100 protein-coding genes and 1 tRNA gene (2 of these 101 only partly in view) are annotated in these 115,343 nt (G+C 35.1%); 54 read left to right on the top strand and 47 right to left on the bottom strand.

Annotation, left to right across the window (positions count from 1 at the left end):
- The 6 genes from OZP12_RS16230 to OZP12_RS16205 all read left to right on the top strand — a co-directional run.
- On the top strand, positions 1 to 353 hold the 3' portion of the coding sequence (locus tag OZP12_RS16230) for a PaaI family thioesterase (protein WP_281226083.1). The gene continues 76 nt to the left of window position 1, outside the view; the window shows 353 of its 429 coding nt (coding positions 77-429); its start codon lies beyond the left edge, outside the window; its stop codon occupies positions 351 to 353.
- 66 nt (positions 354 to 419) lie between these two features.
- Positions 420 to 2,450 carry a M48 family metalloprotease gene (locus OZP12_RS16225; RefSeq protein WP_281226082.1) on the top strand — a complete coding sequence of 677 codons (2,031 nt, stop codon included), beginning with the start codon at positions 420 to 422 and terminating at the stop codon, positions 2,448 to 2,450.
- Positions 2,443 to 3,522, top strand: coding sequence for a chorismate-binding protein (locus OZP12_RS16220; protein ID WP_281226081.1), 1,080 nt, complete (start codon positions 2,443 to 2,445; stop codon positions 3,520 to 3,522). Before OZP12_RS16225 ends, OZP12_RS16220 begins: the two co-directional genes overlap by 8 nt.
- Positions 3,523 to 3,724: 202 nt before the next feature.
- Positions 3,725 to 4,441: a bacillithiol biosynthesis deacetylase BshB1 gene (bshB1, locus tag OZP12_RS16215; protein WP_281226080.1), complete on the top strand. Its 717-nt coding sequence runs from the start codon at positions 3,725 to 3,727 to the stop codon at positions 4,439 to 4,441.
- A gap of 77 nt (positions 4,442 to 4,518) precedes the next feature.
- Positions 4,519 to 4,592 (top strand) — tRNA-His (locus tag OZP12_RS16210).
- A gap of 141 nt (positions 4,593 to 4,733) precedes the next feature.
- Positions 4,734 to 5,063, top strand: coding sequence for a YegP family protein (locus tag OZP12_RS16205; RefSeq protein ID WP_281226079.1), 330 nt, complete (start codon positions 4,734 to 4,736; stop codon positions 5,061 to 5,063).
- 88 nt (positions 5,064 to 5,151) lie between these two features.
- Here OZP12_RS16205 and OZP12_RS16200 read toward each other — a convergent pair whose 3' ends face one another.
- The 4 genes from OZP12_RS16200 to OZP12_RS16185 form a co-directional block, all read right to left on the bottom strand.
- The gene (locus tag OZP12_RS16200; protein WP_281226078.1) at positions 5,152 to 6,249 is read right to left on the bottom strand and encodes a PAS domain-containing sensor histidine kinase; all 1,098 of its coding nucleotides are present in this window, start codon (positions 6,247 to 6,249) and stop codon (positions 5,152 to 5,154) included.
- A gap of 283 nt (positions 6,250 to 6,532) precedes the next feature.
- Positions 6,533 to 7,549, bottom strand: coding sequence for a M28 family metallopeptidase (locus tag OZP12_RS16195; protein ID WP_281226077.1), 1,017 nt, complete (start codon positions 7,547 to 7,549; stop codon positions 6,533 to 6,535).
- Positions 7,550 to 7,573: 24 nt separating this feature from the next.
- Entirely contained in the window at positions 7,574 to 8,347 is a 774-nt protein-coding gene (locus OZP12_RS16190; protein ID WP_281226076.1) for a dienelactone hydrolase family protein, read from the bottom strand.
- Between the two features lie 286 nt (positions 8,348 to 8,633).
- Positions 8,634 to 9,089, bottom strand: coding sequence for an Lrp/AsnC family transcriptional regulator (locus OZP12_RS16185; protein ID WP_281226075.1), 456 nt, complete (start codon positions 9,087 to 9,089; stop codon positions 8,634 to 8,636).
- A 238-nt stretch (positions 9,090 to 9,327) separates the two neighbouring features.
- Here OZP12_RS16185 and rocD point away from each other — a divergent pair, with 238 nt between their 5' ends.
- From rocD to OZP12_RS16165, 4 genes are all read left to right on the top strand, one after another.
- On the top strand, positions 9,328 to 10,578 hold the full coding sequence (rocD, locus tag OZP12_RS16180; RefSeq protein WP_281226074.1) for an ornithine--oxo-acid transaminase: 1,251 nt from the start codon (positions 9,328 to 9,330) through the stop codon (positions 10,576 to 10,578).
- Positions 10,579 to 10,895: 317 nt separating this feature from the next.
- Positions 10,896 to 11,708: a uroporphyrinogen-III C-methyltransferase gene (cobA, locus tag OZP12_RS16175; RefSeq protein ID WP_281226073.1), complete on the top strand. Its 813-nt coding sequence runs from the start codon at positions 10,896 to 10,898 to the stop codon at positions 11,706 to 11,708.
- A complete protein-coding gene (locus OZP12_RS16170) occupies positions 11,705 to 11,941 on the top strand; it encodes a MoaD/ThiS family protein (protein ID WP_281226072.1) in 237 nt (78 codons plus the stop codon). The genes cobA and OZP12_RS16170 overlap by 4 nt, the downstream gene beginning before the upstream one ends.
- Before the next feature lie 140 nt (positions 11,942 to 12,081).
- A complete protein-coding gene (locus OZP12_RS16165) occupies positions 12,082 to 13,386 on the top strand; it encodes a M28 family metallopeptidase (RefSeq protein WP_281226071.1) in 1,305 nt (434 codons plus the stop codon).
- A 65-nt stretch (positions 13,387 to 13,451) separates the two neighbouring features.
- On the opposite strand, the gene OZP12_RS16160 is transcribed toward OZP12_RS16165, so the two are convergent.
- The 16 genes from OZP12_RS16160 to OZP12_RS16085 all read right to left on the bottom strand — a co-directional run bounded on the left by OZP12_RS16160 (position 13,452) and on the right by OZP12_RS16085 (position 35,021).
- Positions 13,452 to 13,949 carry an SRPBCC family protein gene (locus OZP12_RS16160; RefSeq protein ID WP_281226070.1) on the bottom strand — a complete coding sequence of 166 codons (498 nt, stop codon included), beginning with the start codon at positions 13,947 to 13,949 and terminating at the stop codon, positions 13,452 to 13,454.
- A gap of 219 nt (positions 13,950 to 14,168) precedes the next feature.
- Entirely contained in the window at positions 14,169 to 14,921 is a 753-nt protein-coding gene (locus tag OZP12_RS16155) for an SDR family NAD(P)-dependent oxidoreductase (protein WP_281226069.1), read from the bottom strand.
- Positions 14,922 to 15,087: 166 nt separating this feature from the next.
- Positions 15,088 to 15,531 carry an SRPBCC family protein gene (locus OZP12_RS16150; protein WP_281226068.1) on the bottom strand — a complete coding sequence of 148 codons (444 nt, stop codon included), beginning with the start codon at positions 15,529 to 15,531 and terminating at the stop codon, positions 15,088 to 15,090.
- A gap of 232 nt (positions 15,532 to 15,763) precedes the next feature.
- On the bottom strand, positions 15,764 to 16,240 hold the full coding sequence (locus OZP12_RS16145; RefSeq protein ID WP_281226067.1) for a hypothetical protein: 477 nt from the start codon (positions 16,238 to 16,240) through the stop codon (positions 15,764 to 15,766).
- 195 nt (positions 16,241 to 16,435) lie between these two features.
- Positions 16,436 to 17,335, bottom strand: coding sequence for an Imm44 family immunity protein (locus OZP12_RS16140; RefSeq protein ID WP_281226066.1), 900 nt, complete (start codon positions 17,333 to 17,335; stop codon positions 16,436 to 16,438).
- Between the two features lie 173 nt (positions 17,336 to 17,508).
- Positions 17,509 to 18,165: a hypothetical protein gene (locus OZP12_RS16135; protein WP_281226065.1), complete on the bottom strand. Its 657-nt coding sequence runs from the start codon at positions 18,163 to 18,165 to the stop codon at positions 17,509 to 17,511.
- A 416-nt stretch (positions 18,166 to 18,581) separates the two neighbouring features.
- Positions 18,582 to 20,009: a rubredoxin gene (locus OZP12_RS16130; RefSeq protein WP_281226064.1), complete on the bottom strand. Its 1,428-nt coding sequence runs from the start codon at positions 20,007 to 20,009 to the stop codon at positions 18,582 to 18,584.
- 138 nt (positions 20,010 to 20,147) lie between these two features.
- Complete coding sequence (locus tag OZP12_RS16125) at positions 20,148 to 23,663, bottom strand: nitrate reductase (protein ID WP_281226063.1); 3,516 nt, start codon at positions 23,661 to 23,663, stop codon at positions 20,148 to 20,150.
- Between the two features lie 522 nt (positions 23,664 to 24,185).
- Positions 24,186 to 25,574 (bottom strand): CmpA/NrtA family ABC transporter substrate-binding protein, encoded by a 1,389-nt coding sequence (locus OZP12_RS16120; protein ID WP_281226062.1) that lies wholly within the window; start codon positions 25,572 to 25,574, stop codon positions 24,186 to 24,188.
- Positions 25,575 to 26,395: 821 nt separating this feature from the next.
- Positions 26,396 to 27,055: a response regulator gene (locus tag OZP12_RS16115; RefSeq protein ID WP_281226061.1), complete on the bottom strand. Its 660-nt coding sequence runs from the start codon at positions 27,053 to 27,055 to the stop codon at positions 26,396 to 26,398.
- A 509-nt stretch (positions 27,056 to 27,564) separates the two neighbouring features.
- Entirely contained in the window at positions 27,565 to 29,316 is a 1,752-nt protein-coding gene (locus OZP12_RS16110; protein ID WP_281226060.1) for a PAS domain-containing sensor histidine kinase, read from the bottom strand.
- Between the two features lie 189 nt (positions 29,317 to 29,505).
- Positions 29,506 to 30,093 (bottom strand): DUF4202 domain-containing protein, encoded by a 588-nt coding sequence (locus OZP12_RS16105; protein WP_281226059.1) that lies wholly within the window; start codon positions 30,091 to 30,093, stop codon positions 29,506 to 29,508.
- Between the two features lie 33 nt (positions 30,094 to 30,126).
- Positions 30,127 to 30,504 carry a nitrite reductase small subunit NirD gene (gene nirD / locus OZP12_RS16100; protein WP_281226058.1) on the bottom strand — a complete coding sequence of 126 codons (378 nt, stop codon included), beginning with the start codon at positions 30,502 to 30,504 and terminating at the stop codon, positions 30,127 to 30,129.
- 222 nt (positions 30,505 to 30,726) lie between these two features.
- On the bottom strand, positions 30,727 to 33,234 hold the full coding sequence (gene nirB / locus OZP12_RS16095) for a nitrite reductase large subunit NirB (protein WP_281226057.1): 2,508 nt from the start codon (positions 33,232 to 33,234) through the stop codon (positions 30,727 to 30,729).
- A 905-nt stretch (positions 33,235 to 34,139) separates the two neighbouring features.
- On the bottom strand, positions 34,140 to 34,502 hold the full coding sequence (locus OZP12_RS16090) for a VOC family protein (RefSeq protein ID WP_281226056.1): 363 nt from the start codon (positions 34,500 to 34,502) through the stop codon (positions 34,140 to 34,142).
- Positions 34,503 to 34,640: 138 nt separating this feature from the next.
- Positions 34,641 to 35,021, bottom strand: a complete 381-nt coding sequence (locus OZP12_RS16085; protein ID WP_281226055.1) for an iron chaperone — start codon at positions 35,019 to 35,021, stop codon at positions 34,641 to 34,643.
- A 194-nt stretch (positions 35,022 to 35,215) separates the two neighbouring features.
- Here OZP12_RS16085 and katG point away from each other — a divergent pair, with 194 nt between their 5' ends.
- The gene (katG, locus tag OZP12_RS16080; RefSeq protein WP_281226054.1) at positions 35,216 to 37,432 is read left to right on the top strand and encodes a catalase/peroxidase HPI; all 2,217 of its coding nucleotides are present in this window, start codon (positions 35,216 to 35,218) and stop codon (positions 37,430 to 37,432) included.
- Positions 37,433 to 37,925: 493 nt separating this feature from the next.
- Here the strand turns inward: katG and OZP12_RS16075 are convergent, their stop codons facing one another.
- From OZP12_RS16075 to OZP12_RS16065, 3 genes are all read right to left on the bottom strand, one after another.
- On the bottom strand, positions 37,926 to 38,315 hold the full coding sequence (locus OZP12_RS16075; protein WP_281226053.1) for a DUF1398 domain-containing protein: 390 nt from the start codon (positions 38,313 to 38,315) through the stop codon (positions 37,926 to 37,928).
- A 165-nt stretch (positions 38,316 to 38,480) separates the two neighbouring features.
- Entirely contained in the window at positions 38,481 to 38,915 is a 435-nt protein-coding gene (locus OZP12_RS16070; protein ID WP_281226052.1) for an acyl-CoA thioesterase, read from the bottom strand.
- A gap of 184 nt (positions 38,916 to 39,099) precedes the next feature.
- Entirely contained in the window at positions 39,100 to 39,522 is a 423-nt protein-coding gene (locus OZP12_RS16065; protein WP_281226051.1) for a VOC family protein, read from the bottom strand.
- Between the two features lie 422 nt (positions 39,523 to 39,944).
- Here OZP12_RS16065 and OZP12_RS16060 point away from each other — a divergent pair, with 422 nt between their 5' ends.
- Positions 39,945 to 40,496, top strand: a complete 552-nt coding sequence (locus OZP12_RS16060; RefSeq protein WP_281226050.1) for a DUF4494 domain-containing protein — start codon at positions 39,945 to 39,947, stop codon at positions 40,494 to 40,496.
- A 185-nt stretch (positions 40,497 to 40,681) separates the two neighbouring features.
- Here OZP12_RS16060 and OZP12_RS16055 read toward each other — a convergent pair whose 3' ends face one another.
- The 10 genes from OZP12_RS16055 to OZP12_RS16010 all read right to left on the bottom strand — a co-directional run bounded on the left by OZP12_RS16055 (position 40,682) and on the right by OZP12_RS16010 (position 48,661).
- Positions 40,682 to 40,978, bottom strand: a complete 297-nt coding sequence (locus OZP12_RS16055; protein ID WP_281226049.1) for a hypothetical protein — start codon at positions 40,976 to 40,978, stop codon at positions 40,682 to 40,684.
- Positions 40,979 to 41,075: 97 nt separating this feature from the next.
- The gene (locus OZP12_RS16050; RefSeq protein WP_281226048.1) at positions 41,076 to 41,291 is read right to left on the bottom strand and encodes a hypothetical protein; all 216 of its coding nucleotides are present in this window, start codon (positions 41,289 to 41,291) and stop codon (positions 41,076 to 41,078) included.
- A gap of 51 nt (positions 41,292 to 41,342) precedes the next feature.
- Entirely contained in the window at positions 41,343 to 41,777 is a 435-nt protein-coding gene (locus OZP12_RS16045; protein ID WP_281226047.1) for a nuclear transport factor 2 family protein, read from the bottom strand.
- Between the two features lie 72 nt (positions 41,778 to 41,849).
- A complete protein-coding gene (locus OZP12_RS16040) occupies positions 41,850 to 43,436 on the bottom strand; it encodes an ABC-F family ATP-binding cassette domain-containing protein (protein ID WP_281226046.1) in 1,587 nt (528 codons plus the stop codon).
- Positions 43,437 to 43,620: 184 nt separating this feature from the next.
- Positions 43,621 to 44,154, bottom strand: a complete 534-nt coding sequence (locus OZP12_RS16035) for an NADPH-dependent FMN reductase (protein WP_281226045.1) — start codon at positions 44,152 to 44,154, stop codon at positions 43,621 to 43,623.
- A 289-nt stretch (positions 44,155 to 44,443) separates the two neighbouring features.
- Entirely contained in the window at positions 44,444 to 44,992 is a 549-nt protein-coding gene (locus tag OZP12_RS16030) for a hypothetical protein (protein ID WP_281226044.1), read from the bottom strand.
- A 192-nt stretch (positions 44,993 to 45,184) separates the two neighbouring features.
- Positions 45,185 to 45,550, bottom strand: a complete 366-nt coding sequence (locus OZP12_RS16025) for a DUF2200 domain-containing protein (protein WP_281226043.1) — start codon at positions 45,548 to 45,550, stop codon at positions 45,185 to 45,187.
- Between the two features lie 112 nt (positions 45,551 to 45,662).
- The gene (locus OZP12_RS16020) at positions 45,663 to 46,103 is read right to left on the bottom strand and encodes a hypothetical protein (RefSeq protein WP_281226042.1); all 441 of its coding nucleotides are present in this window, start codon (positions 46,101 to 46,103) and stop codon (positions 45,663 to 45,665) included.
- A gap of 158 nt (positions 46,104 to 46,261) precedes the next feature.
- On the bottom strand, positions 46,262 to 47,518 hold the full coding sequence (locus OZP12_RS16015) for an NAD(P)/FAD-dependent oxidoreductase (protein ID WP_281226041.1): 1,257 nt from the start codon (positions 47,516 to 47,518) through the stop codon (positions 46,262 to 46,264).
- Positions 47,519 to 47,572: 54 nt separating this feature from the next.
- Positions 47,573 to 48,661: a class I SAM-dependent methyltransferase gene (locus tag OZP12_RS16010; RefSeq protein ID WP_281226040.1), complete on the bottom strand. Its 1,089-nt coding sequence runs from the start codon at positions 48,659 to 48,661 to the stop codon at positions 47,573 to 47,575.
- Between the two features lie 205 nt (positions 48,662 to 48,866).
- Here OZP12_RS16010 and flxA point away from each other — a divergent pair, with 205 nt between their 5' ends.
- From flxA to OZP12_RS15840, 34 genes are all read left to right on the top strand, one after another.
- Positions 48,867 to 50,387: a flexirubin biosynthesis tyrosine ammonia-lyase FlxA gene (gene flxA, locus OZP12_RS16005; protein ID WP_281226039.1), complete on the top strand. Its 1,521-nt coding sequence runs from the start codon at positions 48,867 to 48,869 to the stop codon at positions 50,385 to 50,387.
- 36 nt (positions 50,388 to 50,423) lie between these two features.
- Positions 50,424 to 51,155 carry a flexirubin biosynthesis SDR family reductase FlxB gene (gene flxB / locus OZP12_RS16000; RefSeq protein WP_281226038.1) on the top strand — a complete coding sequence of 244 codons (732 nt, stop codon included), beginning with the start codon at positions 50,424 to 50,426 and terminating at the stop codon, positions 51,153 to 51,155.
- 15 nt (positions 51,156 to 51,170) lie between these two features.
- Positions 51,171 to 52,430: a beta-ketoacyl-[acyl-carrier-protein] synthase family protein gene (locus OZP12_RS15995; RefSeq protein WP_281226037.1), complete on the top strand. Its 1,260-nt coding sequence runs from the start codon at positions 51,171 to 51,173 to the stop codon at positions 52,428 to 52,430.
- Positions 52,399 to 52,650, top strand: coding sequence for an acyl carrier protein (locus tag OZP12_RS15990; RefSeq protein ID WP_281226036.1), 252 nt, complete (start codon positions 52,399 to 52,401; stop codon positions 52,648 to 52,650). The genes OZP12_RS15995 and OZP12_RS15990 overlap by 32 nt, the downstream gene beginning before the upstream one ends.
- Before the next feature lie 207 nt (positions 52,651 to 52,857).
- Positions 52,858 to 53,736 (top strand): lysophospholipid acyltransferase family protein, encoded by an 879-nt coding sequence (locus OZP12_RS15985; RefSeq protein WP_281226035.1) that lies wholly within the window; start codon positions 52,858 to 52,860, stop codon positions 53,734 to 53,736.
- Positions 53,737 to 53,965: 229 nt separating this feature from the next.
- A complete protein-coding gene (locus OZP12_RS15980; RefSeq protein WP_281226034.1) occupies positions 53,966 to 54,871 on the top strand; it encodes an NADPH-dependent FMN reductase family protein in 906 nt (301 codons plus the stop codon).
- 6 nt (positions 54,872 to 54,877) lie between these two features.
- Positions 54,878 to 56,011, top strand: coding sequence for a dialkylresorcinol biosynthesis protein DarB (gene darB, locus OZP12_RS15975; RefSeq protein WP_281226033.1), 1,134 nt, complete (start codon positions 54,878 to 54,880; stop codon positions 56,009 to 56,011).
- Positions 56,011 to 56,451, top strand: coding sequence for a hotdog family protein (locus tag OZP12_RS15970; protein WP_281226032.1), 441 nt, complete (start codon positions 56,011 to 56,013; stop codon positions 56,449 to 56,451). The genes darB and OZP12_RS15970 overlap by 1 nt, the downstream gene beginning before the upstream one ends.
- Before the next feature lie 11 nt (positions 56,452 to 56,462).
- Complete coding sequence (locus OZP12_RS15965; protein WP_281226031.1) at positions 56,463 to 56,930, top strand: hotdog family protein; 468 nt, start codon at positions 56,463 to 56,465, stop codon at positions 56,928 to 56,930.
- 10 nt (positions 56,931 to 56,940) lie between these two features.
- Positions 56,941 to 57,345: a flexirubin biosynthesis protein DarG gene (DarG, locus tag OZP12_RS15960; protein WP_281226030.1), complete on the top strand. Its 405-nt coding sequence runs from the start codon at positions 56,941 to 56,943 to the stop codon at positions 57,343 to 57,345.
- Positions 57,345 to 58,343, top strand: coding sequence for a BtrH-related acyltransferase DarH (darH, locus tag OZP12_RS15955; RefSeq protein WP_281226029.1), 999 nt, complete (start codon positions 57,345 to 57,347; stop codon positions 58,341 to 58,343). The genes DarG and darH overlap by 1 nt, the downstream gene beginning before the upstream one ends.
- A gap of 69 nt (positions 58,344 to 58,412) precedes the next feature.
- On the top strand, positions 58,413 to 59,111 hold the full coding sequence (locus OZP12_RS15950) for an ABC transporter ATP-binding protein (protein WP_281229083.1): 699 nt from the start codon (positions 58,413 to 58,415) through the stop codon (positions 59,109 to 59,111).
- Positions 59,101 to 60,384, top strand: coding sequence for an ABC transporter permease (locus OZP12_RS15945; RefSeq protein WP_281226028.1), 1,284 nt, complete (start codon positions 59,101 to 59,103; stop codon positions 60,382 to 60,384). The genes OZP12_RS15950 and OZP12_RS15945 overlap by 11 nt, the downstream gene beginning before the upstream one ends.
- Positions 60,359 to 60,808 (top strand): acyl-CoA thioesterase, encoded by a 450-nt coding sequence (locus tag OZP12_RS15940; protein WP_281226027.1) that lies wholly within the window; start codon positions 60,359 to 60,361, stop codon positions 60,806 to 60,808. Before OZP12_RS15945 ends, OZP12_RS15940 begins: the two co-directional genes overlap by 26 nt.
- A gap of 1 nt (position 60,809) precedes the next feature.
- Complete coding sequence (locus OZP12_RS15935) at positions 60,810 to 61,940, top strand: beta-ketoacyl-[acyl-carrier-protein] synthase family protein (RefSeq protein WP_281226026.1); 1,131 nt, start codon at positions 60,810 to 60,812, stop codon at positions 61,938 to 61,940.
- The gene (locus OZP12_RS15930; RefSeq protein WP_281226025.1) at positions 61,940 to 62,557 is read left to right on the top strand and encodes a beta-ketoacyl-[acyl-carrier-protein] synthase family protein; all 618 of its coding nucleotides are present in this window, start codon (positions 61,940 to 61,942) and stop codon (positions 62,555 to 62,557) included. Before OZP12_RS15935 ends, OZP12_RS15930 begins: the two co-directional genes overlap by 1 nt.
- Positions 62,558 to 62,561: 4 nt before the next feature.
- A complete protein-coding gene (locus OZP12_RS15925; RefSeq protein WP_281226024.1) occupies positions 62,562 to 62,819 on the top strand; it encodes a phosphopantetheine-binding protein in 258 nt (85 codons plus the stop codon).
- Between the two features lie 138 nt (positions 62,820 to 62,957).
- Positions 62,958 to 63,320 carry a four helix bundle protein gene (locus OZP12_RS15920; RefSeq protein ID WP_281226023.1) on the top strand — a complete coding sequence of 121 codons (363 nt, stop codon included), beginning with the start codon at positions 62,958 to 62,960 and terminating at the stop codon, positions 63,318 to 63,320.
- Positions 63,321 to 63,376: 56 nt separating this feature from the next.
- Entirely contained in the window at positions 63,377 to 64,579 is a 1,203-nt protein-coding gene (locus tag OZP12_RS15915; protein ID WP_281226022.1) for a beta-ketoacyl-[acyl-carrier-protein] synthase family protein, read from the top strand.
- A gap of 252 nt (positions 64,580 to 64,831) precedes the next feature.
- Positions 64,832 to 65,323, top strand: a complete 492-nt coding sequence (locus OZP12_RS15910) for a DUF6169 family protein (protein WP_281226021.1) — start codon at positions 64,832 to 64,834, stop codon at positions 65,321 to 65,323.
- A 68-nt stretch (positions 65,324 to 65,391) separates the two neighbouring features.
- The gene (locus tag OZP12_RS15905) at positions 65,392 to 66,456 is read left to right on the top strand and encodes a beta-ketoacyl synthase N-terminal-like domain-containing protein (protein ID WP_281226020.1); all 1,065 of its coding nucleotides are present in this window, start codon (positions 65,392 to 65,394) and stop codon (positions 66,454 to 66,456) included.
- Positions 66,457 to 66,533: 77 nt separating this feature from the next.
- A complete protein-coding gene (locus OZP12_RS15900; protein ID WP_281226019.1) occupies positions 66,534 to 67,226 on the top strand; it encodes a polysaccharide deacetylase family protein in 693 nt (230 codons plus the stop codon).
- The gene (gene lolA2, locus OZP12_RS15895; protein WP_281226018.1) at positions 67,216 to 67,851 is read left to right on the top strand and encodes a flexirubin biosynthesis/transport protein LolA2; all 636 of its coding nucleotides are present in this window, start codon (positions 67,216 to 67,218) and stop codon (positions 67,849 to 67,851) included. Before OZP12_RS15900 ends, lolA2 begins: the two co-directional genes overlap by 11 nt.
- Positions 67,829 to 68,458 (top strand): flexirubin biosynthesis protein LolB2, encoded by a 630-nt coding sequence (lolB2, locus tag OZP12_RS15890; protein WP_281226017.1) that lies wholly within the window; start codon positions 67,829 to 67,831, stop codon positions 68,456 to 68,458. The genes lolA2 and lolB2 overlap by 23 nt, the downstream gene beginning before the upstream one ends.
- Before the next feature lie 30 nt (positions 68,459 to 68,488).
- A complete protein-coding gene (locus OZP12_RS15885; RefSeq protein ID WP_281226016.1) occupies positions 68,489 to 69,094 on the top strand; it encodes a porin family protein in 606 nt (201 codons plus the stop codon).
- 87 nt (positions 69,095 to 69,181) lie between these two features.
- Positions 69,182 to 69,553 carry an ApeI family dehydratase gene (locus tag OZP12_RS15880; RefSeq protein ID WP_281226015.1) on the top strand — a complete coding sequence of 124 codons (372 nt, stop codon included), beginning with the start codon at positions 69,182 to 69,184 and terminating at the stop codon, positions 69,551 to 69,553.
- A gap of 34 nt (positions 69,554 to 69,587) precedes the next feature.
- Complete coding sequence (locus OZP12_RS15875; RefSeq protein WP_281226014.1) at positions 69,588 to 70,070, top strand: hypothetical protein; 483 nt, start codon at positions 69,588 to 69,590, stop codon at positions 70,068 to 70,070.
- Positions 70,071 to 70,088: 18 nt separating this feature from the next.
- Positions 70,089 to 71,270 (top strand): DUF2062 domain-containing protein, encoded by a 1,182-nt coding sequence (locus OZP12_RS15870; RefSeq protein ID WP_281226013.1) that lies wholly within the window; start codon positions 70,089 to 70,091, stop codon positions 71,268 to 71,270.
- 4 nt (positions 71,271 to 71,274) lie between these two features.
- Entirely contained in the window at positions 71,275 to 74,970 is a 3,696-nt protein-coding gene (locus OZP12_RS15865) for an MMPL family transporter (RefSeq protein ID WP_281226012.1), read from the top strand.
- Between the two features lie 2 nt (positions 74,971 to 74,972).
- Complete coding sequence (locus OZP12_RS15860; RefSeq protein WP_281229082.1) at positions 74,973 to 76,490, top strand: phytoene desaturase family protein; 1,518 nt, start codon at positions 74,973 to 74,975, stop codon at positions 76,488 to 76,490.
- 16 nt (positions 76,491 to 76,506) lie between these two features.
- Positions 76,507 to 78,177: a C45 family autoproteolytic acyltransferase/hydrolase gene (locus OZP12_RS15855; protein WP_281226011.1), complete on the top strand. Its 1,671-nt coding sequence runs from the start codon at positions 76,507 to 76,509 to the stop codon at positions 78,175 to 78,177.
- On the top strand, positions 78,174 to 79,472 hold the full coding sequence (gene flxY, locus OZP12_RS15850) for a flexirubin biosynthesis putative acyl-CoA ligase FlxY (protein WP_281226010.1): 1,299 nt from the start codon (positions 78,174 to 78,176) through the stop codon (positions 79,470 to 79,472). Before OZP12_RS15855 ends, flxY begins: the two co-directional genes overlap by 4 nt.
- Before the next feature lie 105 nt (positions 79,473 to 79,577).
- Positions 79,578 to 80,375, top strand: coding sequence for a type II toxin-antitoxin system antitoxin SocA domain-containing protein (locus OZP12_RS15845; protein ID WP_281226009.1), 798 nt, complete (start codon positions 79,578 to 79,580; stop codon positions 80,373 to 80,375).
- On the top strand, positions 80,372 to 80,719 hold the full coding sequence (locus OZP12_RS15840) for a hypothetical protein (RefSeq protein ID WP_281226008.1): 348 nt from the start codon (positions 80,372 to 80,374) through the stop codon (positions 80,717 to 80,719). Before OZP12_RS15845 ends, OZP12_RS15840 begins: the two co-directional genes overlap by 4 nt.
- Before the next feature lie 66 nt (positions 80,720 to 80,785).
- Here the strand turns inward: OZP12_RS15840 and OZP12_RS15835 are convergent, their stop codons facing one another.
- Both OZP12_RS15835 and OZP12_RS15830 read right to left on the bottom strand, forming a co-directional pair.
- Positions 80,786 to 81,016 carry a heavy-metal-associated domain-containing protein gene (locus OZP12_RS15835; RefSeq protein ID WP_281226007.1) on the bottom strand — a complete coding sequence of 77 codons (231 nt, stop codon included), beginning with the start codon at positions 81,014 to 81,016 and terminating at the stop codon, positions 80,786 to 80,788.
- A gap of 119 nt (positions 81,017 to 81,135) precedes the next feature.
- Complete coding sequence (locus OZP12_RS15830; RefSeq protein ID WP_281226006.1) at positions 81,136 to 83,556, bottom strand: heavy metal translocating P-type ATPase; 2,421 nt, start codon at positions 83,554 to 83,556, stop codon at positions 81,136 to 81,138.
- A 172-nt stretch (positions 83,557 to 83,728) separates the two neighbouring features.
- Here OZP12_RS15830 and OZP12_RS15825 point away from each other — a divergent pair, with 172 nt between their 5' ends.
- The 3 genes from OZP12_RS15825 to OZP12_RS15815 all read left to right on the top strand — a co-directional run bounded on the left by OZP12_RS15825 (position 83,729) and on the right by OZP12_RS15815 (position 86,564).
- On the top strand, positions 83,729 to 84,307 hold the full coding sequence (locus OZP12_RS15825; protein WP_281226005.1) for a Crp/Fnr family transcriptional regulator: 579 nt from the start codon (positions 83,729 to 83,731) through the stop codon (positions 84,305 to 84,307).
- 732 nt (positions 84,308 to 85,039) lie between these two features.
- Positions 85,040 to 85,567, top strand: coding sequence for a YceI family protein (locus OZP12_RS15820; protein ID WP_281226004.1), 528 nt, complete (start codon positions 85,040 to 85,042; stop codon positions 85,565 to 85,567).
- 112 nt (positions 85,568 to 85,679) lie between these two features.
- Positions 85,680 to 86,564: a pirin family protein gene (locus OZP12_RS15815; protein ID WP_281226003.1), complete on the top strand. Its 885-nt coding sequence runs from the start codon at positions 85,680 to 85,682 to the stop codon at positions 86,562 to 86,564.
- 166 nt (positions 86,565 to 86,730) lie between these two features.
- Here the strand turns inward: OZP12_RS15815 and OZP12_RS15810 are convergent, their stop codons facing one another.
- Genes OZP12_RS15810 through OZP12_RS15795 form a run of 4 tightly spaced genes read right to left on the bottom strand, consistent with a single transcriptional unit; the run spans position 86,731 to position 89,591 of the window.
- Positions 86,731 to 87,291, bottom strand: a complete 561-nt coding sequence (locus OZP12_RS15810) for an AraC family transcriptional regulator (protein ID WP_281226002.1) — start codon at positions 87,289 to 87,291, stop codon at positions 86,731 to 86,733.
- Positions 87,292 to 87,307: 16 nt separating this feature from the next.
- Positions 87,308 to 87,868 carry a DUF6642 family protein gene (locus OZP12_RS15805; protein ID WP_281226001.1) on the bottom strand — a complete coding sequence of 187 codons (561 nt, stop codon included), beginning with the start codon at positions 87,866 to 87,868 and terminating at the stop codon, positions 87,308 to 87,310.
- 38 nt (positions 87,869 to 87,906) lie between these two features.
- Positions 87,907 to 88,536, bottom strand: coding sequence for an MCP four helix bundle domain-containing protein (locus OZP12_RS15800; protein ID WP_281226000.1), 630 nt, complete (start codon positions 88,534 to 88,536; stop codon positions 87,907 to 87,909).
- Positions 88,537 to 88,568: 32 nt separating this feature from the next.
- Positions 88,569 to 89,591 (bottom strand): LacI family DNA-binding transcriptional regulator, encoded by a 1,023-nt coding sequence (locus OZP12_RS15795; RefSeq protein ID WP_281225999.1) that lies wholly within the window; start codon positions 89,589 to 89,591, stop codon positions 88,569 to 88,571.
- A 730-nt stretch (positions 89,592 to 90,321) separates the two neighbouring features.
- Here OZP12_RS15795 and OZP12_RS15790 point away from each other — a divergent pair.
- The 3 genes from OZP12_RS15790 to fsa all read left to right on the top strand — a co-directional run bounded on the left by OZP12_RS15790 (position 90,322) and on the right by fsa (position 94,316).
- Entirely contained in the window at positions 90,322 to 91,806 is a 1,485-nt protein-coding gene (locus OZP12_RS15790; RefSeq protein ID WP_281225998.1) for a xylulokinase, read from the top strand.
- Positions 91,807 to 91,819: 13 nt separating this feature from the next.
- On the top strand, positions 91,820 to 93,145 hold the full coding sequence (gene xylA, locus OZP12_RS15785) for a xylose isomerase (RefSeq protein ID WP_281225997.1): 1,326 nt from the start codon (positions 91,820 to 91,822) through the stop codon (positions 93,143 to 93,145).
- Between the two features lie 517 nt (positions 93,146 to 93,662).
- Entirely contained in the window at positions 93,663 to 94,316 is a 654-nt protein-coding gene (gene fsa, locus OZP12_RS15780; protein ID WP_281225996.1) for a fructose-6-phosphate aldolase, read from the top strand.
- 241 nt (positions 94,317 to 94,557) lie between these two features.
- On the opposite strand, the gene OZP12_RS15775 is transcribed toward fsa, so the two are convergent.
- Complete coding sequence (locus OZP12_RS15775) at positions 94,558 to 97,188, bottom strand: beta-glucosidase (protein ID WP_281225995.1); 2,631 nt, start codon at positions 97,186 to 97,188, stop codon at positions 94,558 to 94,560.
- A 284-nt stretch (positions 97,189 to 97,472) separates the two neighbouring features.
- Here OZP12_RS15775 and OZP12_RS15770 point away from each other — a divergent pair, with 284 nt between their 5' ends.
- Positions 97,473 to 98,498: a LacI family DNA-binding transcriptional regulator gene (locus OZP12_RS15770; RefSeq protein WP_281225994.1), complete on the top strand. Its 1,026-nt coding sequence runs from the start codon at positions 97,473 to 97,475 to the stop codon at positions 98,496 to 98,498.
- 141 nt (positions 98,499 to 98,639) lie between these two features.
- On the opposite strand, the gene OZP12_RS15765 is transcribed toward OZP12_RS15770, so the two are convergent.
- Genes OZP12_RS15765 through OZP12_RS15735 form a run of 7 tightly spaced genes read right to left on the bottom strand, consistent with a single transcriptional unit; the run spans position 98,640 to position 113,862 of the window.
- Positions 98,640 to 100,391 (bottom strand): RagB/SusD family nutrient uptake outer membrane protein, encoded by a 1,752-nt coding sequence (locus tag OZP12_RS15765; protein WP_281225993.1) that lies wholly within the window; start codon positions 100,389 to 100,391, stop codon positions 98,640 to 98,642.
- 31 nt (positions 100,392 to 100,422) lie between these two features.
- Complete coding sequence (locus OZP12_RS15760) at positions 100,423 to 103,611, bottom strand: SusC/RagA family TonB-linked outer membrane protein (RefSeq protein WP_281225992.1); 3,189 nt, start codon at positions 103,609 to 103,611, stop codon at positions 100,423 to 100,425.
- Between the two features lie 9 nt (positions 103,612 to 103,620).
- Positions 103,621 to 105,093 carry a fasciclin domain-containing protein gene (locus OZP12_RS15755; protein ID WP_281225991.1) on the bottom strand — a complete coding sequence of 491 codons (1,473 nt, stop codon included), beginning with the start codon at positions 105,091 to 105,093 and terminating at the stop codon, positions 103,621 to 103,623.
- A gap of 47 nt (positions 105,094 to 105,140) precedes the next feature.
- Entirely contained in the window at positions 105,141 to 106,826 is a 1,686-nt protein-coding gene (locus tag OZP12_RS15750; RefSeq protein ID WP_281225990.1) for a fasciclin domain-containing protein, read from the bottom strand.
- A 13-nt stretch (positions 106,827 to 106,839) separates the two neighbouring features.
- Entirely contained in the window at positions 106,840 to 108,342 is a 1,503-nt protein-coding gene (locus OZP12_RS15745) for a RagB/SusD family nutrient uptake outer membrane protein (RefSeq protein WP_281225989.1), read from the bottom strand.
- 16 nt (positions 108,343 to 108,358) lie between these two features.
- Positions 108,359 to 111,652 carry a SusC/RagA family TonB-linked outer membrane protein gene (locus OZP12_RS15740; RefSeq protein WP_281225988.1) on the bottom strand — a complete coding sequence of 1,098 codons (3,294 nt, stop codon included), beginning with the start codon at positions 111,650 to 111,652 and terminating at the stop codon, positions 108,359 to 108,361.
- 8 nt (positions 111,653 to 111,660) lie between these two features.
- Positions 111,661 to 113,862, bottom strand: a complete 2,202-nt coding sequence (locus tag OZP12_RS15735; RefSeq protein ID WP_281225987.1) for a fasciclin domain-containing protein — start codon at positions 113,860 to 113,862, stop codon at positions 111,661 to 111,663.
- A gap of 553 nt (positions 113,863 to 114,415) precedes the next feature.
- Between OZP12_RS15735 and OZP12_RS15730 the strand changes: the two genes are divergently transcribed.
- On the top strand, positions 114,416 to 115,343 hold the 5' end (the start) of the coding sequence (locus OZP12_RS15730) for a hybrid sensor histidine kinase/response regulator transcription factor (RefSeq protein ID WP_281225986.1). It continues 2,738 nt past the right edge of the window; the window shows 928 of its 3,666 coding nt (coding positions 1-928); its start codon is at positions 114,416 to 114,418; its stop codon lies beyond the right edge, outside the window.

Below are 115,343 nucleotides of genomic sequence, written 5' to 3'. Positions count from 1 at the left end.
TCGAATTTATAGATGCAGGAGAAGGCTTTCTTGTTGCCAAAATGCCCGTTAATCCATCAGTGCATCAGCCAATGGGATTGTTGCATGGCGGAGCTTCGGTGGCGTTGGCGGAAAGTGTAGGGAGTGCCGCTTCGCATTTTTTTATTAATGACAAAAAACAAGAAGTAAGGGGCATCGAAATTTCAGCGAATCACTTAAAAAGCATTCGCGAAGGCTTTGTTTTTGGTACTGCCCGAATTATCCATAAAGGTAGAAGTTTGCATCTTTGGGAAATTAAAATTACCGATGAAGAAGGGAATTTGATTTCGCTTTGCAAATTGACGAATATGGTTTTAGATAGAAATAAAAGTTAATAGAAATACATGTAACACTTGATGATGCAAAAAAATACACCCCAGATTTCTGCAGTTTTTAAAAAGATGACCATCAAGGCGATTCTTTCAATTCTTTTCTTTTTTGTTGTTTATCTTGCATTGATTGCTTCAGGAATTGCTCTCACAATTCTGGCTGGTTATGCAGGGTTTAAGATTATTATTGCAAAGCCAATGTTTGTAACTCTTATGATTGGGGCGGGATTGATATGTATGGGGATCTTAATTTTGATTTTTCTGTTCAAGTTTATCTTTGAAAAAAATGTCATTGATAGGTCGCATTTGGTTGAAATTACAAGAGAAGAAGAACCTATGTTGTTTGAATTCATAGAGGAAATTGTAGGTTCGGTAAAAACAAATTTTCCTAAAAAAGTTTATTTGTCTTCAGATGTTAATGCTTCAGTGTTTTATGATTCTAATTTTTGGAGCATGTTTTTACCAATCAAGAAAAATCTTCAAATTGGGGTTGGGCTAATAAATTCCGTTTCAGAGTTAGAGCTTAAAGCTATTTTAGCTCATGAATTTGGGCATTTCTCACAGCGAAGTATGAAGGTGGGAAGTTATGTTTACAATGTGAACAGAATTCTTCATGATATGCTTTATAATAATGACTCGTACAATTCAATTGCACAAAGCTGGGGAAGCGTAAACGGGTATTTTGCTTTTTTTACTGGAATTGCTATAAATATAGTGCAAGGAATTCAATGGGTTTTAAGGCAGGTCTATCAGGTTGTGAACTTAAATTATTATGCATTATCAAGGCAAATGGAATTTCATGCCGATGCTGTTGCTGCCAGTGTGACGGGTTCTGAGCCTTTAATAACTTCTTTGCTACGTCTTGATTTGGCAAGTCATTCTTTCAGTAAAGTGCTGGATTATTATAGCAACAAAATTTCTGAATCAATTGCGACAAAAAATGTTTATGAACAACAGACCTTAGTGATGAATTTTATTGCTGGCAAAAGCAATTTAGAGGTTCATAATAATCTACCTTTATTAACTACTGATTTTATAAATAGATATAATAAATCAAAACTTACTATCGAAAATAAATGGGATACACATCCAAGTATCGAAGATAGAATTGCCGAACTGCAAAAACTGAATATTGAAAAATCCGAGGAAAATAAGATATTGGCAACTTGCTTATTGAATAATAGGATTGATCTGCAATGTAAGTTTACTAATAAATTATTTTCTGCAGTTTCATATTCGGGTAGTGTAGTTTATAATGAAAACGAGAAGTTTTTCGAAGAATTTAAAGATGAATTTTTATCGGGATCCTTTAATGAAATTTACAATCATTATTATGATAATAAAAATCCTGATTTTGATGCTTTTGATTTAAGAACTACCGAATCAACTGGTAAGGCAATGAAAAAAGAGGTAAATGAATTATTTAGCAATGCTGCAATCGATTTGGTTTACAACGCTAATTCTTTGGTTAGTGATATCAATATCTTAAAGCAGATTTTATCCGGGGATTATAGAGTTAAATCATTTAATTATGACGGGCACCAAATCTCAACTAAAAATTGTAGTGAATTAATTGATAAATTGGAGATAGATTTAAAGGCAATCAAACAAAAAATATTAGAAAATGATATTGAAATTTGTTCTTATTTTTTTGGATTAGCTAACAAGCATAATAAAAGAGAAGAACTTAAAAAATATTATGATATTTTTTTTGAACTCGATAAAGACTATGATGAGAAATTTGAATTTTATGCTAATGTGATCAATGCTTCTCATTTTATGTATCGAACATGTTCTTTTGATGAAATTAAAAGAAATATGGTTTTATTAAAAAAAGAAGAAGCTAAATTAAGAAAGCAGATTGCGAATATTTTAGATAGCAATATTTATAGAAAATCGATAACTACTGAGATTCGGGAAGCATTTAATAAATATTTATCCGAAGAATGGGTCTATTTTAATGTAAATCAATATATCGAAAGTGAGCTGGCTTTGTTCAATCGATCAATTGCCGACTACGAAGCTATTTTATCGAAAACATTTTTTGAAGCAAAAAAAGAACTTTTAGATTATCAGGTCCAACTTTTACAAAAACATGAATAAATTTTTTTCAAAAATAAAAATGCAACAAGAGCAAAACCTGCCTTTTGTTTTGTATTGCAAACCCAATTCGGATACTATAATCGGGATGTTTCAGCAGAATGATGCTTTGTTTAATGTGGTTGATTTTTCCGAAAAAGGATTTGTATTTGCTTCTTTTGATGGAAACAGTGTTCATTTAATTCCCGAAAATGAATCGGATATTTTTGCTGTGATTCGAGAAAACGAGCCTGTAATGATTACCGAAAGCAACAGAGAATTTCCAACAGCAGTGGGTAAAGCAGACTATGAAAGGATAGTTGCTAAGGGGATTCATGCTATAGAAAATCAGGAATTTAAGAAAGTCGTTCTTTCCCGAAAAGAAGTGATCGAACTGGAAAATTTTGATTTGGTTGCAACTTTTGAGAAATTGGTTCAATTGTATCCTGCTGCTTTTTCGTACTGTTTTTTTCATCCTAAAATTGGGCTTTGGATGGGGGCAACACCGGAGCAATTGGTAAAAGCCAATGTAAATGTATTTGAAACAATGGCTTTGGCTGGAACCCAAAAAGATAACGGTTCGGAAGAAATTATTTGGGGGGAGAAAGAAAAAGAAGAACAGCAATTTGTAACGGATTATATTGTCGATCAATTGAAAGAGGCCACTTTGGAGGTTTCAGTTACCAAACCCTATAGCCTTAAAGCTGGTAGTATCTGGCATTTGAAAACCGATATTTGGGGAGTTTTAAACGCAGGTTTCAGTTTGAAGCAAGTCGTAAGCTTACTGCATCCAACGCCGGCCGTCTGTGGATTGCCGAAAGAAGCTTCGAAAGCTTTTATTTTGGAAAATGAAAATTACGATAGGACTTTCTATACCGGATTTTTGGGGGAATTGAATACGAGTTTTGCAGTCGATTCGGTGAGTTCAAGTCTATTTGTCAATTTGCGTTGTATGGAAATTGAAGCCGATTTTGATCACAAAACCGCAAAGGCTAATCTGTTCATGGGCTGCGGAATCACGAAGGACAGTATCCCCGAAAAAGAGTGGGAGGAAAGCGTGAACAAGTCGATGACAATGAAGAAAGTTTTAATATAAAGTTTAAAAGTTTAAAAGTTTAAAAGTTTAAAAGTTTAAAAGTTTAAAAGTTTAAAAGTTTAAAAGTTTAAAAGTTTAAAAGTTTAAAATTGACTTTATAAACCAAGATTAAACAGCCTTAAACCATTTTAAACAAATATTAAACAACCTTAAACAGATTAAACCAAAAACGATAAACCCAAAACAACAAACAAAAATAGATATGAAATTAGATATACTTGCTTTTGGCGCACATCCCGATGACGTGGAATTAGGATGCTCCGGAACGATTTTAAAAGAGATTTCTTTAGGAAAAAAAGTTGGAATTATTGATCTGACGCATGGGGAACTTGGAACGCGTGGTTCGGCCGAAATCCGTGATCAGGAGGCAAGTGCCGCTGCGGAGATATTGGGAGTTTCCGTTCGGGAGAATTTGAATATGAGGGACGGTTTTTTTGTCAATGACGAAAAGCATCAATTGGAAATTATAAAGATGATCCGAAAATACCAACCTGAAATTGTATTGTGTAATGCTATTGACGACAGGCACATCGATCACGGGAAAGGAAGTAAATTGGTTTCAGATGCCTGTTTTTTGTCGGGTTTGATGAAAATTGAAACAGCGCTAGATGGTGAAATTCAAAAGCCTTGGAGACCGAAAGTAGTTTATCATTATATTCAATGGAAAAATATTGAACCTGACTTTGTGGTGGATATTACCGGATTTACAGAAAAGAAAATTGAATCTATTTTGGCCTATCGTTCGCAATTTTATGACCCGAATTCGAAAGAACCAGAGTCACCAATCTCCAGTAAAAACTTTTTTGAGAGCCTAAATTACCGTTCCAGAGACTTGGGAAGGCTTACAGGAGTTGAACATGCCGAAGGTTTTACAGTTGAAAGATATTTGGCAGTCAATAGCTTAGGCGATTTGAAGTAAAATTGCCAATTTTTTTTTGATTTTTTGTTTGTAGAAGCAAACATTTGTTCTATATTTGCAACCGCTAAGCAGAAATGGTGGTTGTAGCTCAGCTGGTTAGAGTAGCGGTTTGTGGTGCCGCGGGTCGCCGGTTCGAACCCGGTCAGCCACCCAGAAATTGAAGCCTTGAAGAAATTCAAGGCTTTTTTTGTGGATTTATTTTTTTGATGGAATAAATATTGATTTCTTAATTAAAAATGAATTAGTTTTTCTTAAATTGCTGGTAATTAATCAATTTAATAAATGAAAGTTTATGGGAACATTTTTAATTAGCAAAAGAAAAAATGATGAATTTCAGTTTGTTTTAAAAGCAGGAAACGGACAAGTTATTCTCGCTAGCGAAGGATATACAACCAAAGCGGCTTGCGAAAACGGAATCGAGTCTGTGAAGAAAAATTCTCAGATAGATGAAAGATTTGATAAATTGGAAGCCAAAAACGGAAATCCATATTTCAATCTGAAAGCATCCAATGGTCAAATTATCGGCAGCAGCGAAATGTATGAATCGGTTGCGGCTCGTGATAACGGAATTGAATCGGTAAAGAAAAATGCTCCCGATGCTGATGTAAAAAAAAATTTGTAATCTTTTTTTTACAAAGCTATTTTCAGAATAGATACTTATAAAAAGACAAAGAGTTTTGAAATATTTCAAAACTCTTTTTTTTGTTGTATTATGTCAATTCTTTTTTGAATGAGATGGTAAAGGTCGTTCCTTTATTAATAGCGCTTTTTACTTCAATTTTACCGCCCAAACTGGTGACATGATTATTTACCAAATAAAGCCCGATGCCTTTACTGTCAGCGTGGTTGTGAAATTTTTGGAACAAGCCAAAAATTTTATCTTTTACTGTTTTCATATTGAAGCCAATACCGTTGTCAGAGAAAATTAATTGATTGATTCCGTTGTTCTTTTTGGAACAAATTGAAATAATCGGGATTTGACCCGGTTGGGTATATTTTATCGAATTAGTTATCAAATTGAGGTATATGCTTTCCAAGTATGCTTTATTGAAATTAATCTTTTTAAGTTCTGAAAAATCAATATTTATAACAGCTTTCGAATTTTGTATCAGGGAATTAATGGATTGCATTACAGTGTTTAGCGATTCATGTAAATCTAATTCTTCAACTTCGGCAACACTTTTGTCTTCGAGTATTAAAACATCGACAAAATCATTTAAAGTATGTTTTAAAGTTTGACAAGCCGATTTCATCATTTCAATAAACTCTAATGTTTCGGAATCTTCAATTTTTGAAGTATCCAAAAGATCAAAAATCGAAAGCAAGTTGTTTATCGGAGACCTTAAATCATGGGAACTGGTATAAGTTAGTTTTTTGAGATCAGAATTTATTTTAGTGATTTTTGTGAGCAGTAAATTTCGTTCCTCTTCCAATTTTTTGGTGTGAGTGATGTTTTTAGCTATAGCATAAACCAATTTTTCATCTTCGACTGGCATCGATGTCCAGGAAAGCCAAACGATTTCACCTGTTTTTGTTAGGTAACGATTTTCAAAATTGAGTAAAGGCTTATTATTTTGAAGTTCTTTTCGAACTTTAGATGTAATGTTTTGGTCCTCGAAATAGACAAATTCATTTATTGGTCTTGAAAAAAGTTCCTCATTTGTGTAGCCCAATAGTTGAGAAACGGCAGGATTTATTTTTTTGAAATAACCGTCAAATCCTGCGATGCATAATAAATCGCCTGATAATTCAAAAAAATGTTCAAAAATGTATTTGTTGTTTGGAACCAAATCTTGTTTTTTTGTCATTATCTCATTCATTTATCTAAAAACGAAAATGCAATTAATAAAACCAGTTGTTGTAGGGATTCATTGATTCATCTCGGCGAATTTACGTATCATTTACTTGAACACAAAATCTATTAGCCTTCAGGATGTTTTATGAATGAAAAGGTTTAAAGATTTTGGGAGACTTTTTTAAATTTACGAAAATCAAATAGTTTTATGCAATGAATATGAAATTTTAACAAATAATATTTACTAAAAAAGAGCTTTGAATTGTTCCAAAGCTCTTTTTTTATTTGCTGAAAACTTATTTTATAGGTTTGTCAACTACAATTCTGTCTGGTCTGTTGGCCAATTCCCAAGCAATTACAAAAGCTAGTTGGGCTCTTTTTGCCAAAGCATCGTATTCTATTTTGTTTGGCTCATCAGATTTTTGATGATAATCTTCATGAACTCCATTGAAAAGAAATACAGCAGGAATACCAAATTTTGCAAAATTATAGTGGTCTGAACGCTCGTAGAAATGATTTGGGTCTTTCGGATCATTGAATTTGAAATCCAAGTCCAAATGGGTGTATTTCTTGTTTTGTGCAACGGTGATGTTGTGTAAATCGGTGGATAATCTATCAGCTCCAATTACGTACACATAGTTGTTGGTTTTTGCATGATCAATATCACGGCGTCCTATCATGTCAATGTTGATATCTGCTACGGTATTGGCTATTGGGAATAAAGGATTTTCAGAATAGTAACGAGATCCGTGCAAACCATGCTCTTCGCCTGTAACATGAAGGAACAAAATGGAACGCTTAGGCCCGTGTCCTTCATTTTTGGCTTTTTGAAAAGCTTGTGCGATTTGCAGAATAGCAACAGTTCCTGAACCGTCGTCATCGGCGCCATTGTACACTTCACCATTTTTGATACCTACATGGTCATAATGAGCTGAAATTACCAAAACTTCTTCCGGTTTTTCTGAACCTTCAATGTAAGCCCAAATATTTTCTGAGTCAGGCAGATTTTCATTGTGTTTGGCATTCAAGAATGATGCTGGTATAGGCTGATAGTAACTGGTAGCTCCTTTTGGAAACGGAATTTTACTTTTTTTATATTGATCGATAAGATAATTTCCGGCTTTCTTTTGTCCCTTGGAACCTGTGTCACGACCTTCCATTTCATCGGAAGCAACAATATAAAGCTTGGTTTTTAATTTATCGGCGGTTATGGTGTTCATAAATCGGGTGGGATCTTCTTTATAAACATCATTTTTTTGAGCAAAACAGGTCAGCGTTGCAACAAATAATAGAAGTGTTACCTTTTTTTTCATCTAATAATTGGTATAATAAAGTTGCTATTTTTTTAATACTTCGTTTAAGAATAATTTGAAATGTTCGAAAGAACGTTTGTCAGCTTTTTCATTGTAGGCTGCACCTTTCGAATTGTCATTTCCAGATTCCGGATTGGTAAAGGAGTGAACAGCATTGGCGTAGTAAATCATTTGCCAATCAGCTTTTGTGTCTCTCATTTCTTGTTGGAAAGCGGCGATTTCTTCTTTGGATTCGTAAGGATCATCTGCACCGTGGCACACCAATACTTTTGCTGTAATTGGTTCTGAATGTCTTGAACTGTCTTTGCCTAAACCTCCATGGAAAGAAACAACTCCTTTTACATTTAAATGGCCGCGAGCCGCTTCAAGTGCTCCAGTACCTCCAAAACAATATCCAATAACCACAATATTTTCGGGATTGGCTCCGGCTGCAATTAATTGTTGTAAAGCCAAAGAAATTCTTTTTTGATAAGCCTCGAAATTCTTTTTATACGAACCGGCTATTTTGCCCGCTTCGTTGTTGTCTTTTGGGTAATTTCCTTCACCATAAATATCGGCAATAAAGGCATAATATCCCATTTTTGAGAGTTTGTCAGCGGTGTCTTTGGAAAGTTTGTCAATCCCTCGCCAGGCCGGTAGGATTAAGATTCCAGGTTTTTGGCTGCTGCTTTTTGAGGGAGCAACTTTATAACCATTTAAAATTTGGTTTCCATCTTTGTATTGAACTGGTTTTAATTGCGCAAATCCCTGAATAGTAGCTAATATCATAATAATTGTTATGAATCTAAATTTTTTCATGGTTTTTGTTTTTTTACAAATATCAGAATAAAAATGGTATAAAATAATAAAACCATTAAGGAATTAAGTTTTATTCAGACTCAATTTCTTAATGGTTTTTTGATTGATGACCAAAAAAAACGATTGTTTCCTTTTAGCCCCGGGTGAAGTGGAAATCTCCCGATTTAGAAAAACAAGGCTTTTTTGCCGTAGTTTTTTCTTTATCGGGAATTGCAGCGGAAAACGGGAACCATGTCTATAAAATATACCAAATCTTTCCGCTCCAAAAAACAATAATGATTTATGATTAAAAACTGATGTTGCGTTTAAAAGCGCATCCCAATTCGATTAAGGAATCTGTTTTTGCGATTCCGGGAATGCTGTCGATTTTTTCGTAAAGCAATTTTCTCATGTGTTCGTGATCTCGGGCAATCATTTTTATGTAAAGAGTAAAGGAGCCAGCGATGTAATAACACTCAGTGATTTCAGGGATTTTTTTTAATTCTTCGATAATTCTTGCAGAGTCTTGGTCCTTTTTCAAATAGATTCCGGTAAAAGCTCCCCAGTCATAACCAATTTTTTTTTCGTTGATGACAGGTTTGATTCCAGTTATAATTCCGTTTTCCAATAAACGATTAACGCGCTGGTGAACCATTGTGTTGGAAATTTTTAAGTTGGTCGCAATTGATGAAAAGGCCATCCTTCCGTCTTTTTCCAATTCTTTTATGATGCTGATGTCAAATTCATCTAATAATATCTCCATTTTTATGTTTTTTAAAAGTTAAAATCACTTTTTAGGGTTATAAAAGTAATTGTTTGTTCTCTTATATTTTTTGGTGTAGTGGAATAGAAATGTTAAATTAAAAATATGACTTAATTTTTGTTTAAATAAAATCATTTTTTGTTTAAAATGTTACACATAAGTCAAAAATATGTTTTTTGCATTGATAAATAAAAAATATAATTACTTTTGGTTTGTTAAACTTTAATAAAGCCTTGTCATGACACAAATAACAGGAGAACTTTCTTCAAAATCTGAAAATTTAATTGAAAAAGAAAATAAATACGGAGCTCATAATTATCATCCGCTGCCAGTAGTTTTGGAGAAAGGGGAAGGCGTTTTTGTGTGGGATGTTGACGGAAAAAAATATTTTGACTTTTTATCGGCTTATTCGGCTGTGAACCAAGGGCATTGTCATCCAAAAATAGTTGGGGCTATGGTTGAGCAAGCGCAGAAATTGACATTGACTTCGCGTGCTTTTTACAACGATCAATTGGGAGTTTATGAAGAATATGTGACCAATTATTTTGGATTTGAGAAAGTGTTGCCAATGAATACTGGTGCAGAAGCGGTTGAAACTGCTTTGAAACTGTGCCGTAAATGGGCGTACGAAGTAAAAGGTATTCCTGAAAACCAAGCGCAAATTATTGTGTGCGAAAATAATTTTCACGGTAGAACAACCACAATTATTTCTTTTTCAAATGACCAAAGTGCCCGTCAAAGTTTTGGCCCTTTTACGGAAGGGTTTATCAAAATTCCTTATGATGATACCGAAGCTTTGGAAAAAGCATTGAATTCATCCAACAATATTGCCGGTTTCTTGGTAGAACCTATTCAGGGAGAAGCGGGAGTTTACGTTCCTAGTGAAGGATTTTTGGCAAAAGCCAAAGCACTTTGCAAAGCACGCAATGTATTGTTCATAGCCGATGAAGTTCAAACCGGAATTGCCAGAACGGGTAAATTATTGGCAGTGCATCATGAAAATGTACAACCCGATATTTTGATTTTGGGAAAAGCCATTTCGGGCGGTGTTTATCCGGTATCGGCAGTTTTGGCAAATAACAATATTATGAATGTCATCAAGCCGGGACAACACGGATCCACTTTTGGAGGAAACCCTGTTGCTGCTGCAGTTGCCGTTGCTGCTCTTGAGGTGGTGCGTGAAGAAAACTTATCTGAAAATGCCGAAAGATTGGGAATCATGTTAAGAAAAGGTCTTAACGAAATTGCAGAACGCAATCCGTTGATTTCTTTGGTGCGTGGAAAAGGGTTATTGAATGCTATTGTAATTAACAGTAGCGAAGATTCTGATTTGGCTTGGGATATTTGTCTTCGTTTCAGGGATTACGGATTATTGGCAAAGCCTACTCACGGAAATAAAATACGTTTCGCGCCACCTTTGGTGATTACCGAAGAACAAATTCAGGAATGTCTTGTCATTATTGAAAAGGCTTTGAGTGACTTTAGATAAAAACTAATTTGACATAAAATATTTTTATTTTGAACCATTAAGATTAAGAAGCATTAAGCTTAATCTTAGTGGTTTTATTTTTAAAAGGTACCTTTATTATATTGATGGTAAATTATCAACTTTTTGATTTTTAGTTCAATATGTGTATGAACGGTATTTTTTGTTAATATGATTAGAAAAACTAAAAGCAATTATGTTTTTAGTTTTTTTTAAATTTTTTTTGATCTTAAAGAGTTGGAATTAGAAAAAAGTACGTATATTTGTTTACGTATTTATACTTAGTTGTTTAAAAAGTTTAATTCTTAATACTTTTAATCATGATACAAATCAATAAACCAAAATTGACAATAGTGGGAGCAGGACCCGGAGATGTTGAGTTGATAACACTAAAAGCGATAAAAGCGTTGGAAGATGCCGATGTTGTTTTGTATGATGCTTTAGTCAACGAAGAGTTGTTACAGTATGCGAAAAATGCTGAAATTATATTTGTTGGAAAACGCTTTGGTTGCCATGCATACAGCCAAGATCAAATCAACGATTTGATTGTGTCGATGGCTAAGAGACATGGTCATGTTGTTCGATTAAAAGGAGGAGATCCATTTGTTTTTGGAAGAGGAAGCGAAGAAATCGATTTTGCGAGTCAATTCGGGATTGAAACCGCAATTGTACCAGGGATTTCGTCTGCTTTAGGCGTGCCGGCTTCGAATGGAATCAGTTTGACACAAAGAAGAGTTGCTGAAAGCTTTTGGGTAATTACCGGAACAACTTCTGACCATAAATTGTCCAAAGATGTCGCTTTGGCTTCACAATCTTCGGCGACAGTTGTTATTTTGATGGGAATGAATAAATTGGAGGAGATAGTTGCCTTGTATCAAAACAACAGAACTGACGATTTGCCGATTGCCATTATCCAAAACGGAACGCAAAAAATACAAAAGAAAGTAATAGGAACAATCAGTACAATTACAGATTTGGTTAAAAAGAATGAAATTGCTTCTCCGGCGATTATCGTAATTGGGGAAGTGGTTAAAAATGCTTCGGAGCTGACTTCTTATGTAAAAGCGGAAATGTCTAAGGATGCGTTTATGGAAGAGGAATTTATTTTGCAAAACCTAAATCTTGTGGGATGATTGTAATAAAATATTTTGGAGGTATAGTAGAGCGAACCAGATGTCGTGACGAAAAAATAGATTTTTCCGATTTGCCGCTAAGTAAGTTATTATGCGAATTGGAAAATAAATACCAATTGGGGCAATTTCCTTTTAGTGTGGCGGTAAATCAAATAATCATTGATAAAGTCAGCAACCTGATTCTTAAAAATGATGATGTTGTTGCTTTATTACCTCCTTTTGCGGGAGGATAACATGTTGAATTTTTTTGAGAAAAATTGTTAAAAAGGTGCTTTATGGGCACCTTTTTGCTTAAATAGCGATGGAGTTTATCTTTTCTCAAATAAAAAATATATTTTTGATTGTATAAATTAGTTATTTGTAAAAGTAAAATATGAGAAAAATTTTTGTAAGCGCATTTGTTTTAGGTCTTTGTATAACTGTGCAAGGACAGTCGATTGATAAACTTATTAATTCCAAAGAAGTAACCCGAATCGAAAGAATACTTTCTGCAGATGATATGCAGGGGAGGAGGGCATTTACGCCTGCCATCGATAAAGCATCTGCTTTTATTGAATCGGAGTTTAAGAAAGCGGGCTTGAAAACGTTCATGGGAGCACCTAATTTCAGACAGGAATTTTTTATGACCGAATCGAAAGAAACGGCGTCCAAAATTGTTGTTGACGGAAAGGAAATCAATAAGTTACAAGTAGTAGCATTCTCTTATCAACCCCAAGTTTCTTTAACTGAAAAAAGTGATATCACAGTTGTTAAAATCAGTAAAGGTGATAATCTTGGACAAAAGTTTAATGAGTATTTCAACGGTACTAAAAGTTATCTGGTTTTGGTTGATGCTTCTTTTAATAAAGTGCTGCCAAATCTTCAGCACATTGACAGAATAAAGACTAATCCTGGAGACAATACGGTTTTATTTGTTTTTGGAGTTTCAGAAGCGAATATTTTTTCAATAGAGCTTAGTAATACAGTCACTAAAAAGCCATTGAATAATGTTGTTGGTGTTTTGCCTGGGAAAAGCAAACCGGACGAATATGTTATTTTTTCAGCCCATTATGACCATTTAGGAGTAGGCTCACCGGAAGAAGGTGCACCACATACAGCAACAGATTCTATTTATAACGGTGCAAATGATGATGCGGCCGGAAGTACGGCGGTTATCATGCTGGCGAACTACCTCAAAAAATTAAACAATAACGAGAGAACCATTATTTTTACAACATTTGTTGCTGAGGAATTGGGTGGTTTTGGAGCCAAATATTTTTCGAAACAACTTCCTGCCGATAAGGTAATAGCTATGTTTAATTTAGAAATGATTGGAACCGAATCGAAATGGGGAAAGAACTCAGCTTATATTACAGGGTTTGAAAAATCGAATATGGGTGAGATTTTGCAAAGAAATTTGAAAGGAACTGCTTTTCAGTTTTACCCTGATCCGTACCCACAAGAACAATTGTTTTATCGTTCGGACAATGCTACTTTAGCTAAATTAGGAGTTCCGGCACATACGATTTCGACTTCCAAAATGGATAGCGAACCCAATTACCATACTGCCGATGATGAAATTGAAACCTTGGATATCGATAATATGACTGAAATAATCAAAGCTATTGCCATTAGTTCATCGACAATAATTAGTGGAAAAGACACCCCAACACGTGTTGATACTACTCAGTTAAGGTAATCTGAAATAAGTTAGAACATTAGTAAAAAGCCCCGATTCATTGGATTCGAGGCTTTTTCTATTTTTTATATTTTCTTTTCATTCAACAAGTCATTCAATTGATTCAATCCCATCGAATAACCTTCTTCAAAACCCATTTCGAGGATTTGTTTCATATCTTCTACCCGGGCATATGTAATTTCGTTGGTTACTCTGGTTGTTCCGTTTTCTTCTTCAAAGCTGTTTTTCCAATTCATTCTGGGAAAGTTTGTATTTATGTTTCCTTTTTCATCACAAAAAGCGTCGGTCACTTCATAGGATTCAGCTTTTTTAATATTATAAAATTCGGCAAGGCACCAATGTTTTTCTCCTTCTGTTGAAAGCATATAATACAACCATTGTCCACCATTTTTAAAGTCCGATTGTTTGGTAATAGCTTGGTAGGGCTTTGGTGCCCACCATTTATCGGTAATGTCTGGATTGGTAAACGCATCCCAAATTTTTTCTTTGGGAGCTTTGAATTCACTGATAACTGTGATTTGCTTATTGGTAAAATCCTTGACTATTTTAATTGAAGCGCTCATCTTTAGTTGGTTTTAAATAAATGAAACAATGATTGAAGATTAAAAGATACAATTTTTTCTTTCGGTTGATTGACACCGTTTTTTGTCTAAAGAATCATGATAATCAATGGTATAAGAACGATTTTCTGGAAAAGATATTTTTCGAATTTGATTTTTTAGGAAAAAAATAACCTCGAATAAATTGCTTTAAACGAGGTTGTTATTGTAATTATTTAGGATTTACTTTTTATAAATGGTTGTTGGCGCCGATTGGGCTTTGGCATAAATCGTTACATCAGCAATGGTTACTCTGTCCGGGGCATTGACAGCATAAGATATAAAATCGGCTATATCTTCAGCCAATAAAGGGTCGAAGCCTTCATACACTTTTTGAGCTCTTTCAGTATCTCCTTTAAATCTTACTTCTGAAAATTCGGTAGCAACAGCACCCGGCGCGATATTCGTAATTTTAATTCCGTGTTGGGTTAAATCGAGTCGCATTCCTTCACTGATGGCTTCAACTGCTTTTTTTGAAGCACAATAAACGGCACCATTTGCATAGGTCTGTTTTCCGGCAACAGAACTTAAATTGATGATATGGCCTTTTTTTCTTTCGACCATTTGCGGAATTACAGCTCTTGAAACATATAATAAGCCTTTTACATTTCCGTCAATCATTGCGTCCCAATCATCGATGTCGCCATCATCAATAGATGAAAGTCCGTGGGCATTACCGGCACTATTTACCAAAACATCAATGTCTTTCCATTTATTTGGTAAAGAATTTATTTGAGATTCGACTTCTTTTCTGTCGCGAACATCAAATATGAGACTATGAATTTTTACAGTATTTGATAATTCAGATTTTAATTCTTCCAGACGTTCTGCACGACGTCCGCATAGGATTAAATCATATCCATTTTCGGCTAATTTAATAGCTGTAGCTTTTCCAATTCCTGAAGTTGCGCCTGTTATTAAAGCAATTTTTGTCATTTCTTTTTTTCGCTAAGATAATAAAACTGAAGAAGCAAAAGTTCACTTTTACAAACTGCTAAATTGACTCACGGATGACACGGATGATATGGATTTACGCTGATTTTAGACCAAAGATTTGCTAAAATTATTCCGAGAGAATTCGTTTAATCCGTGGGCAATCATTCTATTCGAAGACAATCTTGCCTTTTCCTGTTGTAATCAGGCTCAACAGACTTTCCTGAATGAGTTGTCCCCAAGCCCAGGAGCAGTCTCCGTAACATTCAAATGTTGGAACCAAACCGATATGCGTAAAACGGACTTGTGTTTTATTATTTACTTGGGTTATTTCAAAAATAATCTTTGTACCTGTCCATTCTTTTTTGTCATTAAACGAACTTAAATTACTGTCTGTTACCAACCAAACGATTCTTTCATAGGGAACTAATTCTACGAGTTTTTGTTTGGAATAATGAATGTCTGCCATTGTATATCCGAATTCATCGTTCAATTTCTCTGAGTCGCCAGTGATTTCTCCTTGCCACCAGCCCCGAACATTATTTATGGCATCAAATACTTCTTTTGGGGAATTGTCAACTTCTATTGTAGTTGTGAAATTTGTTGTCTCCATTTTGATGTGTTTTTGTTTAATGTTTTGATTTTTAAAAACATGCGTTTTAGGAAGGATGAGTTTTTTCAAATAAAAAACTATTAAAAGTAGTGAAAGTGGACGGATTTTGATGTAATAAGAATTCTTTTTTGATAAAGTAAATAAACTTCGTTTAAAATTTTACTTTTTAGGAAATAGTTTTAAAATATTGGGAGTCGTATGGCAGCTACGGCTTTTGAAGGAAGTGTTTTTCTCATGCAATTATTTCAAATATTTCAATAAACTTTTGTTCTAAGTTTTTCTTTTCTCGTGTTAATTTCCATCTTGAAAAGAAAGTAATAAAAACAATAAATAAGTTTGAGATGATAAATATTTCGTTTGGAGTATTTTTCAAAATAAAATATGAAAAATAATTGAATCCAATTATTGCAATAAATGGAAAGAATTTTATCCAAATAAGTCCAATTTTATTTATAGGTTCGACAGTATAATTTAGTTTTAGGTTGTTGTTAATATTTTGATATTTTCCTTTAAGAATGTAAAAAGTGGTAACAAAATTATAGTTTATAGCAAGTCGAAAAGTTGATTCGTCAAACTTCCCATAAAAGTATTTTGAGTTTTGAAAAAAAATAGAAAATATTCCAAATGTCATTTTAAGTTCGGGCATGCCGATTTTTGTATTGTCCTCTAATCGCTCTCTAAATTCTTTTATAGTAAGTTTAGTTTTCATTAATTTTTTTCATTTTCTTCTTCAACATTGCTATAAACGTTCTTAGTGCCACATTGGGCTTAGAACTAAATTAATCTCTTTCTTCGGATTTGACACCCGAGTCCCGATAATTATCAGGACGAACTGGTTAAGCAAATCATACCAGATACAGACCTATTTTTTCATAAAGTTAATTGTCCAAATCTATTGTAGCTATTAACAGTAGCTCTTTTGTTTTTTATAGGTAGTCAGTATGTTTTCTATTATGTTGTAGAACCGTTCCTTATCAAAATCTTTAGGCTTTCTTTTTAAGTTGTCATAATCGTTTATTCCTTCCAAAACTTTAACTTTCAATAATTGATACTGTTGATGTTCATTAAGATTTTTTATTTCCGAATAATCAAAGTGTTTGACTACAAGATAGTTTTTGTGTTTCGTTCCGTATCTTTTGTAGTTCTCTGTTTGCTTCAAAAATGTTGCAAAGTTACCATTGTAGTCATATAGTTCAAATCCAAAGTCTACACTAGTAACAGATTTACCGAATGTTTTGCCAGCTATCTCATTATTTATAAAATCCTGAACTTCGTTAAGATCAAAATGGATTTTGCTTTTTTCAACTTCGATTGTTTCTGTTCGTCTAAAAAGAAAACGGGTGGTATCAAAAAATTTGATTACAGCTTGGTCTGTTTCAGTTTGGTGTAATAACAACGATTGGTTTTTTAAATATTGCTTATAGTCCGAAAATAAATTCTCTGCATTAAAATCTTTTGGCAAAGGAACTCTTTGTTCTAAATATTTTACTAAAATCAAAGAAGCATTGAGTAGTAACTTCAATTTTTCGTCATCACTTGAAGTGTCAAAAAGTTGTTTGTCAATATGAGCAGATAAGTGAGCGCAAGCAGTATTTATGCTATCAGTTTGTCGTCCAAAATTTATTTTTGGTTCAACATAAATGTCAAAACGAAAAAGTCCAATGCCAGAACCATAATTTTTATCCGAAATAAAATCAAGAAATACTTTTATAGCTTTTTGTTCAATTGCCTCAAATTCTTTTTCGAAAATATGTTGATTGACTAAAAACCAACATCTATATTTCTTTGTATCGTCATTTTTCATTTTAGATCAGTCGGTTGTTTTTATACAGTTCGTCATAGAGTTAATGCTAACGCTCTGGCGTTATGAGCTATGAAATCGCTTATTTTCGTTTAAATTAAATTTCCTGTGAAACGGAAACGTGGCTTTATCATGTAATACACAATTTTGCTATATGCCTATTATGGTTGGTAGTTTTACGCATTTCTAAAAGTCAAAATATTTATTAGCATAAAGCTTCCTATGAAAATTAAGAGGTACAGAAATTTGTTTATGTCTTTAATTGATTTTCCTTCTTTTAAAATTAGTTTACTGAAGTCCTTTGAAATTAAAGACAGAATTGATAAGAGAATCATTGTTGCAAGTGCTATTATTGTCCCATTACCTAACGGTATACTTTTCTTGTCAGACATTGCGAAATTTATAAAGTCAGAGATGAGTGAAAAATTCCATAAGGCAATTAGTCCAATAGCAACTGGCTTTTTAATTGGAAAGCCACCAGCTTGTTGTTGGCTGATAATTATTTTGTCTGTCTCTGAAATTCTACTGTCGATATTTTCTAAAAAACCTGTCTGTTTAATTTGATTTAATACCTGTGTAGGCTCTTTAAAAGTCCAAAAAATAACCTTGTTGTTATAGTTTGGAATTCGATGATTTATTTTTATTCCCTGCCCGATTAATGGAATCATCATATATGTTTCAATTGAAATAATGTCTTTTGGTTGGAATATTAAATTTCCAACTATTGAGGCATTCAATTCCAGTTTATCTTTATTTACTTTCAAGGTTGCAAGTGGCCATGTAGCATTTGCCGCACCAATTCTTGCTCCGCCAGTTAGTTCAAATTGTTCCATATTGATTTTTTGAACCTGTTGTTTACTAATATGTATCATAATTCATTTATAAGTCTTACAAAATCACACTTAACTATCTATAATTGGGTGTGTAAGTCTGATAAATACCAAGTCTTATTTTTTTGCTAATGTATAAATAAATCATTACAAATTACTAATTAGCTTTTCGTTTTGGAATGGAATTGAAAAATCAGAATGAGTAGTACTTAGAGAGTTGTCTCATTAAGGATGAAACGGTTTTTATTGATTTTTGAAATTAAAATTGCTATTGATTTTTGAATAGCAGTTTCCCCGCGAGAAGGATGGGAGCAGGTTACCTTGTAACGCGGACAGCCTGACAGCATAAAGGAAAAGGGCCGAATCACCTTTTTGATGATTAGGCCCTTTTTATTTATGGTGGCTCGCCCAAAAAATAATTACACCGTCGTTTCAGTTAGTTTAATATAGCTGTCTTTTGGCGCTTCGCAGAGTGGACAGCAATAATCTTCTGGGAGGTGCTCGAATAATGTTCCTTTTTCGATTCCTTGTGTAACATCGCCGAATTCCGAGTTATAGACCGTTAAGCATTCTTGGCATTGATAGATGTCTTGAGCTTTGACTTCTTTTTTGGCACTGGTATTCTGAAATTCTAATACGGAATTACTTAATTCGCTGAAGTATTTTTTACTTAGTTCGATCAAGATATTTGGTAATTCGAGTTTGTCGACGTCTTGAGCATGAACGATGTATTCCCGAGTGTTTGGATCAAAATTTTTCGCGTGCAAAACGTTGAAAGTATCTCGGATTTTGATAGATTCAAGATCCTTTGGCGATTCGTTTTTTTCGATGACTACCGATGTGAAATAATGTCCATCACGATTATAGTCGGATATCCCAAAAGTAAGGCCATAGGTGCTGATGTCGAACTGGTCGAGCGTGCGTACGAGAAATGTTTTGAGATTCAAAGCCCATTCTGTCGCCACAGGTAAATGCCAGTTGAGTTCCAACAAGGAATGACGAACGTTGATTCCTTTTTTTCCAAGGAATTTTTCCCAATCAAGTTTTCGGTCTTTTGGAATACCTTTTACGATGAAAGATTTCCAGGGCGTGATACATATTTTTCCGATTTTACAATCGAAACACAAATCGCACATTTCTTTTAGGAATTCTAAATCGTAAAGATTGTTACGCCAGTAAAGTCCAAGCCAGTATTGGTCGATTCCCAGTTTATTCATTCCTTCGTAATAAGGGAAAGGATAAAACGGTAATTTCAGCGGCTGGTCGATGGTTCTGTTGTTGGTGTCCAAATCCCCCATGAGTTGGAAAATCATATCAACAGTATCCGGTTCTTCCTGTAATACTTTTTCTATTTCGTAATATATTTTTCCAATATCCCAACTGTAAATCAACACAGGAAAAAGTTCCATTTTGTCCCATTTTGGCAAACGAACATACAAAAACCAATAGTCTTCATGATGTGAAGCAATAAAATTGATGTGTCCCGTGAATAGCGGAACTAGCTGTTGTTTTGGGTCGGTTATGTTGACTTTTAGTTTTGGCTGCTCCTTGAATTGCTCTAAGATATAAAGGAATTTGTTCCCGGTGAGCCAAGTGGTATTTGGGAAAATATCGGTGGAAACGTAAGAGGAAACGATGTTGTTTCCACTTTTTTCGTTTGGGTAAACAAAATGGTGTTTTCCTATTTTTTCGGGAGTGTTATTTTCGAATCCTTTTGGGAAAATAATGTCTTGTCTGGAACCAAAAGAAAGGGCTTCAAGACCTTGATCCATTGCCATATTTACGATTTCTCGTAATTCCCCCGGAGATATTACCCCGCCTTTTACTATGAGTCTTGTTAATTCCATAATTTATAATGTTCAGTTGTTGAGACGCACTGCAGTGCGTCTTTACTATTTTAGTAATCAGTTATTAAATAGTTGATATTCAGTATTTCGTTGTTCAGCTATTAGTTTTGAACTGATCACTTAAATACTGATCACCGTTTACTTGACTTTTGCCAATATCTCCTTCACTTCTGTTTTGCAGCTTCCGCAGCCGAGTCCTGCTCCGGTAGTTTTACAAAGTTCGGTGAAATTGGTCACGCCACTTTTGATGCAATCTTCGATGTTTCCACTACCAACCTGACTGCAGGAGCATACTAGTTTTCCAAGTACTGGTTTGGCTTCAGAGCCACTTCCTCGCAATAAAGTATTTCGTTTATCGGCCAATTCGATTTTACTTTCAATCATCGTTTTGAATTCGGCAAACTCATTTTTGTCTCCCATCAGGATGGCTCCAACAAGTAAGTCGTTCTTAACGATACATTTTTTGTAGTAACGTTTTCCTAAGTCGGCAAAAATAATTTCTTCGTAGGAATCGTCGTTTTCAGGCACTTCGATTTGACCAATAGAACACAGGTTGATATCTTCTAATTTTAGGATATTCATCAAAATGGATCCTTTGTAAAAACTACTGATGTCTCCGGCAATGAAGTTCGCCAAAATATCGGCTTGTTCTTCGGCAGCTGAGGTGATTCCGAATAATTGGTTGTTGAATTCGGCAATTTCACCAATGGCAAAAATATCAGGGTGAGAGCTTTGCAAGTATTGGTTGACTTTTACACCACGTCCGCAAGACAGTCCTGTTTCTCTAGCCAATTCGATATTCGGGATAGTTCCAATCGTGTACACAATGGCATTGGCAGTAAGGATTCGACCACTTTTCAGAGCGATTTCCAATTCGTTTGGATTGTCGGTTTCAAATACAGTGCTAACCTCGTTGTCGAAATAGATTTGGATGTCACGTTGTTGTACTTCTTCGGCCAATAATTTGCTAGAAATTCGATCCAATTGGCGTTCCATCAAACGGGATGCTCTTTGTATAATGGTAATTTTTACTTTTTTGTGTTTGAGGGCAGCTGCCAGTTCCAGTCCTAATAATCCACCACCAATAATAACTACATGTTGGTCTTCGGTAGGTAAGTTGGTGGCATCCAGGTAATTTTTCAGTCGGTCGGCATCGTTTTTCTTTCTGATCGTAAAACGCCCAGGAAGGTGAAGCTGTGCATTTTCCGGAACAAAAGGACGGCTTCCGGTTGCCATTATTAGGGTGTCAAATTGATGAACGGTTCCGTCGCTGTCGGTTATTGTTTTGTTGGTTGAGTTTATATTTTCGATAGCAACTCCCGATTTCATTGTGATATTCAATTGTTTCAGACCATCTTGCTTTATTTTCAAAAGGCTTTCCCAAGTCAATTCAGCAGTAACATATTCCGGTAAAAGAACACGGTTGTAGAATGGATTTTCTTCGTTGGAGAAAACAATGATTTCGTCCAAAGTATTGATTTCTCTGTAATTTTGAATAAAACGAAACGCTGCGGCACCAGCACCAATAACAGCGATTTTTTGGAACGGTTTTACGTATTTTTTAACCGCTACTGTGGTGTATTTGAAATCAGGTTCTTTCGAAATAGGATCAACAATGGTGTTTGTCAGATTGTTGGTTCGGTTCAGGTCGTTATCCAATTGTCTTCCCCAGTGCATTGGCAAAAACAGAACACCTTCTTTGATCGTTTCTGTTAATTTAGCTTTAACGCGAACTTCCCCGTTTTTGCTGCTTACAACTACGATATCACCATTTTTTATTTCATTTTTGAAAGCGTCTATCGGGTTTATCTCTAGAACCGGGCTAGGAGTGTGCGTCATCAATCGGGACACTTTACCGGTCTTGGTCATTGTGTGCCACTGGTCGCGTATCCGTCCTGTGGTTAGGATAAAAGGATATTTTTCTGACGGTGGTTCCGAAGTGTTTTCGATACTCGTCGGGATATTGAAAATTGCTTTTTGTGATGGCGTAAAGAATTTTTTATCGGCAAATAATCGAGGAGTTCCCGGATGTCCATAATCTGGGACTGGCCATTGAAAAGTCCCTTCGTTTTTTAGTCTGGAATAGTTAAGGAAAGACACATCAATGTTTGTGCCTTTTGTCATCAGACAATATTCTTTATAAACGGCTTCGGTATTGTTAAAATTGAAACCGGAGAATTTCATTTTTTTTGCAAAAGCCAATAGAATTTCCACATCCGATAAAGCTTCGCCTGGCGGGTTAATTCCTTTTGGAAGATAAGAAATACGACGCTCTGAGTTGGTCATTGTTCCTTCTTTTTCCAGCCATCCGGCGGCAGGAAGCAATAAGTCGGCAAACTTGGCGGTATCGGCATTGTGGGAGATTTCTTGAACAACCACAAATTTGGCATTTTGCAATGCTTTTTCAGCTCTTCGGGCATCGGGTAAACTCACCATCGGATTGGTACAAATAATCCAAATGGCTTTCATTTTGCCAGATTCCAAAGCATCGAACATTTCGGTTGCAGTCAGCCCCGGTTTATCGGAAATGGAGTCAATTCCCCAAAAATCAGCCACTTCCTTACGATGTTCCGGGTTATTTAATTCTTTGTGAACTGCAAGCAAATTAGCCATTCCACCCACTTCGCGACCTCCCATTGCATTGGGTTGTCCCGTTAATGAAAAAGGTCCAGAACCCGGTTTTCCTACTTGTCCTGTTATCAGTGAAAGATTGAGTAAAGCTGTGTTTTTATCAACTCCAATAGCGCTTTGGTTCAATCCCATAGCCCACATCGAGATGAATCCTTTGGCTTTGCCAATAAGGTCAGCTGCAATATGAATATCATTTACGGAAACACCACATAATTTGGATGCTTTTTCATAGGAACTGCCCATTACCAAGTCTTTGTAGGCCTTAAAATTTTCAGTATGGTTACGGATAAAATCAAAATCAACAAACCCTTTTTCAATCAATCGTCTGCCGATGGCGTGGTATAGAACAATATCCGTTCCCGGAAGTATTTGCAAGTGCAAATCGGCAGCTATGGCCGAGTCGGTACGTCTTGGATCAACAACAATGATTTTTGTTTTTGGGTTTTTCTCCTTGTGTTGTTCGAGTCGTCTGAACAAAATTGGGTGACAAAAAGCCGGATTGGCTCCTGTTATCATGAAAGTATCAGCTAACTCAATATCGGCGTAAGCGATTGGAACAGAATCCTCACCAAAGGTTTTTTTGTAACCCGCCACCGCCGAACTCATACAAAGTCTGGAATTGGTGTCTATATTATTGGTTTTCAAAAAACCTTTTACAAGTTTGTTAACCAAATAATATTCTTCAGTCAAACATTGTCCTGATATATAAAACCCAACACTATCTGGGCCATGTTTTTTTATGATAGAAGAAAAAACTGCTGCTGCACGGTCTAAGGCAGTATCCCAACTCACTCTTTCTTTTGGATGCGATTTACTCCATCTCATCTCGGGATACAGTATCCTGTCCGAAGTGTCGTTGACTACATAATGTAAGTTCATCCCCTTGGAACACAGCATTCCTCTATTTACGGGATGATTTATGTCACCTGTAACCGTCACTCCATTTTTAGAATCATTTTTTACAATAATTCCGCATCCTACTCCACAATAGGAACACGTAGTTTTGATTTCTGTATTTTGCATTATGTATGTCTTCGTTTATAAAGTGGTGCAGTAAGAATCATTATCATGATTTTACACAAACAAAAATAAGTAATAATTACGTATAAATACGTATAAAACTCGTTTTATTTTGATGTTTTGTTAAATAAAATTAGAATGTTAAAAATCGATAGTCTTTTTTGAATTATTGGAAGAATTGCACTCCATAGCAGATTGATAATTGAGTTTTTGTAACTAATGTAACAAAAAAGGGGAGGTATTTATTTTTTAATTGTCTTTTAGAAGTCTGCTAATGTTTATTTGGGCGTGCCCCACCGAAAAAGGTGGGTCGTGCTGTACGTTCCCGCTTCCCGATGAAAAATCGGGAGAGCTCCACTGCCATCACTCACGCGATGCAATACTCACTCAAATTTAGTAGTTAATGGTTAGAATTTAGTCATAAAAAAAACTTGATGTATTTTGTGAATACACCAAGTTTTATGGAATCTAAAATTTGTTTTGTGGTATTATTGAGCTGTTTTTATTTTGTGCCAGTGTAAAGATTTAGTTTTTCAAACCAATTTTAAAACTGTTGATGTACTCTACAGGTTTTTTTCCATCATAAGGAATATTGTCTATAAAGTCGGAGCTTACAGGTTTGAATCCATCGGTGTAAGGGATGTCGGTTTCTGTGATAAATCCTTCTTCCAACAATAAATTTGCTGCACGAATCCACATATCCGGTTTGTAAACTTCTTTGATTTTACTGATATACCAGTCATTAGTTTTTGATTCGGTGATTTGTCCCCAACGCTTCATTTGAGTCATGTACCAAATTCCATCCGAATAATACGGGTAGGTGGCATTGTATTTGAAGAAAACATTAAAGTCAGGGATTGAACGGACATCTCCTTTTTCAAACTCAAAAGTACCAAGCATTGAATTGTCTATCACGCGTTTTTCGCCATCCACATAAGCCGCTTTAGATAAAATTCGGGTGGCTTCTTTTCTGTTTTCGGGATTATCCAACCATTTTCCGGCTTTGATTAAGGCTTTTGTGATTGCAATAGCGGTATTTGGGTATTTGGTGACAAACTCTTTGGTCATTGCAAACACTTTTTCAGGGTGATTTTTCCAGATTTCTCGGCTGGTTACAATTGGGACACCAATTGTTTCTTCAACTGCCTGCTGATTCCATGGCTCTCCAACACAATATCCGTCAATTGTCCCTGATTTTAAAGTTTCAGGCATTTGAGGCGGAGCTGTAATATTTAGCAAAACATCTCCATCAGTATTTCCTTTGCTTCCTTGAATGTTATTACTGTTGTAAAATCCAGGATTAATACCTCCAGCTGCCAGCCAATAACGCAATTGATAATTGTGAGTCGAGTATGCCGCAACAATACCGAATGTAAAAGGCTTGTTCATTTTTTTATAAAAATTTAAAGCCGGTTTCAAGGCATAAGAAGGAATCGGATGAACCGGTCTGCCGTATTCCACCGGAATGCTGTCTTTTATTTTGGACCAAATTGTATTGGATACCGTTATGGCATTTCCGTTCAAATCCATGGAGTAAGTGGTGACCAATTGAGCTTGTCTTCCACAACCTACAGCGGCTGCGATAGGCTGTCCGGCAAGCATTTGAGCGCCATCAATTTGATTGTCGATTACTTTGTCTAAAATATCTCTCCAATTGGCTTGGGCTTCCAGGGTTACTGCAAGTCCCTCATCATCAAAATAACCCAAAAACTTCGCAATGGCCAGTGGAGCCATATCAGTCAATTTGATAAAACCAATTGTTACATTAGGTTTTTCCAATGGTAATTTTTTGGTTTTGGGCGGCCCAACTACTCTTTTTTTCAAGACAGGATGGTGAAGTGTTACACTTTTAAAACCGGTAACTGTGAATGCCAACAATAAGATGGCTGCCAGATGTAAAGTTACTTTTTTCATGGGGTTGATTTAGGTAGTTAATAATATATTTAGGTCTTAATATTTTTTTGTTAAGTTGGCGTATATGTAAAATTTGATTTGACTTAATTTTTTTCGTTATAAAAAATAAAAGCCGCTCCCGTGATGGCAATTTTAGGAAGCGGCGATATACAAGTAACTAATGATATTTTATTTTCGATCCATCTCTTTTGAAAGGACAGGTTGTTTTTCGTTAATCATTTTTGTCACGGTGATGTGCATCCACATTAAGCAGGTAGTTGAAAATAGTAAGATAAAAATCCAAGAGCTTGACCAAAACAGACAAAGCACACCGTAAAAACCAATGTATTTAGCAATAAAATTCTGGGCGATATTGAAAGAGAATTTACTGTTGACATAGTACTTATTGTTTTTTACAAAATTAAGTAGCATCTTTAATGAAAAAGCTGCAAAAACGCAGTCTTTAAAAAATAATTAAGTATAAATACGTATTTTTTATGCGTATTTTGAATGTTCTCTTTATTTGTGCGGGTTTCGTGCGGATGCTTTTTTAAGTATTTAAATTGAAAATTATGTAATAGAGCAAAAAAAAAAGCTGCCAGAATCGATTCTGACAGCTTGAAAATGGTTTGTAGTTTAATTTAATTTTTTCGGTCTATTGTTTTAGATAATATTGGTTACTTTTCATTCATGATTTTGCTACAGTCGGACCCAATTCATAACTGGAAAATGATTGATAGGAAGAATCTAGTTTGAGAAAAAAATCCTATTTTATGGCAGATGCCATAAAATAGGATTTAAATGTTTTAGATTGAAAAACCTTTATGTTTGGTTTTTGTTTGTTATAGCAATGAAAATTCAGTAGCCTTGTTAGAAAGTTCCATCAGGTTTTTTACTTTCAGCTTTTTCATCAGGTTGAAGCGGTGTACTTCGGCAGTTCTTTTACTGATGTCCAAAGCTTCGGCAATTTCTTTATTTCCTTTACCACTTAATAAAAGCTTAAGGATTTCTTTTTCTCTTTTGGTAATCAATTGCTCTTCAGCCAAAGGTTGTTTTGGCTCAACAGTTGCTCCTGGATTGGTTAATTGGCCAATTAATATAGATGAAATGTCTCCGCTGAAATATTTTCCACCATTGGAAACAGTGTGAAGCGCTTTTAGGAATTCTTCTTTACTGGAACCTTTAAGTAAGTATCCATCAGCTCCGGCTTGAATAGATTTTAATACGTATTCCTCAGATTCGTGCATCGAAAGCATTACAATTTTAACCATATTGTTTTTGCCTCTAAGTTGTTCGACAACTTCTATGCCTGTCATGTTTGGCATACGGATATCAAGAATCAGTAAATCGGGTTGAAGACTGTCAACCAGCGATAGCGCTTCCAGACCGTCTGTAGCTTCGCCTACAACAGTAATGTTTGATTCGTTTTCTAATAACGATTTGATGCCGTCTCTCACAAATACGTGGTCGTCTGCAAGAATTACTCGAATTTTATCGCTCATAATCTACTTATTGTTATTTAAGTATATTCATCTATGTTCAGAGTGCTAAGATACGTATTTTTTGGAAAAAATCAATTGTACATCAAATTCAAAAATCAATATCAAATTCAATGGCAATATTAATGATAATGTCAAAAATCAAATTCAAAATTCAGTACCAATGTCAATATCAAAATTCAATAATAATATCAAAATTCAGTATCAGCCGAAACAAATATCAATATTAAAATGAGTGTAATCTAAATTTCAATTATAGAGCAAAATGAGTCTTATCTTACTAAGAGTAAGTTGTTATTGAAAAATTAAATTTTTAATTTTTATTATGACTGTCCGCTAAGCGGATCAAAAAAAGTAATATATTTTTAACCATTAAGAAATTAAGAAAATTAAGTTTTTAGGCTTAATGAATCTTAATATCTTAATGGTTTTAAGAGAAAAAAACTTTTGTTTTTTAATAAACCGACAAAATTTTGGGTTGATTTTTAGCATTGATATTGCAATTGCCATTTTTAAATCGGTACATTGAAAGTAATCCTCGTCCCTTCGTTTGGAATCGAATTGAAGAAAACGCGTCCATTGATGTATTCAATTCTTTCTTTCATGAATACCATGCCCATTCCTGATTCGCTGTTTCTCTTTTTTTCGACGGCAGTAATGTCAAATCCTTTTCCGTTATCGTCAACGGTGATGCTCAGCAGGGTGGCGCTATGTGAAAGTTGTACTATAATATGTGTAGAATCGGCGTATTTGATGGCATTGTTGATGGCTTCCTGCGTCAATCGGTAAATATTGATTTCGATTAAGGAATCCAATCGGCTGTTAAAATCGGTTTTGTTGTAAAAAAGAATATTTTTCCCGGTTAGTTTAGAAAGTTCCAAAGTAAGTTTGGCAAGAGCCGAATTGATTCCGTGGTCGCTCAATTCTGGTGGCATCAAATTGAATGTGGCGGTACGAACACCCTTGATGATGTCGAGGGTCAATTTTTTTAGGTAATCTATTTTTATAGTAGATTTTTCTTTGTCGTCCAGATTGATACTTTCAAGGCTGAATTTCAGTCCCGTCAACATTTGCCCGATTCCGTCATGAATTTCTCTGGCGATACGGTTTTGTTCGTTTTCCTGATTTTCGACAATCTTGCTCGAAATCACCTTTTGTTGACTCAATTTGTCGGCAATGTTCGCTGCGTTTAAACGTTCGACTTCTTGTACGGCTTTTTTTCGTTCGGTAATGTCAAAACAAATAATCAACAGTTCCGATGCATCTCTTTTTATCGTTACGGGAACCATCGATAAATCTAGCCAAATCGATTGTTCGTTACGGGTGGTGATGTTTATTTCGCCTTGCCAGCCTCTGCGATAGTTTTCGGTTACGATGTTGTCGATGAATTGTTGTTCTTTTTCGATTGGACTGAGTACCTGTCCGAATTTTTTATCCGAAAGAAATGGGTTGTATTGAATAAGTTTGGAAAACTTTTCACCAATATGAATAATAGTCCCGTCAGTTGCAATTCGGCAATAGAGAAGGGTGTTCTCCATTGCATAATTGAGCGATTTCAATTCTTTTACTGAGTTTTCTTTGGCTTCGCTGATAATTTCGGTGTCCCTTGCCAGTTTTAAAGCTTTCTTTTCTGAAGATAAAAGATTAGAAATTAACAGTTCAACTTTTTTGTTGGTAGGTGTGAAAATGAATATAAATTCGAGTAATAAAACCAATAATGTAAAGACCAGAATGGCATATTCCGTTTTGCTTTGACGTCTTACTTTTTCAAGGGCTTCTTTATCGTATTCACCTACAATTTGGTTCATTTTCGAAAGGAAAACAGCACCGTTGTCAAGTATGTTTTGAACCAATTTTGGGTTGTCTTTTTCGTTTTTATTTTGTTTTTTGTTTTCCAAAAAAGTGTTGCTGGCCTTAAGCAACGCATCAAAATTGGGTTTTAAATTTTCAAAATCCTGAATTAGAATTTGATTTTTTTCTTTTGGAAAACCCAGACTGTCATTTCCGTTTATAAGGGAGTAGTGATTAAATTTCCACTCGGATATGATTTTTGAAATCTGATTGATTTTTTCTTTTTTTTGTACAGAATCGGTAATGAAATTAAGTACCAAAATTTCTTTGGTCAGTTTTTGGCTTAGCATTCTTTGCTTTCCCGAAATGTTTATGATTTTGGAATCGCTGAGTTGGCTGTTAAGGTTGTACTGAATAAGAAGTTGGCTCAAAAGTACAGTTATAGCAATAGTAACTAACGCGAATAGATACATTCGCCTTAATTTTTTAAATGAAATTTTGTCTAAAGAGCCTTTGGATTTTTTTTTCATATGAAAGACTGTTGCTGGTCTTTGAATCTGAGTTTTTATCTTTTGTCAGTTCGAGCGTAGTCGAGAACCATAATGGCATATCGACTGCGCTCGATGTGACAAATTATCTCATATTTTACTTTAAAAATCAATTTATAATCCCAATGCGTCTTTTATCAATTGAAGATTTTCTGGAGTGTAATTGATTTTTAACGCTTCCTGATGTCCTTTTTCAGACATTTTATTCCAAGTTTTCAGAATGATGTTGTGCAATTTTTCGGTGTCGTGTTTATGAACGAACGGATCTAAGTAATATTCAAGAAACACCAGGCAGACAACGTCTTCCAATAATTGTGTTTCTTCGTCTTTTTTAAGTAATTTTTTTTCGATCAAAAAAGAAACGCGGTCAATAAAGTCGTCTTCATAGCCGGCTTTTTTTAAGATTTCGGAAGTCAGTTTGGCATGAAATTTTTTTAAATCCTCTCGCCATTTTAAATATCCAACGCGATCCATAGGATAAGACTCTCTTGCTATTTTCCAGCGGCAAATGTGCTGTGCTTTGGCTGCTATTTGAACAGCTTCTGATGCATTTGGTTGAAAGGCCATCAGCCTGTCGTACATTCTCTCGGAATATAATAACTCTTTTGGATAGGTTACATCTTGGTAAATTTCATTGTTTGGATCGGCTTCGTTTTCAGCATCAATCCATGCGCTGGCGTTTAAGAATGGGATAGTTTTCATTTGAAATAGTGTATATATTCAAAGATACATACATTATTCTAAAAACCCAACGAATACTTCATCACCTTCAACTTTTACCGGATAAGTAGCAATTGAGTAATCTTCACCGTTTAGATTGGAACCATCGATCAAAGAGAATGTCTTTTTGTGCATAGGACAGGCAATTTTTGGGATGTCATCTGTCGAACCGGTCATTCCTCTCGATAAAACCATTTCCATTCTGTGCGGGCAGGCATTTTGGCAAGCATACCATGTATTTCTTCTTTCGAAGTTAAAAACAGCGATTTGTTTGTTTTTGTATTTGATGCATCCGCCTCTGTTGCTTGGAAAATCTTTGATGTTTCCAGCTTTGAACCAAATTTTCACTTCGTTTGAGTTTACCGTTTTGTATTGGTTTAATAAATCTTCCATGGCATTTAGTTTTTGTTTTCTGTTCCCAGCCCCACTATGAGGATTAGCAGAGCCAGGAGCGGAAAAGTTATTTTTATATTTTTTGATTCGCAAAGGTTTTCAAATTGAAAGCCTCGACACGCGGAGATAATTTTAGTTGGCGATTATTTTTTACTTTTTTTCTTCGCGAGTCTCATGCTTTCTGCGGAAATCTTTGTGTAATAATTTTAATTTAATTCGAGTTTACCAAGGTCTTGGCATTTTTTGGTCTCTTAATGGTACGTATTCAATGTTGTCGTCTTTCTCATCTGTATTAACGAAGTGGCTGAAACGTTTCATCAGTCTTGGTTTTTCAAGAACTTGTTTCCACTCACATTCGAAAGTTCCAACTAGTTTTTCCATTTCAGCTTCCAATGTTTCACAGATGCCTAATCTGTCAAAAATGATAACTTCTTTTAGGTAATCCAATCCACCTTCCAGTTTTTCTAACCAAGTAGATGTTCTAACCAATGGTCCTGCAGTACGGATATAGTACATTAGAAAACGGTCCATATATTTGATAACTGTTTCTTTGTCGATTTGTTCAGCCAATAGTACAGCGTGTTTTGGATTGGCTCCACCGTTTCCGCAGATGTAAAGATTCCATCCGCCTTCAACAGCGATTAAACCAAAATCTTTTCCTCTAGCCTCGGCACATTCTCTGATACATGCCGAAACTCCACCTTTTATTTTGTGAGGGGCACGGATACCTTTGTAACGATTTTCCAATTCGATAGCGAATCCGGCACTGTCGTCCATTCCGTAACGACACCAAGCGTTACCTACGCAACTTTTTACAGCTCTCAATGATTTTCCGTATGCGTGACCACTTTCAAAACCGTTGTCGATTAGTACTTTCCAGATTTTTGGCAAATCATCCAAGTGAGCTCCGAATAAATCCACACGTTGTGCTCCGGTTATTTTAGTGTACAAATCAAATTGTTTGGCCACTTCACCAATTACGATTAGTTTTTCAGGAGTGATTTCACCTCCGGCAACTCTAGGTACTACTGAGTAAGTTCCGTTTCTTTGAATATTCGCAAGGAATCGGTCGTTGGTATCTTGAGTAGTTACGTGTTTGTTTGCGGTGTCGTTGTAGATACTTGAGAAAATCGAAGCTACAACCGGCTTACAAATCTCACAACCATCTCCATTTCCGTGATGGTCGATTACTTCGTAGAAATTAACGTATTTGTTGATTTTTACGATATCAAATAATTCTTGTCTTGTGTATTTAAAGTGTTCGCAAACAGATTCTTTTACTTCTTTCCCAAGTGATTTTTGGGTAGCTTTTACGATGTCGGCAACCATTGGTTTACAACCACCACAACCCGTTGTTGCTTTGGTTAATTTTACCACATCGTTAAAAGTTTCTGCAGTTCCGTCGATAAGTGAGCAACAAAGTGCGCCTTTGGTTACGTTTTCGCAAGAGCAAATTACTGCAGTATCAGGCAGGTCGGCTGCGCTTCCTAGTGTAGATCCTTCACCACCACGAGAACCTAAAATCAAATCTTCCGGATTTGCAGGCAAGGCCATTGCGTTGGCGTAAATTTGGAACAAACCATTGTAATCTGATGAATCTCCCACAAGGATTCCTCCCAATAATGTTTTTCCGTCTTTGGTGACATTTATTCTTTTATAGATGCCGCTGAATTTGTTCTCATAAACAATTGCAGTTACATTTTCATTTTCGATAAAAGGATCACCAAAACTCGCAACTTCAACTCCAATCAATTTCAATTGAGTTGACATATCGATGGTTTCTCTCATTGTTTTCTCCCCATTGAGGATTTGCTCGGCGGCAACATCGGCCATTTCATAACCAGGAGCCACAAGCCCGTATATCATATGGTTGTATAAGGCAACTTCTCCGATAGCGAAAATATTTGGATCTGATGTTTGCATTTTATTGTTTACCACAATACCGCCTCTAACGCCTACTTCAAGTCCGGAAACTCTTCCTAGTTCGTCGCGAGGTTTGATTCCGGCCGATATAACCAACATATCAACTTTTAACAAATCATCATTCTCAAACATCATCCCCTTTATAGAGCCTTCTCCATCTATATATTGTGTTGCTTTATTCAGATGAATGCCTATATTCAATTCTTCAATTTTAGATTGAAGCATATCGCTCGCACCTTGATCCAATTGTCTTGGCATCAATCTTGGAGCAAATTCTACTACGTGAGCATTAAGTCCTAAGTCACGAACCGCTTTGGCGGCCTCAAGACCTAATAAACCTCCACCCAAAACGGCAGCTTCAGTAGAACCGTTTGCTTTTATTTTTTTGGCGTAAGCCATAATAGCGTCAAGATCTTCGATAGTTCTGTAAACAAAAACCCCTTCTTTTTCAACTCCCTCAATTGGCGGTACAAAAGCCGCAGAACCGGTAGCTAAAACTAAGTAGTCATACGAATACGTTTTTTCTAAGTGTGTATGAACTGTTTTCTGTTCTCTGTTAATATCTGTAATTAACTCCGAAGTGTTTAATATAATATTGTTCTCTTCATACCATGTTTTAGGTGAAAGAGACAAATCTTCAGCGCTTTTACCAGCAAAGTATTCACTTAAGTGAACTCTGTCATAAGCACGTCTTGGTTCTTCTCCAAATACTGTAATTTGATAATTCTCTTGTCCAGATTTCGCGATGAATTTTTCGCAAAATTTATAACCTACCATGCCGTTTCCGACTACTATCACATTAATCATAATCTGTTAATTAAGTATTACTACGCAAACTTACGTATAAATACTTAATTTAGATACTTATTTTTAGATTTTTTTTCTAAAATAGAATGATTTTTAATTAGACGGTCTTAATTATACGTAATTACGTACTTAGGTTTGGGCGTGCCACCATCGCGATAAAAAGGCTTTTCTCTTTGTGATGACACGCCTTTTTATCGCGATGCTGTCGGGTCATCCGCGTTACAAGGTAACTAGCTTCTACCCCAATGTCATTAAGTTAAGGATATAAAGCCATCGTTTTGTCATTCCGAAGAATGAGGAATCTCACTAGTGACTCACGTTATGTGATTTCTCCTTCGTCGAAATGACACAAAAAAAACGCTTAACTTAATGACATTGGCTTCTACCCCTCACGCGGAATGCGGATATAAGAGAGTTTGGCGTTTAAATAGTGTGAAATACGTATATGACTAAGTAAGGAAGGAGATTTTTTGTTTTGACCGATGTTTACATCGAACTTAACCTATCTATTTGCGAACCTCTCTCGTTCTTAAAACGAGATAATCCGTATGATTGGTTTATAGTTCTATTGTTGTTCACTCACAAAATAAAAAATATCCGGATGCTAAAATAGCATTGTTATTTACTTGTACCGCAGTAAGTTTACTTGAAAATCTGTTTTTTAAACACCATGGTTTTGACGAAGATTTGGTTTGTGCAGAATGTGGAAGTCTACAAATAGAGATTGTTGAGTTCGAAAAAGATAAATTCAAACAAGTTTGTAAAAAATGTGATAATGAAGAATTGATAACTTTTTCTGAAGAACAACACTAGTGTTCTAATGATTATATACAATGAATATCTTCATAAATTAAAAACATAAAACCTGTCGTTTTAGTTTTTAATTGTTTAAAGTGACTAAACTTCTACTTATTAAACTCCCCAACATGCCACAAAATCCCCGAAGGGTCATGAATAAAACATTCTTTGCCCCAATCCATTTCCCGAATCGGGATCAATTTTACGTTTTCATACTTCGAAGGGAGATCTAAAGCTAAAAGTTCCGTCCAAAATTGCTTGACATCTTCGACTTCCAAAAAGAGCATGGTGTTGTCTATCCAATCTTTGACATAGGCGTCCTGTAGGTAGAATCCAATTTCTTTGGTTTCAAAATAAGAAAAATTAGGAGCCAAGACAATTTCCTGAAAACCTAAGTCTTGATAAAAACGTCTTGAAATCCCAAAGTCTTTGGAACCTATAAATGGGCGGATGGATTTGGCGTTGATCATTTTTTTAATTGCTAAGTTTCTGAGAAGCTAAGATACTAAGTAATTGTCAGTTCGAGTAGATTTTTAGAAAATGCGACCGCGTTTCAAATTTTCTCGAACTGATGTTAAGTAAAAAGTTTCCAAAAAAATCTTAGAGACTTAGCGTCCCAGCAACTTAGAATCTTTTCTAGCCTCATTCTCTTTCACTCTAAAAATAACAATTTGTTCTATCAGCCAGTAAGGAATGGGATGATCGAGAGGAAATTGAACTGAACCTTTTCCTTGTTTGTAAACCGAAAGTTCATTAGAAAACTCAGAATGCCCTGTCGGAGTTGCATAAAATCCAATGTGTTTTTTATAGCCTGCAAAATAGACCAATGGCTTTCCGTAGGTTTTGTAAGCAGGCATTCCATAGGAGATACTTTCGACAGCTTCGGGCGCATTTTTTATAATGACCTGACGAACATTTTCCAAAATAATTTGCGTATCTTTTGGGAAGGTTTGAATGTATTCGTCAACCGATTTATAATCAATTTTCATGGCTGGTTTTATTTAGAATCAACTTCTTTTCTGCTAATCTAAATTACAAATAAAAAAAGGAATTTTTGTTGGATTCAGAATTATTCTAAACTAAGCTTTTTTACTACAACTATAATTTTTATCTATCGAAAAAATAATTTTAATAAAAATAATTTTGGTAAATTCGTGACTAAGTTTTTAAAAATCATCACATTATGGAAAATATGAATAATCACAATTCTAACGGAAAATGTCCGTTTTCAGGTGGGAACCCAAAACAAAGTGTCGGATCGGGCACGAGAAACACAGACTGGTGGCCAAATCAGTTGAAATTAAATGTTCTTCGTCAGCACTCATCGCTGTCCAATCCGATGGGAGAGGATTTTAATTATGCAGAGGCTTTTAAGAGTCTTGACCTAAATGCGGTTAAAAAAGATCTTTTTGATTTAATGACTGATTCACAAGAATGGTGGCCTGCCGATTACGGTCATTATGGACCTTTCTTCATCCGAATGGCGTGGCACAGCGCAGGAACCTACCGAATTGCTGATGGGCGCGGCGGCGGCGGAGCAGGAACACAACGGTTTGCTCCATTAAACAGTTGGCCTGATAATGTGAATTTGGATAAAGCTCGTTTGCTGTTGTGGCCAATCAAACAGAAATATGGCAAGAAAATTTCTTGGGCTGATCTGATGATCCTTGCCGGAAATTGTGCACTTGAATCAATGGGTTTCAAGACTTTTGGTTTTGGAGGAGGTCGCGCTGACGTTTGGGAACCAAATGAAGATATATATTGGGGTAATGAAGGGAAATGGTTGGATGACAAACGCTATAGTGGAGACCGCGAATTGGAAAATCCGTTGGCCGCCGTTCAAATGGGATTGATTTATGTAAATCCAGAAGGTCCAAACGGAAACCCTGACCCGATTGCCGCCGCTAAAGATATCCGTGAGACTTTTGGTCGAATGGCCATGAATGATGAAGAAACAGTTGCGCTTATCGCCGGAGGTCATACTTTTGGGAAAACTCACGGTGCCGCTGATCCCAACCAATATGTAGGTGCAGAGCCTGCAGCAGCGGGGATTGAAGAGCAAGGTCTTGGTTGGAAAAACTCTTTTGGTACAGGAAATGGGGAATATACCATCAGTAGCGGTCTTGAGGGAGCTTGGACAACTACACCTGCAAAATGGAGTAATAATTATTTCGAAAATCTTTTTGGTTTTGAATGGGAATTGTACAAAAGCCCCGCAGGAGCGAACCAATGGAGACCGAAAAACGGTGCGGGAGCCGGTACCGTTCCGGATGCCCATAATCCATCAAAAAGCCACGCACCGTTTATGCTTACAACCGATTTGTCTTTGAGATTTGACCCGGTTTATGAGGCAATTTCAAGACGTTTTTATGAAAACCCTGAGACATTTGCAGATGCATTTGCCCGTGCTTGGTTCAAACTAACGCACCGTGACATGGGGCCAATTGCACGTTATCTTGGCCCTGAAGTTCCCAAAGAAGTACTTATTTGGCAAGACCCTGTTCCTGCTGTAACTCATAAATTGATTGATGCTAATGATGTTGATGCTTTAAAAGCTAAAATTGCTGCATCGGGATTATCGGTATCTCAATTGGTGTCAACTGCATGGGCTTCGGCATCAACATTCCGGGGTTCTGACAAAAGGGGAGGTGCCAATGGAGCGCGTATTCGTCTTGCTCCGCAAAAGAATTGGAAAGTAAACAACCCTCCGCAATTGGAAAAAGTACTCGAAACATTAGGCGGAATCCAATCAGCGTTCAACAGCGCACAGTCTGACGGAAAACAGGTTTCGTTGGCTGATTTAATCGTTCTTGCCGGAGGTGTCGGAATTGAAAAAGCGGCTGAACAAGCGGGTAAAAAAGTAATTGTTCCTTTCTCGGCAGGAAGAACCGATGCTTCGCAAAACCATACCGATGTGGAATCATTTGCTGTTCTTGAACCGGAAGCCGACGGTTTCCGTAACTATATGAAAACCCAATTCACGATTTCGGCAGAGGAAATGTTAATAGACAAAGCGCAATTGTTGACGCTTACCGCTCCCGAATTGACAGTTTTGGTTGGCGGTTTGCGTGTTCTTAATACGAATTTTGATGGCTCCAAACATGGAGTGTTTACTAACAAACCTGAAACATTGACAAATGATTTCTTTGTGAACTTATTGGATTTTGGTACGACTTGGAAAGCCTCTTCAGATTCGGAGGAAGTGTTTGAAGGACGTGATCGCAAAACAGGAACAGTTAAATGGACGGGAACTCGTGTAGATTTAATCTTCGGTTCAAATTCAGAACTTCGCGCTCTTGCCGAGGTTTATGGATGTTCAGATTCACAGGATCAGTTTATAAATGACTTTGTGGCTGCCTGGACTAAAGTGATGAACTTGGACCGCTTCGACTTAGCGTAAGCGATGGTCCACGGATGACACGGATTGAACGGATTTACACCGATAATCTTGTTATCCTATAAAATGTTAAAAGGTGACCTGAAAATGGGTCACCTTTTTGTGTTTTATAAACCTAGAATTATAAAAATCTGCGTTTATCTTTTAAATCCGTGGCAAATAAATTTTGCAGACAAAATTTAGATAAGTAATGATAACCCGTTGGTTGAAATTATTTTTAACCACATAGAAACATAGATTTTCTTAATGTTTAGAAGAATTTGATAGGCGTTTTACTTTTCACATAATCAACTATGTGAAAAATAGTTCTATTTTCTATCATTTTTTTTACGATTAATTATTAATCTATGTTTCTATGTGGTTCATTTTTTATTTAGTTTGACCCTAGCGAAAGTGAATTGGTTAAGCAATTTCACCAACAAGTTAACAATAAAAAAAATCCGAAACAATCCGTTTTATCCGTGTCATCCGTGGGTAAATAAGGCATGCTAATAGTCTAGCTAGGGATCTTTTCAATAAGAATCGCCGCATTCGATTGGTCAAAATAAGTGCAGGTCATTTCTATAATGTCAACTGCCCATTTCGCGATACCACATTGTCCTGCATGATTGCAAAAAGTCATGTAATCCGTCTGTCCGTCCTGATGCATCACCAAAAATTCAATGAAGCGTTCTTTATTGGCCGAAGGTGCAACGGCAATAGTTGCGTATTTCTCGGGGGAAACCGCTCTGTAATCGTCGGTTCCAAAATATTCGGTGTGACCGTCATTGACAAAGGTATCGTAACCTTTTACGCCCAATGCGATTAATTCCTGAATATAAGCCGGGAAATCGGCTCCCGATTTAACTTTGGAATGCGCTTCTTTAATTTGGTCAATTGTGAACATATTGTTGTTTTTTATAATTTAATATTGGTTTGATTTATTTTTTTGGAGCTGAGACATTAGGCTTTTTGGAAACATTGTTCCCGCTTTTCGTTTCAATCGGGGCTATAAGTCAGCATATTACTTTTTTGCCATCATCCAAACATAAAACTTAAACAGGCTCTTAGTTTACAAAGCGGAAAAATCGGCTGTTTTTGGAAAAATATTTAAAGCATCAACAACTATCTCTGGAGTGGGAGAAGCCAGTTTGCGAAGCTTCGTGTCTATCCAAGCGCCATCGACAGTAATTACAGCGCATAAAGTGTCTTCTCTGTAGAACTCATGAACAATCGACCATCGCGAAGCATCGGCTTTCTTTTTTGCCATTTTGGTTTGCATAATAATTTCGTCCGAGATATTGATTTCTTTTCTGAAAACACATTCTTCCCGGAATAAAATTGGGCCAATGTGTTCCTTTTGCATCACTTTTAATGTCAAACCCAATTGATTTAGAATTTCAACACGGTGTTGTGCTCCAAAATCGTAGTAGGCACTGTGGCGCAAATGAAAATTAGGATCCAAATCAGACCATCGAAAGGAGAGTTGTTTGCTGAATGTAGCCATAAGGGGAATTTATTTAGTTTTTGCTCCAAAGATAGTTAATAGGCCACGGATGACACAGATTAAACGGATTTTCATAGATTTATTTAATTGTAGAACCGTAAAAAAAATAATTATTGAGATATTAAGGGAATTAAACTTGGATTTTCTTAATGAAACTTAATATCTTAATAGTTCAAAAATTAATTTACGCATCAAGCAACTTTTGGATGTCAAATTTGGTCATTTGCATAAATGCTTCAACTACTCGTGGTGCTTTTTCGGGATCAGCCATGAGTTCGCCTAGAATTTTTGGTACAATTTGCCAACTGACACCAAATTTGTCATCAAGCCAACCACATTTGTTATAAACTCCGCCTTCGCCCAGTTTTTCCCAGTAATAATCAATTTCCTCCTGAGTATCACAATCGATGACATAGGAATTGGCAGGTGAAAATTTATACATAGGGCCACCATTCATACTCATAAATCGAGTTCCGTTCAATTCGAAGATAACAACAAACGAATTCTCGAAAGTGATTTTTGAGTTTTTGAAAATGGAGCAATAATGCTCTGCTGCTTCTTTGGCCTGTCCGTCAAACCACAAGCAAGGATAAATTTGATTTGCCATTATGTTTCGTTTTATATGATTGTCTATTTCGATTAAGGCTAACTAAGGTAAGAAAAATAAATTGGTAATTTTTTGAATTGTAGTAATCACGAGGCTTAACCGTAAAGTTCACAAAGCTTTGCGATCGTTGCGTAATTCTTTGCGCCCCTTGCGGTTAATTAAAAAGGATAATTACAAGAAAGCAAAAATGTTTCTTTTCAGCCCCGATTGAAGTGAAAATCCTCTTGTACTGGGGTTCAGTGCAAGAGATTGTAACGGAAAGCGGGAACCATGTTTCCGAAAAAGCCTAATGTTTTTGCTCCAAAAAGAGATCAAAAAGTGAAAGATGAAAATGCAACCGAAATTGTGAATATCTATTTTAAGGATTGTGGATTTATTTTTCTTTGAAAATCTATCTTTGGCATCCTTAAAAAATTATAGAGATGAGCACAATTTGGTACGAATGTAAAGTTAGATATAGAAAAACGGATGAAACTGGTGGGCAAAAGGTTGTAACGGAGGCTTATTTGATTGACGCTATGTCCTATACGGAGGCGGAAAGCAGAATCAATGAGGAGATGTCGGCTTATATCAGTGAGGAATTCAAAATCACGAATATAAAAGTGGCTAATTTTGCTGAGATTCACCCTTTTGAAAATACTGACCGTTGGTTTAGATCAAAGGTTTCTTTACTGGCTTATGACGAAGAAAGCGGTAAGGAAAAAAAGTCGAATATGTATTTGCTGGTTCAGGCGAATGACGTGAGAGAGGCTTTTGATAACACGGTTCATGTGATGAAAAATACGATGGGAGAATATACAATTCCTGCTATTTCGGAATCGCCGATTATGGATGTGTTTCCTTATTTTAGTGGGGACGAAGAGGAGGCAGAGCAATATGAAAGGTTCAATGCATTGAAAGCTTCGAAACCTGTTGAGGCTGAAGTGGTCGATACGATGGAGTTTGACCCGGAGTATTTGGCAGAAAACGACTAAATATCAATGTCAATGCCAATATGAATGGCACGAGGATGACGCGGATTAAACGGATTGGTACGTTTTTTTTTTGCCACAGATTACACAAATTTACACAAATTAATTAGTGCTAATTTACTTTGTCCGTTCGCTATCGCTCGGGTGTGTAATTTGTGGCATTTAAATTATTAATTATCCTTGAGTAATCAGGAGATTTGTTTGAGGATTTCTCTTTCGGAGTGGCGAACCAAGACTTTGAATTTTTCGTACCACTGTTTCCAGTCTGCAGTACCCATGTCTTTGGCAAGTTCTGTTTCAAAATCCGCAAGTGCGGCATAAGAGGATTCAAAAATCAATCGGTAACTTTCTCCGGTAAAGTCGGTTAAAACCCTGTTTCCGGCAGTTTGTGGCATTAATCCATTTGTAGTGGCCTCATCAATCAAAGCTTTGGCATCTTTATAACGGCCAAATTGCAGATAAAAAATTTCTCGAACGATATACATGAGTACAAAAATTAGAAGTTAAACAAATAATTTTACTCCTATAAAGTTATGAAATTTTGCAATTGATTTGTTTTTTAAATAATTGAAAAACAAATATTTATGATTGTTTTTTGTTGCTTTCTTTCATTTTTTTGATCCAAAGTGTCATTGTCCAAATCACTGTGATTCCAAAAATAACAAGGACGGGAGTGTAATAGTTCTCAAAAAAATCGTGAAAATAAGATCCAACAAAAAGATAGAACGAGGCAACACAAAGTTTAAACGGAATAAATTCGGTGTTTGACCAGCTTGTTTTGTTTTGAAAAAAGTTCATAGGGCTACGGTTTTTGGAGTTGTTGGAATTGGTTTATGTTGGACTAAGTCTTTAAGTCAAATCTAAATTCCCTGTTGCATATTTCAGGTTATATTTAAATTTATTGATTCGCCAGCCGGAGTTTTCTTTTGTGAGTCCAATATCATAAGTTCCAACAAATTCTCTCGTTGTTCCATTAGTCGCTGATTTTTTGTAGTGAGTTGCCGTTGCATAAGCAAAGACTGTGGCAGTTGGACCTTCAATTGTTACTATATAATTTCCGGCTAAATGATTCACGGAGTCAATACCTTTAAAACCATTTTCCCAAAGTTCACAAATTGCTTTGGAAGTCAGTTCTTTCTTTTCGCCCCCGAGCGAACTCATATCAAAGTCTACATTTTCAGTAAATACATCCTTTTGTAGCTTTGACCATTCCTGATCATCAGCAAATACAAACAGCTTGTTGATTATTTCGACTATTTCTTCTCTTAATGAATGTGTTTCCATAAATGTTTGATTTAAAACTAATTTCAATGTAAATATATTAGATTTTGGCTACAAATAAAAGATGTTTTTATGTCAAAGTTCGATTGTTCGTTGAATGTTTATTTGCTCCAGAAATGCTTCATCGTGGGATACCACGATCAGTGTACCATGATATTCATTTATGGCGGTTGTCAATATCTCGATATTTTGAATATCCAAGTTATTTGTGGGTTCATCAAATATAATGATATCAGGTGATTTGCTGTTAATGGTCAGACAGCAAAGAATTAAACGCATTCTTTCCCCACCGCTCAATACGCTACTAGGTTTGTCCCAATCTTCTCTACTAAATAAAAAGCGGTTTAACCTGATTTTGATTTCATGTTCTTGTAATGCCAAAGTGTTGAATTGCTGGGCCTGCTCATAAATTTTTAATTGGTTGTCAATAAGCGAATAGTCTTGATCAATGTAAACGGTTTTACTGTCGGCTCTGTAAATGATACCTTTTTGTGGTTCAAATTTGCCTAAAATAAGTTTTATCAAGCTTGTTTTCCCCGATCCGTTTGTACCTTTCAATGCAATGCGTTCGCCACTGATAATTTGAAAGTTTAAATCTTTTTTCCAAAGAAAATTATGATCATAGCTAAAATTGACGTCTGTAGCCGTAAATAAAATTTTCCCTTTATGCAGCGAAGAATTGTCAAAACCGAATTTCATTTTGTCAATATCGGGTAATGAAGAACGAAGGTCATGTAATTCCTGTGAAATACCGCCAATTTTTTCGGCATGAATACTTTTGAGTTTTGAGGTACTGTTTTCGGCACTGTTCCGTAAAGTGTTCAGCATAATTTTTGGGACACCAGCTTTTAGTTGTTTTCCTTTTCCGCGACTGTCTAATTTTTGTTGTCGTTCCAGTGTTTCCCTTTCTTTTTCTTTGGCTTTTCGCAAAGCTTTTTCTTTGCTTTGAATGTCTTGACTCAAAGCATTGTTTTCAATTTGCTTTTGTTCTTTATAGAATTCGTAGTTGCCACCATAAATTTTAATTCCGTTTTTTGTTAATTCATAAACGGTGTTCAGAAGGTTCAGTAATTTCCGGTCGTGGCTTACAACAATCAACGTGATTTTTGTTGATTGAATAAAGTCATACAAGAGTTGCCTGCCCGAAACGTCCAAATGGTTGCTTGGCTCATCCAATAAAACCAATTCAGGTTGATGGATGGAAATGCCAGCAAGAAAGACTTTTGTTTTTTGACCGCCACTCAACGATTTCATTTTTTGAGACAAGTCCAAATTATCCAGTTGCCAATATTGCAAAGCTTCATTACAGCGGTCTTCGATCGTCCAGTCATCATCCAGCAAAGCGTAATTTTCTTCGGTTACGTTACCGTTTAAAATTTCTTGTAGAGCATTGAGTTTGTGTTCAATTTTCAATGCCTGAGCAATCGTCAGATGATTGTATTGCCCGAAGATTTGTGGAATATAATAGGGATTGGAGTCAGTGCTATACTGTCCGTTTAATGGTTGCAGTTCGTTTGCAATAATTTTTAACAACGTTGATTTTCCTGATCCGTTGTTACCAATTAATGCTGTTTTTTCGTGATGGTTTACTGAAAGGTTTATGTCGCTGAACAGTAAATCCTTGTTGGGATGGGTATATGAAATGTTTTGTAAAATAAGCATAATTTCTTTCTTGAAGATTAAACATACGACAACCATTTTGCGGTTGTTCTATTGATATGTCTGAAAGAAATTATTTTTTACATTTTGCGTTTACTTAAATTTTGTGTTGGCAAATATACAATGTTTTTTTAATTCATTGTGATCGAATAAAGTGAGTTTTAGTTTTTGTTGAGATTTCTATGCTTTAAAGACGATCGTATTCAATTAGTTTTTTAAACGCATCAGTAAAATTTGCCAAGTCTTTTTTTGTTGAGGTGTCTAAAAGTCCTTGCGCGTCTATTTTTCCTTTTATTCCCTGAATTAAAAGTGTTGTTTCTGGTGTGAATTTAGCCATAAGAGTTTTCATTATTAGTTGCAATTCTTCGTGTCCTTTCTCACCACTTGCAGAAGCTGTGATAATTGCTGTTGGTTTTTCGGAAAAAACAGTTGTTGAAACGCACCATTCGATTGCATTTTTCAGACCACTTGGAATACTGAAAACATACTCAAGAGTGCAGATTAGGATTCCGTCAGCCATTTCAATCTCCTGCCTAAATTTTAAAATTGCTTCTGGTGTATTGTCTGTTGAAAGTTCGGGATTAAAATGCGGAAGTGATTTTAAGTCATCAAAAACTTTCAGACTGAAATAGTCTTTAGTCATATCAGCAAAAATCTCAATAAGTTTTTGATTTGAAGAATTATCGCTTGCACTGCCGTTTATGGCCAAAATTTTTTTCATTCCAACTGTATGTTATTCTTGTTTGAGGTCTTATTGTCTATCTCTTTTATGAAACTTACCTGTTTTAATAAATTGTCTACCTGCATTTTTATGAGTTTTGAGAAAATTTAATTATTGGTCAAATAGCTACAAAATTAGCATATTTCGTTCTGGTGTTACAGCGGGTTTGGGATTCAAAGATAATTGTTTTCAGTTATTGGCAATTTTGCAAATACAAAACCAACTTTAAATAAGAACCAAAACCCAAATTGCGCTTACTGGCGGTTATGGGCAGGTGTTTTTTTGATTTTCACAAATTGTTTTTAGCCCATTTAAAACTATGCATATTTCCTAAATCTATTCTCATAATATATTCATCTTCTCCAATATAGTCATTTAGAAGTCTTTCAGAAAATCCCCACCCATCAGAGTTTTTAGCTTTTAATAAAACATCTACAAGAGGATAAAATGTATGTCTGTAGTCTCCAGACTTATAAAAAGTATCTTCAAAAGCAAGTGCTTCTTTAGTGTCACAAATGATTAAAGAGCCTTTATTGTCATTAAATTTTCTGGCACATTCTAGTCTTCCTGTAAAACTTGCTATTTTTCCATTTTTACTTATTCTGTTACAAGCTCGAAACAAAATAGGTCTAGTCTTTGGCATATAGTTTTTTAATACAATGTCCCACACGTCAAAAAATGCTTTCCTTTTTTCGCATGGACCTGTATAAATCCAGTCGCCAATAAATCTTTTAGCTTGTTCAATAATAATTGCATCTTTTTCCAAAATATCAATCAGGTTTTGAGCAATTTCTGTTTTTTGAAGTTTAGTCAATCTATATTGATATTTTTCGTTCACTTTTTTTTAATGCAAAATTTAAATTAATTAGAGAAAAGTCTATTATGAACGGTTTCCTTACACTTGCCCATAACTCGTTAATATTCGAAACAAACCTTCGTCAATACATTCATTTTTGGGTAGATTAGCGAAGATTTGTTTCACATTATATTGAAATCAAATATATTTCTTTTTTCTTATAAATTATCAAATTTAAGCTGTTCTCAAAATCTTTTCCATCTTTTTTCCTTTAGCCAATTCGTCAATCAGTTTGTCTAAATAACGTGTTTGTTTGGTTAAGGGATTTTCAATTTCTTCAATGCGATAACCACAGATTACGCCGGTAATCAGTTGGGCATTGGGATTCAAATTGGCTCTTTCAAAGAAGGTTTCAAAAGTTACTTTTTCGTCAATGAGTTCTTGGAGCTTTTTGTCGTCAAAACCAGTCAGCCATTCTATTATTTGATGGAGCTCTTCTTTTGTCCTGCCTTTGGTTTCCACTTTTTTGACGTAGTGCGGATATACCGATGCAAAAATCAATTTTGCTATTTTGGCATCGTGTTCGGGAGTTGTTTTCATGTTTTAGTTTTATAAGAAGCTGGTTCACTTTGGAAAAGGATATTACAAAAATAAAAAGGCAAAATAGAATTCTATTTTGCCTTTGAAAATTAACTAATTGTTTTTTGGGGTCTTAATACAGCATTTGCACTAGCGGAGAAGCCACAGCCGCAGCCGATTTTGGTAATAAGCTGGTAAGTGCTGTGAATTGTTCCGGGCTGACTGTTTTTTTCATTTTGGCAATGAAAGATTCCCTGTTGACAGTTATTTTGGAAGTATATCCTGCTTTGTCGGTGGTCATAGTCGGCAAAAGATTTTTCTTTTTGTTCAGCGTTTCGTTCACCAATGCGGTTACTGCAGGTTTTTGAGCATCTGTTAATTTTAATTTGGGTCCCAATAGTCCCATAACCTGGTTCGATATAGTTGCTACGTTAAACGATTTTGCAGCAGTCGATGCTGCGCTGGCTGCAGTTGATGCGGAACTCGCTGCTTTTGTAATGTCACCTACACTTTGTGCGTTGGCAAATGAAATGGTTCCTAACAGAACCGCGGTAATCAATAATTTCTTGTTCATAGTGGCGTTGTTTAAGAAGGTTATTTCTGAATTATAAAGATAGGAAAAAATCTGAGTTTTTTGTAAATTTTAAATATTTAACTATTTAATAACCAATGCCTTTTTGATTGAAATAATTGAAAGAAGTTGTTTTTAAATTTAGATAAAAAAATCCCGGTCTATAAACCAGGATTCTTTTGTGGATTTTCCATTTGAAGTAAATGAGCCATATTCTTGATGAGATTATCATGTTTTTTTACAAATGGATTTTCTTCATCCCACACATAACCTGCGAGTACAGCACATATTTTTCTTTTTACATCGGGGTTTTCAGGTTGATGAAAAAATAAGGTTTGCAGGTTTCCGGTGTACCATTCTTTTACGTAAGTGGTAAAAACGGCAATTCCTCTTTTCATGTATTCGGTAAATTCAGATTCCCAATCTACGGGAATTCCCTGTGATTCTTTAAGGTATAATTTAGCGGCAAGCATACCTGATTCGGTAGCAAATGCAACACCCGAAGAGAATACGGGATCCAAAAACTCGGAACTGTTTCCGGTAAGGGCAAAACCATCTCCGTACATTTTTTTAACAGATCGGGAATAATTTTCTAATTTGATAGGTTCAAACAAGAAGTCAACTCCTTTAAATCGCTTGATATAATAGTCGGAAAGCTGAATGGCGTTTTTCAATGCTTCGGCATTATCTTTATCGGTAGAAAGCGAATTGATGAAATCTGTTGGTCCCACAACGCCAAGACTGGTGTTCCCGTTTGAAAAAGGAATAACCCATAACCAAACTTCGGTTTCAAGTATATCAAATGAAATCATTGTCCCTTCCACTCCTTCAGGACGGTTAACATCTACAACATGTGTGAAAATAGAGGAATGCGGGTCAAGTTTAGAAGGTGTATCCAAGTCCAAAAGGCGAGGCAATACTCTACCATAACCGCTGGAATCAATGATGAATTTGGCGTGAATTTCTTTTAAATTCCCTTCCTTGTCTTTGACAACGGTAGTTGAATTTTTTCCTTCAAAAGTCACCGAAACCACTTCCGATTCAAATTCTAAATCAATGCCTTTTCGAACGACTTCCTGAGCCATAGTATTGTCAAAATCGGCTCGGGGAACTTGCCAGGTCCAATCCCAGCCTTCGGAAAATTTATTACTGAAATCAAAAACACAGATTTCTTCCCCTCGTATGAATCGTGCACCCAGTTTTTTTTCAAAGTTCATAGCATCCAGGCATTCGAATAATTCTGCTTCGGCAAAATGATCCATAACCCTAGGAATAAGGCTTTCTCCCACAACTATTCTAGGAAATTTTGTTTTTTCTACTACCTTAATTTTGACTCCTTTTTTATGAAGATAAGAAGCAGATACGCATCCGGAGGGCCCTGCTCCAATAATTAAAACATCTACGAATTCTTGTGTCATTATATTTATCGCAATTAAAATTTTGTTCGCGGTTTGTTGTGATTTACCGTGTTACTAATTTAAAGAATTATTAAGTTGTAATGCTCTTTTTTTACATTTTATCAAGGTATGACTCATTCCAATCATTTCATGCATTTCATCAATTACAAATCCTGCTTTTTCAATTATTTTTATGATGTCTTTCGAATGGAACATTTGGCTATTTCCATTGGCAACTGCTGTAAAATATAGCGATGTTGCATGCAAACTGTATGTTGATGCTTGGAATTTTTGCAGGTCCCAAAATGTTTCCAAAATGTAGAAACTCGCATCTGCTGTCATGGCTTCATGAGTTTTTTTAAGAATTGTTTCTATTTCTTCCAATGAAAAACAATCAATAAACTGGCTCATCCAGATAATATCAAAACCTTTTGGTAGTGGGATCGAATTGTCCAGTAAATTGGCGTCTATAGTTGAAATTCGGTCTTGAAAACCAGCTTCCCGAATATTTTTTCTTGCTACTTCGGTTTGTCCCGGTAAATCCAAAATGGTGATTTTTACCGTTGGGTCGTATTTGGCACATTGCAAAGAAAATTTTCCGGTATTGCCGCCAACGTCCAAAAAGGATCTTGGTTTATTGCTGAATAAAATAGGCATAATTTCGGGAAAAGTATAATCGGAATAGAAGTGGTCAAAGTCGAACCAGCTTTTTTTGATTTTTTCAGGCAATTCGGATAAACCAACATAAACGGTGTCCCAATTCCCCAGTTCTTTCAATCCTTCCGGTTTTCCATTGACTATAGATTCTTCCAGACGGTTCATCGCGAGATAATTTACATCTTGGGTGAAATCCATATTTACATTGGTCATTTTGTCCCTTAATATAAAGTACCCGGTTTTTGTCAGTATGAATTCATTGTCTTTCAAATAAACCATTTCAAGGCTTAAACCTGCTTCGAGCAAAACTTTTACACCATAGACAGATAAATTTAATTCGGTTGCAATGGTTTCTATGCTTGCTTTGTCATTGTTAAATAAGTATTCTAAAATACCCAAATTCCGGAGTGATTTTGCTGCTTGGAACATAATTGGGGCAAAAGCAATTTTCTGGGCATCTAAATTCGCTTGGACAACATTTTTTTTGTCAGAACCAAAATCTTTCATTCTTTTTTTTAATATTTAATGCAGCGTTGTAAGTGTTTGTTATTGTGAGTATTCTATTTGTTTTTTTGATTTGGCAAACAAAAAAAATATAGGTTTACTAATTTTAGCGATATTATGCTACATTTGTTTATTCAAATTAACCACATTATATCTTAAATAAAAATTAAATTTTAATATATTTAATTGAAAAAATAATACAAATTGAATGAATGCTATAAAGGAGTTTTTAAGCCTAGAAGAGTTTGAATCTGTAATCTTTAATAATGATAAGATAAATATCAGCCAAGTTGTTTTAGATAGAGTTAATGAAAGTTTTGATTTTCTAAAAGAATTCTCAGTTAACAAAATTATTTACGGTGTGAATACTGGATTTGGGCCAATGGCTCAATATCGTATTAAAGACGAAGACCGCATACAATTGCAGTATAATTTAATACGAAGCCATGCTTCCGGTACAGGAAAACCGTTGAATGCAACTTGTGTTAAAGCGGCAATTTTGGCTAGGTTAAATACACTTTCGTTAGGTAATTCGGGAGTTCATTCGTCAGTAATCCAATTGATGAAAGAACTGATTAATAGAGATATTACTCCTTTGATTTTTGAACATGGGGGAGTAGGAGCTAGTGGTGATTTAGTGCAATTGGCACATTTGGCTTTGGTTCTTATCGGTGAAGGTGAGGTTTTTTATAAAGGAGAAAGAAGACCAACTCAGGAGGTTTTCGCTATTGAAAAATTGGAACCTATTCAAGTTGAAATCAGAGAAGGATTGGCTTTGATGAACGGAACGTCTGTGATGACCGGAATTGGGGTTGTCAATGTGTATCATGCTAAGAAATTACTGGATTGGTCGATTAAATTTTCTGGTGCTATCAATGAAATGGTGCAAGCGTATGACGACCATTTCTCAGAAGAATTAAATAATACCAAGCGCCATAAAGGACAACGTGAAGTTGCTTCACGAATGCGTGCAAATCTTGCGGACAGTACTTTAATCAGAAAAAGAGAAGACCATTTATATTCGGGAGAAAATACAGAAGAAGTTTTCAAAGAAAAAGTTCAGGAATATTATTCTTTGCGTTGTGTTCCTCAAATTTTAGGGCCAATTTTGGAAACTATAAGTAATGTGGCTTCTATTTTGGAAGAAGAATTTAATTCGGCAAATGACAATCCAATTATAGACGTGAAAAATCAGCATGTGTATCATGGCGGTAATTTTCACGGGGATTACATTTCGCTGGAAATGGATAAATTGAAAATTGCAGTTACCAAATTAACGATGCTTGCTGAGCGTCAGTTAAATTATTTATTAAATTCAAAAATAAACGAGATTTTTCCTCCATTTGTGAATTTGGGGACTTTAGGTTTCAATTTCGGGATGCAGGGAGTTCAGTTTACAGCAACTTCTACAACTGCCGAAAATCAGATGTTGTCGAATCCTATGTATGTTCACAGTATTCCTAACAATAATGACAATCAGGATATTGTAAGTATGGGGACAAACGCGGCCGTAATTGCATCAAAAGTTATTGAAAATGCATTTGAGGTTTTGGCTATCGAAATAATAACGATTGTTCAGGCAATTGATTATTTGGAACAAAAAGACCGAATTTCATCTGTGACCAGAAAAATATATGATGATATTCGCGTCATTATTCCTAGATTCGAACAAGATCAGGTAATGTATCCTTTTGTACAAAAAGTAAAAGATTATTTGATTAATAATTAATTCAGAAATCTAAAATCCACAATCTAAAATAAGAATATGAAATGTGCATTGGTAACAGGAGGTTCTAGAGGAATTGGTAGTGCTATTTGTGAAAAATTGTCACAAGACAGCAGCTATCATATTTTGATTAATTATTATTCCAATAAAGAAGAGGCCGAAAATACATTAGAACAAGTAATTGCAAATGGAGGTACGGGAGAAATTCTAAAATTTGATGTTGCCAATTATGATGAAGTGCAATCAGTATTGACGCAATGGCAAGAGGCAAATCCGGAAGCAATTGTAGAAGCTATTATAAATAACGCAGGAATTACCAAAGACGGTTTATTCATGTGGATGAGTCAGGAAGATTGGTCAAGCGTTATCAACACCAGTTTGAATGGTTTTTTTAATGTGACTAATTTTTTCATGCAAAAAATGTTGCGAAATAAATATGGCCGAATCGTAAATATTGTTTCTCTTTCAGGTGTAAAAGGAACTGCGGGACAAACGAATTATTCGGCGGCAAAAGGAGCGGTGATTGCAGCTACAAAGGCTTTGGCACAAGAAGTTGCCAAAAGAAATATCACTGTCAATGCTGTGGCTCCTGGTTTTATAAAAACAAATATGACGAGCCATCTTGATGAAAAGGAATTGGTAAAAATGATTCCGGTGAATCGTTTTGGCGAAGCCGAAGAAGTGGCTGATTTGGTTAGCTTTTTAGTTTCTAAGAAATCAAGTTATATTACCGGCGAAATCATAAATATAAATGGTGGAATTTATTCATAAATAATAGAATAGAAAATGAATAAAAGAGTTGTCATCACAGGAATGGGAATTTATTCCTGCATCGGAAGATCGTTAGACGAAGTAAAAGATTCATTATATCAGGGAAAATCGGGTATTGTGTTTGATCCCGAGCGAAAAGAATTTGGTTTTCAATCCGCTTTGACTGGGATGGTTCCTAAACCGGATTTAAAAAGTCTTTTGACCCGAAGACAAAGAATAAGTCTTGGTGAAGAAACCGAATATGCTTACATGGCAACGATTGAGGCTCTAAAAAACGCCAACATTGATGAAGCTTTTTTTGATGAGAATGAAGTAGGAATAATGTATGGAAATGATAGTGTATCCAAAGCGATTATTGAAGCGACAGATATTATCAGAGAGAAAAAAGACACTGCTTTAATTGGTTCGGGTGCTATTTTCAAATCGATGAATTCAACGGTTACGATGAATCTCTCTACTATTTTTAAAATTAGGGGGATTAATTTAACGGTTAGTGCGGCATGTGCCAGTGGATCACATTCTATAGGATTGGCCTATTTTTTAATCAAAAGCGGTTTTCAGGATGTGATTATCTGTGGTGGATCACAAGAAATTAATAAATATGCGATGTGTAGTTTTGACGGTTTGGGTGTTTTTTCTCCAAGAGAAGAGGAACCAGCCAAGGCTTCAAGACCTTTTGACAGCAGTCGTGACGGTTTAATTCCAAGCGGTGGCGGTGCCACTCTGATTTTGGAATCTTATGAATCGGCTGTAAAAAGAGGAGCGCCTATTTTGGCAGAAATTGTGGGTTATGGATTTTCATCTAATGGAGGACATATTTCTACGCCAAATGTGGAAGGGCCATCTACAGCTATGCAAAGAGCATTAGACGAAGCCGGAATAAAACCAAGCGATGTAGATTACATTAACGCACATGCTACTTCCACACCTGTAGGAGACGGGAATGAAGCAAAAGCTATTTATAATGTCTTTGGAGAGAGTAATCCTTATGTGAGTTCTACAAAGTCCATGACGGGGCACGAATGCTGGATGGCTGGTGCCAGCGAGGTTATTTATTCCATTTTGATGATGCAAAACGATTTCATTGCGCCAAACATTAATTTGGAAACACCAGACGAAGATGCCGCAAAATTAAATTTGGTGAAAACCACTTTAAATAAAAAAATTGACATATTTTTGTCGAATTCCTTCGGTTTTGGAGGTACGAATTCCGCATTAGTAGTTAAAAAGTATAATAAAAGTAATGAACAAAGAAGTAATCATAGAGAAGATTAATGATTTTTTAATTGATGAATTTGAGGTGGATGGTGATGATATTCAGTCAGATGCAAATTTGAAAAACACTTTAGGGTTGGATAGTTTAGACTATGTAGATTTGGTTGTTTCTATTGAATCTAATTTTGGTGTTAAATTAGTCGAAGCTGATTTTGCAGGCATAGATTCATTTCAAAGTTTCTATGATCTAATTGAAAATAAGATTAAAAATAAGGCATAAATTATAATTTTAGAATGTGATGGCATTCTGAAATCTGCAATCAACGTTGTTGTCTTGATAAATAAAAAGATAACAAAACTGTTGTCAAGTCGAGCGCAGTCGAGACTAAATATTGAGTCTCGACTGCGCTCGACTTGACAAATGAGCTTAAGGAAACGCCATTGAATCTAAAATCAAAAAATCTACAACCTAAATCTACAAATTAAAATGAGTCAATGGGATGGAAAATCTAAAGGGACTGTTTTAGGATACCAAATTTTTGTTTTTTTTATTAAAAAAGTAGGAATTAGAACGGCTTATTTTATCCTTTATTTTGTAGCAACTTATTATTTTATTTTCCTAAAGAAAAGTAATGCCTCAATCTTTTATTATTTCAGAAAAAGATTGGGATATTCCTATTTTAAGTCCAAGAGAATGGTTTTTAAAAGTTATTATACTTTTGGACAGACTATTATCGATAAAATCGCTATTGGTGCTGGATTGAAAGATAAGTTTACCTATGAACATGATGGTAAGGAAATTCTTCTTCGACTTTTGGAAGAAAAAAAAGGTGGGGTGCTTATTAGTGCCCATATGGGAAATTTCGAAATAGCCGAACATTTTTTTAGTGAAATTGATTTCAAGTTTCAAATAAATCTCGTTACTACTGATTTAGAGCATTCAACAATAAAAAAATACCTTGAAAGTATTACTCAAAAACCGAAAATAAATATCATATTGATTAGTGAAGATTTGTCGCATATTTTCGAGATAAATTCGGCTCTTGCCAGAAATGAATTGGTTTGTTTTACCGGAGACCGCTATTTTGAAGGAGTAAAATCGTTGAGCGAAAAATTATTAGGCGAAGACGCTCTTTTCCCAGCCGGACCATTTCTAATATCTTCCCGTTTAAAAGTTCCGGTGGTTTTTGTGTATGTAATGAAAGAGCCTAATCTGCATTATCATCTTTATACCAGAGAAGCTAAAGTAAAGCATCGAGATGAAAAAGGCTTGCTGAAAGAATATACTCAAAGTGTTGAAGGCATGATTAATAAATATCCATTACAATGGTTTAACTATTTTGATTTTTGGAATAAAATAGATTAACCAATAATAATCTTCAATTTTTTTGTACTGGTTTGTGCTTTTAAGAAGAAGTCAGTTTCAATTTTTATGAATTTGATAATTGAGATGTAATGAATTTAAATTGAGCTGGTTAGTTTGTGTTGTAAATTATTTCTTATTCAATATGCTTATTCTTTGCAAAGAAATAAAACAGTAATTAGGATTAATTATAAATTTTGAGTTATTTTCGTTTTTATAAAAACGTACCCAAATGAAAAACGTCCTAGTAATCTATTATTCTCAATCGGGACAATTAGAATCCATTGCCAGAAATATTGCAAAGCCATTTTTGAATTCAGATAATATCAATGTTTTATTTCATGAAATTCAGTTAGAAAAGCCATTTCCTTTTCCTTGGAATAGTGAAGCTTTTTTTGGTGCTTTCCCCGAATCTTTTTTGCAGATTCCAACTGCTTTGAAACCGGTTTCAGAAGAAATAATGAACACTAAATTTGATTTGATTTTGTTGAATTATCAGGTTTGGTATTTAACTCCTTCAATTCCTGTAAATTCCTTTTTGAAAAGCCCGGAAGCTAAAATTCTTTTAAATAATACCCCGGTTGTAACTATAAATGGTTCCAGAAATATGTGGGTGATGGCTCAGGAAAAAGTGAAAGCCTTATTGAAACAAAATAATGCAGTATTAAAAGGGAATATCGCTTTGGTTGATCGAGTAGGGAATTTAATAAGTGTTATTACAATTGTGGAATGGATGTTTTCTGGGGTTAAGAAAAAATACCTCGGAATCTTTCCTTTACCTGGTGTTTCGGATAAGGATATTGATGAATCCACAAAATTTGGAGAAGTCATTCTTTCGGGATTGAACGATAATAATATGGATGATCTGCAGTCCAAATTGGTTGCTGTAGATGCTGTTAAAGTCAGCTCTTATTTAGTTACAGTTGATAGGACAGCCAATAAAATTTTTGCAAAATGGTCTAATTTAATCATTAATAAAGGGGAATCCAGAAAGGCTTGGACAAAAGTTTTTAAAGTGTATTTATTATTGGCTATTTGGTTAATCTCGCCAATAGTTTATATCTTGCACGTTCTTACTTATCCGTTAAAAGTTCAAAAAATAAGGAAAGAATTAGAATATTATAAAGGAATAAATTAGATTATTATGTTTGATGTATATATTACAAAAGCGGCCAAATTTTTACCGAATGATGCTATTTCTAATGATGAAATGGAGAATTATTTGGGGTTAATAAATGAAACCGCATCCAAAGCCAGAAGACTGATATTAAGAAACAATAAAATTGTCAATCGATATTATGCTTTGGACAAAAATGGAAAAAGCACACATAATAATGCTGAATTGACAAAAAATGCTATTCAAGGATTATTTGATGAAAGTTTCACAGCTCAGGACATGGAATTATTGTCTTGCGGAACAACGACTCCAGATGTTTTGGTGCCTTCGCATACATCAATGGTGCATGGATTATTGAAGAATAAATCGGTAGAACTAAATTCTTCTTCAGGAGTATGTTGTGCCGGAATGAGTGCTTTAAAATTTGGATATTTATCGATAAAATCAGGTAATACCCAAAATGCGGTTTGTACAGGTTCAGAAAAGTTATCGACCTGGATGAAGGCTGATAAGTTTGAAAATGAAGTTGTTAATTTAAAAAAACTCGAAGAACAACCGATTTTGGCTTTCAAAAAAGACTTTTTGCGCTGGATGTTATCTGATGGAGCAGGAGCTTTTTTATTGGAAAATAAACCAAAAGGTTCCATCTCTTTAAAAATAGAATGGATGGAAGCTTTCTCCTATGCATACGAATTGGAAACTTGTATGTATGCTGGTGGGGACAAATTGGAAAACGGAGAAATAAAACCGTGGAATGACTATAATACTGACCAATGGTTGAATGAATCTTTGTTTGCTTTCAAACAAGATGTTAAATTATTGGATGAGTTTATTTTGGTAAAAGGTTCTCAAAGTATGGCCGAGGCTTTGTCTAAAAATAATGTTTCTGCTTCCGAAATTGATTTCTTCCTGCCGCACGTTTCGTCTCATTATTTTGTGGATGGATTGAGTAAGTCATTGGCAGAAAGAGGTATGGTCATCCCAATGGAAAAATGGTTCATGAATTTGGCTTACGTAGGAAATGTTGGTGCGGCTTCAATCTATTTGGCTTTAGAAGAATTAATGAATTCAGGAAAATTGAAAAAAGGAAATAAAATACTTTTATCTGTTCCTGAAAGCGGTCGTTTTTCTTATGCTTATGCTTATTTAACGGTTTGTTAATGACGGTGGTTAGAAATAATCCATTAGGAGAAAAAGACTTTGTTGAAACTTTAATTCCGCAAAGATTCCCATTTGTAATGGTAGATAAGCTGTATTCCTATTCGGAGACAGAATTGGTTTCAGGATTTACAATTCAAAGCGATGCTCTTTTTCTGGAAAATGATTTTTTTCTTGAGTCGGGTATAATAGAACATATGGCGCAATCAGTGGCATTGCATACCGGATATCAGTTTTATTTAAAAAAGATGCAGGCTCCAACAGGTTATATTGGTTCTGTAAAAGATATTGAAATAAGCCAATTACCCAAACTTCATGACGAAATAATAACAACCGTTTCGATATTACAGGAATTTGGAGGGATTACTTTGGTTGATGTGGTGACCAAATTGGATGATGTTGAAATAGCCAAAGGTCAAATGAAGACTGTTTTGGCTAAATAATTTAGGACATTGTGAATAAAAGAGAGACTTCAAACCCAGTTGATATAAAAAAATATTTGCCACATCGGGCTCCGATGCTAATGGTGGATTTAATCTTGAAAATGGATGACGAACAGGTCGAAACCGTTTTTGAAATTAAAGCAGGCAATATATTTCTGGAGAATGGTTTTTTTACAGAATCTGGTTTAGTGGAAAACATGGCTCAAACCTGTTCATCCGTAGTGGCCAAAGATTATTTTATTGATGAAAATTATAATGATAAAGAGGGGGTGAATGTTGTTGGGTTTATCAGTGGTATCAAAACATTAAAAATCCATACTTTGCCACAGGTTGGGGATGTTATTTACACGAAAGCGTTGTTAGTGTCCAAATTTATTACCGACTCATATAGTTTGTGTACCATGAAAAGTCAGACTTTCAGAGCAGATGAATTGCTACTGGAAGGTGAAATCACATTATTTATCCAAGAACATAAATAAGAAAGATACGATGAAAAAAGAAGAAGTTCCTCAAGACAAAGGCAATCTTTCGAATAAAAACATGAAAGAGCTGGTTTATGCCACAGACGAAAACGGTAATTATACTACTGCTTTGAGTACAGGTTGGGAACCAAAAACGATTGCTCTATCAAACTCTATCGAAGAAATCAGCGAACGTATTGCGATTGCTAAAGCAAAAGTGGAGAATAATGAAGTGAGTCCGATTTTTTATTATATGGAATTCTGCAGAATGGATTTAGGAGTACTTTCCAGTTATGTAGGAATGTGGCAATGGCGTGTAAAAAGACACTTCAAACCTAAAGTTTTTGAAGGCTTAAGTGATTCTATTTTAAAAAAATACGCTGATTCTTTTAATATTACTATAGACGAATTGAAAAATTTTAAAACAAATTAATGGAAACAAATTTTGCACATCATCAATCGGCTCATTGTGAGAATGGGGTTGCTTCCAATTTGTTAAAACATAATGGATTGAATATTAGTGAACCAATGATTTTTGGGATTGGTTCCGGGCTTTTCTTTGTTTATTTGCCTTTTTTAAAAGTGAATTATGCGCCAGCCATCAGTTACAGACCGATGCCGGGCCAAATTTTTAATAAAGCGGCCAAACGTTTAGGCTTAAAAATCAAAAGACAGAAATTCTCCAGCGAAGCCAATGCTATTAAAGCTTTGGACGAAAATTTAAAAAATAATATTCCCTCGGGATTACAGGTGGGAGTGTATAATTTGACATATTTTCCAGATGAATACCGTTTTCATTTCAATGCCCACAATTTGGTGGTTTACGGGAAAACAGAAACAGATTATTTAATCAGTGATCCAGTTATGGAAAACGTAACGACGCTGACTCATGCCGAATTGAATAAAGTTCGTTTTGCCAAAGGTGCTTTTGCTCCAAGAGGGCAGATATATTACCCAATTCAAGTTCCTGCCAATGTCGATTTGAAAGGAGCGATTATAAAAGGGATTAAAAATACTTGCCGTGATATGCTGGCACCTATGCCGATAATAGGTGTGCGCGGAATGCGTCTTGTTGCCAAACTGATTAAGAAATGGCCTGTGAAAGAAGGAACTAAAAAAGCCAATCATTATTTGGCTCAAGTAGTAAGAATGCAGGAAGAAATAGGAACTGGCGGTGGTGGTTTCCGATTTATATACGCGGCCTTTTTACAGGAAGCGGCGATTGTGTTAGGAAATGATGAACTGCAGACTTTATCGCTTGAAATGACTGCGATTGGCGATTTATGGAGAGATTTTGCCGTAGAAGCTTCCCGTGTTTATAAAAATAGAAGCACCAAAGTTGATGTTTACAATATGCTTTCTGATAATCTTTTGGTAATTGCTGATAGGGAAGAAGCATTTTTTAAAAAACTGAAAAAGGCAATTAGCTAAAAAAGAACCTCTATTTTGAATTCTATTATCCAAATAACAAATCTGTCAAAAATTTACAAAGATGCCGAAATGTATTCTTTGGATAACTTTTCTTTGGATATAAAAGAAGGGCAGATTTTTGGTTTACTGGGGCCAAACGGTGCCGGTAAAACCACTTTGATTTCGATACTTTGCGGATTGATAAGACCTACTTCGGGTTCTTTTACAATTGATAATTTAGTTTATGCCGAACATGTAAATGAAATCAAAAAAATAATAGGTGTTGTACCGCAGGAATACGCTTTATATCCAACTTTGACAGCTAGGGAAAATTTACTGTATTTTGGAAGTATGTACGGTTTAAAAGGAAATGATCTTAAAGAAAAAGTGATTGACAGCCTTGATTTTTTAGGTCTTTTGAAATTTGCAGATAAGCGCATAGAGACTTTTTCGGGAGGTATGAAACGACGCGTCAATTTGATTGCCGGAATTCTGCACAATCCCAAAATTCTTTTTCTTGATGAACCTACTGTTGGTGTAGATGTACATTCCAAAAATGTGATCATACAGTATCTTAAGGAACTCAATAAAACCGGGACAACTATTATTTATACTTCGCATCATTTATCAGAGGCTCAGGATTTTTGTACCCATATCGCGATAGTAGATCACGGTAAAATTTATGCTGAAGGGACACCAAAGAATTTAATTGAAACCACTGCAAATGCCAGAAATCTGGAAGATGTTTTTATTTCATTAACCGGAAAAGAGTTGAGAGATGCTATATAAACTTTGGATGTCTGTTTACAAAGAATTCCTGTTGCTGAAACGGGATATGGGTGGGGTAGTGACTCTTTTTTTGATGCCATTGGTATTGATTATAACAGTGACACTCATTCAGGACAGTAGTTATAAAAAAGGGAATGATGTCAAAATACCAATTCTTTTGGTTGATTATGACAACGGAAATGTTTCCAAAACGATTTTTGACAATCTGCAAAAGAGCAAAGTGTTTACTGTTGTTACTTCCATTGATAACAAACCAATTACTGAAGCTGTCGCCAAAGAAGCCGTTTTTAAAGGTAAATACCAGTTGGCTGTTATTATCCCGTCACATTTAAGTACCGATTTGCAGGCTAAAATTGATCAGAATGTTCAAAAGATTGTGAGCAGTTTAGGATTTGCTGATTCATCGGCAACAAAACCAAAGGTTAAATTGGTTAACCATAAAGAAGTTAAGCTTTATTTTGATCCTGCAGTGCAGTTGAGTTTTAAAGCCGGTGTGATGAACGGAATTGATAAAATGATTTCTCAAATAGAAACCAAATCAATTTATACTGCTTTTCAGGAACAATTGGGCGATGAAAATGCTAAGTTTGACCAAAAGAGTTTTATCACATTCAAAGAGATCGTTCCTAAAATCAACAACAAAGATATTACTCCAAATTCGGTTCAGCATAATGTTCCTGCCTGGACACTTTTTGCAGTATTTTTTATTGTAATTCCTTTGTCTATCAATATGGTAAAGGAAAAAACGCAAGGGACTTTTATCCGTTTGCGTACTAATCCGGTTCCTAATTTTATTGTTCTGGCAGGTAAAACAGTGATGTATTTAATCATTTGCCAGATTCAGTTTTATATGATGATTGCTGTTGCAGTATATCTGTTTCCGCATTTGGGTTTGCCGTCGCTTAATGTGGAGGGGAATCTTATTCTGATGAGTGTTGTGGCTTTGTTTTCGGGGCTTGCGGCTATAGGTTTCGGAATTCTATTGGGAACGGTGGCCAAAACTCAGGAACAATCAGCTCCTTTTGGGGCAACTTCTGTAATTATTTTGGCGGCTATCGGCGGAATTTGGGTTCCTGTATTTGCCATGCCGAAAATAATGCAGGTGATTGCACAATCCTCGCCAATGAATTGGGGACTTGAAGCATTTTATGATGTACTTTTGCGCAACGGGACATTTTGGGACTTGGTTCCGGAATTATTTTTATTATTTTTATTTTTTGTAGTAACCACTACAATGGCATTACTTTATGACAAGAAGAAAAGAGCTGTATAAAGACACAACCGGTTTGACTGTTTCAGAAGAAATTCGAGTACGGTTTAATGAAACTGACCCACTAGGAATAGTGTGGCACGGCTATTATATTACCTATTTTGAAGATGGAAGAGAAGCTTTTGGACGTCATTACGGAATTTCCTACTTGGATATAGCCAAAACTGGATATACCACGCCCATTGTAAAATCGGTTTGTGAACATAAATTATCATTGCGTTATGGCGATGTGATCCGTATAGAAACCACGATGATTGATACGCCGGCTGCAAAAATGATTTTTAAATATACCATATTCGATGCCAATAATGAAATTGCCTGTACCGGTGAAACTGTTCAGGTTTTTTTGGATAGCAAAGGCGAATTAATGTTGACGAATCCTCCTTTTTTTGAAGAATGGAAGAAAAAGATGGGATTGATAAAATAGAATGATAAAAGAAGTATATATAAACGAAACAAACTGCATTACACCCTTAGGGTTTGATGTGGCCTCCAATATAAAAAATATTAGGAATGCGGTTTCGGGTATTCAATTGCAGGATAAGCCAAAGTTGTTTAATAGCCCTTTTTATGCTTCTATAATCAGTGATGTAGATTTGGATTTGGCTTTCGCCAAAATGACTACAGCTGTGAATTATTCCAGACTGGAAAAAATGATGATTTTGGCTTTGGAACCAATCATTAAAAATTCAAAAGTCATTTTAAATGAACGGACAGCCTTTATACTTTCTACCACAAAAGGGAATGTTACAGCACTGGAAACCGAAAATGTCCAACAGGCTTATTTGAATCAACTGGCAAAAAACATCGTTGATTTTTTTGAATTCAAAACAGAACCTATTGTTGTTTCAAATGCTTGTGTTTCCGGAATATTGGCGGTTTCAGTAGCCAAAAGGTTAGTTCAGGCGGAACTTTATGACAATGTTTTTATTGTTGCTGGTGATGAAGTTTCGAAGTTTGTTTTGTCAGGATTCAATTCTTTTCAAGCAATGAGTGAAATGCCATGTAAACCGTATTCTGTAAATAGAAACGGAGTAACCTTGGGAGAAGCTGCTGCAGCTGTTTTGGTTTCATCGAATGGAGAAAATGCCAAAATAAAAATTTTAGGTGACGGTTCCATCAATGATGCCAATCATATTTCTGGGCCTTCCAGAACCGGCGAAGGACTTTATAGAAGCATTGAGAGTGCTTTGGCGGAAGCCAAAATTAACAGCACTCAAATTGATTATATTTCAGCGCATGGCACAGCAACTCCTTTTAATGACGAAATGGAAGCAATAGCCCTGAATAGGTTGGGGCTTGGAAATGCACCGCTTAACAGTCTTAAAGGATTTTACGGTCACACATTAGGAGCTTCCGGATTGTTGGAAACCGTTATTGGAATTCAGTCAGTACAGGAAGAAGAGCTTTTTGTTTCATTGGGTTTCGATGAAATAGGAGTGAGTCAGCCGATTAATGTTATCGAAAAAAATGAAGATAAAAACATTCGCTATTTTCTAAAAACAGCATCGGGTTTTGGAGGCTGCAACACAGCAGTTTTATTTGAAAAAGTAAATTAATGACATTAGAGAAAACATATATAAAATTCTTTTGCACCATCCAAAATAATCAAATTTTGCTGAATGGCGACGTTGTTTTTGGAACGGATTCAACTGTTTTTTCTGATTTTTCAAAGAAAGCTTATCAGCATTTGGAAATAAATTATCCGAAGTTTTTTAAAATGGATAATTTGAGTAAATTGGCTTTTTTGGGAGCAGAATTACTTTTGAAAACAGAAGGCAATTCTTCTGAAGAAAACAACACTGCATTGGTATTTGCCAACAAATCATCCAGTTTGGATACCGATGTTAAATATCAGAATTCAATTTCGGATCCCGAAAATTATTATCCGAGTCCGGCAGTTTTTGTTTATACCTTGCCTAATATTTGTTTGGGGGAAATTAGTATCAGACATCAATTGAAAAGCGAAAATTCTTTCTTTATATTTGCGGATTACAACCCCGTTTTTATGGAGAATTATAGCAATATACTTTTGAAAACTGGAAAGGCGGATAAAGTTTTGTGTGGCTGGGTTGAATATCACAATGAAGATTACAATGCCTTTCTGTATTTAATAGATAAAGAAGGCGAATTAGAACACAATAAGAAAATATTAAAACAACTATACAATCAATAATATTATGGAAGCATTAAAACAAGAATTAAAAGGTAAAATCATCGAAGTATTGAATCTGGAAGATATCGCTGTGGCAGATATAAATGACAATGATGCCTTATTTGGTGACGGATTAGGACTTGATTCTATTGATGCATTGGAACTTATTGTAATGCTTGATAAAGATTATGGAATTAAATTAGTTGACCCAAAAGAGGGGAAAGTTATTTTTAAATCCATTGAAACAATGGCTGCTTATATAAACGAAAATAGAGTTAAGTAATTTTAGAGTTAAGATTTAAGATTTTAGATTAATTGGAATCTATAATTATATTAGTATTGATAATGCACCGATTCTGTATTTTAATTTTTTATTACTAAAACAAAATCTAAAATCAGAATTCTAAAATCTTTAAACACTATGACTACAAATGAATTAAAAATAAGAACTAAGCAGTTTTCTTTAGAGATTATAAATTTGATAGAAAAAATGCCAAATTCAATTGCCTGCAGAGCGATTTCAAACCAAATTGTAAGAAGTGGAACTTCTGTTGGGGCAAATTATAGAGCAGTTTGCAGGGCAAGAAGTGATAAGGAGTTTGTTTCAAAAATGAATATTGTTTTGGAAGAAGCTGATGAAACTGTTTTTTGGCTAGAAATAATTAATGAAAAAAGGTGGTTATCTGATTTAGAAACTCAAAAATTATTAGACGAAGGAAATCAATTAACAGCGATTTTTGTTAGTTCATTAAAAACAGTTAATACCAGATTAAATACTATTTAAAAACGAAGTTTTTTATTCGCAATACAAAATCTAAAATCTAAATTCTGCAATCTAAAATGAATAAAGGCATCGCAATAACAGGAATGGGTATTATTTCTTCAATCGGTAATTCGGTTGAAGAAAATTACAATGCATTACTGAATTGCCAGGCAGGAATTACAACAATCGAAAATATAGCGACAGCACATGTTGATGTAATAAAGGTTGGTGAAATCAAGAAAACCAATCAAGAGTTGGCCGAAGAACTTCAATTGGGAAAAGACAATAATTTTTCCAGAACCGCAATGCTGGGTACATTTGCAGCCAGACAAGCGGTGAAAAATGCAGGAATAAGTTCCATTAATGAATATAGGACTGGATTAATTTCGGCTACCAGTGTGGGCGGAATGGATATGACGGAGCGTTATTACTACGAATATTTTGATAATCCCGAAGTTGTAAAATACATTGGCAGTCATGATGCAGGAGATAATACTGATAAGATTGCGCTAGATTTGGGGTTGACAGGCATGGTAACCACGATCAGTACGGCCTGTTCATCTGCAGCAAATGCTATTATGCTGGGAGCAAGACTGATAAAATCGGGTAAACTAGATCGCGTTATTGTGGGTGGAACTGATGCATTGTCGAAGTTTACAATCAACGGTTTCAAAACACTTATGATTTTGTCTGATGGCTATAATAGTCCGTTTGATAATAACAGAAACGGATTGAATCTGGGTGAAGCGGCAGCTTTTTTGGTTTTGGAATCAGAGGAATTGGTGCAAAAAGAAAACAAAAAAGTGCTGGCAAGAGTTTCAGGTTATGCAAATGCCAACGATGCTTTTCATCAAACTGCTTCTTCCGAAAATGGTGACGGCGCCTTTTTGGCAATGGAAAAAGCTTTTAAAATAGCCGAATTGCAACCGGAACAAATCGATTATATCAATGTTCACGGTACAGCAACGCCTAATAACGATTTGTCCGAAGGCAGGGCAATAGTGAGATTGTTTGGCGAAAGTAAAGTCCCTGATTTTAGTTCAACCAAACCTTTTACCGGACATACTTTGGCAGCAGCAGCAGCTATTGAAGCTGTTTATAGTGTATTGGCTATCCAAAATAATGTGGTTTTCCCAAATTTGAATTTTAAAACCCCGATGGAAGAATTCAATTTGGTACCGCAAACGACTTTAAAACATAAAAATATAGAACATGTACTTTCTAATTCCTTTGGATTTGGAGGAAATTGTTCGACACTTATATTTTCCAAAAGCGAATAATAATGAACTGAATAACAGGGTGTTTTGAAATAGTTGTATTCTATAGTTTTATTAATGATTATAAAAAATAATAATTATAATATTGTTTTGTTTTGAATTTATCGCATTACTTTTGTTATATGAATAATAAGACCACAAATAAAGAAGCAATAATGAAATCTATAACCAGAATGGTTTCAGATAAGGCTATGGTTCGTTCATTTTTGAAAGGCAATACTCCTATTGAAAAATTAACTCAAAAAGGAATCAAGTTTGCCAAACCAATATAACTACATTTTTAATAAAGCGACAAGTTCTTATAATTTTACAACTAAAAACAATATTGAATATAAAATTGTTTTTATTGTTGATGAAACACTTGATGTTGCTTCAGAGGTTCATATTGAAAATATTTATCAAATTGTAATTGAAAAAATTACTGATAAAGTTGAACCTTTTGATTCTTTAGTATTAAAAACTATTACGGATATTATAACTGCTTTCTTTGCGAATGTAGAAAATGCCTTAATTTATGTTTGTTCTGAAAATGATGAGAAAGCCGAATCACGGTTTAAAGTTTTTAGCAGATGGTATAGAAACAGTAGTTTAGAATCGGTTACTAAAGTAGATAATATTATAAATTGTGAATCTGAGGGAAATATTTTTATCATTTATACTTCATTATTGTATCACAACAAAAATTCAAATGTTGAAAATATACTTGAAGCATATCATAAAATTGAGAAAATTCTAAACGATAAATGATATTATTTTGAAAAATAAAATTAGTCCGATTTTTAGTTAATATTTAGGCAAAGAATTAATAGCTGTAAATGAGAAAAACATACATCAATGGATTAGGTTGTATTTCGGTTCAAAAAACGTTCGATACTGTTTTTTTGGAAGAAGCAGAATTAAATGTAACGGATACTATTCTGCCACTAAAAACTCCAATTTACAAAGATTTTATATCTCCTGCAGCCATTAGAAGAATGGCTAAAGGAGTGAAAAACGGAATTGTAGCTTCCGCTCTTGCTTTGAGGGAAGCTAATTTGGAAACCGTTGATGCAATTATTACTGGTACGGGAATGGGTTGCATTGAAGATTCAGAGAAGTTTTTGAAGACTATTTTGGATAATGACGAGCAATTTCTGACTCCGACTTCGTTTATTCAATCAACACACAATACTGTCGGTGGGCAAATCGCTTTGGGATTGCAATGTAAAGCCTATAATCTGACGTATGTGAATGGTACAGTTTCTTTTGAATCGGCACTTTTTGATGCCAAAATGATGATTGAAGAAGGGGATGCTTCCAGTATATTGGTTGGAGGAATTGATGAAACTGCCGATTATACGATGTCATTATTCAAATTGGCAGGTTTTATTAAGAAAGAAAATCAAGGAGCTTACTCGATTTTAGAATCCACAACAAAAGGAGTTGTTCAGGGAGAAGGAGCCAGCTTTTTTGTTTTGGAAAATGAAAGAAAAGAGAACACAATTGCCGAAATTTTGGATATAGAAATTATCAATAAATTGGAAATAGCAGACGTTGAAAATAAAATCGTTTCTTTCCTAACTTCTAATGGTTTAGAAATTACCGATATTGATGCAGTTTTGCTAGGCTATAATGGTGATGTGGATTCGGATTTGTATTATAAAAATCTATCCAAGAGTATTTTTACCAATATTCCGCAAGTATATTACAAACAGTTGTGTGGCGAGTATTATACCGCTTCGGCATTTGGATTATGGGTTGGTTCCAAAATTATTCAAACCCAAACTGTTCCTGATATTGTAAAGCTAAATGAATTGGCTAAACCATCTTATAAAAAGATTCTGTTATACAATCAGCGTAACGGAATTGACCATAGTTTCACTTTAATTTCCGGCTGTTGAAACACAAAATTATAACCTTTTTTTTTGTTTCGGTTTTACTGATATTGACTTTTTTTAGTTTTAATGCAGTAATAGAAATGAAGTATTTTGTAATTACTGCTTGCCTTTGGATTTTGATAGTTTTTCTTGGTTCTGCATTTATTGGATCCAATTATCATGTTAAAGCATATTGCAGTAATCGATTTAAAAAGGAAAAAAAAATTGCGTTGACATTTGATGATGGTCCCCATGAGATGACGCTGACGGTCTTGGAACTTTTAAAAAAGTACAATGCCAAAGCCACATTTTTCTGCATCGGTAAAAATATAGAAATACATCCTGAAATTTTAAAAAAAGTTGTAGCCGAAGGGCATACCGTTGGGAATCACACTTACAGCCATTCACCTTTTTTTGATTTTTACGGAAAAAATAAAGTGATTGCCGAAATTAATAAAACCGATGATTTGATAGCATCAGTTATAGGGAAAAAGCCATCATTGTTTCGTCCGCCTTACGGAGTTACAAATCCTTCCATCCGCAGGGCATTAGCAGTTACAAATCATAAAACAATTGGTTGGAATATTCGTTCTCTGGATGGGGTTTTTAAAAAAGAAAAATTCCTTTTAGATCGAATTGTCAAAAGAATTAAACCCGGAGGAATTGTACTTTTGCACGATACCTCGCTAGAAACGGCTAACGTACTGGAAAAATTGTTGTCGTTTTTACAAACAAATAATTATGTGGTTGTTCCGTTAGAGGAACTCCTGAATATTAAAGCTTATGAAGATTAGAAGTTATATAATTGTATTATTTTTAATTGGTTTTCAATTAAAATGTTTTGCTCAGGAACAAAAAATGAGCGAAAGTGAAATCTCTGCATTCAAGCAATCTGTTGTTGCTGTCTCCAAAAAAATCAAGACATTAAGCACTGATTTTGTTCAGTACAAACATCTCGATTTTCTGTCAAAAGACATAGAAACTTCTGGAAAAATGATTTTCAAGGAACCCAATTCATTGCTTTGGCAGTATAAAAAACCGTATAATTATTCGATAGTTTTTAAAAACGGCAAAATATTGATTAATGACGAGGGAAAGAAAAGTGCTGTTGATATTGGTAATAGTAAGTTATTTGGAAAAATAAACAAACTGATTGTAGGAAGTGTGAGCGGTGATTTGTTTGATGATAAGGAATTTTCTATTTCGTATTTTAAAAATAAAGATCAAAATAGTGTCCGATTTATTCCGAAAGATGCTACCCTCAAAAAATACATTAAACAAATTGAATTGACTTTTGACAAAGAAGATGCTACTGTTGTTCAGGTCAAATTATTGGAATCCTCAGCTGATTATACCCGAATTGTGTTAAAAAACAAAGTAATAAATGCCAAAGTCGATGAAGCTTCTTTTGCGAATTAGCATTATTTTGGTTCTTGTTTTGTGCTCTTGTTCAACTAATAAAGTGGTACAGGATTATGCTTCTGTGCCCTTAAAAAAAGCGATTTTTGAAGTGCCTTATTTTTCCAATCCGGAGATGGATTATGTTTACAAAGCAAACATTACGGTTTATGGGCACGAGTTAACAGGGATTTTTATTGCCAAGAAAATAAATGATACTACGCATAGAGTAGTTTTTACAACTGAGTTTGGAAACAAACTGATGGATTTTGAAATTTCGGAAGATAATTTTAAAGTCAATTCGATTGTTTCGGAGCTAGACCGTAAAATCTTGATTAATACTTTGGAAGAAGATTTTCGATTGCTTCTTAAAAAAGAATATTTAGTTCAGGAACAATTTGAAAACGAATCGGATAATATTTATAAATCAGCAGACGGAAATCGTGACAATTATCTTTTCTACTCTAAAAAGAATCATCAATTAGAAAAAATCGTTCGTTCTTCGAAGACAAAAGAAAAGTTTATGCTTATTTTTATTACAGAAAACAATATTTTTGCTGAAAGAGTTCAAATTATTCATCAAAACATTAAGTTGAAAATTGACTTAAACTATTTTAAATCAGAATAAAAAAATACTTTATCTTAAAAACAAACAAAAATGAAAAAAGTAACACTAATTGCATTTGTTTTATTTACTGGTCTATTAACTTCACAAGCTCAAGTATCTGTTAGTCCAGGTATTCGTGGCGGTTTAAATCTTTCAAATTTAACCAACTTTGGATCTAGTGATATTAAACCAGATTTTTATGTGGGAGGATCAGTAGCAGTAAAATTTAATAAATATTTCACACTTCAACCAGAATTGACTTATTCCAGACAAGGTGCAAAATCTCGTGAATTTCTCATAGGAGGATATGGATATAATGATGTAAATTATGATTTAAATTATTTGACGATTGGAGCTGTTGGTAAATTTCATTTTGGAGGAAATGGATTTCATGTATTAGCAGGTCCTTCACTGGATATTAAAATTGATGATAATTTTCCTAATTATGGGACAAGCCCTATTGGTGCTGACATTGCTTTTGTTGGTGGAATTGGGTATTCATTGCCAAATGGTTTGACTTTTGAAGCAAGATTTAAACATGGATTAATTGATATTTATGGTTATGATGATGTGAATAATAATGATTACTATTATGATAATATCATTTTAAATTACGCTTTTCAATTCGGAATTAGTTATACTTTTAGAGTAAAATAATACTTAAGAAAGATTAACTGTTTTTTTGGAGATTATAGTACAAATAACAATTTTCAGATAAGGATTTCCTATTCATTCGAAAAAAATATGATTTTAAAAGATTTTTATAAAATAATTTCATTGGAAAACACAACCGATTCCAAGTATAAGGCTGTGATTTTAATCAACGAAAAACACGATGTTTTTAACGGACATTTTCCAGGAAATCCAATCATGCCCGGAGTTTGCATGATGCAAATTATTAAAGAACTAACCGAGCAAATTACAGGAAGTTTGTTGTTCATGCAATCATTGTCAAATGTAAAATTCATGGCTTTGATTAATCCTTTTCAAACTCCCGAATTGCTTTTGGAATTGGATATCGCCCAAACAGAAGACAATTTGGTTAAAGTTAAAAATGTGAGCTATTTTGATGAAACTGTTGCTTTGAAACTGAGCAGTATTTACAGAAAAATCTAAAATCACATCACATTAATTTTTCAATTTCAGCTTAATGAAAACTATCTTTTTGACCTTTTTTATATTGTTTTTCAGTATTCCTTCCCTTACAGAAATCAGAAAACTGTATGCATCAGCCAATAACTCAGAAAGTAATGCTAAAGAATTTTTCCAAAAGCTAATTGAGGTAAATAAAGGGGATATCAAAACCTTAGTGGCTTATAAAGGTGCTTCTATAGCCATTCTTTCAAAATTGGAAAAGAAAGTTTCGGATAAATCCAAAAAATTCAAGGAAGGCGCAGGTTTGATCGATTTTGCTGTAGCAAATGAACCCAATTCAATAGAAATAAGAATGATCCGATTGAGCATTCAGGAAAATGTTCCAAAGATTGTTAATTACAGAGCAAACAAAAAAGAGGACAAAAAGTTTCTGTTGGATCATTATAAGGAGCAAACTGGAGTTTTGAAAACGTATATTGGTGACTTTATTTCGCAATCTAAGAGTTTTTCGGAAGCTGAAAAACAGTCGGTTAAATAGTAAAGAATAGAATAATAAATGAATAATAATTTTCCAGAAACAACAGCAATGGAGCAATACAAAGTATGTGTTATTATACCCACTTATAATAATCACAAGACTTTAAAGCGTGTTTTGGATTCCGTTTTACAATACACTTCCAATGTTATTGTGGTTAATGACGGTTCTACAGACACAACTGCTCGGATTCTGGAAATGTATCCAAATTTGGAACAAATTCACCATTCCAAAAATATGGGAAAAGGAATGGCGATACGTGATGGTTTCAAAAAGGCTTTAGATTTAAACTATGATTATGCCATTACGATTGATTCTGACGGGCAACATTTTCCATCGGATATTCCTGCTTTTATAGAGTCTTTGGAAAAGGATGGTGATGCTCTCCTAATAGGAAGCCGAAATATGACTCAGGAAAATGTTCCTAGAAAAAGCAGTTTCGGGAATAAGTTTTCTAATTTTTGGTTTTGGTTTGAAACCGGCAATAAGTTGGAAGATACTCAATCAGGTTTTAGATTGTATCCTTTACGAAAAATCCCTAACCGTTATTTTACAAATAAATTTGAATTTGAAATCGAAGTAATTGTCCGTTCGGCATGGAAAAGTGTTGCAGTGAAGAACATTCCTGTTCAGGTTTTGTATGATCCGGAAGAACGGGTTTCTCATTTTAGGCCTTTCAAAGATTTTACCCGAATCAGCATTCTCAATACCTTTTTGGTTACTATTGCCCTGATTTATATAAAGCCAAGAGATTTTTTTCGGAAACTAAAAAAAAAAGGACTTAAGAAATTTTTCCTTGAAAATATATTAGAGAGCAATGATTCGAATGCCCGAAAAGCGTTTTCAATTGCTTTGGGGGTTTTTATCGGAATTTCTCCTTTTTGGGGATTTCAAACTATTTTGGTTTTGTTCTTGGCTGTTTTGCTGAAGCTAAATAAAGCTATTGCTTTTGCCTTTTCCAATATCAGTTTTCCACCTTTGATTCCTTTTGTTATTTACGGATCGCTGAAAATAGGAAGCTATTTTATTGTTAGCGACAAACCTTTGATTTTGAATATGGATATGACTTTAGCTGATATTCAAAAAAATATAGCCCAATATGTTGTCGGAAGTTTTATTTTAGCAACTTTTATGGCTGTTGTATTTGGTCTTACAAGTTATCTGTTATTAGCTTTAGTGGATAATTTTAAAAATAAAAAATAGCGGTATGCGCAATTACCTGTACGATTTACATGCATTTATGACGAGAAGGAAATTCCTTTCGGCTGGAATCGTCATTGCTATGGTTTTGTTTTTGGGATTTTTTGCGTCGAGAATAACTTTTCAGGAAAATATAAATCAATTGATCCCTTCCAATGATAAATCGGGAGTGACATCCAAAGTATTGAATCAGGTAAATTTTGCCGATAAAATCTCGATTATCATTTCGGCTGAAGGAAATAGTTCACCAGAGAATTTGACCGAATATGCCAATGCCTTTATTGATAGTTTGGATGGTAATTGCAAACCATTTGTCGCCAAAATTCAGGGCAAAATTGAAGAAGAAAATATTCAGGAAACCTTTGATTTTGTTTATGCCAATCTGCCTCTTTTTTTGGATCAAAAGGATTATGCAGTTATTCAAAGGAAATTACAAAAGGACAGCATAGCCAATAGCGTTGCCTCAGGTTATAAATCGATAATCTCACCGGCGGGTTTGGTTTCCAAAGATTTTATTCTTCGGGATCCCCTTGGGATTTCGTTTATTGCCTTGAAGAAATTGCAACAGCTTAGTGTAGGTGATGATTTTGCAATTCAAAACGGATTTCTGTTAACCAAGGACAAAAGGAATTTATTGCTTTTTGTAACTCCTAAGTTGCCGACCAATGAGACCGATAAGAACACTGTTTTTATTCATAATCTCGAAGAAATCAGGACAAATCTGAATAAGAAGTTCAAAGGCAAAGTGGAGATGACTTATTTTGGAGCGACTCCTGTTGCCGTTGCCAATGCGACTCAAATCAAATCAGATGTTCAAACTACCTCAATTTTTGCTGGGGTTACATTGATTTTAATTCTTGCTTTTTTCTATAGAAACCTGTCAACTCCTATAATTATTTTTATTCCATCTTTGTTTGGGGCAATTTTTGCTTTGGCAGTTTTGTATTTCTGTAAAGGGAGTATTTCAGCTATTTCCTTAGGGATTAGTTCTATTTTGCTTGGCGAAACCACCGATTATTCCATTTATGTTTTGACTCATTTGCGGAATAACAAAGATGTGAAATTACTTTATAGAGATATTTCAAAGCCTTTGTTGCTGTGCGGAATCACAACATCGATTACTTTTTTGTGCCTGTTTTTTATCAAATCGGAAGCTTTACAGGATTTGGGGATTTTTGCAGGATTGAGTGTGGTTTCAACTTCAGTTTTCTCTTTGATTTTAATACCGGTCTTGTATAAGTCAAATTCTAAACGATTTGTTCCAAAGCCTAATGTTATTGATAAACTGGGAACTTATTCTTACCACAAAAATAAATTTTTGATAGGCTCAATGCTTACGTTGTTGGTTGTTTCTCTTTTTACTTATTCTAGGGTTACTTTCAATAATGATCTTTCGGCTTTAAATTTCATGACCCCGAAATTAAAAATGGCGGAGAAACATTTGGAACATATTGCCAATAGTGATTCGTCAAAATCTATTTATTTAGCTACTTATGGTAAAAGTTATGATGAAGTTGTTGCCAATAATAATCAACTTTTTACCGCATTACAAAAGGATAAAAAGACCGATGAAATTTTGAATTTCAGTTCGGTTGGAGGGATTGTTTTTTCAGAAGAAGCCCAAAAGCAAAAGATTCAGGAATGGAATACTTTTTGGAATTCCCAAAAAAAATCAAATCTTACGAAAGCCTTAATTAGCGAAGGAAACCAATATGGTTTTAAACCGACGACTTTTAATGGTTTTTATGAATTATTGGATAAAAACTTCGGCCCAATAACGATTCAGGAATATTTACAGGTAAAATCCTTTTTTCTGGATGAGTTCATCGCTCAAAAGAAGGGATTTTATACCATTTCTACTTTGGTAAAAGTTCATAAGGATAAAAGAGATGCTTTTGTAAATCAAATAAAAAAGCAACCAAATTTGGTTGTTATTGACAGACAGCAAACCAATGAAACGTTTCTTGGAACGCTAAAAACAAATTTTGAAGACCTAGTTGATTATTCTTTTATAGCAGTGTTTTTAGTATTGCTATTGGCATTTAGAAAAATAGAATTAGCCATTATCAGTATTATCCCGATATTAATAAGTTGGATTTTTACCACAGGCCTTATGGGAATGTTTGGCTTGCAGTTTAATGTGGTCAACATCATTGTTTGCACTTTGATTTTTGGAATAGGAGTGGACTATAGCATTTTTATGACCTCGGCATTGCAAAAAGAATACACTTTTGGTAAAAAGGAACTGCCAAGTTACAGAACCTCCATTTTATTGTCGGTCGCAACCACTATTTTAGGAATAGGAGTTCTTGTTTTTGCGAAACATCCAGCTTTAAAATCCATCGCTTTAATAGCGGTGATTGGGATATTCTCGGCCTTGATGATTACCTTTATTTTACAACCTTTGGTATTTCATTTCTTTGTCACCACTAGAGTGAAAAAAGGAAGAGCTCCGTATGAAATCAGACGATTGTTGCATTCTGTTCTTTCTTTTACCTATTTTGGTTTAGGAGGCTTTTTGTTGTCTATTGTAGGAGGAATTTTGATTAGAATTATGCCTTTTTCAAAAAAGTCGAAAATGAAAGCTTTTCATTTTGTTATGTCAAAATTCATGCATTCTGTTTTGATAACTTATCCTTCTGTAAAGCGAAAAATCATAAATAAGTCTAATGAAACGTTTGATAAACCAGCCGTAATTATTGCGAATCATAGTTCCTTTTTGGATATTTTGGCGATAGGAATGCTGAGCCCAAAAATTATTTTTTTGGTTAGCGATTGGGTTTATAATTCACCTGTTTTTGGGAAAGGAGTTCGCTTGGCTGGATTCTATCCGGTTTCCAGCGGTATGGACAATGGAGTGGAACATTTGCGGGCCAAAGTAGAAGAAGGGTTTTCAATTATGGTTTTTCCTGAAGGAACGCGATCTGAAGATAATTCGATCAAGCGTTTCCATAAAGGGGCTTTTTATTTGGCAGAACAATTGCATTTGGACATTGTCCCTGTTGTTATTCATGGATATTCTGAGGTTTTGCCAAAAGGGGATTTTGTCATTAACGGAGGAACAACGGTTGTGACTGTTTTGAATCGTATTTTGCATGGTGATACAACTTTTGGAATTGATTTAGTAGAACGGACTAAAAAAATAAGTGCCTTTTTTAAATCAGAATATAAAAAAATACGTTTGGATTCAGAAGGGGCTGATTATTTTAAAGTAAAGCTGATAAACAGTTATGCTTTCAAAGAACCACAAGTGATAAAAACTGTAAAAGCAGAGGTAGAACAGTATTCAAATTTATATTATAAGCTGAATAAATTTTTGGATGCAAAAGCCAAGATTTTACATTTTGCTGATGATTATGGGCAATTGGACATGCTCATGGCTTTACAGGAACCACAAAGAAAAATAGATTCGGTAATCCTTTCAGATGAAAACAGAGCGGTTGCCCAATCGAATTATATTTTGAGAAAAAGAAAGATTCAGTATTTAGATCCTGCAAAACTAATTCTTCATAAGAAATACGATATTGTTTTGATATCAGATAAACAGGGTTCTAGTGATTTAGAATCAATTTGTAATTTGGCATCAATCGTTATTTTATTAAATGCTGAAAATTTAAAAGATACAGTAGTAAATTTTGGATTTGAAACAGCAACTGATATTTCTATTGAGAATCTGATTGTATTAAAAAAGAGGTCGGAATGAAAATGAAAAAACACTATGACGTAGTTGTAATAGGAAGCGGGTTAGGCGGACTCGTTTCAGCCGTCATTTTGGCCAAAGAAGGCTATAGTGTTTGTGTGTTGGAAAAAAACAATCAGTATGGAGGAAATCTGCAGACTTTTGTTAGAGACAAAACCGTTTTTGATACCGGAATCCATTACATTGGGGGATTGGGCGAAGGTCAGAATCTGAATCAGTATTTCAAGTACATCGGAATTATGGATGGCTTGAATCTGAAAAAAATGGATGAGGATGGATACGACCTGATTTCGTTCGAAGATAATGAACAAGAATTTCCACATGCTCAGGGTTATGATAATTTTAAAAAACAGCTGATTCAGTCTTTTCCAGATGAAAAAGAAGCTATTGAAAAATATTGCAAAGCGATAGTAGAAACTTGTGATAAGTTTCCGCTTTATAATTTAAAATCAGAGGGGAAATATGATAACGATGTTTTAACGATTAATGCAAAAGAATTTATCGATAGTTTGACCGAAAATAAGGTATTGCGATCGGTTTTGGCAGGTAGTAATTTTTTATACGCGGGATTGGGCGACAAATCACCTTTTTATGTGCACGCATTGACGGTGAATACGTTTATGCAAAGTGCCTGGCGATGCATTAATGGGGGAAGTCAAATAACCAAACAGCTAATAAAACAGCTAAAAAAATACAATGGCGTCGCTTTTAAATACAAAGAGGTACTTCAATTAGATGTTGTGGATAATAGGGTGACGACAGCGAGAATGAAAGACGGATTAAGCGTTTCTGCACGATATTTTATCTCCAATATCGAGCCTAAAACCACTTTGAAAATGGCCGGTGAAGACCATTTTAGGAAAGCTTTTGTCAATAGGATTTCGAGTTTGGAGGGAGGCGTTTCGGCCTTCAGTCTTTATGTTGTCTTTAAACCAAAGACTTTTAAATATTTGAATCATAATTATTATCATTTCAAGCATTACGACGAAGTTTGGACATCTCAGGATTATACTGAAGAGAACTGGCCAAAATCATTTTTAGCTTCAATGAATGCTACTAAAAAAGAAGATGGCTGGGCCGAGGGAATGACCTTTATAACCTACATGAAATTTTCGGATGTAGAAATTTGGAAAGATACTTTTAATACAATTGCAGACGAAAATGAAAGAGGTGAAAGTTATGAAGATTTCAAAACCCGTAAAGCCAATCGTTTTCTGGAAGAAATAGAACGGAAGTTTCCCGGAATCAAAGACTGCATAAAATCGGTGCATACTTCTACACCTTTATCGTACAGAGATTATATTGGCGGACATAATGGAAATATGTACGGTTACGAGAAAGATTCAAACAACCCAATGAAAACCTTTATTCCTTCCAAAACAAAGTTGGATAATCTTTATTTAACAGGTCAAAGTATCAATATGCATGGGGTTTTAGGAGTTACAATTGGCGCGGTTGTTACTTGTTCGGAGATTTTAGGTAAAGAATATTTGGTCAACAAGATTAATCAAAACATAGATTGATGGTAAATTGAGGCGTATGAAGAAACATATTGGTCATATCGTTTTCATCGTTTTAGCCTTGGTGGCCGTTTCTTGCGGTACTTCAAAATCAATGCACCATCAGCCGGAATTGCAAAGTTTCAATCACACTATTCCAGTTGTTACAAAAGAATCTGATACTGCTTTTTGTACAGGAAATAATTTTTTACTCAAAAACAAACAGAATTTATGGGAACTCTATGTTGAAGGAGATCCTTTGGAACGTGGTTTGGCGATAGGAAGTTTGACAGATTCTTTATTAAAAAAGCAGGAACATGTTTTTTTTGACAGAGTTGATGATTTGATTCCGTCCAATTTTAAGAGGAATATATTAGTGCATTTTTTGAAATGGTATAATAGGAAATTATATCAGAATGTTGATAATGAATATCAAGCCGAAATTTATGGGCTTTCTCAATATTCACCGAAGAATTTAAGCTATATAGCGCCTAATTTTTTGAGAGATATGTATTTGCATGGCGCTCATGATATTGGTCATGCGGTACAGGATCTGGCTTTGGTAGGTTGTACTTCTTTTGCTGTTTGGGGAAACAAAACAGAAGATGGGGATTTAATCCTCGGGCGAAATTTTGATTTCTATGCAGGTGATGCTTTCGCAAAAGATAAAATAATAGCTTTTATAAAACCAAAAGAAGGCTATCCATTTATGATGGTAACCTGGCCGGGAATGATTGGCGTTTGTTCAGGAATGAATGCCGAAGGGCTGACACTGACTATCAACGCCGGTAAGTCAAAAATTCCGTTGATTGCCAAAACGCCTATATCAATTTTGACACGTGAAATATTGCAGTATGCCAAAACCATTGACGAGGCAATTGCAATAGCCAAAAAGAAAAAAGTATTTGTATCCGAATCTATTATGGTGGGAAGTGCCAATGAAAATAAAGCCGTTTTGATAGAAATTGCTCCTGATAATTTGGGCGTTTATGAGGTTTCAAATGGAAATCAATTGGTTTGTTCCAATCATTTTCAAAGTGATGCTTTGAAAGATAACGAGCGAAATAAAGATCAAATTAAAAACAGCCATTCCCAATATCGTTTTGACCGAATGACACAATTATTGGATGAGAATCCAAAAATAACGACTCAAATTGCTGTCGATATACTCCGAAACAAAGAAGGGATAAATAATCAGCCTTTGGGATATGGCAACGATAAAGCCTTAAACCATTTACTGGCACATCATGGGGTTGTTTTCCAACCCTCGAAACGATTGGTTTGGGTATCGGCGAGCCCTTATCAGCTGGGAGAATTTGTCTGTTATGATTTGAATACGATTTTTGGAAATCAAAAAGTGAAGAACTGTATAGTTTCTTTGGAAGACGAAAAAAGAAATATTCCTGCCGATCCATTTTTGAAAACTGTTGCTTATCAAAACTATGAGCAGTTTCGGATAGAGGATAAAAAAATGGACCTTGTTTTAAAAAATAAATCGAATTTGCATTCTAGTTTTATTGAGAATTATCAATCTTTAAATCCTGATTATTGGGTTGTTTATTATAAAGCAGGATTGTACTTTTATCAAAATAAAAAATATACTTTGGCTAAGGAACAATTTGAAAAAGCATTGGCCAAAGAAATTAGCACACTTCCTGAAAAAGAGGAAATTATCAATTATTTAAAGAAAATAAATAGAAAACGATTATGATTCCAAAGATAGAAACAGCAACTACAGCCGAAATAAAATCGTTTCAGGAACAAAAATTGGCGGAACTTTTAAGCTATGTAAATGTCAATTCTCCTTTTTACAGTTCGCTTTTTTCTAAAAATAATATTGATATTACCACTATAAAAACTCTTGAGGATTTGGCTTTGTTGCCTGTTACCTCGAAAGAAGACCTCCAAAAATACAACGATGATTTTTTATGTGTTCCAATGCATGAAATCATTGATTATGCAACTACTTCCGGGACTTTGGGAGATCCGGTTACTTTTGGTTTAACCGATAAAGATTTGGACAGATTGGCTTATAATGAAGCTATTTCGTTTGATTGTGCCGGAATAAAACAAGGCGACGTTGTACAGTTGATGACTACGATTGACCGTCGTTTTATGGCGGGATTGGCCTATTTTTTAGGTCTTCGAAAAATGAAAGTTGGTGTTATTCGTGTGGGTGCAGGAATACCGGAATTGCAGTGGGATTCGATTTTAAAATACAAGCCAACCTATTTGATTACGGTTCCTTCTTTTTTATTGAAAATGATTGAATACGCCGAAAATCATAACATCGATTTCAATAATTCCAGTGTGAAAGGTGCTATTTGTATAGGTGAATCGTTGAGAAATCAAGATTTCACAATGAATGCACTGTCCAAGAAAATAACCGATAAATGGAAAATTAAGTTGTTTTCGACTTATGCTTCGACCGAAATGAGCACCGCTTTTACCGAATGCGAGCATGGAGTAGGAGGGCATCACCATCCGGAATTGATTATTGTTGAAGTATTGGATGAAAATAATAAGCCCGTAAAAAATGGCAAATCAGGGGAGTTAACCTTTACCACTTTGGGGATTGAGGCGATGCCTTTGGTTCGTTTCAAAACCGGTGATATTGTTCAGTTGCATACCGATCCTTGCTCGTGTGGAAGAAATACATTGCGGGTAGGCCCTGTTATTGGAAGAAAACAACAGATGATAAAATACAAAGGAACTACTTTGTATCCACCCGCAATGCATGATGTTTTGAATGATTTTGATGCTATAGAAAGTTACATTATTGAAATTCATACCAATGATTTGGGAACCGATGAGATTCTGATAAAAATCGCGGTCAAAGATCCCTCACCAACTTTTTTACAGGAATTAAAAGATCATTTCAGAGCCAAACTGCGTGTAACTCCAAAAATTGAATTCACTACAAATGAAGCTCTAAAACCTTTGATTTTTAATCCAATGAGCAGAAAACCAATTCATTTTTTTGATAACAGGAAGAGCGCCATTTAAATATTGATCGTGATTTGTAATCAAATGTTTTAAATTGAAACTTCTAAATGTTTTGATTTAAAACATTTTGTATATTTGCCATATATTAATCATTATCAATATAATATGGTTTTCAAAATTTCACAGGTTCAGATAGGGCAACGCATTATGGAGCTGAGAAAAAGAAAACAGTTTTCTCAGGAAGATTTGAGTAAATTGGTTGGAATTTCGCGGTCTTCATTGACTCAGGTTGAGTTAGGAAAAAGAAGTTTGAATATTATCGAATTACAGAAGTTTTCCCAAGTACTTGGTTTTTCATTGGATAATTTTATGTCTGAAGATTTTTCTCTTGAAGACATTCAATTTTCGGAAATAGAAAAAAAGGACTCTACTGTTGAGAGGATATCGGTTCCTTTTTTGGAAATCGGAAAATTTAAAAATATTCTTCTTTATATTTTGGAGCGATGTGCCGGAAAACCCAACGTAGGGGAAACGGTATTGTATAAACTGTTGTATTTTTCTGATTTTAATTATTATGAACTCTATGAGGAGCATCTCACGGGAGCCACTTACAGAAAATTGCCTTATGGCCCCGTTCCCCAAAACCTTGATGTCATAATCGAAAATATGATTGTGAACAATCAGGTGCAACGCTTCAAAACAACTTATCACGGTTATCCCCAAACACGTTATTTACCATTGGAAAAATCTAATTTAACTCAATTAAAAGCGAGTGAAAAAGAAGTGATTGACCGGGTGATTGAACAAATGAGTGATTGGTCTGCTTCGGCCGTAAGTAATTATTCCCACAAAGATATTCCTTGGTTGGCTTCAAAAGAAGGAGAAGATATTAATTATGAACTTGCATTTTACCGAGAAGCCCCATTTTCAGTAAGAAATTATGATGAAAATGTGGAGCTATGATTGTTTTTGAAGAAATTGATCTTTTTAGGAAAGATTGTAAAAATCTTTTGAAGAAATACCGAAGCTTGGACGATGATTTGGAAGTGGTAAAAAAAGTAATCCAAGTTTTGCCAGATGCAAGACCACCTTTCAGTTTTAGAATTGATAATCTTGGAATAAAAAGCTGTGTCATTAAGGTAAAAAAAATAGCCTGTAAATCCCTTAAAGGAAAAGGTGTAAATTCGGGACTACGCTTGGTATATGCTTATTTTAAAGAAGAAAATCGGATCGTTTTTATTGAAATATATCACAAAAGCGAGAAAGAGAATGAAGACAGGGATAGGATTTTAAACCATTTTGAATAAAGTGTAGAAGCTTGAAATCCTATCTCTGTCTCATAAATTAATTGTTTTTTATACGTACAAATGGTATTATAAAGCCTCAATCTTAAACCCTGCTTTTTGAACGGTATCTATAATTTCATTTTCGGAAATTCCGGTGGAAGTTATGGACAGCAATTTATCTTTATTCGTCGTATCAACAGTCCAGGTTTCAATGCCATTTGTATTATCCAAAAATGGAGTTACTTTGGCAATACAGCCACCACAGTTGATGTTTGTTTTGAAAACAAAGGTTTCTTTTTCGTTTGATTTAGTATTCATGATTTTTAAAAAGTTTAAAGGTTTAAATGTTTAAGAGTTTAAATGTTTATGGGGTTTTAGAATTTAGAATTTGAGTTTTTATTAGCATACTTTCTTTTGATACTTCTGTTATCTGATTTCTACCTTCTACCTTTCAAAAGGAGGCTGTTGCTCACCACGCTTACGCTACTCAGTGCCATGGCTGCTCCCGCGATCATCGGATTCAAAAGAAATCCGTTGATGGGATACAAAATACCTGCCGCTATAGGAATTCCGATGACATTGTAAAACAACGCCCAAAACAGATTTTGTTTGATGGTTGCCACGGTTTGTTTGGATAGTTTTATGGCTTCCAGGATTTTATTGAGATCAGACGAAATGATTGTCATTTTGGCAACGTCCATTGCAATGTCGCTACCTTTTCCCATCGCTATGCTCACATCGGCTTGCGCCAACGCGGTACTGTCGTTGATTCCGTCACCAACCATGGCTACAATTTTTCCTTCACTTTGCAATTGTTTTACAAAAGTTGCTTTTTGATCAGGTAAAACTTCAGCTTTATAATTGGTAATTCCGGTTTTTTGGGAAATACTTTTTGCGGTAGCTTCATTGTCACCGGTCAACATATAAATTGCAATTCCGGATTCCTGCAATTGTTGTATGGCTTCGATTGAAGTTTCTTTGATTTTATCAGCAATGGCAATAACTGCCAAAGCTTGTTTCTCGTCCGAAAACCAAATAACCGTTTTCGATTCGGCACTCCACTGAACCGCTTTTTCAATAAATATTTCCGAAAGCGCTACATTCTTTTCAATCAGCAGTTTTTTGTTTCCAACATAATAATTTTTGCCTTCTACAGTAGCCAAAATTCCTTTCCCGGTAATGCTTTCAAAATATTCTAGCTCTATATTGCCATTACCATTGTCATTGTAATGTTTGGTCACGGCTTCCGCCAAAGGATGTTCAGATTGTTTTTCGATGCTAACCAAAATTTGTTTTAAAACAGCAGTTTCTTCCGTCCAATACGAATTAGTAACAACGGGTTTGCCTTCTGTGATAGTTCCTGTTTTGTCAAGGACTATGGCATTTACTTTTTTAGACAATTCCAGGCTTATGGCATCTTTAATCAAGATTCCTTTCTCGGCGCCTTTCCCAATTCCTACCATAATCGCGGTAGGGGTGGCCAAGCCCAAAGCACAGGGACAAGCAATGACCAAAACCGTTGCAAAAGCAATCAGTCCTTGAGAAAAACCATTTTCGCCTCCCAAAATAATCCATGATACAAAAGCGATAATTGCAATCACGATTACAATTGGAACAAAAATCCCCGCTATTTTATCCACCAGTTTTTGAACAGGCGCTTTGCTTCCTTGCGCTTCCTGAACCATTTTGATTATATTGGCCAACATCGTTTCAGAACCCACTTTTTCGGCGCGGAATTGGAAACTTCCTTTTTGGTTAATCGTTCCGGCATAAACCTTTTCGTTTTCTTTTTTCAATAGCGGTACCGGTTCTCCGCTCAGCATACTTTCGTCTACATAGGAATTTCCTTTGGTTACTATTCCGTCCACCGCAATTTGTTCTCCCGGTTTTACAAGAATAATATCGTCATATTTAACTTTTTCAATCGAAATCGTGGTTTGTTGCTCGTTGGCAGTAATGATAGTTACGGTTTTAGGCTGTAATCCCATCAGTTTTTTGATGGCAGATGAGGTATTTCCTTTGGCTTTTTCTTCCAATAATCGTCCTAATAGAATAAAAGTAATAATTACCGCTGCAGCTTCAAAATACACATGGGCGTGCAATCCTTTTTCGTGCCAAAAATGAGGAAACAAAGTATTAAACACGCTAAAAATATAGGCAACTCCCGTTCCCAAAGCCACAAGCGTATCCATGTTGGCCGAACGATGCTTGGCTTGTTTCCATGCATTGATGAAGAAATTTTTTCCAAACCAAACAATGACCGGTGTCGATAAAAGCCACATGATTTCGTTGGCATACGGAATATCCATAAAAAACATTCCTATAATGACAACAGGAATTGTAAGCAGTCCGGACCAAATCGTTTTTAGTTTTAATTGGTTGAATTTTTTTTCATGGATTTCTTCCAATGTTTCGGCTTGCTTGCTTTCTTCATCGATTAGTAAATCATAACCCGCCATTTGAACCGCATTTTTAATTTCGCTAGGCGAAATCATGTTGGGCAAATATTCCAATGATACGGTTGCCGTTCCAAAATTCACAGATGCGTTGACGATTCCGGGTTGGATTTGAATTGCGGTTTCCGCGCCAACCGCACACGAAGCACAGCTCATATCCAGAACAGGGAACGTTTTCTTAATCGTTGTCACGCCATAACCCAAATCCCTAATAGCATGGACAGCTTCCGTCAAAGCTTCGGGTTTTGAAGCAGTAATAACAGCTCTATTATTATTAAGTTCCACTTTATGGGAATCGATGTCTTTTATTTTGCCCAGACCGTTATCGACAATAAGTGCGCAATGCTCACTCTCGACATCTTCCAGCGGAATATAAAATATGTTGTTTTTAAGGCTTGACATTTTATCTGTATTTAAAGTTATAGTACAAAGTTCCGCAGTTAATTCTCAAATTAGTTACAGTTTTTTGTGAAAGAGTTGCATGACTTTGGTGTTTTTTTTAATGAAATTATATTCGAGTTTGAATTCAGATTGTCATCCATGCTTCTTATATTTACTCTAAAAATTGCCAACTATGAACGAAGCGATCGATAAATCAATCAGCCGGTATATATCTTTGACTGAAGAAGAGTTAGAAATATTCCATTCTTTATTAAAGCACAAATCGGTTCCAAAAAAAACATATCTTCTTCAGGAAGGAGAGATTTGTGATTTTGAAGCTTATATACTTAAAGGATGTATTAGGAGTTACTATATCGACAAGAATGGTTTCGAGGTGATACTTCAGTTTGGTATTGAAGATTGGTGGGTTAGCGATATCGCCAGCTTCTATAACAGGGAACCGAGCAAGATGTACATTGAAACTCTTGAAGATTGTGAATTGCTTTTCCTCACGCCGCAAGACAAAGAAGTGTTGTTTGCCAAAGTGCCAAAATTCGAACGTTTTTTTAGGTTAATGCTTCAAAAAAATATTTCTACCACACAAAACCGATTGATTAATACCATTTCGAAAACGGCTACCGAGAAATATCTTGATTTCATTAAGTTGTACCCAACAATTCCGCAAAGAGTCGCCCAGCATTATATCGCTTCTTATTTGGGTATCTCCGCTGAGTTTTTGAGTAAGATCCGAACAAAAATTGCGAAGCAATAAACTAGTTTCAGAATAAATTGTAATCGGCTCCCTATTGAACTTCATAGTTTAATAGGGAGTTTTTTTTGAGCGGAAAGATTAGGCATTTTTGTAAACATTGGTTCCCGCCATTCGCTGCAATCTCTTGTACTGAACCCCAGTACAAGAGGATTTTCACTTCTGTCGGGGCTAAAAGGAAGCATTTGGCTTTTTTGTAAAAGTTACTTATTTCGGTAACGTATTGTCCGTAAAGTTTGTCATTTCGACCAACGGGAGAAATCACATTTGCTTTTCACATTCCGTGATAAATACGCGTGAGATTCCTCCTTTGTGTCGGAATGACAAACGATATGTATTAAGTATAAAAATTAGAAGCATTAATTGTTTAATCTAATAGCACTTCGTGTGACGAGAATGTTTTTCCAAAAAAATAATTGAGTTCAGTTAAAATCATTTCTTGAACTAGTTCAATGCACAGCAACTTCAATCATCGGAACTTTGCCTTGTTCTTTGATAATGAAAGTTTGAAAATAGAGAAGATTTAATTTCTTGAACTAGTTCAATGCGCAGCAATTTCAAACATCGGAACTTTGCTTTGTTCTTTGATAATGAAAGTTTGAAAATAGAGAAGATTTAATTTCTTGAACTAGTTCAATGCACAGCAACTTCAATCATCGGAACTTTGCTTCGTTCTTTAATAATAGATTATAAAACAATAGAAATAAGAAATAATAAAATTAAAATTTAATTAAAATGGAAAATACAATTTGGGCAATTGACCCTACACACTCAGAAATCGGTTTCAAAGTAAAACACATGATGTTTACAAATGTTTCAGGTAAATTCAACACATTTAATGCAACTATCGAAAATGATGCAGATCATTTTGAATCATCAAAAATTAGTTTCTCTGCCGACGTAAATTCGATCGATACAAACAATGGTGATCGTGACAATCACTTAAGAAGTGCCGATTTCTTTGATGTTGAAAAATTCACAACATTGTCATTTGTGAGCACATCTGTGAAAAAAATCGACGAAGGGACGTTTCAAATCAACGGTGATTTAACCATTAAAGATGTCACTGCACCTGTAACCTTAAATGCTGAATACAGCGGATTGATGAAAGATCCTTGGGGAAATACTAAAATTGGACTTTCAGTTGATGGAAAAATTAATCGTAAAGATTTTGGTTTAACTTGGAATGCCGCTCTTGAAACAGGAGGAGTTTTGGTAGGGGAAGAAATTAAATTATCTTCTGAGCTTCAATTTGCTAAATAATTAAAAGTATAATTACCTGTACTGAACCGTAAAAAGTTAATCTTTTTGCGGTTTTTTTGTTTAATTTAGGATTGTCTTTTGACAAAATTTTAAACCAGAAAATAATACAATTATGTCAAACATTGGATTAATTATAGAAGAAAGAGCCGCCGATATCGGAAATTTTTTAGTGGGAAGGTTATTGCCCTTTCGCGAAAAACGTGCCGTTGGGCCTTTTGTTTTTTTGGATCACATGGGGCCTACAAAACTGAAAGATTACCAAAATTTGGATGTTGCCCCTCATCCGCATATTGGGTTATCGACACTAACTTATTTGTTTGAGGGAGCGATATTGCATCGGGACAGTCTTGGCACTGAAATGGAAATTACACCGGGAGCTGTCAATTGGATGACTGCAGGCAAAGGAGTAGTTCACTCGGAGCGAACCCCGCAACGTTTGAGAACGACTGACAAAAGTTTGCATGGGTTGCAAATTTGGGTTGCCTTGCCAAAAGTAATGGAAAATATTGAGCCATCTTTTTTTCACATTGAAGCCAAAGACATACCGGAATGGCAACAGGATGATGTTTCGATAAAACTTATTGCCGGCAAAGTTTTTGGCAAAGAATCACCTGTTCCTGTTTATAGTCCGTTGTATTTAATCGAAATTAAAAGTACCAATGCAGCTACTTTGAACATAGGTAGAGAACTTTTCGGGGAAAGCGCGATGTATATTTTGGAAGGAGAAGTCAAAAATGACGGGAACACTTATACTTCAAAACAGATTTTAGTAGCCAAGGAAAGCAGCCTTTGCCAATTTGAAATGAGTGCAAACAGCACGATTTATATTTTTGGAGGAGAACCATTTCCTGAAGAGCATTTCATTTTTTGGAATTTTGTTCATACTGATAAAGTTGTAATTGAAAAAGCCAAACAGGATTGGATCGATCAAAGATTCCCGAAAGTGCCTAATGAAACAGAATTTGTGCCTTTACCGCAAATTAGATTTGGGGGATAAATTTAGGTCTATCGAGATGTTTTGCGAATAAAGACGTAAAGTTTTAAAATGAATCTGCGAAATCTGCGTGAAAAAAACTAGCACGCAGATTTTGCAGATTTACGCAGATGAAAAATAATGTGAATTTAATTTTTTCTTTGCTCTTTACTTTATGCTCTAGGGAGGACTAAACTTCATCCAAAGGCTTTCTTCCGCCCAAGCGAATGTTTTTGAAATGGCTTGGCGAAAGCCCCGTAAATTTTTTAAATTGATTGCTGAGGTGTGCTACGCTAGAATAATTTAGCTGAAAAGCGATTTCACCCAAAGACAATTCATTGTAAGCTAATAATTCTTTGACCCTTTCAATTTTTTGGGCAATAAAGTATTTCTCAATTGTAGTACCTTCAATTTCCGAAAAAAGATTGGAAAGGTAAAAGTAATCGTGATACACGTTTTGGCTCAAATAATCCGAAAGTGTAATTTTTAAATCATTGTTTTGTTCATGAATTAATTTTATAATCAAGGATTTTATCTTTTCAATGTACCTGCTCTTTTTGTCATCGATTAACTCAAAACCCAAATTGTTAAGGATAAGTTCCAATTGTTCTTTTTGTTGGGCATCCAAATCATTGTCGATGGTAACTTCTCCCAATTCGACTTTTTGAGGGTTTATCCCGAGTTTTTCCAATTCGGCTTTGACTACCATTTTGCAACGGTTACAAACCATATTTTTGATATAAAGAATCATAACAATTGAGAGTTAATTAATAATACAGCCTAAAATCTAGCATTTTGCAGAGTGCATAATGTTTCTGATGTAATTCTTCCACAATTTCAGTGACATCACCGTACTCTTGGCACAGACTAAAAAAGGCTTTGTCAATAGCATTGCTGCTGATGTTGTTTTTAGCTAAACCATATCCTGAAACGGCACGAGCGCCAGTTATATCCAAAAAGTATTGTGCTTCTTCTTCGTTTAAGTCTAAAATTTTGGAATTCGAGAAATGTAGAATTTTGCCTTTCATTTTTCCTTCAAATATTTCGGCGATTTCTTCAAGGCTGTAGTAATAGTTGTTAATGCAAATGTTGTTTCCTTTGCCAGGCATCACCAAGTAAACGATTTCATAATCTTTGAAATTATGGTCGTCATAAAGTAGCGCATTCAAACTGTCTTCAAGCCCTTCGATAGTATCACAGGTTTTGTATATGCTTGCAATTCCTTGTTCAAAAGCTAGTTTTTCCAGATTTTTGACTACTTCGGTAATGACATCTGTTTCTACATCGGAAACCGCTTCGAGACAGAAAATAAATTGTTCGCGATCCATGATTGTTTTGTTAGCGTTATTCTGTTTAGAGGTTGCGATTAATTCATACTTGGCGATTCCGGTACTTTGATTTTAATCTTTTTTTGTTTGATGATTAATAAATATAGCGCAACACCGCCTAGCACAATCAGTAATGCAATTTGGAGTTCTCCCCAAGTTGTGTTTTCCATGTGAATAGAATTGGAGTTAGCCAGTTTGGATTTTCCTTCATTAATTTGGATTTGAGACAGCAGTTTCAGCGTTTTCAATGCTTGGTCGCTAGATTGGGTTATTTGTATCCAATTACTGTTTTGTGACTGTAGTTCAATAGCGGAGCAAGAAGCCAAAAATGATACAAAAAATGTTTTTTCTTTTGGAGTCAGAGCTGTTTCCAAATACAGTTTATCAATAGAATGAATATGCTGAATAGATGCTGCAATTCCAGCTTTTTTTTGAGCATCATTGAGTCCTGTCTGCAATGCTTTTGCTTTTATAGAATGAAGATCATTCGCATACTGAAAGATATAGCTAGCCACAACCAATCGGTCATTAAAGATTGCATTCATATCCTCATTTGCTTTTTTGGAGTTCTGCAATCTGTAAAAATTACTTAAAAGTATAATTATCATGACAATCAATAAAACAAGTGCAGCTTTTGTTTTGTTGCTGTATTTCTGTTGATCTTTCATTTGGCTGAATTTTGATTATACAAGATAAGAAATTATTTCAACGGAATGGTTGTCCCTCGTTCTATTAGACTGGTTTTTATGACTTTGGTAGTGAATTCTGATTCGGATTTGCCTTCCAATCGATCTACCAGCATTTTTGTCGCGATTTCCCCAATATATTTACCGTGTTGACTTATAGTTGTTATCGTGGGAGTAACATGTTGTGGTAGTTTTCCGTTGGTAAAACAAATGATAGACATCTCCTCTGGGATTTTGTAATTCATAGATTTTATCAATTCCAAAGACTGAATGGCCGAGCTTTCCTCCAAACACAATAAACCGTCTATCGATTTGTCGGATAGAATGATTTTCATCGAGGTTTCAAGGTCTTCTTTTTTATGCAATCGCACAATAATTTTCTCGTCGATTGTGATATTGTGGTCGCTGAGGCCTTTTTTATAGCCTTCAACGCGTAATTTTCCAACACTTAAATTATCAATGACAGAAACCAAAGCAATTTTTTTGCAACCCGTTTTGATGAGGTGCTCTGTTGCGTGCCTGGCTCCTTCAAAATCATTTACAATCACTTTGTCGCATTCAATTTCGTCAGTAACCCTGTCGAAAAGCACAATGGGAACTCCTTCGTTTACAGCTTCCTTAAAATGATTGAAGTTTTTATTGATTTGGGTTTCTTCGGCTAAGGAAACAATGAAACCATCAATAGTACCGCTTTTTAATAATTCCACGGTATTTACCTCTTTGTCGTAAGACTCATTCGAAATACAGGAAATTAAATTATACCCAAATTCACTGGCTTTTTCCTCAATGCCAACAAAAACTTCAGTAAAAAAGCTATTCATAATATTTGGAATAATTACGCCCAAAGTCTTGGTCTTTTTGTTCAGTAAACTTAAAGCAATTTTATTAGGCTTGTAATGATGCTTTTTGGCGAAAGCCTGTATTTTTTCTTTGGTTTTGATACCAATTTCATGACTGTCATTCAATGCTTTGGAAACAGTCGCAATAGATACATTAAACTCTGCAGCAATTTTTTTTAATGTAATTCTATTGTTCATTTTTTGGTGATAATTTGGTGTTTGATGTAGTGAGCTAATTTAAGTCAATTTCCTGTATTTTTTAGCATTTGACTTTAAATTTGAAGGCACTGTAAATCAGAAAAACATTTTGTTTAAAAATGAATTGTTAAGATATTAAGCTACATTAAGGCTTAATAACCTTAATGCCTTAATCGTTTATAAATTTTGATGTTGCTCTTTTGTTAAATATTTTGTTTCATTGTTGTCCGATTAAATTTTGTGAATAATCAACAGGTCGCTACTCTGTAGCTTTATTAAAAAAAACATTTATTTTCTACAGACAGTTTGCTCCTAACGGAGCTATTTTAGTCCCATTGGGACGCTCTGTTTGTAGAAAAGAGAATTGACAAAAACAAGCTCCAGAGGAGCGACCTGTCAGTAAGTGCCATAAATATTGAGTTCAGAATTCCATTTATATTTTTGCTGGACAGCAATGATTTTATTTCAAAAACTTATATGTCTTATTTGGTAAAAAGAGTTTCATCAAAGTAAATTTTAAAAAGTTACTTAAACCTTTAAGTAGATACAAAACAGGTTCTTTGTTTTGGATAAATAGTTGTTAAGGTCTTGAATTTGTTGGGATTGTTTGTTCTTTTTGAAATATGGGAATTTAGCTTTCTCAAAAGAAAAAAACAGGTGTTTTGTCTTTTTTTTATCCAAATTATAAAGAATAATATAATTTTAGCCTTATAAATTTTAATTCTTTACAATGTACTATATAGGATATGATATTGGAAGTTCATCAGTCAAAGTCGCTTTGGTTGATGCTGCCACGGGAGAAAAAATTATAGCCTTGCATGAGCCTGCCGATGAAATGGAAATAATCGCTTTCCATAAAGATTGGGCAGAACAGGATCCTGAACTTTGGTGGGAATATATTTGTACCGCCACAAAGCGTGCTATCAAGGAAGCGAATATCGATGCCTCAAAAATATCAGGTATTGGGATTTCGTATCAAATGCACGGATTGGTTGTAGTTGACAAAAGGGGAACGGCTTTGCGTAATGCGATAATTTGGTGTGATAGTAGGGCAGTTGCAATTGGCGACAAGGCTTTTGAAGAAATAGGTGCTGAAAAATGTGCTGAGCATTTATTGAATTCGCCGGGAAATTTCACTGCTTCCAAATTGAAATGGGTAAAAGAAAACGAACCCGAAATTTACAAAAACATCTACAAATACATGTTGCCGGGTGATTATATCGCCTATAAACTGACTGGCAGAATTGTTTCAACAAGAAACAGTTTATCCGAAGGTATTCTGTGGGATTACAAAGAAAACAAGGTTGCCGATTTCCTATTGGATTACTACGGAATAGACCATTCATTGACACCTGATTTGGTAGATAATTTTACGAATCAAGGGGAATTGAGCGAAAAAGCATCAAAAGAATCGGGGCTTCCAATTGGAATTCCGGTGGTGTATCGTGCGGGTGACCAAGCGAATAATGCTTTGTCGTTGAATATTTTCAAACCTGGTGAAGTGGCCGCAACAGGCGGAACTTCGGGAGTTTTGTATGCAGTAACTGATAAATTGAAATCGAAAGAAACTTCAAGAGTAAACAGCTTTGTACATGTGAATTACACCAATGAAAATCCTATTGTCGGTAAACTTTTGTGCATCAACGGAGCGGGAATTCAATACAGATGGTTGCGCAATCATTGTGGAATGGATTCGTATGAAAATATGAACGCAAAAGCTGCAGAAGTGCCTGTTGGTTCAGACGGACTTGTGGTAATTCCATTCGGGAATGGAGCCGAGCGTATGTTGAACAACAAAAACGTAGGAACACAATTTTTGAATCTGAATTTGAACAAACATACTCACGGACACTTGTATCGTGCGGGATTGGAAGGAATTGCGTTCTCATTTGTTTACGGAATGGAAATCATGAAAAATGACAATACCGAGATAAAAGTAATCCGTGCCGGAAACGACAACTTGTTCCGTTCCGAAATTTTTTCAAACACGGTGGCTACATTAATTGGTCATGAAATTGAAATTTACAATACCACAGGTTCGGTTGGAGCGGCTAGGGCTGCGGGACTTTTGGATGGTGATTTTGACAAATTTGGAGAGAATATTACAAAGAATGACCATGTGATGACTTACATGCCATTGCAGAACGCGGCTCCTTATTTGGAAGCTTACAATAATTGGAAAAAAGAATTAGAATTAATAATAACAAAAAATTAAAATAGAAAAGAAGATGGCAATTTTAGGAAACAAAGAATATTACAAAGGGATTGGAGATATCAAATTCGAAGGAAAAGAGTCTGATAATCCGTTAGCGTTCAAATACTACAATCCGGATCAAGTGGTGGCCGGAAAAACAATGCGTGAGCACTTTAAATTTGCTGTTGCTTACTGGCATACTTTCTGTGGGCAAGGTTCAGATCCATTCGGACCTGGAACTCAAAAATTTGCTTGGGATCAACCAACTGATGCTATCGCTGCCGCAAAAGAAAAAGCAGACGCTGCATTCGAATTCATTACCAAAATGGGATTTGGTTACTACTGTTTTCACGATTATGACTTGGTTCAAGAGGGAGCTACTTTCGCAGAATCAGAAAGCAGATTGGCTACTATTACTGACTATTTGAAAGAAAAACAAGCGGCTTCGGGAGTGAAATTGCTTTGGGGAACTGCAAACTGTTTCTCAAACCCACGTTATATGAACGGTGCGGCTACCAATCCTGATTTTAATGTTGTTGCAAGAGCTGGTGGACAAGTAAAATTGGCTTTGGATGCAACTATTGCTTTGGGTGGTGAAAACTACGTATTCTGGGGAGGCCGTGAAGGTTATATGACCCTTTTGAATACTGATATGGGAAGAGAATTGGATCACATGGGACAGTTCTTGGCAAAAGCCAGAGATTATGCAAGAGCACAAGGATTCAAAGGAAACTTCTTTATTGAGCCAAAACCAATGGAGCCATCAAAACACCAATACGATTTTGACTGTGCTACAGCAATCGGATTTTTACGTCAATATGGTTTAGAGAAAGATTTCAAAATGAATATCGAGGTAAACCACGCTACATTGGCACAACATACTTTCCAACATGAAATGGAAGTAGCTGCCAAAGCTGGAATGTTAGGAAGTTTAGACGCTAACAGAGGAGATTACCAAAATGGTTGGGATACTGACCAATTCCCGAACAATATCCAAGAAGTTACCGAAGCGATGTTGGTTTTCCTAAAAGCTGGCGGATTACAAGGTGGAGGAATTAATTTTGATGCCAAAATCAGAAGAAACTCAACCGATTTGGAAGATGTATTCTTGGCACACATCGGTGGAGCTGATACATTTGCAAGAGCGTTATTGACTGCTGACAAAATCATCACTTCTTCTCCTTATGAAAAATTGAGAACACAACGTTACAGTTCTTTCGATTCTGGAAGCGGAAAAGCTTTCGAAGAAGGAAAATTAAGTTTGACTGATTTGTACAAAATTGCTCAAGAAAACGGAGAGTTAAATTTACAAAGCGGTAAACAAGAACTTTTTGAAAATATCATCAACCAATACGTATAGTCGTATTGAATAAAAATTTAAGGTTAAAGTCTGATTTACTTTACTTTAATTAATTAGTTTAGTTGGAAATGAAAGCAGTATCGGGATTTTTTATTGTAGTTAGATTAAATCTCGATGCGCTTTTTTTAGCAATAAGCGTAATTTAAAACCTTTTTGGATTTTGACAAATTGATGGATTTAACTTGTTTTTTATCAGTTTTAAAAACGAAATACATTCTGTAACTTAAGAATGTCTGAGGCTTTTCCAGAAGAAAACCAGCTCAAATTGAGTTTATTATTACCGGAAGTTTAGTGCTTCTTTCTTTTATATTTTACGTCAGTTTACAAATTTGCATTTTAGGATAATTATAAGTTTCTACAGGGACTTTATAGTTATGGCTTTTTGCGTCTTGTTTTTTGTCGTTTTTGATAAATGAATGAATATCGCTTTCGCTTAAAAATAGGAATTTGAATAATTCTAAGAAAATAAATACTAACCAAAACCCTTTTTTAAAAAGGGAAAATAAAACAAATTAAAATGAAGTTTTTTATTGATACAGCAAATTTGAATGACATTGTTGAGGCTCAGTCCTTGGGAATATTGGATGGTGTGACTACAAATCCATCATTGATGGCCAAAGAAGGAATTACCGGAACGGATAATATTTTGAAGCATTATGTAGACATCTGTAACCTTGTAGATGGAGATGTTTCGGCTGAGGTGATTGCGACCGATTATGAAGGAATGATTCGCGAAGGAGAAGAATTGGCAGCTTTGCATCCGCAGATTGTAGTGAAATTGCCAATGATTGCAGTAGGGATAAAAGCGTGCAAATACTTTTCGGATAGGGGGATCAGAACGAATGTAACATTGGTATTTTCGGTTGGACAAGCATTATTGGCGGCCAAAGCAGGTGCGACTTATGTGTCTCCGTTTTTAGGAAGATTGGATGATATTTCGACTGACGGAATGGGATTGATTGCCGAAATCAGACAGGTGTATGATAATTATGATTTTAAGACCCAAATTTTATCGGCATCTGTTCGTCATACAATGCATGTTGTTAATTGTGCCAAATTAGGATCGGATGTAATGACTGGACCATTGTCGTCTATTACAGGATTGTTGAAACACCCATTGACAGATATCGGGTTGGCACAATTTCTAGCCGATTACAAAAAGGGGAATTAGAGTATTTGGGGGTAATAAAAAAATTAACCATTAATCTGCGTAAATCTGCGCGAAAGAAATTTGCAGGCAGATTTACGCAGATTTTTCCTTGGATACTTCTAAAAAAGCAGAATGTTGATTTTTAGCCCCGATTGTAGTGGAAATCATCCATGGCTGGGGTTCAGTCATGGATATTGTAACGAAAAGCGGGACCAATCTTGAAGAAATGCAAAATGTTTCTGCTTCTAAAAAAGAAATCAAACTACAAGATAGTCAAGCTCTTTTTAATTATGTTTCCACTTGTTTTTGCTGTTTCATCGGGCTGGCTTCCACCAATGCTGATTTCGATTTTACCTTGAAAAGATGTGATTTCTCCATTTGAATTGATGTAGGAGAGGTCTTTTTGCGAAAGCAGGAATGAAACTATTTTGCTTTCACCCGGTTTCAGGCTAACTCTCTCAAAGCCTTTCAACGCTTTTAAGGCTGTTTTAATTGATTTGTCGGGATTGGTGATGTAAAGCTGAACAACTTCTTCACCTGCAGTTTTTCCGGTATTTGTCACTCTTACTGATACGGGGACTTCTTTTCCTTTGGCAGATGATTCAGGGATATTCATTTGGTCATAATTGAAAGTGGTATAGCTCAATCCGTATCCAAAACCGTATAGTGGTTGCCCTTTGAAATAGCGATAGGTGCGGTTTTCCATAGTATAATCGACGAAAGGAGGGAGGTCGCTGTCGCTTTTGTAGAAGGTAACAGGCAGACGTCCGGCAGGATTATAGTCACCAAAAAGAACATCGGCTACAGCGGTTCCTGCAGCTTGACCTCCATACCATGCATTGACAATTGCAGGAACGTGTTCTGCTTCCCACGGAATGGCAATGGCGCTTCCCGTCATCATTACGAAAACAACAGGTTTGCCAATGTTATGCAACGATTTCATAAGTTCGGTTTGAACAGCTGGCAGCATAATCGAAGTACGGTCACCGCCGTTAAATCCTGGGTAGGGTACTTTCATTTCTTCGCCTTCCAGTTGAGGCGATATTCCGCCCACAAAAACAAAAGCATCAGCATCTTTTATGCGGTTAACAAGTGTATTAAAATCAGTGCGGGCAAAATTTCCAGCACTTAATTTAACGTTAGCTTTTCCGTCTCCTTGCCAATATTCAACAACAAGATTGTAAACAGCATCTTTTTTGGTTTGCAATCGATAGGTTTTTGCTCCCCAACGATTCTTTTTCCATGCATCGATAACTTGTTTTCCATTCACCAAAAAGCGATATCCATCATCGGCTGATAGTTCAAATGTGATTGATCCGTCTGTTGTTGCTTTAAAGTTGGTGGTGTAACGGGCAGAGAAGTTGTTGGCACGAATGCTGCCAATAACTTTTTCTCCTTCTTGCCAGAAATTGTTCAGTTCGGCTTCAGTTCTTACCGCTTCGGGTTTGCCGTTGAGGTCTTTATTGTTGAAATATTCGGCTTTGAAACCTTGTTTTCCTTCAAATGAATATTGATTTTTTACATTGGTATAAGCCAATAAAGTATCATTTGTAAAATTGACAGCTTGTTCATATACGACTTCAGTATTTTTGCCCACTTTGTCTTTAATTCCCTGAAGAACTGTACTAAGTTCGCTTGGAGTACCATTGTAATTTCCTAAAATAGCAATTGGGTTATCGGCATTAGGGCCAAGCACTACAATTTTTTTCAGTTTTTTGCTCAAAGGCAATGTATTGTTTTCATTTTTTAGCAACACGATTGACTGTTGTGCCATTTTAAGCGCATGGGCTTTATGTTCGCCACTTTCCAATACAGATTCTGGTGTTTGGGCGTATTTCACCATAGAAACTGGGTCAAACATTCCTAACTGAAATCGAATCATAAAAAGTCTTTTCACGGAAATATCAATTTGTGATTCTGTAATTTTTCCATCTTTTACGGCTTGTACCAATGATTTATAAGCATCGGTGCCACAATCAAGATCGGTACCATGAAATACCGCATCTGCAGAAGCGGATTCGGCATCAGGATGGGTTTTGTGATTTTTAAAGAAATCATCAATTGCCCAACAATCAGAAGTAACATAACCTTTGAAACCCCATTGTTTGCGGAGTATACTTACCATCAGTTCGTCATTGGCACAACAAGGTTTGGTTCTAAAAGCGTTATAGGCACACATTACGCCAGCTACTTTTGAATCGACTACCAATTTTTGAAAAGCAGGCAAATAAGTATCCCAAAGGTCGTAAGGGCTTACATCAGTGTCAAATGTGTGTCGTAAGGGCTCTGGTCCACTATGAACAGCATAGTGTTTGGCACAAGCCGCTGCTTTTAAATATTTAGGGTCATCGCCTTGTAAGCCTTTTACAAAGGAGTCTCCCATCGTAGCGGTTAAATATGGGTCTTCGCCATAAGTTTCTTGCCCGCGTCCCCAGCGAGGATCACGAAAAATATTGATGTTGGGTGTCCAATAAGTAAGCCCCAGATAACGCTCCTCTGTACGTCCCAATGCAACAGCTTTGTTGTAAATAGCTCTTCCTTCGAGTGCGGAGTAATCGGCCATTTTGAAAAGTGAATTTCTATCAAAAGTGGCGGCCATAGCTATCGCTTGTGGATAAACAGTTACTTTGAAAGGGGTTCTTGCTACACCGTGAAGCGTTTCGTTCCACCAGTTATAAGCAGGAATACCAAGTCTTGGAATAGCAGGTGCTGTGTTGATCATTTGGGCAACTTTTTCTTCCAGGGTCAATTGGCTTACAAGATCATTTACCCGTTCTTCAAAGCTTAATTTTGGATCTTGAAAAAGATATTTTTTTGCTGCGTCCTGAGCATTTGAGGAAATCGCAAAAAGAAAGAATAATGCCAACAGACAAAAGCTGTTTTTGAGTTTCATATAGCGAGGTTTTGTTTTTTAGATATTTGGTTATTTTCAGATGGATGAGAATTTATTTTTTATTTTAAGGAAATTGAAAAGTAAACATAATGTTTTGTTTAAAATAAATAATGTAAATTACAACCGATTGTGTAAATTACTGAAAAAATGTTGGATTTATCAACAGTTATTCTATTTTGAGAATGTTAAAGTATAGAAATATTAATAAAAAGGGAGGGCTTAAAAGTAAAAAAAGTCAAAATTTTACTAAAAAACATATATTTGATTAAAAATCTATAGAATTTATGGAAGAAAATAAAGATGTCACCATCTATGATATTGCCGAACGATTAAATCTTGCGACTTCAACTATTTCGAGAGCTTTAAAAGATCATCCTACAATTAGTGAGAAAACGATAAAGAAAGTTAAGAAAACTGCCGAAGAAATGGGATATGTTCCGAATACTTTGGCGGCAGGATTGCGAGGCAACAAAACCAATACTATTGGAGTTTTAATACCAACTGTTACACAACCTTTTCTTTCATCATTAATTAGCGGTATTGAGATTACGGCACAAAAATCGGGATATTATGTAATCATTATGCAATCTCATGATTCTTATGAAGAAGAGGTGAGTATGGCAAAATCACTTTACAGCAGCCGGGTGAGCGGAATTATTTGTTCGCTGGCCATGCAAACACTTGACACTTCACATTTTGACCAATTTGTAAGTAACAATATTCCTTTGGTTTTTGTGGACAGGGTTCCTAAAAATTTTAATACTTTTCGAGTAGTTATTGATAACTATGCTGCGGGTTATAAAGCAACAAAACACCTTATTGACCAAGGCTGTACCCGTATTGCCCATATTACAGCCGAGTTTGGAAATTTGTATAACGAAAGAAAGAGAGGTTATTTGGACGCATTAAAAGAACATGATTTGCCCATAGAGGATGAATTGATTGTTAATTTATCAGCAGTTACGTATGAAGAAGGGGAGAGAGCCAGTAATCAATTGCTTAGTTTGGAAAATCGTCCCGATGGTATTTTTTCTTCAGGAGATATAATGGGGGTAAGCGCTGTACAATGTGCTAAAAAAAGAGGAATTAAAGTTCCGGAAGAATTGGCTGTCATCGGTTTTAATAATGATCCTATTTCTCAAATTATAGATCCAAATTTATCAACAATTACACATCCTGCCGCCAAAATGGGGGAGATGTCTGCAGAAATTATTCTCAAAAATTTAAAATCTCTCAAAAAAGACGAAGTTAAAGAAATCACTTTTTTGAATACTGAAGTATTGGTAAGAGACTCTTCGAGAAGGAAGTAAAAAGTTAACCGTTAAGTTAGCAACGAATTGCTCTAAGTTCGTCGACCTTTTTTTAGAAATAAAAAAACCTTAGTTGTAAATGAATTACTTCTAAGGTTTTTTTGCGTACAAAATTTAAAATATAATGGTTTGGTTATATTCTTATTTCCAAGTAAAAGGCAAGTACCAGTTGTTGACACTCATTAGCTTAGCTCGAACTTCAGCAGCTTTAGGGTTACCTTCTTTGTTCAATTTGTCATATATCTTGTCTGCTAAATAAGCCGGATTATTGCGTCTTAAAGAAATACGAACCAAGTCTTCCCAACGGTTTCCTTCATAAGCTAATTCTAAAGCAGCTTCGTCAATGATATTGTTTTCAGTAGTAATCATGTCATTTCCAATAGCTCCGACACCCGCTAAATAGGCACGTCCTCTAATTCCGCCTCCACGATGCCAAATTGATCTGAATGTTGGAAAATCCCCTTGACGGGCATCAAAATCATACGGAAAAGGTAGAAAGGTTTGCTTAATATTTGTTGCATCCCCTGTAGTATTATTGTAACCCGCCGGAGTATAGGCCGATTGTATTCCAAAATTTAAAAGAGCCCAAGCAATTTTTTGTTGATTATCCCTATTGGCCGCTTCAGCATAACGCAAATGTAGTTTGGCAGCACGATACAAAAACCAATCTCCATCTGTTTTAAAAGGATTAGTACCTGCTACAGCTTCGTATTTATAAATGTATTTCATAATTACAGGATCTCCACCAACCATTTTATAAGTAAATTTTGGTCCACGTGCATCATATGGGAAACCGTTACTTTGTGTATTACTATTCCAAAGTGCGATAGCTCGTTGTGAGGGTTTAGCTAAATATTGACCTCTTGTTTTTGAAAAAATATCGATAAATGGATTCTTAGGTGCAAAATCACTATCAAAAGGCAACGACCAAATCCATTCTGTATTCCATAATACATCTCTATCTCTGCCAAAAATAGATCTCCAACCCTGTGTATTACTATCTACCAATGTAGTTGCATCCATTTCGGAATTTCTTAAGTAACCAACTGCCAAATCTTCATGTGTTACGACCTCGGCAAATTTTACTCTATACATATCCAAATTATTTGTTGGAGTACCCGTTTCCATTACATTTTTGTAATGTTTTGCTGCTTCAAGATAATTGCCTTTCCAAAGTTGTAAATCCCCCATTAAACATTCTTTATTGATAAAGAATTTACTGGTATTGTAACCATCGACAGTTACTACCAGACTGCTTGAAGGATCATATAAATTTTTGTAAGTCAGACCTTCAGTAAATTTAACAAGTTCATCAAGTAGTTGATTAAAAGTAAGTTTTGGGTATTTATTAATATTTCTAACGTCATCTAACGTTTCTATTGGTTCTGTTATATAAGGAACACTACCGTATTGAATCCCTAGTTGCAAATAGACCCAAGAACGAATACATGCAACATCTGCATAGCGTTGATCGTACTGTGATTGCGTAAATTTCTTGGCAGAAAGCATAATATTGAAATTTTTAAGCACATCATTACAGTTTTGAATTACTGTGTAGAAATCTTTTGGATTTGCGTATGGGTTACCTTCCGAAACATTTTGTTCCGAAAGTTCTTTTAAATAAGGACTAGAATTAGATGTGGTCGTCATCAGGTCTGCACGCATTTCATTTAGCATCACATATTTTTCAGCCAGCCCCATAAATTTTCCATATATCCCAATAACTGCGGCATCGGCGTCATATACGTTTCGATACACCTGATCACCGGCAAGTTTGTCTTCCGGTTGTACATCCAGATATTCCTCGCAGGAGGTAACACTAAATACTAGTATCATCATCCATAACAAGGTTTTGGCCGATTTTATTGATTTTGTTCTGATTGTTGTTATCATCTTACTGTTCTCTATGTTGTAAAAAATAATTTTAAAGTCCTAAACGCAACCCAAGTTGGTAACTAGTAAACTGAGGAACTAAACCAATATCAGCTCCCTGACCAAAAATGGATGAAGTGGCACTAAATTCAGGATCAAATCCAAGATATTTGGAAACTGTGAATAAGTTATTGGCTGTTGCATATAGTTTGATATATTTAACATGCTTCGCCTCATTTACTTTGAAATCATAACCCAATACTAATGTTTTCAATCTTAAGTAAGAACCGTCTTCAATCCATCTGTCTGAAAATTCGGAATTACCCATTGGATCACCCCAAACTGCTTTTGGCATATCTGTTTGCTGTCCTTCGGCTCTCCAACGATTAGCAACCGCAACACTCTGGTTTTCGTAACCACTCATTTTTTCAAGATTGTAACGCACACCATTGTAAAGATCATTACCTACAGAGAAATTAAACAATCCTTGTAAGCTAAATCGTTTGTATGTAAAGTTAGCATTGAAACTACCCATTATATCCGGATTTGGATTACCAATTACCACACGATCCTTATCATCAATAACTTTATCTCCATTTACATCTCTAAAACGCATGTCACCTGCACCAAAAGGAACCAAGTTGCCATTTGTTAAACGTCTTGATAATCCATCAGCATTGGCTTCTGCAGTTGTGCTGTAAACTCCGTTGCTGTCTAATCCGTAAAATAAATTGGCATCTTTACCAACAGAGGTTAAATAAGTAGCACCACCAAATTGGGTAAGAATATCACCACTTGGTAAACTTTGCACTTTGTTTTCATAATGGCTTAGATTAAAACCAAAGTCAAAAATAAAATCGGGTGAATTAATAACACGGGCATTCAATGAAAATTCTGTTCCGAATGTACGCATTGCCCCACTGTTTGAAGCTACATAATCAAATCCACTTGTATTACTGATAGATTCATAAACGATCATATCTTTTGTTTTATTGACATAATAGTCGATAGAAGCATTGATACGTTCTTTGAACAATCCAAAATCGATACCTAAATTACTTTTAGAAACTGTTTCCCATTTTAAGTTTGGATTCCCAATATTATCACGAACCAAACCTTGCATTCCAAGTAAGTTTTGGGAAACATAATATCTTTGTGCAGTATAATTACCTATATCATCATTTCCGCTAGTACCAAAACCAAGTCTAAGTTTAAGATAATCGATATCTTTTATGTTCTTCATGAAATTTTCTGAAGAAAGCAACCAAGCTCCGGAAATTGAACTCATCAAAACAAATTTACTATTACCTGTTTTTAAATCATCACCAAAGCGACTGGAACTATCAACAGCATAACTGGCTGTTAAAAAATATTTGTTACGGAAGTTATAATTTCCATTTGCATACATATTTAACCAATGCCATTCACCTAGTGAACCTCCAATTTGACGTAATAAAGGTGAACCTGATCCTACACTAGTAAAATCATCAGTAGCCGAATTATAACCTAATCCGTAATCAGTTTCAGATTTGTTGCTTTGGCTTCTAAATCCAAATCGAACATCTAAATTATGATCATTTTCAAAGCTTTTTAGATAGCTTGCAAAAGTATCAGTATAAAGACCATTATAAACTTGAACTTCACTACCTGAACGGTTTTTTCCAATATCAGTTGGTAAGATAATATCAGCAACTCCGGCATCTGGTATAAAAAATGTTTCTCTTTCTTTGTTGAAAGTCAAACCAACAATTGAACTGATATTCCAAGCTTTATTTATAGCATAATTAAATTTTAAGTCTCCAAAAAAGCGATAATTTTTATTGGTTCCAAACCCTTTAGAGAAAATAGCCATCGGGTTACTTACATTAAAATAATCTACATCGGCAAAATTAGGCGAAACTTCTCCGGCATCATTAACCTCATTATACCTTAAAATAGGAGCTTTAGTCAATCCCAAATATAATGGGCTTGTATCTATAGAACCTTGATCCCATTGATCTTGTTCATTATTGATGAAAGAAAGATTTGCGTCAACGGTCAATTTTTCAGTTAATCGTAAAGCGGCATTCAAACGTGTACTGTAGCGTTTTGAACCTGTGCCTTCAACAACTCCTTGATTATCTAAGTATCCAACAGATAGACCAAATTTTGCAATTTCATCTCCTCCTCGAATTTTAAGGAAATAGTTTTGATTATAGCTGGATTTTAAAATTTGATCCTGCCAATTGGTTTCATTATGGTATTTATAATATCCTACAGAGCCTACATTATCATTCATGTATGGTAAGTTCGCAATTTCTTGAGATGATAAACCACGGGTAGATTCTAATTGGGAAATATGAGTTCTATAAGCATCACTGCCTAACAATGGAAGTTGTTGAGGAGCTTGATTAAATCCGCCGTACATCGTGAAATCTATTTTAGTCGAAACTTCAGAAGCGCGAGTGGTTGTAATATTTATCACACCATTGGCTCCCTTGGTTCCGTATAAGGAGGTCCCATCTTTAATAATAGTTACGTCTTCAATATCCTTAACATCAATGTTTGTAAGGGGAGAAGAACTATAGCCTTTTATGATACCGGATCCATAATCGTCATCTTCATAAATCATACCATCAACAACGATTAAAGGTCTATTGGTAGCGTACAAGGAATTAAAACCTCTTAAAGTCAAGTAAGCACCTGAATTTGGTGTACCCGAATTTCTAACACTGGTTAAGCCCGTTGCTTTTCCTTGAAGAAATCCTCCAATGGACTCGCTCACCGGATTGGACCACTGATCTTTTTTGAAGTTGACAACACTTGTTGCGTTAGTATTATCATATTGCATTTTATCTCCAGCTGGTAGATTTCCAACTAAGTAGGTTGGAGAATAATAAGCTTCGTTTAAAAAGATTTCTATTTCTGATTTTCTATTTCTAATGGCATAAACTTTGGTTTGATAATCTTGCCCACTAATGGTAAGGAGGGCATTTAAATTTGGTACTTTAATGCTGAAGCTACCATCATCATTTGTGATAGAGGCCGAAAACCCTTCAACTGAGATATTTATACCCGATATAGCTGCATTGGTTCTTGCACTTTTAACAACACCTTTCACTACAATTCCTTTTATGTCTTTTTGTGGTTGAGGAGCAACAGTTGCTGTTGAGTCTTTAGCTGTTTGAGCGTACAATTCTAAATTAAATCCTCCAGCAAATAAAATGCTTACCAAGCATGTAAGTTTTATAATTTTTAGCATAATCTATTTTTATTTAACGACAGGAACAAAATTCAAATAATCTAGTGTTAGGGTGTTATTCCCATCTGTAGTTGTATTGGCAGCTATAAGAGAAGTAAATATATTACCTGCCTTATCAAGAGTGAATTCTCCTATATAAACCGGGTCGTAATTTTTTACAGGCACATCCATATAAGGGAATAACATGATAGGATTAGTGAATGTATAGATTTTACCATCAAGTTTAATTTTTCCTCCTATCTGCAAACGCTGTTGAAAAACATTAGTTTGCATGTCATTGATAGCTCTCCAGTAAACTTTATACTTTGTGCTGTATAAAACTGGTGTTTGATAAATCAATGTAAACAATGACACTCCCTGATTTCTTACCATGATGTCATTAAATAATACCCCTGCAGGATCGATTCTGTCGCGATATAAAACTTTAGATCTCAGATCAATTGGGCTAAAACCGGAATTGCGTTCGCCTTCGATTTTGGTTGGAATCAAACGTTTACTAAGGTCAATATTAACTTTTTTCATTCGGTAAACAATACCGTTACTCAATTCAATTGGCTCACCAACAATTTGTGTTTTGTCAACATCAAATTCAACACCAAAACGTGAAGTTAGTTTTGCCGGTAACTCCTCTTTTTTATATGCTTTTGGGAAAGCCATATCTCTTACCGTAAAATATTTGGAATAAATTGCGGTAGAATCTTTTTCTGGGATAGTTGAAGTGGAAATAGTCATATAAGGCTTCATTTTATCAACCTCGGCAGTATAACCGGCATCATCCATTAGAAAGAATGTATATGAATTCTTCTCATTATTCAAATTATATACATTCATTAGATAGGAATTAGATAGAGAATCAGAAAGAAAACCTGGTTCTGCAGTTGCTTTTGCAGCAATATCAGCCTTATAAATACTAATTTCTTTTAAGCTCAACAAGTAATCGCTCATGGCCGAATTACCTTTCATAGAATTAACATATTCCCAAATATTCAATTTTACGGCTTGGGCTTTATTGATAATATGATAGACTCCGTTCGCTGCATAGTGATCAGCTCCTACAATGGTAGCATCTCCAATTGTTGTACTGCCTTTGAATGTTAAATATTTAGTGCTTAACATATAAATTTTCTCTTCGCTGTTTTTTCTAATTGAAGAGTACGCGGTTAACGCAATATGATTTTCTACAAATTTTTTAACAGCAGCTGCATCATTTAAAATGGCAGGATCTACTTTACTCATTGCATCATTTGTAGGTACAAAAACAGTATAAGTCTTGGAAGCAGACAGAATTTTGTCATAGCCTGTTTTTACTAATAATTGCCCGAACTGTGATGTTTCTGGTGTGCTTATGATTGCCTCACTTAGATTTTGATCCAAATTTGAGTCACCATTATTTTCGCGGTCATCCCACGGATTAGAACAGGAGACCAGAGCTACCGCCAGAACGGTAGCTAAAAGTCTTTTATATTTTAATTTTAAAGTCATTTTTACTTAATTAAGTTTGTGATTGGGTTTTTCGATTTAATTTAGAATTATGGCATCGGTGCAAAACCATCTCCACCTGCTTGGAATTTAGGATATAATTGATCCATGTCTACTGGACGGAATTCGGCAACATCAAACCAAGCTTGAGCAGAGAACGCCGACTGACTTTGTAGCGTTAACGTATGTCTTGCAGTCGTTGTTACGTCTATTGTTCCAACCAATCTACAGTTCATTTTGCTGCTGGTAGGGGAAACATGTCGCTTGTATCCTTGAGATTCTAACACTCTTTCTGGTATAGAAGAAGTGTTCACAAATTCAAGCATATTAATTTGTCTTGGTAATTCTTTTCCGTCAAAAAACACTTTTACAAGTCCTACTTTTGTAGTTTGTGCTCTGTAAGAAATCCAAACTTTATATTTTCCTTTAATGATTACCGGTGTTTTAAAAGCAATGTTTTGAACGTTTCCATCTCTTAAACGATTAATTTCGAGACAATCTCCGTGCCATCCAAAACCAACTGTTCCACCATTTGCAGGATCTTTATAATAAGTAATGACATCAGTCCCATCCCAGGTAACGTCTGAAAATTGAGATTTTGCCAATGATTGTCTTCCTCCGATGGCAGTTCTAAAAATAGAAGTTAACTTTCGGAATTCAGGCTGGTCACAAAAATCAAAATAAACAGGTGCCGGTAAACGTTTTTTGATCGCAAAGTTTGCATCTACAAGATGTAAAGCGCCATTAGAAGCGGTAATATCACTTAGGTCTCTGTTAACAGATGAACCTTTTTCCAATACACCATTAAAGACTTCTTCGTTTAATAAAATGGTTTCTTTATCTAGTTTGGCACTAATTACTTCGAGTGGTGCCATAGTTTCAAGAGCTGGCGTTATTGCTAAATCAGCTAGGTACATTAATCTTGGTAAAATTCGGTAGCTTACAAAAAGGTTTAAACTGTCTTTTGGATTCATTGGATCATTCAAATGACTGTATCTCTTTTTTAAATCAGCTAAACTATTAAAACCAGCAGCTTTAAAAACATCATTTGTTTGAGCTAAAACAGAAAGATAGTTTTTCTCTTTATCATCTTTGTTAATAGGTACATTTAACTTATCGTACCATCCTGTTGCTTTTAAGGTTTCGGTAAAAAGTGATAATGAAGGATTGTCTTCGATAGTTTTGGCCAAAGTCTTGTCGGCAACACGCATTACTTTGTCAATAACGTGTATAACTCCATTTCCTACTTCGATGTTTGAAGCAACAATACTGGAAACTTTATTAACAGTAATACTTGAAATTCCGTTTATATTGGATGCTCCTGTTATCAAATACTGTCCATACATACTAGGAGTTGCAATTTTACCATCTGTAAAATCAGTTGTATTTACCTTTTGATCTAAAATATGCAGTTTTGCAATATTTTTTAAATCCTCAATAGGCACTTCTTTTAAAGAACTTGCCCCCACATCTTTTAAATATGCTTTAACCGCTTCATTGGTTGGAAGGAATAATGTGTAGGTGCCGTAAGTATTCATGAATGAAGCATAATTCGTTAAATCCAGAATTTCCAGAAACATCGAATATTGTTCATTTTGTCTCAGATAGTCAGTTATATTTACTGTTTGATCTGTACCTTCTTTTATCTTTTGCTCAGTGCAATTTTGAAACGCCAGAACTATAAAAAATAGTAAAGTAAGTCTCAATAATCTAGGTAATCTTAGTATTCTTTTCATGACTTATTATTTTTTATTTATAAAACGGGTTTTGTACAAGTGCTTTATTGGTATAAAGTTCATACGTATTGATTGGTAAATAGTGACTGTTTGGATCTTTTAGTTTGGCTTTAATTGTTTGCTGTTGATCGGCCGGAGCATTTGTGATAGCCGCATCAATTAATATATCCATTCGAGCATAATTGTTTCTTCTTGCATTTCTAAGAATATCAAACCAGCGTTTTCCTTCGAATGCAAATTCACGTGCACGTTCATCCATTAGGTAATTGATCACATCATATTTATTTCCAGGATCTGCAACTTGAGCTGTCATATCAATTGCTTTACGTTTTAATCGAATGTCCTCAATAATTTTTAGGGCTTCGGTTCCTTGGTTCAACTCAGCAAGTGCTTCGGCTTTCATCAACAACACATCAGCATAACGATATACGAACCAGTGTGTATCTGCGGTTTGTAATTCTTTTCGGGTGTTATTATCTAGTCCAATGAATTTATAAATCTGGTTAGATCCCGGTACAATTGAAGCATATTCTCCTCGAATATCTTTATTGTTAGGATTAGTAAAGTCAATTCCGAAAACATCTTCTAAAGCATTAGCTGAAGCTAAAAATTCAGGTCTTAGTGAAAAGATATTGTAGAATGGACCCAAATTGCTTGTAGTATATTGAAATTCGAAAATACTTTCTTCTGAATTTCCTTTGGCATAAACTGTATTAAACCAAGTGCTGCTTCCAGTTTGTATCAATTTAAATTTATTGGAATTAATTACTTTATCAGCAGCAGTTACCGCTTCTTGATAATTATCGGTCCATAAATACACATCGGTAAGCATCGCTTCAATAGCATAAAGAGTGATGCGTCCTTTGTCTGATGCTTGATCTCCATAACTTTGAACGGAATAGGCTTCTGCCTGTTTAAGATCCTTTATGACTTGAGCAAAAATGTCTTTTTGAGGAGTAGCGGCTAATTGGAAATTATCTACGTCGGTTAATGTAGCTGTTAATTTTAAAGGCACATCTTTAAAAGTACGAGCCAATGTAAAATACAGATAAGCTCTTATTGCCAAAGCTTCAGAAAGATAATGATTTAATTGATCTTGACTTAGAGTCGGGTCGTGATCTTTTACAGTTGGAGCAAGATCAATTACTGTGTTACAATAATTAATGGTTCTGTAAAAAGGAGACCAGCTTGTTAAATCATTAGCGGGAATAATATTGGAATTCATCATATCTCTTTCATCCTCGGTAACATTGGCACCAGGAGCTATCATATCTCCTCTTAATTCTCCGTAGATGAATAAGTATTCAGACATAGGCAAATCACCGGCTACTCCAGGAGGAGAGTTTAACAAAGAGGAATAAATTCCGACAACAGCAGCCTGTATATCTTCTTTAGTTTTCCAAAACTCTTCACGAACGATTCCATCCTGAGGTTTTAAATCCAAATAATTGTCACAAGATGTCGCAGAGACAAAGAGTATGAAAATTGCTAAGATTGTTTTTATTTTAGTTTGCATAATTCAAAGTATATTATTAGAAACGAACAGAAAGCCCTAGTGTTAAACGTCTTGTTGGCGGAGTACTGGCATTATCAACTGCTATTGCAAAAATATCCCCACCTTTCATATTCGCCTCTGGATTTTGTCCTTTGTATTTTGTAAATGTGTATATATTGTCAGCCGTTACATACCAATTCAAATCCTCTAACCTTAATTTTTTTATGAAGTTTTTGTTGAAGGTATAGTTGAATGTAATAGAACGTAAACGTAAGAAAGAAGCATCTTCAACATAACGATCAGAACCCAGCCAGTTGTAACCTGCTCCGTAAACTGCTCTAGGCATATTGGTTACATCACCTGGATTACGCCATCTTGATAGTACAGCCGTACTTTGGTTGGACCAGTCATACATATTAGTAGTTTTCATATCGGTACCATTAATGATGTCGTAATCTAATCTGTAAGTAAAATAAAGTAGCAACTTAAATTGGTTGTTGTAACTTATATTCGGTCCAAAACCTCCAACGAATTTAGGGTTGCTATTTCCTAAATACACTACATCTCGGCTGTCAATATTTCCATCATGGTTGATGTCTTCATACATAGCATCACCGGGTTGAAATACATAATCAACATTAGGGTAGTTGAAACGCATAAATACTTCCTGTCCGTTGGGCCCCACAACTTTATTGCCATTGGCGTCTTTTGCTTTTGTTGCTTCAAGATCTTTATATACCCCTTTAAAACGGTATCCATAAAATGATCCAAATGGATTATCAACTTGAAGGAAACGTTTGTATTCCCCATTTTTGTCTGTATTTCCACTCTCAGTTTGAAAGTATTCAGAGATTTCTTTTACCGTATTTTGATTGCTAGAAATATTGAAGTTGAAATCAACTTTCCATTTATTGGATTTATAAGGAGTCGTATAAACTCCTAATTCCCATCCTCTATTTTCTAATGTCCCTACGTTTTGATCCAATGTATTATAACCAGAAACAGTACTAATTTGGACATTTGGAAAAATTAAATCTTTGGTTGTGTTTTTATATAAATCCAGATCTATAGTTACCTTTTTCTTGAACATCTGTAAATTGAAACCTAAGTTGGTACCTTGTAATGTTTCCCAACGCAAATTGCTCAATTCGATATTGGCTGGGAAGACCCCAGAAAGACCTAAATAGTCGGTAGTATAATTTCTATATACATTGAAATAACGATAATCATATTTTGGTGCCCTACCAGATTCCCCGTAACTGGCTCTAAGACTTAAATCGTCAATCCATTTCGCTTTTTTCATAAATGATTCTCCAGAGACTCTCCAACGTGTAGATATCGAAGGGAATAAACCATATCTGTTTTCCGGACCAAATTTTGAATTTCCGTCTCCACGCAAACCAACATTAATAAGATAACGATCCAATAAACCGTATTGAGCACTTATTAATGCTCCAACACTTCTAGCCTGACTATTATTTGTGTATAAAAATAATTCAGAATTTTGGGTTCTTGATGGAACTGATGGATCTGTCAATAAAGACGAAGCCGTATTGGATGTCATTGCCTGATGAGTTGTATATTTATAATCGTTGGTTTGCAACTGCAATGAAGCTTGTAATGTCTGATTTTTTCCAATGTTTGGCGTATAAATAAAGTTTGTTTTTGTTAAAACACTAGATTCTCCAGCATCGGCATCAGAGGCTCTGTTTACAACTGTTTCAGTAAAAGGGCGTCCTGTAGCATCTTGAGGCAAAAATGATTTAGATTTGGTAGTATTATAATCAAATTGCAAATCAAATACAGAGATAAAAATTTTAGGAATAATATCGACCTGCAAGTTAAAATGCGGTACAATACGGTCTCCTATTTGTTGATTTGTAGCTAGTTCAGCCATTGCTACAGGATTGTAAGTTTTAGGATATAAGCCTTGAACATTTTGAGCAGGGGTAAAATAGTTAGGTGTTAAATTCCCCATTTCATCATATTCGTAAATACTCATATTTGGCATTTTGGTAAAAGCAACCCCACGCAAAAGGTCTCCATCACTATCATTAAAACTGTTTACATAATTTCGATCCGTAACGGTATGAGTGTAGGATATATCAGTTTTAAAACGAATACGGTCAGAAACAATATAATCGAGATTCAATCTACCGTTTAATCGCTCTAATCCGGTACCTTTAGTAACTCCTTTCGAATTGTAGTAACCAACTGAAGAATAATACCTTGCTTTTTCTCCTCCTCCTTGTAAAGAAAGGTTATGTTCACCCGTTAAACCCGTTTGCGAAATAGCACCTACCCAATCCGTGTTTTGTCCATAGTTCTTGAAATTATATACATCCAAAGGGTCGTATTGAAATTCTTTGACATTTAAAGTATTCAATGGAACTCCGTTTCTATTCATATATTCTTCCGGGATCAATTGGGAATATTGATCTCCACTCAACATAGGAATTGTTTCAGGTAATTTTGAATATGTAGCTTTAAATGTATAAGTAATTTTTGGTGTGCTCACACTTCCACGTTTGGTAGTGATTAATAATACCCCACTGGCGGCACGCGAACCCCATACCGCAGTAGCGGCCGCATCTTTTAATACGGTTATTGTTTCAATGTCAGTAGGAGCAATATTTAATAAAGCCGAATAACTTTCTTCATCGGCAGTACCAAAATTAAAATCTGCTGGAACTGAAGTTTCATAAGGCATCCCATCTACTACAATTAAAGGATTTGAAGATCCTGTAATAGAAGAAGTACCTCTGATTTTGATTTGCATACCTGCTCCCGGGTCACCACTAGTAGCGGTAATATCAACCCCAGGCATACGTCCCTGTAGAGCCTCATCGATACTCGGAGCCTGAGTATAAGCTAATTCTGCAGCATTGATGGTAACAGCACTCGTCGTTCTATCTCGGTCAGCAATTTTCAATCCACTACCATTATCTGACTTTTTCTCAGAAGTAATAACTACAGCATTAAGGGATTCTATAGTGGATACCAACATAACTTTAATAGATTCTCTTCCATTAATAGGCATTCTTTTAGAAGTATATCCTATCATAGATATGTACAATTTGTTATTTGGATTTTTGATTTTTAATGCAAAATTTCCATCAATATCGGACACTGTACCATTAACTGTACGATTTTCAGCATCTTGTTCTGCAATTGTTGCCCCAGGAATTGGTAGCTTATCACTAGAATCTAAAATCTGGCCACGAAGAACTAAAGATGTTTTATTACCCTGCTGTGAGAAAACCGGAAAGGCAGCCAAAATAATAATGGCAAATGTTAAACGGTATATTATACTTGTAATTTGTTGTCTCATTTTATTTCTTAATATGTGAGGTAATTGTCTACTAAATGAATTAAAGATCGATCTGCTAAATTGTTGCTTTGAGCCGGAATGTAATTAGCTTTATTTAATTTCAAATCCACAAAAGATAATGTTCCCGGTGTACTTTGAACAGTTATGTAAGTTTTCTCTCCGTCATTTTTTCTAAGGGTTTCTACCTGACCGGTTGTAAAACCATCATCGGAGGCTGTTTTGTTTACTAAAATGTGATAGCGAATAAAATCAGCAATCAAATCTTTTTCCCCTTGCAGTGTTGTTGTTGGGGATGCAGGGAGATTTCCGGCAGCAACCGCTTTTGCAATAGCAGCATTATTTGGAACTATAAAAGTGTAATAGGTTCCTAAATCAACTCCTTGGATTTTACCTGATGCTGCATCATATATTAGTGAGTTTTTTAGGTAATTGAAAAATGAAAGATATTGAGAACCTGCAGTTTCAGACAAACGTTTGATTTTTAATCCTTGAGGTTCTTCTGTAAATTGAAGTAAATTATCAACATAATAAGTTCTACCATTTTGTTGGTCTTCGTAACCAGTTACATTAACAGTAGTCCCCCCTGATTCATTTCCTGCGGCATATACTTTATTGTTGTTCCATTTGATATATTCTCCTGGAAGATCTTGTTCTCCTGAACGAATTATTCCTGATCCGGACAAATTATTCAATTCATTGTTTGGAGTTGGAATTATGCCATTATATAGAATACGCAGTAAGCGAGTTCTGGCATTACCGCCCGTGGCAACTACTGATGTTGCCGGGTCGGTATATACCCAATAGGAATGATTTATATCGTAATCATATCCAAGTGCTCGAAGTTTTGCGTCCGATGGTAAAAACAAAGTGTACTTCGTTTTAATGTTACTTATCATTTCTTTTAATCCCGAACCATCATTAAATAATCTAGTCGCAAGTGTATATTTAGGATCTAAGTAAGCGGAAGTATAAACACTATAGAACAAATTTGATTTTTGGACTATTTTACTACCAAAAAAGAAACCGTTACTCAAAATTTTGGCTTCTGTAATATCACTATTGAAATTAAATCTTAAGTTTTCATTCAAAGCATTATTGTATGTTGCGGCTTTTGATGGCCAAACGGCATTTTGAACCATATGGGCATTGATCAAATCTTGAAAAATGTATTTTGGAAGTTTATCGTAGGTGTAGTTTTTTAATAAAATTTCATTAATGAATTTTTGCATAGCTGCATCTTCGGGAACAATTAAAGTATATAACTGACTTTGTCCGTCATTATCGGCTTGTTTCAAATAATTTTCATTGTTAGGCGAAAATGATAACCCTTGGTCATATACTTTTACATATACATTGTCGGATTTACCGGTGAAATTGTGGTATGCATTGGTAGCATCCTGGTTAAAAGGGTATGTAACTAGGTTTTTTTCTAGTATATCACGAAATAAACTGTATTGTGGCTTTGATTCTAAATATTGATCCAAGTTAACTAATGGCAATTGCACTTTATTGGTCGCGTGAATAATTCCATTTTCTGCTACAATATCAGCTTCGGTAACTTCCGAGTCCAAAATGTTAAATCCTGTATATTTAGCACTTGGGTAGAAATAATTAAAATCATAAGAACTTAAATTCTTTGCTGCAAAGTACTCTTGTGTAAAATAACTGATGTATTTATTGTTATTGTCCCCAGCAACATAATAATTCGAGCCATTAAAATTGTTTCGGTTTGAACCTACGATTACTTTAGGTTGCCCATTGATTGTTTTAGTTACGAATCCGTCATAAAATGCAGTTCTTCTCCTAAAAGCATTATCAACTTCCCAGCCTATTGTTGACTGATAGTCCGACATTCTTTCTGTACGAAATGCATTGTAAACTAATGCATATCTAACAATTTTTGATGCAGTAGCATCATCTATTTTACTCACATCAGTGATACCTTGTTCTTGAAAGAATTTAGTAAAAGCATCATCATTTGGCGCAAGCATAGTCCAATAGCCTGATTTCCCAAGGATATCTTTATAACCAGCTTTGGTTATTAAAGATGTTAGGTTTTTGAAATTACCTTTTGCTTCCAATTGTTGAAAGATTGGAGGTTCCAAATTATCAGGGCGGTCATAGTATTCATCATATACATCTGAACTACAATTGGTGAATAGAGCCAGAAATGAAAAAACAAATAAATAATGGTGTAATTTTCTCTTCATCGATTTGATTAACTAATTAAAATTGGGAACGAAATTTTTATACTTTATTTAACTCTTATTTAACTATAATTAGGAATAATTAACTTTTCAAACCTAAAATTTTTCAATTCTAACTGTATCCTGCTGTATCCTGATTTTTGATTTTTTTTGCAGTGTACATAAAAAAAAGTTTAATTAAATATGGATATCACATTTTATTAAGTGTATAGTTTGTAATACGAAAACCTTGTATTTATGAGGCTTTGACGATAATTACGTGTTTATTTTTTGTTAAAAAAAGTATCAAGAAATTGTTAATAATTATTTTACTAAACTTTTATTCATAGTCTCAGAATTGAATTTTTCAGATAAAACGGAGACATGATTAATGAAAATGCGAAATATTTACGTAAGACTTTTATTTATTTTTTTTATTTGATGAATAGAAATTTAGACTATGTAGAGAAATAACTGTATAAAAAACATTTATTAGGATGTGTTATGTTTCCTGATTGCATAACTCAAATATTAGTATAATTTTACGATTCACTTAAATAGTAATTTAAAGGACGCGATGTACAGAAAAGGATTTGTATTGGTTTATTTTGTACTCAGCAATTTGTTTGGACTAAATTGTTTGGGACAGGAACTCTTTTTCGAAAAAATTTCTGGTCAGGATATAGATCCCAGTACTTCCATTCATGGTATTGCCAAAGATTCCATAGGATATATTTGGTTTGGGAGTTGGAATGGAGCTTATCGATATGATGGCAAAACATTCAATTATTACTATCACAACTCTGCAGATAGTAAATCACTACCTAATAACAGGATTCGTAATATTGTTTCAGACAATAAACTTGGACTTTGGTTTTTGACATTCGATCATAAATACGCCCGATTTAATTACCAGCTAAATACCTTCAGCATTGTTGATTCTAAAGGTGTTCCAAAGGTTATTTTGTCAAAATTAAATTGTAATTCCAACGAATTAAATAAAGATAGAGTCGTTAACGGAAAACGCTATTATCTGTCGTCACATCAGTTGACTTCAAAAAATATTGATTCAGGAAAAGAATTTCATTATGTCGCTGATATAAGCCAGCCGGGAAGTTTGTTGGACGATTATATCACGACCTATTTTATTGATGATGAAAATATCATTTGGCTTGGAACCAGAGGAGGTGATATTTATAAAGCAAATCCAAACCGCAATCCATTTGAACTTCATTATAGTTATATTTCTAAAAACGGTAAAACCAAACTGGCCAGTGTCAGGGCTATACTTAAGGTAAGAAATGAGATTTGGTTGGGAACAGATGAAGGTGTTCTTATCTACAATAGTCAAGGAATAAATTACAATCATCCTTTTTATAGATCGAATAGTAAAATTGATCAGGTGCGGACTTTATTTCAGGATAACAAAGGAGGTATCTGGATAGGTGGCGTAAATGGGTTGGAATATTATAATCCAAATACAAATCAAATTAAATTAATCATCA

This window comes from Flavobacterium aquiphilum (genome assembly GCF_027111335.1).
Taxonomy (GTDB): Bacteria; Bacteroidota; Bacteroidia; order Flavobacteriales; family Flavobacteriaceae; genus Flavobacterium; species Flavobacterium aquiphilum.
Note: the sequence above shows the minus strand (reverse complement) of the source record. Positions and strands in the feature narration are given on the sequence as shown.

Coding starts and splice junctions, on each gene's coding strand:
- OZP12_RS15940 (WP_281226027.1), top strand. CDS start 60,359: ATGACAAGAAGAAAAGAGCTGTATAAAGACACAACCGGTTTGACTGTT.
- OZP12_RS16150 (WP_281226068.1), bottom strand. CDS start 15,531: ATGGAGACAACAAATTTCACAACTACAATAGAAGTTGACAATTCCCCA.
- nirD (WP_281226058.1), bottom strand. CDS start 30,504: ATGGAAGATTTATTAAACCAATACAAAACGGTAAACTCAAACGAAGTG.
- OZP12_RS16155 (WP_281226069.1), bottom strand. CDS start 14,921: ATGACAAAAATTGCTTTAATAACAGGCGCAACTTCAGGAATTGGAAAA.
- OZP12_RS15985 (WP_281226035.1), top strand. CDS start 52,858: ATGAGTCAATGGGATGGAAAATCTAAAGGGACTGTTTTAGGATACCAA.
- OZP12_RS15880 (WP_281226015.1), top strand. CDS start 69,182: ATGATTTTAAAAGATTTTTATAAAATAATTTCATTGGAAAACACAACC.
- OZP12_RS16035 (WP_281226045.1), bottom strand. CDS start 44,154: ATGAAAAAAATTTTGGCCATAAACGGCAGTGCAAGCGATAATTCTTCA.
- OZP12_RS16075 (WP_281226053.1), bottom strand. CDS start 38,315: ATGTTCACAATTGACCAAATTAAAGAAGCGCATTCCAAAGTTAAATCG.
- OZP12_RS16090 (WP_281226056.1), bottom strand. CDS start 34,502: ATGATCAACGCCAAATCCATCCGCCCATTTATAGGTTCCAAAGACTTT.
- OZP12_RS15835 (WP_281226007.1), bottom strand. CDS start 81,016: ATGAATACTAAATCAAACGAAAAAGAAACCTTTGTTTTCAAAACAAAC.
- OZP12_RS15765 (WP_281225993.1), bottom strand. CDS start 100,391: ATGATAACAACAATCAGAACAAAATCAATAAAATCGGCCAAAACCTTG.
- OZP12_RS16120 (WP_281226062.1), bottom strand. CDS start 25,574: ATGAAAAAAGTAACTTTACATCTGGCAGCCATCTTATTGTTGGCATTC.
- OZP12_RS15810 (WP_281226002.1), bottom strand. CDS start 87,291: ATGATTCTTTATATCAAAAATATGGTTTGTAACCGTTGCAAAATGGTA.
- OZP12_RS16045 (WP_281226047.1), bottom strand. CDS start 41,777: ATGGAAACACATTCATTAAGAGAAGAAATAGTCGAAATAATCAACAAG.
- OZP12_RS15905 (WP_281226020.1), top strand. CDS start 65,392: ATGAGAAAAACATACATCAATGGATTAGGTTGTATTTCGGTTCAAAAA.
- OZP12_RS16125 (WP_281226063.1), bottom strand. CDS start 23,663: ATGCAAAATACAGAAATCAAAACTACGTGTTCCTATTGTGGAGTAGGA.
- OZP12_RS15930 (WP_281226025.1), top strand. CDS start 61,940: ATGACATTAGAGAAAACATATATAAAATTCTTTTGCACCATCCAAAAT.
- OZP12_RS15820 (WP_281226004.1), top strand. CDS start 85,040: ATGGAAAATACAATTTGGGCAATTGACCCTACACACTCAGAAATCGGT.
- OZP12_RS15875 (WP_281226014.1), top strand. CDS start 69,588: ATGAAAACTATCTTTTTGACCTTTTTTATATTGTTTTTCAGTATTCCT.
- OZP12_RS16135 (WP_281226065.1), bottom strand. CDS start 18,165: ATGGAACAATTTGAACTAACTGGCGGAGCAAGAATTGGTGCGGCAAAT.
- OZP12_RS15990 (WP_281226036.1), top strand. CDS start 52,399: ATGAACAAAGAAGTAATCATAGAGAAGATTAATGATTTTTTAATTGAT.
- OZP12_RS16105 (WP_281226059.1), bottom strand. CDS start 30,093: ATGAAAACTATCCCATTCTTAAACGCCAGCGCATGGATTGATGCTGAA.
- fsa (WP_281225996.1), top strand. CDS start 93,663: ATGAAGTTTTTTATTGATACAGCAAATTTGAATGACATTGTTGAGGCT.
- OZP12_RS16070 (WP_281226052.1), bottom strand. CDS start 38,915: ATGGCTACATTCAGCAAACAACTCTCCTTTCGATGGTCTGATTTGGAT.
- flxY (WP_281226010.1), top strand. CDS start 78,174: ATGATTCCAAAGATAGAAACAGCAACTACAGCCGAAATAAAATCGTTT.
- OZP12_RS15750 (WP_281225990.1), bottom strand. CDS start 106,826: ATGAAAAGAATACTAAGATTACCTAGATTATTGAGACTTACTTTACTA.
- OZP12_RS15830 (WP_281226006.1), bottom strand. CDS start 83,556: ATGTCAAGCCTTAAAAACAACATATTTTATATTCCGCTGGAAGATGTC.
- bshB1 (WP_281226080.1), top strand. CDS start 3,725: ATGAAATTAGATATACTTGCTTTTGGCGCACATCCCGATGACGTGGAA.
- nirB (WP_281226057.1), bottom strand. CDS start 33,234: ATGATTAATGTGATAGTAGTCGGAAACGGCATGGTAGGTTATAAATTT.
- OZP12_RS16025 (WP_281226043.1), bottom strand. CDS start 45,550: ATGAAAACAACTCCCGAACACGATGCCAAAATAGCAAAATTGATTTTT.
- OZP12_RS16115 (WP_281226061.1), bottom strand. CDS start 27,055: ATGAGCGATAAAATTCGAGTAATTCTTGCAGACGACCACGTATTTGTG.
- rocD (WP_281226074.1), top strand. CDS start 9,328: ATGACACAAATAACAGGAGAACTTTCTTCAAAATCTGAAAATTTAATT.
- OZP12_RS15945 (WP_281226028.1), top strand. CDS start 59,101: ATGCTATATAAACTTTGGATGTCTGTTTACAAAGAATTCCTGTTGCTG.
- OZP12_RS16200 (WP_281226078.1), bottom strand. CDS start 6,249: ATGACAAAAAAACAAGATTTGGTTCCAAACAACAAATACATTTTTGAA.
- OZP12_RS16060 (WP_281226050.1), top strand. CDS start 39,945: ATGAGCACAATTTGGTACGAATGTAAAGTTAGATATAGAAAAACGGAT.
- OZP12_RS15790 (WP_281225998.1), top strand. CDS start 90,322: ATGTACTATATAGGATATGATATTGGAAGTTCATCAGTCAAAGTCGCT.
- flxA (WP_281226039.1), top strand. CDS start 48,867: ATGAATGCTATAAAGGAGTTTTTAAGCCTAGAAGAGTTTGAATCTGTA.
- OZP12_RS15935 (WP_281226026.1), top strand. CDS start 60,810: ATGATAAAAGAAGTATATATAAACGAAACAAACTGCATTACACCCTTA.
- OZP12_RS15950 (WP_281229083.1), top strand. CDS start 58,413: ATGTATTCTTTGGATAACTTTTCTTTGGATATAAAAGAAGGGCAGATT.
- OZP12_RS15860 (WP_281229082.1), top strand. CDS start 74,973: ATGAAAAAACACTATGACGTAGTTGTAATAGGAAGCGGGTTAGGCGGA.
- lolA2 (WP_281226018.1), top strand. CDS start 67,216: ATGAAGATTAGAAGTTATATAATTGTATTATTTTTAATTGGTTTTCAA.
- OZP12_RS16040 (WP_281226046.1), bottom strand. CDS start 43,436: ATGCTTATTTTACAAAACATTTCATATACCCATCCCAACAAGGATTTA.
- DarG (WP_281226030.1), top strand. CDS start 56,941: ATGAAAAAAGAAGAAGTTCCTCAAGACAAAGGCAATCTTTCGAATAAA.
- OZP12_RS15815 (WP_281226003.1), top strand. CDS start 85,680: ATGTCAAACATTGGATTAATTATAGAAGAAAGAGCCGCCGATATCGGA.
- OZP12_RS16065 (WP_281226051.1), bottom strand. CDS start 39,522: ATGGCAAATCAAATTTATCCTTGCTTGTGGTTTGACGGACAGGCCAAA.
- OZP12_RS15970 (WP_281226032.1), top strand. CDS start 56,011: ATGACGGTGGTTAGAAATAATCCATTAGGAGAAAAAGACTTTGTTGAA.
- OZP12_RS15760 (WP_281225992.1), bottom strand. CDS start 103,611: ATGCTAAAAATTATAAAACTTACATGCTTGGTAAGCATTTTATTTGCT.
- OZP12_RS15920 (WP_281226023.1), top strand. CDS start 62,958: ATGACTACAAATGAATTAAAAATAAGAACTAAGCAGTTTTCTTTAGAG.
- OZP12_RS15900 (WP_281226019.1), top strand. CDS start 66,534: ATGAAGTATTTTGTAATTACTGCTTGCCTTTGGATTTTGATAGTTTTT.
- OZP12_RS15755 (WP_281225991.1), bottom strand. CDS start 105,093: ATGACTTTAAAATTAAAATATAAAAGACTTTTAGCTACCGTTCTGGCG.
- OZP12_RS15735 (WP_281225987.1), bottom strand. CDS start 113,862: ATGAAGAGAAAATTACACCATTATTTATTTGTTTTTTCATTTCTGGCT.
- OZP12_RS16165 (WP_281226071.1), top strand. CDS start 12,082: ATGAGAAAAATTTTTGTAAGCGCATTTGTTTTAGGTCTTTGTATAACT.
- OZP12_RS16220 (WP_281226081.1), top strand. CDS start 2,443: ATGAATAAATTTTTTTCAAAAATAAAAATGCAACAAGAGCAAAACCTG.
- OZP12_RS15740 (WP_281225988.1), bottom strand. CDS start 111,652: ATGAGACAACAAATTACAAGTATAATATACCGTTTAACATTTGCCATT.
- OZP12_RS15925 (WP_281226024.1), top strand. CDS start 62,562: ATGGAAGCATTAAAACAAGAATTAAAAGGTAAAATCATCGAAGTATTG.
- OZP12_RS16085 (WP_281226055.1), bottom strand. CDS start 35,021: ATGAAAATTGATTATAAATCGGTTGACGAATACATTCAAACCTTCCCA.
- OZP12_RS15795 (WP_281225999.1), bottom strand. CDS start 89,591: ATGAACAATAGAATTACATTAAAAAAAATTGCTGCAGAGTTTAATGTA.
- OZP12_RS16185 (WP_281226075.1), bottom strand. CDS start 9,089: ATGGAGATATTATTAGATGAATTTGACATCAGCATCATAAAAGAATTG.
- OZP12_RS15885 (WP_281226016.1), top strand. CDS start 68,489: ATGAAAAAAGTAACACTAATTGCATTTGTTTTATTTACTGGTCTATTA.
- OZP12_RS15845 (WP_281226009.1), top strand. CDS start 79,578: ATGGTTTTCAAAATTTCACAGGTTCAGATAGGGCAACGCATTATGGAG.
- xylA (WP_281225997.1), top strand. CDS start 91,820: ATGGCAATTTTAGGAAACAAAGAATATTACAAAGGGATTGGAGATATC.
- cobA (WP_281226073.1), top strand. CDS start 10,896: ATGATACAAATCAATAAACCAAAATTGACAATAGTGGGAGCAGGACCC.
- katG (WP_281226054.1), top strand. CDS start 35,216: ATGGAAAATATGAATAATCACAATTCTAACGGAAAATGTCCGTTTTCA.
- OZP12_RS16050 (WP_281226048.1), bottom strand. CDS start 41,291: ATGAACTTTTTTCAAAACAAAACAAGCTGGTCAAACACCGAATTTATT.
- OZP12_RS15840 (WP_281226008.1), top strand. CDS start 80,372: ATGATTGTTTTTGAAGAAATTGATCTTTTTAGGAAAGATTGTAAAAAT.
- OZP12_RS16020 (WP_281226042.1), bottom strand. CDS start 46,103: ATGAACAAGAAATTATTGATTACCGCGGTTCTGTTAGGAACCATTTCA.
- OZP12_RS15980 (WP_281226034.1), top strand. CDS start 53,966: ATGAAAAACGTCCTAGTAATCTATTATTCTCAATCGGGACAATTAGAA.
- OZP12_RS15915 (WP_281226022.1), top strand. CDS start 63,377: ATGAATAAAGGCATCGCAATAACAGGAATGGGTATTATTTCTTCAATC.
- OZP12_RS16160 (WP_281226070.1), bottom strand. CDS start 13,949: ATGAGCGCTTCAATTAAAATAGTCAAGGATTTTACCAATAAGCAAATC.
- OZP12_RS16110 (WP_281226060.1), bottom strand. CDS start 29,316: ATGTATCTATTCGCGTTAGTTACTATTGCTATAACTGTACTTTTGAGC.
- OZP12_RS15865 (WP_281226012.1), top strand. CDS start 71,275: ATGCGCAATTACCTGTACGATTTACATGCATTTATGACGAGAAGGAAA.
- OZP12_RS16170 (WP_281226072.1), top strand. CDS start 11,705: ATGATTGTAATAAAATATTTTGGAGGTATAGTAGAGCGAACCAGATGT.
- OZP12_RS16225 (WP_281226082.1), top strand. CDS start 420: ATGACCATCAAGGCGATTCTTTCAATTCTTTTCTTTTTTGTTGTTTAT.
- OZP12_RS16055 (WP_281226049.1), bottom strand. CDS start 40,978: ATGTATATCGTTCGAGAAATTTTTTATCTGCAATTTGGCCGTTATAAA.
- OZP12_RS15800 (WP_281226000.1), bottom strand. CDS start 88,536: ATGAAAGATCAACAGAAATACAGCAACAAAACAAAAGCTGCACTTGTT.
- OZP12_RS15775 (WP_281225995.1), bottom strand. CDS start 97,188: ATGAAACTCAAAAACAGCTTTTGTCTGTTGGCATTATTCTTTCTTTTT.
- lolB2 (WP_281226017.1), top strand. CDS start 67,829: ATGAAGCTTCTTTTGCGAATTAGCATTATTTTGGTTCTTGTTTTGTGC.
- OZP12_RS15870 (WP_281226013.1), top strand. CDS start 70,089: ATGAATAATAATTTTCCAGAAACAACAGCAATGGAGCAATACAAAGTA.
- OZP12_RS16195 (WP_281226077.1), bottom strand. CDS start 7,549: ATGAAAAAAAAGGTAACACTTCTATTATTTGTTGCAACGCTGACCTGT.
- OZP12_RS15745 (WP_281225989.1), bottom strand. CDS start 108,342: ATGCAAACTAAAATAAAAACAATCTTAGCAATTTTCATACTCTTTGTC.
- flxB (WP_281226038.1), top strand. CDS start 50,424: ATGAAATGTGCATTGGTAACAGGAGGTTCTAGAGGAATTGGTAGTGCT.
- OZP12_RS16190 (WP_281226076.1), bottom strand. CDS start 8,347: ATGAAAAAATTTAGATTCATAACAATTATTATGATATTAGCTACTATT.
- OZP12_RS16145 (WP_281226067.1), bottom strand. CDS start 16,240: ATGAAAACTAAACTTACTATAAAAGAATTTAGAGAGCGATTAGAGGAC.
- OZP12_RS16140 (WP_281226066.1), bottom strand. CDS start 17,335: ATGAAAAATGACGATACAAAGAAATATAGATGTTGGTTTTTAGTCAAT.
- OZP12_RS16130 (WP_281226064.1), bottom strand. CDS start 20,009: ATGGAATTAACAAGACTCATAGTAAAAGGCGGGGTAATATCTCCGGGG.
- OZP12_RS15805 (WP_281226001.1), bottom strand. CDS start 87,868: ATGGATCGCGAACAATTTATTTTCTGTCTCGAAGCGGTTTCCGATGTA.
- OZP12_RS15995 (WP_281226037.1), top strand. CDS start 51,171: ATGAATAAAAGAGTTGTCATCACAGGAATGGGAATTTATTCCTGCATC.
- darH (WP_281226029.1), top strand. CDS start 57,345: ATGGAAACAAATTTTGCACATCATCAATCGGCTCATTGTGAGAATGGG.
- OZP12_RS15855 (WP_281226011.1), top strand. CDS start 76,507: ATGAAGAAACATATTGGTCATATCGTTTTCATCGTTTTAGCCTTGGTG.
- OZP12_RS16010 (WP_281226040.1), bottom strand. CDS start 48,661: ATGAAAGATTTTGGTTCTGACAAAAAAAATGTTGTCCAAGCGAATTTA.
- darB (WP_281226033.1), top strand. CDS start 54,878: ATGTTTGATGTATATATTACAAAAGCGGCCAAATTTTTACCGAATGAT.
- OZP12_RS15825 (WP_281226005.1), top strand. CDS start 83,729: ATGAACGAAGCGATCGATAAATCAATCAGCCGGTATATATCTTTGACT.
- OZP12_RS15770 (WP_281225994.1), top strand. CDS start 97,473: ATGGAAGAAAATAAAGATGTCACCATCTATGATATTGCCGAACGATTA.
- OZP12_RS16015 (WP_281226041.1), bottom strand. CDS start 47,518: ATGACACAAGAATTCGTAGATGTTTTAATTATTGGAGCAGGGCCCTCC.
- OZP12_RS16205 (WP_281226079.1), top strand. CDS start 4,734: ATGGGAACATTTTTAATTAGCAAAAGAAAAAATGATGAATTTCAGTTT.